This is a genomic window from Glaciecola sp. MF2-115 (assembly GCF_047250385.1).
Lineage (GTDB): Bacteria > Pseudomonadota > Gammaproteobacteria > Enterobacterales > Alteromonadaceae > Glaciecola.
The window spans coordinates 57,672-173,014 of record NZ_JBLBVM010000056.1 but is presented as its reverse complement, the minus strand read 5'-3'; the positions used below and the strand labels follow the sequence as shown (position 1 = coordinate 173,014).

Genomic DNA, 115,343 nt, shown 5'->3' with positions numbered 1-115,343 from the left:
GTATGGCTTACGAATTGATGCAACTAGATATAGATATCAGCTATGCGCCGGTACTTGATCTCAATGGTATTAGTGAGGTGATTGGTAGCAGAGCGTTTTCGTCTGATGTAGATGAGGTAATTACTTTAAGTACGAAGTACATAGAAGGTATGCATCAGGCTGGTATGAAGAGCACGGGTAAACACTTTCCGGGTCACGGTTCGGTATGCGAAGATAGCCACATAGCTATGCCCGTTGATAGTCGTAGTTTCGAACAAATTCAAACCAAAGACATGCGCGTTTTTGCTGAGTTAATCAAGGCTAAAAAAGTAGACGCGATTATGCCTGCACACGTTATTTACTCTGACGTTGATGATAAACCAGCGGGATTTTCAGAAGTATGGCTAAAGCAGATCTTACGTAAACAACTTGGTTTCGAAGGCGTGATCTTCTCTGATGATCTGACAATGCAAGCTGCCAGCATTGCAGGTAGCGTGACGGAACGAGCGGAGATAGCGATAGAAGCCGGATGCGATATGGTTTTGGTGTGCAATGCTCCCACCGAAGCAGAGAAAGTATTAGATGGTCTCAGCCAAACAAAGGTTTACAGTCAACTTTGGCATAGTTTGTTGCTTCAAGACAAGACGAAGTTAACCTTGGACCAACCTAAAATGAAATTGAAGTATTCAGAGAGTACAAAAATCATTCATAAGGCAAATGAACTGTTTTCATAGTGGTAGTGATTAAAGAAAATCCCAGCCAATACAAGGTGAGGTAATTCTTGAAGGACATAAGAGGTAGCTCAAAAACCACCTCAAAAACTACCTTAAACCTCGATGTCCGGAATATTGGAATTGTAGTTAAGCGCTCTAGCTGCGACGAAAAAGTAATCCGAAAGCCTGTTTAAGTATTGAATGCAAATCTCAGGGACATTTTGTTGCTTTGAAACGCTAACAAGACTGCGTTCTGCTCTTCGTGCAACCGTTCTACAAATATGTGCTTGTGCTGCAAGCTGACCGCCACCCGGCAGGATAAACTTTGTTTGAGCAGGTAAATTTTGCTGTAAATTGTCTATAGCCTCTTCAATTATCGTAGTTGCGCTCGCGTCAATTTGTGGCTTATCAGATATGGCAAAACCAATACTGAAGAGAGTTTTTTGAATTTCGTACATAAATGAAGCGCTAAGAGCATCACTATTATTGTGGCCTGAATCAACCAATAGCGCATTGAGCATTCCAACGTGGCTATTAAGTTCATCAATCGTGCCATAGCATTCAAGTATCGCATCGTCTTTGCTTAAACGCAGAACTTCTGATGTGTAAACTTGCGTTGTGCCTTTGTCTCCGGTTTTAGTATATATCTTCATTTTCAACTTCTTCTAGCTTTTCGTATCGTTGTAACCTGATCACAAGACCCATTTTAGGATGGTCAAAGTAGTGGATTTGCTTACTCACAATACGTCTACGTTGTTTAAAGGGGTATTGTTCAATTTCAGCTTCGCCAAAACTATTCACTTGAATTTCATGAAATTGAAATTCTGATTCAATATGTAAATAGGGGACTCGATTGATATAATTTAAGAAGACTTTCACTCTACCATCTAATTCCCATACATCATCAATAGAGCTTGTTTCAGTAGACTCAGTTTGTTGTTTAGCCGCTTGTTTATCCCAATTTACCGGATTTGCTTCGTCAAGTTGCTGTTTGAGTTCTGCAAAAAACGTTTCTGAATTTTGATCGATGATATTATTCATCTCAGGATCATATTTTTCTTTCAAGACCTCATATGACACTACTTCAGGTTTAGGTAACTTTAACTTTTCGCCAGCGTAAACGCGGTAGTATGAGGCATTCTCCTCCCCAAAAACTACTTGTTGACGCCAAGCGATATGGCTAAGCGGGCTTATATCCCGTTGGGCAAAAAGTTTTTTAGCGAAATCTATTAGTGCTAATTGATCGTCAGCTAACAAATGTGAATTGTTTGACTGACTTAGTGTAGGTCTTCCCAAATAAACGGGGGTTTTGTCTGATTTTTCATATGTAATGACGTTCTTAGCCAATGCTTGTTTTTTTGAGCTGCAGTTGTTTGGATCGAACATGATTGCAAAACGTTCTTCAGGTGTTAAAACATCATCAATTGGCGGGTATGTATTTATGCCCTCGGAGTTTTCAGTTTCCATGGCATCTGAAGTTAAAGAGTCTGAAGCAAACGAATTTTGTTGTTCGCTCTCTGCAACAAATGCCTCTGGCGCAGCGATAGGATTATTCTCAGGAGTGAATGACTCAGAAGTATATAAATTGGCGTCTAAAGAGCATTCAAATAGCGTGTTCTGAATATAAACTAGAGAGTTCAAACCTTGGAACAAACTTAAACTAATTAGGTCTTTCGCATTTTCTGAAGATGCAGTGAAAGCAGCAGACTTAAAGTCTTCCTCAAGTCGAGTATTAGATGTGTTGCGCTTAAATGCGATTACCTCTACATCAAACCACCAGTCCTCTTCATCTTGAGCAATACTCTGCATAGGTGCTGTTAGTATACTTACCAGCCCAATAAGTTTAAGTGTTGCCAAAACACGACGCAGCCCGAAGTCGCACAAATTGATGCTTAATATAGTTGTTGAAGCATTAGCTTGCATGGCATTCCTTTAAAAATTTATCGAGTAACTCTCGGACATGATCCAGTTTTTGCTGCGCACTGTCGAGCTTTTTCATGAACCTCAACTTCATTGGACCTTCAAACTTGTACTGGCTCGGGTATTTTTGAATGAGCTGAATCAAAAATCCTGGGTCAATTTTAGTAGTCTGCTCAAATTCAATGAGGCCACCCGTTTGTGTGGTTTCAATTTTTCTGATACCGATTTTTTGAGCACTAAGTTTTAGGCCAGATTGTTTTACTAAATTTTTAGCGCTATCTGGCAGCAGACCAAAGCGGTCAATGAGTTCAATTTGAAATTCATCAATCTCATTCTGATCCTTGCATCCGGCCAATTTCTTATACAAGGAAAGTCGGGCATTAACGTCACCGATGTAATCATCAGGTAAGAGGGCGGGTATACGAAGGTCAACCTCAGTTTGCGCGGCAAGAACGTCATCTAAGGAAGGTTCCTTGCCTTCTTTCAGCGCTTGAACTGCTTGTTCAAGCATTTCCATGTAAAGGCTAAAGCCAATGGTATTGATTTGTCCTGATTGATCGTCGCCAAGTAATTCGCCTGCACCACGTATTTCTAGATCGTGAGTTGCTAGTGCAAAACCCGCTCCTAAGTCTTCGAGCGAAGCAATCGCATCCAAACGTTTAGCCGCATCTTTAGTCATGCGTTTTGGATGCGGCGTAAGCAAATATGCATATGCTTGGTGATGAGAACGACCAACTCGGCCTCTAAGTTGATGCAGTTGAGCTAAGCCTAAATGATCGGCTCTATCCATGATAATTGTGTTTGCAGTTGGCACGTCTATACCGGTCTCGACAATGGTTGTACAAACAAGAACATTGTATCTTTGGTGGTAGAAGTCGTTCATGACGTTTTCAAGTTCACGCTCACGCATTTGACCGTGACCGATGGCAACTCTTGCTTCAGGTATAATTTCTTCTATTTCCAGTGCTGTTTTTTCAATCGTTTTCACTTCGTTATGAAGGAAGTAAACTTGTCCACCACGCAATATTTCACGCATGATAGCTTCTCGAATAATGTCGTTTTGACGCACCTGTACAAATGTCTTTATTGCTAATCGTTTAGCTGGAGGTGTCGCGATGATTGATAAATCACGCATGCCACTTAATGCCATATTCAAGGTTCGAGGAATAGGGGTGGCAGTGAGTGTTAAAATATCAACGTCTGCGCGAAGGGCTTTAAACTTCTCTTTTTGACGCACGCCGAATCGATGTTCTTCGTCAATTACGACTAAGCCGAGATCTTTAAACTTAACGTCATCTTGCAGTAATTTGTGTGTACCAATCACGATATCGGCTTGCCCATTCGCCAAATCATTAATCACCGCTTTTTGCTCTTTCGTGCTACCAAAGCGAGATATGACTTCAATCTTAAATGGCCACTGAGCAAATCGGTCCTTAAAATTTTCATAATGTTGCTGTGCTAGCAGGGTTGTTGGCACAAGTACCGCAACTTGCTTTCCGCTCGAAGCGGCAATATAGGCAGCCCGCATTGCTACCTCAGTTTTACCAAAACCAACGTCACCACATACGAGTCTATCCATTGCATTTGGACTTCCCATATCTTGTAGTACTGCATTGATAGCAGATTTTTGATCAATGGTTTCTTCAAATGGAAAACTGTCTTCAAATGTTTGGTAGTCTTGCCAGTCGATGGGGTATGCGTAACCAGGTTTTGCTGCGCGTTTTGCGTATACATCTAAGAGCTGGGCCGCGACATCCCTGACTTTCTCTGCGGCTTTACGTTTCGCTTTACTCCACGTGTCGTTACCGAGATTATGTAATGGCGCATGGTCAGGATCGCCACCACTATAGCGGCTAATTAGATGTAAACTCGAAACTGGGACATATAATTTAGCGTTCTTCGCGTAAGCAATAGACAAATACTCCGTGGCGACACCGCCCGCATCTAATGTTTGTAATCCTAAGAAACGACCAACTCCGTGGTCGATATGCACCACAGGTTGACCTTCAGTGAGTTCAGCTAAATTTCTAACAATCGCACTTTCGTCGGTTGCCTTTCGCTTATCTTTTAACTTTCGCTTACTAACTTTGTGGCCAAGTAATTGTGTTTCCGTAATGAATAAAAATGGCTTAGCTTTGTCGCTAAACTCAAAGCTGTTTTCAACCATTCCGACACAAATAAACACATGATGTTTTGTTTCGTTAAGAGCGTCTTCAAACGTGGGACTATTGGTCGGAAATATTTGTGCCTTGTGCAAAACGTCCATGAGGTTCTCTTTGCGCCCTTGAGACTCGGCACAAAAAATGACCTTCTTTGCTGATTTTTTCGCTTTTTTAACGGCATCCTGAATTGCCTGATAAGGATTCTTCGCAGTTAAATCAATACCAATTCCCTCAATGGGACGACAGGAAAAGTTGTGTTTCCCCGCTTTATTGGGCAATGAAGTATCAACCAGTTGTGCACTTGGCCATTGTTTTAAGCGAGTTAATAATTCATTGGTGTCTAAATACAAGTCAATAGGAGATAGCAAGGGTCTAGCTAAGTTATAACGATATTGCTCATAGCGTTGCAATAAGTCTTTGTTAAACTGCTCTGAGCCTTTATTCAAGTCGCCGTAGTACAGCATCAAGGCATCGTCATTGAGATAATCGAATAAGGTAGATGTATTTTCAAAAAACAAAGGTAAATAGTACTCAATACCGCTTGGCATTGTGCCTTTGCTTACCTGATAGAAAATAGACTCCTTATCTGCAGTATTACTCCTTTCAAACTTTTCGAGATAGTTTTCCCTGAATCTTGTGATTGCGTCTTTATCGGTAGGGAATTCTCTCGCTGGAAGCAAACGAATCTCTTTAGTTTCATCTAAACCTCTCTGTGACTCTGGATCGAAATATCTTATGGTATCAATTTCATCGTCAAACAAGTCGATACGGAAAGGCTGATCACTACCCATAGGAAATAAATCAATAATACTTCCTCGAACGGAGAATTCACTGTGGGTCATCACTTGACTCACGTGCAAGTAACCCGACTTCTCAAGCTTTCTTTTAAATTCGTCAGTATTTAATGTTTCACCAACTTTTAAATACATCAGATGTTGACCAACATAATCAACCGGAGCCAATCGTTGTAAAAGCGTATTGATTGGAACAATAAATATACCCGGTTGCTTCTTGCTGAGCAGGTAAAGTGTTTCTAAACGCTGTGAAACGATGTCTTGATGCGGTGAGAACCCATCGTAGGGTAATGTTTCCCAATCTGGGAAAAGTTGTACGTGAACTTCTTGCTTGCGCAAAAAGAAAGCGAGTTCTTTCTCTAGTTTTATGGCACTAGGACTGTCTTCAATCAGAACGAGCAAAGGGCCGTTGTGTTGCTTTGCTGCGTTTGCGATGCTGAGAGCTTGGCTAGCCCCCTTTAATTCACCCCAATGAATATGATCAATGATATTTGAATTATTCAGCGATTTTGCCTTGGGTAAAGGCACAGAAAATAGATTCGACATGCGGCTAGATTGTTTCTCTATGGTTAATTAACGGCTTTTGCGTAATTGGCTGGTTTGTAAATGCAGACTGGCACGAACAAGCAATTCTTGGTCTTGGTCTCGTATGTGCGTGTAAACGTAACTTACCTGATAAAGATCATCGATAACTTCAAGCTCAATGGCTTCTGCCAAACAATAAATTGCAGCGGCTTCCTGCTCTAAGAATATCTTAACTTCAGCAACTGCACCGACTTCAACAGGCTTTGAATGGCTTACTACAATTCCACCGCCGCCAAACTTAAGCGCTTCTGCACGTTTTTCTTCCTCATCCTCTTTAATGAGTATATAAGACATCATCAAATCAATTTTACGCGCTTGCAGTTGCAGGTAGTTCACGAGCTCTTCTAGTTTTTCGCCCATTGAACGCAAGGGTTTTAGCGCCTGTGATTCTATTTCGGACAACTCTGATGCAATTCGAAAGGCATAAGGCATATCACGTTCAAATTCATCCATTGTTTGCAATGCGAGTTTGCTATCGACAATACTAATATTAACCTTGGTCGGGTGCTTGATTAAAAAGAATGACTCAAACTGCTGTTTTTTTTCTTCTAATGAGTTCAAATGCAATGTCCTATGCAATATGCGTAATCGTGACGCTTTATTCAGGCGCGTTAAATCTTTTTGTATAAGTTGTTACTATCGCCCAGTGTTTGTTTATAATACCGACTTTATTTATGTTTTTTGGTTTTTTTCTTTTGCAAAAACTAATGCTTGTGTTTATTCGAACCCAGCTAACTGTTTTGCAGACAATATTTAGAGGCCTAATCTACCAAAAAATGACTTAGGTTTCACGCTGGTTTAAGATACTAAGTCGATTTTACGATTCTTTATCGATAAATATCGATGTAGCAACTCAGTAAAAGCGAGCACCCATTTATAGCACCTAACATAAGAGCCCTTTAATAAGCAGATGTCTTTCTCATTATTTCCGACTTTACCCATTTCTGCGTTCATAGGAATGCGATATTCGAAAACCTCGAATAAACGTAGTTTTGTGTCTTTTATTAATCTCTTTTCTGTTGTTGGAATCGCCTTAGGAATTGCATCGCTTATCACCGTATTGTCAGTTATGAACGGTTTGGAAGGGCAGTTAAAACAGAAAATACTGGGCATTCTTCCGCACATTGTTGTAGATAATCGTGGTCCTATCTTGTTACCTGAGACATTGCAAAGCGAAGTTATAGCAAGGACCGATTTTGTTGAACAAGAAGTTATTGTTCAATCCAGCAAATTAATTAAAGGGTTATTTTTACAAGGTGTAGACACGAGTATTGAAAAGCAGCATTCAATTATCGCTGAGAATGTTATTGCAGGTAATTGGGGGGCGATGCAGGCAGGTAGTTTTAATGTGTTAATCAGTCAATCACTTGCTAATCAATTAAGAGTTTCTATTGGGCAAAGGTTGCGAGTAATTAGTCCTTCGGCGAGCACATATACGCCATTGGGACGCATGCCAAGTCAAAGGTTAGTAACGGTTGCAGGCATTTTTCAGCTAGATTCTGAAGCTGATGACAAGGTCATGTTGATGAATATTAACGATGTTGCCAAGCTTTCACGTAAACGAGATTTATCGTTTGTCGGTACGCGATTATATTTAAGAGATGCATTTCAGTATCAGGCTGTAATTGAAGAACTCGATGGACAAGGTTATTCCTATACAACCTGGCGCGAAAGGCAAGGCCCTTTGTTTGATGCGGTAAGCATGGAGAAGAACATGATGTCCTTGATGCTCTTTTTAATCATTGCTGTGGCCGCATTCAATATTGTTTCGGCCTTGGTCATGGTAGTAACGGAAAAAACCAGTGATATTGCAATATTACAAACTCAAGGTTTGGTGCCAAGTGACGTCATGCTGATATTTATTTTAAATGGTATCTTTAACGGCATAAAAGGTGTGATATCGGGAGTCATTTTGGGTTTGCTCTTTGTTTATTTTTTAAATGATCTTTTAGCATTAATGGGCTCGGGTTTAGCTTTTGGCCCCAATGGTGCGGGATTACCGATTGATACAAAGTTATCTGAAGTTATTGTAATTTCGATTGGCTCTCTAGGCTTGTGCATTTTAGCGACGCTCTACCCAGCGTACAAAGCTTCGTCGATTGAACCTGCAAATAGCTTACAAACTCAATAAACGTTATAATCAGTTTGAACATATTATGGCTGAGTTGTAATTTGCATGGATGAATGTTTCTAAGGATAAATGTTTCTAAGGACGAGGGCTTCCAAGGACGAGGGCTTCCAAGGACGAGTATTGAGCATCTTTTTATTTGATGCCAAACCTAAGCAAACTATTTTTTAAATGTTGTGTGAAGTTTCAAAGCTAATACACAACATAAACGCAATTTAAATACATTACGAAAGAGAACCTACATTTTGAGTAAAAACTATATCAGCTCACAATCATTACTAGAAGATAGTTTTCGCCTAGCTTCTAAAGTGTTCAACGACGGCTTTCGCCCAGACTTCATTATCGGCATTTGGCGAGGAGGAGCACCCATTGGGATCGCGGTACAGGAGTTTTTTGAATACAAAAATACGCCTACTGACCATATTGCGGTAAGAACGTCTTCTTATTACGGCATCAATCAGCAGTCTAAAGAAATTAAAGTACACGGTTTGCATTACCTGATAGAGAATGCCAATGCAGGAGACAACCTCTTAATTGTCGATGATGTATTTGACTCTGGACGTAGCGTTGAGGCATTAATTAAACAAATCGAAGTTTTGATGCGTTTAAACACCCCTAAAGACATTAGAATTGCGACTCCTTGGTATAAACCTCAAAACAATAAAACCAAGATAATACCTGACTACTTCGTAAATGAGAGTGATGAATGGTTGGTATTCCCTCATGAACTTGCCGGTTTAACAAAGGAAGAGATCATCGAAGGTAAAACAGAACTATCTAATATACTAGATGTTATTTTCGACTAAAATTAGTTTAACTCAGATCTCGGAAACTAGCCGCTATCAGAGCAGTTAGCTAGGTATATTACCTTAAAAAACGTTTACAAAGGCATTGGTAAATTAAAACCAATGCCTTTTTTTATGGAATTTGTACCAAGATGTTGAGCTTTACTTTCCGTCAATGTAAAACTTGTCGTTGAATGTATAAACCCAACGAGGTTTGTGGACGACAAGGGAAGTCATTGTGAAGCCATTGAAAAACGCTTCTGAGAATATCAATAAAGGTATCAATATTACGTAATTATTAAAAATAGAGTCCCAAGTTAAGGATGAATCGGCGTAAAAATAGCCTGCCATAGCGAAAATTTTCAATGCAATGCTTAGTGCACCAGGAAAAAAGGCACAAACAAACAGGTAGATAAAAAGGTTTTTAGGGAGTTTGTGAAACGTCAGACTGAAAATTGCGTAGGTGAGCGAAATGGGGAGTAATACGCCTAATAACCAGTTGATGCCAAGCATAGAAAAAGGTTCGTAGCCCACTACAGTAATGCCAAGCAGAGCGATAGTCGCAGATATCATAGCCCACCGAAACCCCAGAATCAGCGCCAATGAGGTCAACCATAAAAAGTGAACTTGTAATTCGTCGACAATACCAACTCTAAAAATCCAAAGTATAAAGACAGCAGCGCTTGCTCCAAAAAAACGATGTTGGAAAGCACTGTCATCGAACAGTTGTGTGAAGTCTGTGTTTTTATAGATAATCGAAAGTCCGATTAAACTTACAATGGCAGCTAATATTTGTAGTACAGTCATATCTACTCTAAAAATTACCTTAATAGGGACGTTTGGGGGAGGCTTTCATTTGCCATCGATACAATCATTCAGGTCGAAAAGTTTATTTTTCGACCTTTCTTGCTAATGTTCGGGAAATTATTAGCTAATACCTTTATTATACGTGTCTTAGTTCGATATTCACAAGGCTAGCATTAGTCTTTATGCATAAAAGCTAGTAACAACAGAATGATGATTGTTACGGTATTAATAAGCTGAAGGATTTACGTGTTTAAACATCAATTCCCGTTTTTTGCCAATAAGCCAGAGCAGGTGTATCTAGATAGTGCTGCAACGACACAAAAACACGAGTCTGTAATTGCTGCCGTAAATAACTATCATTCATTCAGTAATGCCACTGTTCACCGAAGTGCTTATGCTATAGCTAACGAAGCAACTCAACTCTATGAAGAAGCGCGAACCTCCGTTGCAGCACTTATAGCTTGCAACAATAGTTCACAGATAATATTGAATAGCGGTGCAACTGAGAGTATCAACACTATCGCCGCTGGTTTGCATCGAGACATGCTTCAGGGGGAGAAAATCCTAATCCTAGCAAGTGAGCATCATGCGAATATTTTACCTTGGCAGCAGCTATCTAAACGTTTGGGTATGAGTATCGACATTGTTCATTTGTCAAAAGATGGACAATTTCAGCAAAGTGAATATGAGGCGTTTAAAAGACAGTTGAATGAGAGCGTTGCCATTGTCGCTATGGCTCATGTGTCAAACGCGTTGGGAAACATTTATCCAGTTCAAAGCATTTGTTACTTAGCGAAACAAGTTAAGGCCATTTCTGTTATTGATGGCACTCAGGCCATTGCGCACTTGCCAGTAAATATAGAAGAACTTGCTTGTGATTTTTATGTGTTTAGTGCTCATAAAATGTATGGTCCCACGGGAGTGGGTGTCCTGTTCGGAAGAATGGAGTTGCTTGAAAATTTAACACCTCTAAAGCTCGGAGGTGAAATGATTAGGCATGTGTCATTCACTGATGCTCAATATCAAGCACCGCCATTAAAATTCGAAGGGGGAACGCCCAATATCTCAGGGGTCATTGGCTTAGGTGCTGCGGCGAAATTTCTTTCAGCCAACTTGAGAGAGATTCAAAACCATGAAAAGAGGCTTTATGAAACTCTGACAAGCGGTTTACTCCAAATAAAGGACCTGAACTTATTGGGTAATCTAAATCCGTCAGGAAAAACCGACGTATGCAGTGAGTCAATTGGTTTACACTCTTTTGTACTTAAGAATCATAATTTGCATGATTTAGCTCAATTGATCTATCAACAGAATATTGCTGTGAGGGTAGGTCATCACTGTGCAATGCCTCTGATGCAATGTTTAAAGGTAGCGGGTACGATGCGCGTTTCGATTGCTTGCTATACCACTGAAGCAGATATTCAAACCTTTTTAGATTGCTTAGTAAACGCAATTCAGCAACTTAAAACCGGCGATGATATAAAGCTTCAAAAAATAGGCTCTGCAAGAAAGCTTGGAAAGCAACTAGACGAAGATACTAAAGAAACAGCTAATTTACCTATTGCCGCGAAAATTCGTGACGCAAAAGGATGGGATAATCAATATCGTCAACTAATGCTAGCAAGTAAGCACTTGAAAATATTACCCGTTGAACTTCGTATTGATGAAAATGCAGTGTTCGGTTGTGAATCAGAGTTATGGATTACATGGTGCGATGAGCGCCTGTGCGCATACACTCAGAGTAAAGTTGTTCGAGGCATTCTTGCATTGTTACTGGAAAAAGTAGACGACCTGCAAAACGGGTCAAAGCAAGCGAGTACGTTTGACTATTTTGGATATTTGACAGAGCTAAACCTAAGCCAGTTTTTCAGTGTGGGCCGAAAGGATGGTATTCAAAATGCGATTGCGGCGATAAAGAATAAGCTAGTCTAAGCGCTTTAACAACAGCCTCTAGTCATTTGATAGAGCGTCGTGTAAGCGCGTTTTTGCCTCAATCCATTGACTCATATACTTTGTGCTACTCATAGTATGATGTTGCATTACTTGGCCTAAGAAGTGACGTTGTCGATGTTGTGATAAGTTGCTAAGAATGTCATCGAGCCTCGTCATTAATTGCTGAGACTGATTTTCAAAATTAAATACAGAGGAAAATAGTAGATCGCTTTTTTTGCTAGCTTTGGACCATGCTTCGGAATCCGCATAAAGCGCTATTGAGGATTCTATAAATGCATCATGAGATTGATTTAAATCACAGATTGCGCCAGGCCAATGTTCCTTATCGAGATAGTCAGGAAGAAGCCCTTCAGAACCAATACTTGTAGTCACGGAAGGTGTTCGACACTGCATGGCATCAACGAGCTTTCCTTTAATACCTGCACCAAAATTGAGTGGTGCTAGCAACACTCGTGCACTTCCAATAACCTCCATCGCATCTTTTGCAAATCCATGCACTAAAAAACCTTCTTTTTTATTCTCCAGTTGTTTTGCTTTTGGCGTTAAATATGAACCATAAATATGACAGCGGGCTTTTGGAAAAGCTTTGTGAATGGCTGGCCAGATATGTTGTTTGAGAGTGAGCACCGCATCCCAATTTGGAGCATGTCTAAAGCTACCTATGCTAACGAAGTCAGTGCGTTCATCAAAGCTCTTTGCCGAGTTCTTTACCGAGTCCTTTGACGTCATGTTAGGTAGTAAAAACGGACAGTGATGTATTATAGATGCTGGAATGGTGAATACGCTAGAAAGTAGATCACATTCATAGTTAGACAGCAAAATGCTGAGGTCACAGCGCATGATAGATGCTAACTCTCGTTTACATAAATCGCTGTACATGAAAGCTTCAGCATTGGTCTTATGGCTAAGTGTTTTTTTATCACTTAGGTTTGTTTTAGCATGTTTATATGCTTGATGTCGTGCATTTCGCAGAAAGTGAAGATCTTCGCAATCAAGGACCTTCATAGATTGCGGTGCTGCAGCGCTAACTCTCCACCCAAACTGTTCTTCACTAATGAAACGATCAAACACAGTAATGCTTGGCTTCAAATCACTTACAAATGCATCAAAACTACTGTCGTTTAAAACTATTTCTTTTTCGTTCACACCAATTGATTTCAACGAAGCAGAGTGGTCTGATTTATCAGCAGCACAGGCAAATGTGACGTTGTAGCCTCTATCTAAAAACAATCGAATGTAACTTAGTATATTTTGCCCTGCGGCAGTTGAGTTTGGTTCTGGCCAAACTAAGCCAACAAATAAAACCCGTTTGTTAGGCTGTTCTGACACAATTTCGTCCACCTTTTTTCGCTTTGTAAAGTGCAGTATCAGCTCTTTTAAGTGCCGCTTTGAAATCTTTACTGCCTTCCATGCTTTCTGCAATCCCGAAACTGCAGGTGACCCTGACGATATCCTTTTTATCAGGTTTCTGACGACGATGTTTGGCTTCGACTGCAGACTTTTTGGCTCTATGATGTGTGCGTATTGCCATTGGGTAAGATTCGATTGCAACGCGTAAATCTTCGATTGTTTCACGAATATCATCCATCGATCTTCCGTCAAAGACCAATGTGAACTCTTCACCGCCATACCTAAATGCTTTAGCTCGGTTACCTGTTCGCGCTATTTTACTGGCAACGAGTTTGATGACGTCGTCGCCCGACTCATGGCCATACTTATCATTAAACTTTTTGAAGAAATCGATATCTATCATAACTACGGCAAATTTAGGTCCAAGTTCTTCAGCATATTGAACCATAGAACGACGCCCAGGTATTCCGGTTAATTCATCATTAAAAGCCATTTTACGGCTACTAATGATGGCAGAACATAAACAAATCGTGCTAGCTAAAGTAGCAAACAGGATCATTGTTTGCGACGACATGTGAGCTATAGTAAATGAAGCAATAATAGCGATAGCCATTAGATAGATATTGTGAGCGTTTCTGAGGATCATAAACAGGAGAATGACACCGCTAATGCAAATCAGTATAGATTGTAAAGGGCTCAGCCAAAAATCATTGAAAGGCGACACCATTGCAATTGCGCTGAAGAACTCTTTAGATAAAATGATAGTCGGGGCTTCCATTTTAGCAATTACATAGCTAAAGAAAATCCAAGATATCAAACTTCCAAGCAAATAAATTAAACTCTTCAGTACCTTGTGTGCAGGTATTTTTACAAGCCCGAAAACGGGAAGAAGAATGATAAACGAACTTAACAAATGCTTGGTTTCAGCGAAGATTTTTAATTCTTCGTTAGCTAAAGTCAAATTCGGAAAAATATAAAAATGGGCACTTGTAATGAGCGCAATGATGCTTGCAACATACATTGTTAATGCCTGCCGCATAGCAAGGTTCAGAATAATAATAAAAATAAGACTGATTGTTACATAAGGTACGAATTCAATAATTGGCGCAGAGATAAATGTTAATGTTTTGTCATATGTATAAAACATCAAAATAACGGAAAATATTGCGACTAATATGAGGGGGCGGGCCGATTTTATTCCAGACATAACTCTTCTTAATTATCCGTGGACTATATAGTTAGAAAAATATACTGCTGCCTTTTGATAGTGTTTGGTCAGACATATGTGTACTGACTAAAAACGCAGCACTATTGTCGTAGTGCATTTTTGAGCAACTTAGAATAACGACGATTGCCTCATATCATTATTAAATTCAGCAGTTTAGTTACAGCTTATAGTTTCGCACCAATAATGTAACGACAAAAGTATAAAAGAAACACCTTAGTAGTAAACTATATACCTTGTTAGTCGATAAACTTGTATTGATGCGTTTTAAATAATGTTCGAAGAGTCACTAATTGTAATTAAAGCTTCAATAATATTTGATACTTTGTACATACTGAGTAAGTAATCGACGGTTTTCTGGTAAATATGAGCGATTTTCTTGAAGTCAGCCAATGAATAGTGTAGAAAAAGTATCAAAGGATTTAATTGGCGTATTCTTCAAACACTTTTACATTAGTGTTTAATGGTAAAGTCTCAGGTGATTGAGTGATTCAGAAATTCAATCGATACTGGAATGAAAGTAACAAAAGGAAATAGGCAATTATGAACGCTATTGATTATGCAAAAAAGGTGTCTGAGTTATTTGCTGTTCCAGAAACGGCAGCCAGAGTGAAAAGCCTAATTGATGACGAAAAATCAGACGCGAATAGCATTGGAAATGTTGTTATGTCTGATCCCGGACTTGCCGCGCATATTCTTAAAGTTGCCAACAGTGCTATCTATCGCTTTCCTCGTAAAATAGATAAAGTTCAACGCGCTATTCAAGTAATTGGTACTTCTGCAGTTTATGATTATGCACTTGTCTTTGGTGTTTCAAATGCGTTTAGTAGTGAACAGCGGCAATTTGTCGACTTAGATAAGTTTTGGGAGCAAAGTGTTTGTTGTGCCATTTTAGCCAAACATTTTGGCGAACTAAAAGGGATTAAAGACGCTGACAGACTTTTTATCAGCGGCTTATTGCATAACATTGGTGAACTGGTTGTTCTAAAAGTAAGCCCAAATAGAGCAAAGGATTGTGCACGCTTTGATACAAAAATCATGCCTAAAGAAAGTCAGCATGAATCATTAGGCTTTACATATGCTGAAATTTCCGCAGCCTTAAGTCAGCAGTGGTTGTTGCCAGATTCGATTGTATCCACATTGGCAATGCAGCATCATGACGATAGCGCTGCTGAAACTATTGATGTGCAAATAATGCAATTGGCGTATCAGCTTTCCATCATTAATACTTATTCACAGCATTATCAGTTAGAAAGTCACTTGCCTGCATTCTTATACGAATCACTCGGGTTAGACGACGAAGATATTGATGAAGCAATAGATAGCGCAAACTATCAAGTTGAGCAGATTATACACTTATTTAACCCTGACGTTTTTCAGGTAGCATAAAAACACCAGGGTTTAAATTTTTTACGACGGTATTAATCAAAAATAGCCACTGTTTGTCTACTAATGGCAATGAGCTCACCATCTTTATCCCAAATATTCGCTTCAGTATGAGCGTAACCATCTGCAGCTTGCCTTGTATGTGCTTGGTAGGCAAGCCAGTCATCACCAGAAATAGGGCGGTGAGGATGAATAAACTCAATATTCCAACTGACTGAACTTGCCGGAGCAGGCCATTTGAGCATTTGCAATATCGTTCCTGGAAAAGCATCAATAATGCAAATAAGATGAGCATCAGAAAATGTTTTTGGGGCTTTGGAGAATCTTGTCCAGCCATGGTAATGCGAGGTTTTTTTCCCCATAAACGGAATACTGCCCTCTACGAGAGCGAGATCGAGGTGTTTTAAAAATTTTGGCGTCACTTTCGGAATGGGAGGAATAAAATTGGCCTTTTTGGGCGCTGCCATATTGTGCTTGTCATCATTTGGTACACTGACTTTCGATTGACGACTATTGCCAAAGCAAATTTGTGCCATCACACAGGTTTTGTGATTCTGAATAGCTCTGGCTAGTATTTGAGATACATTTTTCCCTTCACGTAAAATTTCAATTGAAATAGTGAAGGGAAGTTCAGTCATCAATGGGCCAATAAAGTTTGTTGAGTTTGAGCGCATCACTCTATCATCGTCAACGTAAGCCTTTGCCGCTGCATACAATAAACCTGCAGACAAACCACCATACACAGTGCGTCCTTGCGCCCAACTTACAGGGATAACAAACTCTCTATTTGGGTGAGATTTCTGTTCTTTGGCAAGTGCCAATAGTTCATCGATGTGCATAATGTGGCCTATTAAAAATTTCTAACTGGTCGGATTAGTCTATTTTGTATTGAAGCATTCTGACTTGCAAGTAACTTCACCCTACTTATGCTTATATTCACAAATAATTAACATTAAGTGGCAATCATAACAAAGGTGATCCACTATGGTGATTCGAAACTATTCTAGGAGTGACTGTGGCGGATTCAATGCAAATACCCGATGTAGCAGAACAGGCGGAAATAAATAAACCAACAAGGGCATATCGCAATTATGTGCTTTTTATTCTAACCCTAGTTTATGCTTTCAATTTTATTGATCGTCAAATTATTGGAATTTTATCTCCGTTCATAAAAGCGGACCTTGGTTTGGACGATGCTCAACTCGGGCTTCTGAAAGGATTTGCATTTGCCTTACTGTATACAGTGGTGGGAATACCTATTGCATGGTTAGCAGACCGCTACAACCGAGTTAACATCATTGCGGTTTCTTTGACATTGTGGAGTGGATTTACAGCGCTATCCGGTCTTGCCGCTAATTTCTGGCAACTCGCTTTACTGCGCGTAGGTGTTGGAATAGGTGAAGCGGGAGGAAGCCCTCCTAGTCATTCCATATTGTCTGATTTATTTGATACAACAGAACGCGCTAAAGCATTAGCCGTATATTCTTTAGGTATTCCATTTGGCATCATGGCTGCTTATTTTGCTGCAGCATTCTTTTTGGATGGAGGTTCAGCAGATTGGCGTATTGTAATGATAAGCGTAGGTGTTCCTGGAGTTGCATTAGCCGTATTAATGAAGTTAACCATAAAGGAACCCACTAGAGCTGCGGTTGTAAACGGACCTAAGCAGATGCCATTTTTAATATCGGTCAAGCGTTTGTTAAAGATCCCAACGTGGTGGGGGATGTGCTTAGGTATTTCTTTCGGTTCATTTGGTAACTATGCCATTTCTACTTGGATTATCGATTTCTATGTGAGGATCCACCCTGATCTAGCCATACAGAAACTACTCATTGTTTTTGGTATTGTGAATGGAACTGCATACGCCTTAGGTGTCTGGTTAGGTGGCGTTATTGCAGATAAGTGGGGGAAAAAATCAAGACGTGCATACGCCTTACTGCCCACAATAGCGATGATTATTGGCGTACCTTGTTTCTTCTTCTCTTTGCATGTAGGGAATGTTTGGTTGTCTATTGGTTTAATGACGATCATGCTTTTTGGCAGCGGTATGTATCTAGGGCCATGCTTTGCGATAGCGCAAACATTGGCACCTGTAAATGCAAGAGCCATGTCGACGGCGCTCTTCTTTTTTGTATTAAATATTATTGCACTTGGCGGCGGACCAACAATTGTAGGTATCGTAAGTCAATCATTAGCTGTATCGATGGGGGAAGGTGAAGCATTAAGAATGTCATTAAGTTGGTTGTTGCTGCCATACTTATTAGCAATAGCCACTTTTTATTGGTCTTCTACAAAAATCGAACATGATTGGGGGGAAGCTGAAAGAATGCAGGCATTAGATTAGGTCTACTGTTAAAATAGAGGGAGTGTTAACTAGGGCAACATAAAACAATGAACGATAAAAATAGCGGGAACGATGGAAAAGAATTAATCGTGCACTTTGCCCATGCAAATGGATTTCCAGCGCAAAGTTATGCGAAGTTATTTTCTCAGCTTAGCAGTAATATCGAGCTCATAGCGCTTGATAAGTTTGCCCATAGTTCGGAGTTCCCGCTAAATAATAATTGGGAAAATCAAGCCGATGAGCTTATTCATTTTGTTGAGAAGGAACAAAGTTCAATAGGTGGTAATTTACCCATTGTTTTAGTAGGTCACTCCTTTGGGGCGGTGGTTTCTTATCTCGCCTGTTGTAAAAAGCCATCTTTATTTAGTGGTCTGATATTGCTTGATCCACCTTTGCTTACTGGCTTAGCTAGCTGGGTGTTTAGGTTTGCTAAAAAAGGGAAGCTGATTGACAAGCTCACGCCAGCGGGTAAGACGAAAATTAGAAACACGAAATGGCATCATAAGACTGATTTAATTCAGTATTTTAAGGCAAGGGCCTTATTTAAGAATATGGATATTGATTGCATTTCTGATTATGTCTCAGCGGTAATGCATGAGTATCAAGGGCAACGACAGCTAAACTTTGATGTAGAAGTAGAGGCAAACATATTTAGAACTATTCCCGTCAATTTGCACAAGCAATATGGCAAATTACAAGCTCCTTGCTACTTGTTAACCGGCAAGAACACCGATGTGTGTCGCCCAAAACAAATTAAACATTTTCTGAAAGGAAACCCAACGATCACACATCAATCGCTTGATTTTGGGGGCCACATGTTTCCACTAGAAAAACCAATAGAACTTGCAGCGCAACTCAATGACATTATTTCTGCATTTACTACTACTCGTCCAAATAAAAGTAATATAGTTTAAAGGCTTCAAAAATTGGTAAGCATAAAAAAGGGGCCAAAGCCCCTTTATGAAGACAAAATCATAGTAATTTTATTTGAGTTTTTCTAACTCTAACTTCGTCACTAGAACAACCCCGTTTTCAGACACTCGGAAGCCTCTAGCTCGATCGTTTTCATGATCATGACCAATAACCGTGTTCGGCGGTATTTGACAACCTCGATCGATAATTGCTTTTTTGATTTTTGAACCGGCACCAATAGTGACTTCCGGCAAAATGACAGTTTGTTCAACCAAACTGCCAGAGTTAACCCTGACATTTGAGAAACATATGCTTTCTGTGAGCGTTGCTCCTGAAATAATACATCCACCAGAAACCACAGAGTTTAGAGCGTCTCCACGATTCTCACTATTTTCCATAACGAACTTTGCTGGAGGAAGTTGTTCCTGATAAGTCCAAATAGGCCATTCTTTATCATAAATGTTCAATGCAGGTACTGGGGCAACCAATTCCATATTGGCTTCCCAGTATGAATCGAGCGTACCCACATCGCGCCAATAAGTGTCATTCTTGCTGCTTTTTGAAAATTCGAATGCATAAACTTCATGGTTGTCTATGATTGCTGGAATGATGTCTTTCCCGAAATCTCTTTCTGAGCCTGTTGTTTGTGAGTCTTGTTCTAATACTTCGAACAAAAAGTCAGTATCGAATACGTAATTCCCCATAGAAGCGAGGCACATGCCCGGTGAGCCTGGCAGTGGCGTCGGCTCTGACGGTTTTTCATTAAAGTCGACTATCTTGCCGGTTTCATCAACCGAAATTACTCCAAAAGCATTTCTAGCTTGTTCAATAGGAACAGCTATCGTGCTTACCGTCATTTTAGCGCCAGACTCAACATGTTGAGCAATGATGTGTCCATAATCTTGGCGATAAATATGGTCACCGGAGAGCACCATGACGTACTTTGGCAATTCGTTTCGAATAATGTCTATGTTTTGATATACCGCATCTGCGGTACCTTGGTACCACTCTTCAGAAAAACGTTGAGATGCGGGTAAGATTTCTACAGATTCGCCGAGTTCTTTTTTGAAATGTCCCCAACCTCTGACTAAATGTCGGATGAGTGAATGTGACTTGTATTGTGTTAACACGCCAATACTTCTAATTCCAGAATTGACACAGTTAGAAAGAGGGAAGTCGATTATTCGAAATTTACCGCCAAAATAAAGCGCTGGCTTAGCTCGCCAGTTTGTTAATTCGTGTAATCTTGAACCTCTGCCACCGGCCAATACAAGTGCGTAGGTGTCTTTGGTAAGATTACTAATATAACGTACGTTTCGATGTGTTTTTGACATTAAGGCATTCCTTTACAAAAAATTCAGCAGCAGAAACTTTTTTACTTCGAAAATTTAGAATGACGCAAGTAAAAAAGACACACTACAAAGAATATACTCTTTTTTCGGTTTTTGTATAGAAAACATGGCTATTTACTGCTCAGGAAGTGCTTTTACCTGCTCTTTTAGTAATGCTTTGTCGTTTTTTTCGAGACATTGGTGCCACAAACTAAAGAATTCTCTTGTGATTGCTTGTTGAATTTTCAAGTTTTGTTCAACCGGGCAAAATAGGTCAACGGTAATGCACACTTTTGCATACTGATTTGTGTGTACTTGGAAATGCGGCTCTATGCTAATAAAGTCGAGGTCCATTCTTTTTTCTATCACATTTTTATAACGCTCTGCGACGTCAGCGAAATCTGCACAATATTCGTTTGCTCTTTGCTCCAACTTTTCGATAATTGGATTAAGGTCTATCAAAGGTTCACAGGTTATAGTGAACTGATTCATACTGTATCTTCGCAGGAAGTTAAGGTTTTTAACCGTTTTAAGTAGAAGCTGATTATTGGGAATGAATAGGTGTTTACCTGTATAGCTATTTGAATGCAGGTCTACCTCGAGTAAGGTCACTTTTGTCCAATCGGCTACGATAACCTCACCAACACCATCTTGTACTTGTATCCAGTCACCAATGCGAAATGGACGGGCACTGAGGTAATAAATATAACCGATAAAGCACTGAATAAACTCTTTCGTCGCAAAAACGATTGCAAACATAAACGCAGCAATAGAAAGTGCAAATTGCTGAATTTCGCTAGACCAGAGCGCTAAGATTAGAAAAACTAAACTGATGTTTAGTGAATTATTTAAGGTGTTAACTTGTGAACGATAGTTTTTATTTAGCTTCTTTCCTCTATCCACAAGTACGCGTTTTAAAATCGACTTTACTACGGCAACCAAGATAATAAGACAGACAGAAATGACCGACTTTTGTAGGTTTGTATTTTCGAGGTAGACAAGATATGGGTCTACTAGCATGGATGTGTGTTACCTTTTCCGAAGGGAGAATTTTATGGCGCTAGGGTAACAGATTGATAAACCAAAGGCTAAAGACCAAACGAAAATCTAAACAAATTATTAAATTGAATTTAGATGAAACTAATCTCTGATATATTGCGTAAGTATACCCTATGAATAAAGGAAGTGTGTGAAAGATATCAGTGTAAAGTGGCGTATCGTATTGTCATTAATTTTGACAAAGTTAACCGATATTTTATTGTCCGCAAAAACAACTCTACCAACACTGTTGAATGCAGTGGGGGCTCCATCATGGATGCTCGGCTTGCTAGTGCCTTTGCGCGAGTCGGGTTCTTTACTGCCTCAAGCACTGATGGGAGCGTGGTTAAAAAACAAATCTGACCGACAGAAACCTTGGCTGTTCAGTATGGTGTTGCAATCTTTGTTTATCGCAATGATGTTCCTACTGCCATTGCTTCTTTTTCCTTACATGTGGAATATCGAAAGTGCAAGCTACGCTACGATCAGCGGCTTCATAATACTAGCGTCTTTATCAGGATTAAGTCTTTCAAGGGCGATGACCTCTTTAACGATGAAAGACATTCAAGGTGAGCATTTACGTAAAGGGATGCGTGGCAATGTCGTCGGTATTGCTTCTACTGCCGCCGGGGTCTTATCTTTGGTTTTTGCTACTTTTAGCTTCTTTTCGAGCACAATGAATGAGCAAATTTTACTTGTTATCGCGGGGGTTTGTTTGTTTGCGATGTGTCTCAGTATCCTGATATTAAAGAATATTGAAACGAAGGTAGACGCTGATAATGACAGCGATGAAAATACAACATCAATCAAAGATAAAGTAAGATCTTACATTGAGACATTCTCAGGGGATTTAGCTTATTTCATTTTGGTAAGATCCTGTTTTGTGCATACCGCCCTTATCGCACCTTTTTTTATTGTTTGGTCTTTAAATGCCTATCCGCAAAATACTCTAGTAAGCTTATCTAGTTTTATTATTGCTCAAGGCTCTGCAACCATTGTGTCGTCGTATATTTGGGGTAAGTTATCTGATTACGATGCGAGATTAACGATGCAACTTGGCGCTCTAATTGTATTCGTCATCTGTGTACTACTCTTAATCGTCATTCATTTTGGTTTCGCGCAATCACTCCCGCCAATCAGTTTTATTCTTTGTTACTTTGTCTTGAGTGTGGGGCACGAGGGTGCGCGTTCAGGAAGGAAAGTCTATGCCTTAGACATTAAGGATGGTGCGCAGAGAACAGATTTTATTGGTAAAGCCAATACCTCAATTGGCATTGTGATTTTACTGCTAGGTGTATTTTATTCGGCGATTACTTTTGCTGGAAACTTTGTTTTATTTTCATTGATGGCTGTGGGCTTAGCATTTGGGCTGATTATAAGTTTCAAGATGAAAAAGGAGAAATAATAGGCAGGGCTTGTGTAGACTAAAAAGAACGCTGAAGATCACTTTTCAGCGTTCGTACTCTTATCTAAGAAGTAGCAACACCAACTTTTGAAGCATTGTCTCTCTTGAGTTTAAGTGAAATATTTTTACCTACTTCAATTAACTTGTGAAGATCTATGCCAGTATCAATACCCATATTGTGAAGCATGTAGACCACATCCTCAGATGATACGTTCCCAGAAGCACCCTTAGCATATGGACAGCCCCCTAAACCTGCGACTGAACTGTCAACGATCCTAATACCAAGTTGAATAGCGGTTAGGATATTAGCTAAGGCTTGACCATAAGTATCATGAAAATGTACGGCCAACTGCTGCTTTGGAATATGTTCAAGGCAAGCCTCAATTAACGCTTTTGTTTTCAGTGGTGTGCCGACGCCGATGGTATCGCCGAGCGAAATTTCATAGCACCCCATATCTAATAAAGCTTTACTGACATTAACCACATCAGCCACTTTGATATCACCTTCGTAAGGGCAACCCAGTACACATGACACATAGCCTCGAACGGGGATATTCATTTGCTGAGCTTTTTCTACCAATGGTCTGAAGCGCTCTAGGCTTTCTTCAATGCTGCAATTGATATTCTTTTGCGAAAAACTTTCAGAAGCCGCGCCAAAAACAGCGACTTCCTCAGTGTTCACTTCCATCGCAAGATCAAAGCCCTTCATATTCGGTGTTAGAGCACTATAACGGATACCAGGCTTACGCTCGATCTTTCGCATAACTTCATCGGAAGAAGCCATTTGCGGTACCCACTTTGGGGATACAAAACTGCCCGCTTCAATGCGTTTTAGTCCGACCGTTGAAAGTGCATTAACTAGATCAATCTTATCTTGTGCACTTAAGCTACTGGCTTCGTTTTGCAAACCATCACGAGGGCCAACTTCAACAATTTCAACGGTTTTTGGAAGTAAATCAAACATCGATATCACCTTGTTTTAATGTATTTATGATGCTTTACTCTGATTCGTCTGCAGTAATATCAATTAATGCAACACCACCACTGACTAAATCACCGGTACTGAAGTAACATTCTGCCACAATACCGTCGTAGGGAGCTTTAATGCTGTGCTCCATTTTCATCGCTTCAACAATAATAAGTTGCTGGCCTTTTTTCACTTTTTCACCAGCTTTAACTAGCAGAGCTACGACCGTACCATTCATAGGTGCGGTTACAGAGTTAGCATGGTCGTCTTCACCAGTCTCACCTAAGTCGGGCTGCACTACTTCCGCACACAATATACCTTGCGGTGTGAACAAGCTGATGTGATTTGAATTAAGCATTATAGGGTAGCGAGCTTTTATGCCATCGATTGTGCAAGTGAGTATGTCATCTGCTAACGTGCCTGAAGCTAAATATTCGCGCTCATCAATACTAATCATCCAACTTCTATCAGCATTGATAGTAGTAAAAGCAGTATAGTTTTTGTCGTTAACGGTTAGTTCAAGCGCACTTTTGTGGCTTAAATTACTGCGATAGCTGTCGTGTTTTTGCCAAGGTGACGTTTGTAAAACACCTTCTGAATCAGCGCTGATGCTGTTGTGTTCCAATAAAAGTTGTCCTAGCAACAATGCTGGCAGGTATTTATCTACCTCAACACTAGTCTGAGTGCTTATACTGTCATTGTGGCGTTCAATAAAGTCAGTTGTTAACTTCGCTTCTTTGAAGGGTGTTGAACCCGCTATTCTGCGCAAATAATCAATATTTGTGGTTACGCCACCAATAGCGTATTCGCCTAAACATGTCTCTAGACGAGACAAAGCTTTTTCTCGGTCCTCATCCCAAACTATGAGCTTGGCAATCATCGGATCGTAATAGATAGAGACTTCGTCGCCTTGTAAAACACCTGTGTCGACGCGCACATTGCTATTGGTTTTTGGTGTTTTTAATAAGTGCAATGTACCTGTTGATGGCAAGAAGTCATTATTTGGATCTTCTGCATAAACTCTTGCTTCAAATGAATGCCCGTGTATTTTTAAGTCAGATTGCTTTTTCGGTAGAAGCTCGTTGTTGGCTACTCTAATTTGCCATTCAACTAGATCTTCACCTGTAATCATCTCAGTTACAGGGTGCTCAACTTGTAGCCTCGTGTTCATTTCCATGAAATAGAAGCTTCCGTCAGTATCAAGCAGGAATTCAACCGTTCCAGCACCTGAGTAATTGATGGCGAAGGCTGCTTTTAACGCGGCTTCACCCATCTTAGCTCGTAACTCTTCTGACATATTTGGAGCCGGGGCTTCTTCGATGACTTTTTGATGGCGGCGTTGAATAGAACAGTCACGTTCGAATAGGTACACGCCATTTTTATGGTTGTCACAGAAAACTTGAATTTCAACGTGGCGTGGCTCAGTTAAATATTTTTCAACGAGCATTTTGTCATCACTAAAACTCGACATTGCTTCACGTTTTGCGGCTGCCAATGCGTCGTCGAACTCGGCTTCAGACCAAACTTGACGCATCCCTTTACCGCCGCCACCTGCAGTTGCTTTCAGCAGAACAGGGTAACCCATTTCGTTTGCGCTTCGTTTTATAATAGCAGGATCTTGATCATCACCGTGATAACCAGGTACAAGTGGTACGCCGGCTTCTTCCATAATTTGCTTAGCGGCAGATTTTGAGCCCATTGCTTCGATAGCTTCTATCGTTGGGCCAATAAATATAATACCTTCTTGAGCACAATCTTTAGCGAACTGAGCATTCTCAGATAGGAACCCATAACCAGGATGGATGGCATCAACATTGAGCGCTTTTGCTTGCTGAAGAATATAAGTGCCACGTAAATAGCTGTCTTTTGACGGGGCAGGGCCTATACAGATAGCTTCATCAGCGTGCTTTACATGTAAAGCGTTTGCATCCACATCCGAATAAACAGCAACGGTTGTGATACCCATCGCTTTTGCTGTTTTAATTACGCGGCAGGCGATCTCACCTCGGTTAGCAATTAGTATTTTCTTAATCATGCTTTTTTCCAATTTGGAGAGCGCTTCTCTAAAAACGCAGTTAAACCTTCCTGTCCTTCGTCTGAGACGCGAACACTAGCAATCAAATCACTGGTTAAATCGATTAACTGGTCATCAATCGCTGAGTAACTAATGTTATTTATGAGTTGTTTAGCTATTGAAATTGAACCCGGACCATTTTTCAGAAGTGGAGTAACAACACTTTGCACGCTTGCATCAAGCTCTTCTTCGCTGACAACTTCACTTAGTAATCCAATTCTTCTAGCTCTGCGTGAAGACAAAACCTCTGCAGTCATAAAGTAGCGTTTTGCCATTCTTGGTCCAATAGCTTCAATCACATATGGACTAATTGTTGCTGGAACCAAACCAAGCTTCACTTCACTTAAACAAAACTTACTCAACTTACTACCAATAGCAATATCACAACATGCGACTAAGCCAACGCCACCACCGTACACAGCGCCCTGAACACGAGCAATGGTTGGTTTGTTTAGATTGTAAAGCGAACTAAAAAGACGTGCTAAATTACCAGCATCTTGCTTATTCTCCTCATAGGAATAGCTGGCCATTTTCTTCATCCAGTTAAGATCAGCACCGGCGCAGAATGATTTACCCGTCGCTGCAAGTATCATCACTCTCACATCATTATTATTATGAATAGACTCGAAAGCATTGATCAGCTCGGCGATGACGACATCGTCAAAGGCATTATGAATATGCGGGCGATTAAGAGTAACGGTAGCAACACCGCGCTCATCAATGTCCATCGTAATTGCTTGTTGTTCTGTCATTTTTTTCTCCATCTGTAAGCTAAAAGCAATCTAATGACTGCTTTAGGCTGGCTTACATTCTGAATACACCAAATTTTGTTTCTTCGATTTCTTTGTTCATCGAAGCTGAAATTGCTAAGCCCAATACACGTCGTGTATCGGCAGGGTCAATAACACCGTCATCCCATAAGCGTGCCGATGCGAAGTAGGGGTGACCTTGTTTTTCGTAAGTCTCAATTACAGGCTTTTTAACAGCTTGCTCTTGTTCCGCCGTCCAATCTTCCCCAGCTCTTGTTGCTTGATCTTTTTTAACTTGTGCTAGCACGCCAGCAGCTTGCTCGCCGCCCATCACTGAAATGCGCGCGTTCGGCCACATAAATAAGAATCTTGGATCGTAAGCACGACCACACATCCCGTAATTTCCAGCGCCAAAACTACCGCCAATTAAGACTGTAAATTTAGGCACTTTTGCACACGCAACGGCGGTTACCATTTTGGCACCATGTTTAGCAATACCACCTGATTCATATTGCTTACCAACCATGAAACCAGTGATGTTTTGTAGGAAAACGAGTGGGATCTTACGTTGTGAACACAATTCAATGAAATGCGCACCTTTCTGGGCTGATTCTGAAAATAAGATGCCATTGTTTGCGACGATACCAACGTTATAGCCTTCAATGCGAGCGAAGCCACAAATAAGTGTTGTACCGTACAATGCTTTGAATTCGTGGAATTCAGAACCATCGACCACACGTGCGATCACTTCTCTCACGTCATAGGTCTTTTTGGTATCTTTAGGGATCACGCCATATATTTCTCGAGTATCGTACAATGGTGGCACGGACGCTTTCTTATCAGCGACAATTGGGCGGTTGCGATTTAAGCGTGCGACGGCATCTCGTGCTATTTGTAGAGCATGATGATCATTGTTTGCTAAGTGATCTACTACACCTGATGTTCTGCAGTGTACGTCCCCGCCACCTAGTTCTTCCGCTGAAACTACTTCACCCGTAGCCGCTTGCACTAGTGGAGGCCCACCTAAGAATATTGTTCCTTGTTCACGCACGATAATTGACTCATCGGCCATTGCAGGCACATAAGCACCGCCTGCTGTACATGAGCCCATGACTACCGCTATTTGAGGAATATTTTGCGCAGATAAATTCGCTTGGTTAAAGAAAATGCGACCAAAATGCTCTCTATCTGGAAATACATCTTCTTGTCTTGGTAAATTGGCACCACCAGAATCTACCAAATAGATGCAAGGTAGATTATTCTGTTCAGCGATAGTTTGTGCTCGTAAATGTTTTTTAACAGTTAGAGGGTAGTACGTACCACCTTTCACCGTTGCATCGTTTGCAACGATAATACATTCAACACCCGATACTCTACCAATACCTGCAATAACGCCAGCGCAAGGCACATAGTCGTCATAAACTTCCCAAGCGGCAAGTTGAGATATTTCTAAGAACGCACTATTTTTGTCAATTAATGCGTTAATACGTTCTCGCGGAAGTAGCTTACCTCTGTCGGTATGACGCTTACAGGCTTTTTCACCACCGCCTTGAGACAATTGACTGACTAAACGATTTAAGTCATCTACTTGCGCCTGCATGTGGGCGACATTCTCAGAGAACTCTTGGCTATTAACATTTATTTTTGAAGTAATCTTGGGCACTTATGCACCTCGTTTAATGGCTTTTTGAATACAAAATCGGTTTTATTTGGTTCTAATCTCGCAATGGCAATATCCGTGATGTCGCCTAAGTATAGACAACATCAATAACGACGACATTACCATTGCGCTAGTTTGCTTTAAAGCGACTCTTTGAACAGCTCACGACCAATTAGCATGCGACGTATTTCGCTGGTTCCTGCGCCAATCTCATAAAGCTTGGCGTCACGCAAGAGTCTGCCTGCAGAGTATTCATTGATATAACCGTTTCCACCTAACAATTGAATGGCATCTAATGCCATCTTAGTTGCTAATTCTGCGCTATACAAAATCGCACCAGCAGCATCCTTACGGGTTGTTTCTCCTCGGTCACATGAACGAGCAACTGCGTAGACATAAGCTCGTGCGGCATTCATTTGGGTGTACATATCAGCCACTTTACCTTGGACCAATTGGAATTCGCCAATGGATTGACCAAATTGCTTACGATCATGAATATAAGGAACGACTAGGTCCATGCATGCTTGCATGATCCCTAATGGGCCGCCTGATAAAACTAAACGTTCATAATCAAGTCCACTCATAAGTACTTTAACGCCACCGCCAAGTTCACCGACAATGTTCTCTGCGGGTACTTCACAATCTTGAAATACAAGTTCACAGGTATTTGATGAACGCATGCCCAATTTATCGAGTTTTTGTGCTTGTGTGAAACCAGGGAAATCTTTTTCAACGATAAATGCGGTAATACCGCGAGCACCAGCACTGGTGTCGGTTTTAGCGTAAATAATAAAGACGTGAGCATCAGGACCATTAGTAATCCACATCTTGTTACCATTGAGTACGTATTTATCGCCGACTTTATCAGCTTTTAATTTCATACTAACAACATCCGAGCCTGCATTAGGCTCGCTCATTGCTAAGGCTCCAATGTGCTCACCAGAAACTAGTTTAGGTAAGTATTTTTCTTTTTGAGCTTGCGTACCATTTTTTGCTAATTGGTTTACACATAGGTTTGAATGAGCTCCGTAGCTCAATCCAATGCCTGCAGAAGCTCTTGAAATTTCTTCCATAGCGACAGTGTGCGCAAGGTAGCCCATGTCTGAACCGCCGAACTCTTCACTTACAGTCACACCTAGCAGGCCCATATCGCCAAATTTTGTCCAGAGCTGATTAGGAAACATATTGTCTTCATCGGCTTTCTCAGCAAGAGGTGCTATTTCAGTTTGAGCGAAGTTGTATACGTGATCTCGAAGCATATCAATGTCTTCACCAAGACCGAAATTTAATGTTGGGTAGGGCGCATTCATAGGTTGTTACCTCTTTGCAATTCAGTTAATTCATCTTTACAACGTGCTTCCACGTCGTCCAGTTCATTCATCAGCATTTTTATGTCGTTTAATTGTTGATTCAGCACAGCTCTTTTTTGTTCTGTTAATGCCAACATTGTTTCTAGCTGCACTGCACTGTTAAGGTTGGTATCATACAAATCGAAAAGCGTTTTTATTTCTGCTAGTGAGAAGCCTAGTCGCTTACCACGAAGAATCAATTTTAGTCTGACTTTATCTTTCAAATGGTATATTCGACTCTGACCTTGACGCTCGGGCACTAAAAGTCCTTGTTCTTCGTAGAAACGAATAGAACGTGCAGTAATATCAAACAACTTTGACAATTCGCCAATTGAATATTGCTGTTGTTGAGACATGTCGATACCTTTTTTTCTTCTTAACCTTTACGTTAACGTAAAGCTGGGTTAACGTAAAGGTAAAGCAAAGTTAAGTTCAGATCAACAAAATTCAATCGAAACAACGCTTACTACTAAAGTAGGCTGTTAATTGGCCTAAGGTCATTTATAGTCTAGTAGTGGGTTATTTTATTAACAACAGGACAAATGTATGAGTGATTCAATTGTAATAGTGGCAGCAAAACGAACACCAATGGGTGGCTTTATGGGAGCTTTGTCGGCAGTTTCGTCAACAGAGTTGGGAGCAACTGCAATACAAGCTGCAATTGAAGGTATTGATTCTTCTGTCATTGATGAAGTGATAATGGGCTGCGTATTACCAGCGGGTCTAGGCCAAGCGCCAGCGCGTCAAGCAACTTTGGGCGCGGGTTTACCATTGGCCGCAGGTGCTACAACAATCAATAAGGTCTGTGGTTCAGGAATGAAAGCTATTATGCTTGCACATGACCTAATTAGTGCTGGAAGTGCAGAAGTCATCGTGGCTGGCGGCATGGAAAGCATGAGTAATGCACCGTACATCTTACCAAAAGCGAGAGCTGGTTATCGTATGGGACATGGTCAAGTAATGGATCATATGATGTTGGACGGCCTAGAAAACGCCTATGATGGCAAAGCAATGGGATGTTTTGCGCAGGATACAGCCGATTTAGAAGGCATAACAAGAGAGCAAATGGATGAGTTTGCGCTCAGTTCACTTTCAAAAGCAAGCCAAGCAATTGCCGACGGCGCATTTGTTGACGAGATTGCACCAGTCACGGTTTCCAGTCGCAGAGGCGATGTGATCGTTGACACAGATGAAGGCCCGGGCAATGCTAGACCCGAAAAGATTCCTGCTTTGCGCCCCGCGTTTAAAAAAGACGGCACAGTCACTGCAGCTAACTCAAGCTCTATTTCTGATGGTGCTGCAGCCCTAGTTGTCATGACAGCATCTAAAGCAGCGGCTCTAGGACTCACACCGCTAGCAAAAATTGTTGCTCATGCAACTAATGCTATTAAGCCTGAAGACTTTACCGTTGCACCAGTAGGAGCCGTTGAGAAAGTATTTTCAAAAGCAGGTTGGACTAAGGATGACGTTGACTTGTTTGAAATTAATGAAGCGTTTGCCATGGTCACGATGTTAGGTGTGAGTAAATTAGGCTTAGATCCAAGTAAAGTAAATATCAAAGGTGGCGCTTGCGCATTAGGACATCCAATTGGTGCCTCAGGTGCGCGAATCGTTGTTTCATTACTTCATGCCCTTAATCAAAAAGGCTTGAAAAAAGGTGTTGCCGCGTTGTGTATCGGTGGTGGAGAAGCGACCGCACTAGCAGTAGAAATGCTTTAAGCTTAAGCAGAAAGGCCTGATGTCGGCAACATACCAACGTCAGGCCTCGATTCCATCCTGAGCAAGATGTCCAAGATTAAATTGTCTAAGTTATTAAACTTACGTCATCGTGTATATTTTATCTAAGCAAGGGGTGATACTTCCACTTACCACCAGATAATTTTATTACACATTTCAGGTATTCTTTCTCGGAGCGCCAGTTAGTTTTATTCATCTTTACAGATACGCCTTGAAATAGTTCTTTGTTAGCAACTATTTTCGCATTTTTTTCAAAATCTACTTTTGCCTGACTTAATTCTTGTTCTGTTATTTCCAACCAATCGAGCAGATGTTTTTCAGATTCTATTAGGGCTTCAATTTTACTCACACTATTGTTAAGAGCGCTCGGTACGTTTTTAGATTTCATATCGCGCAGTTTTACTGTGTGATCAAAGCTGTTTTCGCGTAATTGTTTTAAGTAAACCAACAATGAATCATATCGTGTATTCAATTGGTTAAAGGCGTCACTAAAATCGATATTCAAGGCGCTCCCCGAAACTGCTCCCACTGTACCAGCGCTTATTGTCGAACCGCACTGAATTGAACTGGCAAACAAACTTCCCATCGGCTTGTCTGGTTCACCTATTGTTACTTTGCCTTTACAATTAACGCGTGAATAAGCCAGCTGTTTTCGAACATTCAGGTTTTTGCCAGCTTTTATATCAAGACCTTGACCATGTTGAACGAAGACTGATCCTTTAGCTGTTAACTTACAATCTTCTTCATTCATCTTACCCATTGCGCCTTCAGTGATAATAATATCACCGTCTGCTTGTATATTTGCTGATTCGACAAAACCGTTAATTGTGACGTCACCCGTAGCAATTACGTGCATACTCTCAGTGACATCACCGTTTACGATAACAGCACCATCGTAATTAATATTACCTGTACCCACGTTGACGCCCTTCGTTTGGAAAGTGTCATTAACTGTCATGATGTTTTTAGCGAATTTTGGCTGACCAGTCACGTCAGCGATAATGACGTTTTCATCTTCTGGACTAATTGATGTGTTCGCACCTAGTTTGATAGGAAGCCAATTGCCTTCTTTTGATTTGATTGGTTTACCTGATACAGTAAATCCAGTTCTTCCTTTGCTCGGTGGAACTCTTCTTGCAACGGCTATGTTTGCTTTCACGCATAAAATATCACCTAAATTACGCATATCGACTTTGTTATTGCCAGCTTCCTGAGGCTGTAAAATGCGCTCGAGGGCATTTGGAAAAATCGCTTTTATGTATGAAGGTTTACCATCTCTGGGAGGCAAACCTTTCGCAACAGTATCTGTGAATTCAAATCCACTGCCAACTTGAGATGCCTGAAAAAGGAGGCTTTCTACTCTTTTCTTACTAATACCGCGGCGAACACCATTTTCATGAAGCATTGCAATCACTTCTTCATAAGGTGGGATTGAACCATAGCAAGGTGATTCAACTACTAATTCAGCCTTCATTTCTTCATCTTTCAGATTGACCGTAAATTTAGCGTCCCTGACTTCGCCAACAACTTGTGTTTGTTCTTCAATACTATTTGCTTTTTTTGCGCCGTTGCTTCGTTCACATAGTGCTGAGATGCCATTTTCTAGAATGAAGACATCACGATATTCAGATGATTCAATGAAGGTTTTAAGCTCATTGGGCTGCAGAACGTCATCAATCAAAAGTGGATCGACTGTCGCAGTCAACTCTCTAGCGGATATGTCTAAGTTTAGCGTTACACCTTTCATATTGCGTATTTACACACCTTTTTACATTGTAATCATGTTTGCAGAGCTTAATGCTATGTTTTAACAGTAAACTTCACCTTTTACAATTCCTCTATATATCGAGTTATTGTCGTCAATAGTTTTAGTTTCTTTGCATCGTCGGCATATTTTTCTGCCAGCTCTGCTATTTCTAATTGGCATTCAGAAATAGAAAGACAGGTTTCTTTATTGTCGGTGGTAAACCTAGTTTTTCGATGTAACTGCCATTTATCCAGTTCTGATTGATCCAAAGTATTGGGATAATTCCTAGCTCTGTATCTCATTAATTGCTGTGCATATTCCGGGCTAGGGGCTCTATCCTGCCAAACTGAAAGTTGCTCTGGTTCGGCCTCTTTTATCTCTGCCATCCACTTTTTATCGGCTGAAGATGCGAATCCACGAGTGTAAAGTGAAGCATCTATGTCTAGCTCTTTATTGGGTCTTTGTTCGTCGTCGAAAATGTCAAATAACTTAGAATGAATGCTTGGAATACTTTTAATATAGTCTAGGTTTTTCAAACACGCTTCTCTGTCAATATTCAATCTTGCTGCATGTTCTGGTGTGAGTGTTTTTGCCGGCGCAACGAAAGGTGCTTTATTGATATGTACAAGTTTAATACCTGGTTTATTTGTTCCTTCAGGTAAGTCATCTTGCTTCGTATATAAGATCTCTTTGAGTTCGTTTGAGCTCATAGTTGCCAAAAGTGAAAGGTCGCTTGCTAAATCAAGACAAATAATGGCGTTTTTGTTACTTGGATGCATTGCCATAGGCAGGAACCAACTGCAGCACCCATGTGATGCTGACAACATTCCGCTGACATGTAGGAATGGTTTATGGTTCGCTATGTCAATATTTTGCATGACCGTATTTTTATTTCGTAAGGAGAAGTAAAAGTCGAATAACTTGCCTTGCTTCTGCTTAATGAGTTGGGCAAGAGCGATAGTTGCTTTTACATCAGAAACAGCGTCATGCGCCGATTCATGCGCAATGCCGTTTGCCGCAGTTAATTCCTCTAGTTTAAATGATGGGGAGCCATTTTCTTTTAAAGGCCAGTTAATGCCATCTGGTCTCAATGCATAACAAGCTCTCACCAAGTCTATGATGTCCCATCGACTATTCCCATTTTTCCATTCTCGCTCGTAGGGGTCATAAAAATTTCGATATCTTAGGAATCGTGTCACTTCATCATCAAATCTAATACTGTTATAACCAACAACACAGGTATCGGATTTTTCCATGACATTCGCTATTTTCCTTGCAAATTCTGCTTCAATATATCCATCTCTCAAACTTTGTTGAGGTGTAATGCCTGTCACAACGCACGCGATGGGGTTAGGCACATAATCATTAGGAATTTGACAAAAGTAGCTAATCGGATTCTCTATAATATTCAAATCCAAATCTGTGCGTATCGCTGCAAATTGACAGGGAAAGTCGTGTTTAGGGTCTACTCCCCAAGTTTCGTAATCGTGCCATAATAATGTAGGGCCTGAATAGGCTACTGATTCATCTCGACTGTTTTTTAAATTTGACATATCAACTAATATATCTTTAAAGCTGTCTTTGACTGAAGATGAGGACATTTTTTTTAATATTATCTTTTTATAATTCTAATTTGTTCCTACTTTATCATGACTTCGTCAACAATTGACCTGACCTAAAATATATTTTAAAAAGCATTGTTAGAATACTTGAGCTTAGTATTTGAATTTGTATCAGTTTGTTCACGAAATGTAGTTTAGACGTACTCTTATCGTTTAACGCTTTGAGTTGAAATTTTATACACGTTTAGAGTGACTTAGCGAACAGTGAAAGCCTAAGTTGTTGTATTTTATGGGTTTTTGGTTTTTTGTTTTAATGTCATTGTTTTTACTAAATATTACAAGCTATTACCATTTGTTTATTTTTAATACTATTTTTGTATAAGACTGGCGCAATCATTTTGATGATATCAATTAAGCGCTAGCTAAAATCTACCTTTCGTATTTTCAAATATTTTTTCGAGTCAAGGTTTCGTTTTTATAGTTAGTTTCGTTATATGAACTATTGAACTTTTACAGCTATTATTCAAAGGTCATTTTTAATTAGGAAGCCGTTATGCGCGAAGAAATAAAAATGGAGTCAGACCCTTACTTTCATAACACCAATAGTGGACTGTCACACTTAAGTGAAGAACTAGATACCAGCATTGTTCCATTCTTTTCAGTTAGAAAACTGCGTCTTATTTACAATGAATTACATTGGAGCAGAGATTTTGAATATCATACATTTGACGCCTTTGAGCACCAAGTAATGTCCTCAGCGACGCCTCAGTTAGAGTTGAATAAGTGGCAAGCAATATCATCTAGACGATAATTGTTTAGCTACAATTTGAAGCTCTATTCAAAAGATACTAACAATTAAATTGAGTAAAAAGCGTTAAGGGCATTCGTTCTTGACGCTTTTCTTTTATGGACAAATCGTTCGTCAATGCTTAAGGTTGCTCTTTATTTGCATGGAGCTAATCAATGAAACACTTTCCAAAATTACTCTCTACTATCGCGCTTAGCCTTGCTATGGGCTTTACATCCGCGGCCAGCATGGCTAATCATCATAAGGATGTTGAACATCAAAAAGAGATGCAAAAGCAAAAAGAGATGCAAAAGCAAAAAGTATCTATCGCTATTCATGGCGGTGCAGGAACGATAAGTAAGGCAAATCTTAGCAGTGAACAAGAAGCCGAATTTCGCAAAACGCTGAAAGAAGCACTTATGATTGGACATGCATCATTACTAGCGAATGAAGATGGCGCGTTGGCCGTCATAAAAACGGTTCAACACTTAGAGAATTCGCCACTTTTCAATGCTGGTGTTGGTGCCGTTTATACTTATGATGAGACTCATGAATTAGATGCTTCAATTATGCATGGTAAAGACAAGAACGCAGGGGCTGTTGCGGGTGTGAAAACCATAAAAAGCCCAATTGCTGCTGCTAATCTTGTGATGAACGAGTCGGTTCATGTGATGTTGAGTGGCGAGGGCGCTGAATCTTTTGCATTTAAACATGGCTTAGAAAAGGTAAGTAATAAAAGTTTTGATACGCCACATCGATTGGAAGCATTGAAGAAAGCTAAGCTAGCAATTCAAGAGGACGAACAGGCCTTTTATCAACACCCTGAGCATGCTGATTATAAATTTGGCACCGTGGGTGCTGTAGTGCTCGATGCAAAAGGGAACCTAGTAGCTGGAACCTCGACTGGGGGAATGACGGCCAAGCGCTATGGTCGCGTTGGTGATTCCCCAATCATCGGCGCTGGTACTTTTGCAGATAATGAAAGTTGTGCTGTTTCTGGAACCGGTCACGGAGAGTATTTTATTCGCTTCAACGTAGCCTCCGATATCTGCGCTCGAATGAAATACCAAAATATTAGTTTAGAGCAAGCTGCGAATGATGTTGTAAATAAAGTATTGAAAGGTGCCGGTGGTACTGGCGGTATTATTGCAGTCGACAAAGATGGAAATATTAGCATGCCATTTAACACAGAAGGAATGTACCGAGGTAGCGTCGATACTGAAGGCAATATTTATATTGGGATCTACGGAGACGAATAGCCAAAAAGCACCGCTTCTGTTAATCTTAATGCACATGGACAAGCTATTTCACATGCTTGTCCGCTTCATCTTCAAATAAAAATGAACTCAAATAGATACTAGCCGTAAATATCCCATGCAATTCAAATTAAACAATGCGCTTGAAAAGTGCTTAATCAAAGATCGTTTTCCACTAAGAAGGCAATATCAAAAGTTAGAGAAGCTCCCAGACAATGACGAGAAAATTTTAGCCTTTGAACGGTTTTTAAATAAAGTTGATGAGTCTCAACGAGCACGTAAAGGGCGTGAAGATGCTATTCCAAAAATCGAATACCCAGATTTACCTGTTTCTGACAAACGTGAAGATATTAAAGAGGCGATTGCGGCCCATCAAGTAGTCATCATTGCGGGTGAAACTGGCTCAGGTAAAACAACGCAGATCCCTAAAATGTGTTTAGAATTAGGCCGGGGAATTGATGGTTTTATAGGACATACACAACCTAGGCGACTCGCGGCTAGAAGTGTCGCCAACCGTATCGCTGAGGAATTACACTCGGAGTTAGGAAAAGAGGTTGGTTTTAAAGTTCGCTTTAGTGACAATGTGGGTGAAAACAGTCATATAAAATTGATGACAGATGGTATTTTGCTGGCTGAAATTCAGCAGGATAAATATTTAAATCAGTACGATACGATTATTATTGATGAAGCACATGAACGAAGCCTAAATATTGATTTTTTGTTAGGTTACTTCAAACAACTACTGCCTAAGCGCAAAGATTTAAAACTCATCATTACATCGGCAACTATCGATCCAGAGCGTTTCTCCAAACATTTTTTCGACGCACCGATAATTCAAGTGAGTGGACGCACATATCCGGTAGAAATTCGTTATAAAGAACCGGGCGGGGAATTTGCTGACGCCGAAAATAATAGCCTCAAAAACACAGGCAAAAACAACGAGCAAGACGAGCAGGATCAAACTACCGCAATATGTGAAGCGGTGGACGAACTATTTCGCGAAAAACCCGGGGATATATTAATTTTCTTAAGTGGCGAGCGGGATATACGTGATACGCAAGATGCTTTATCTAAACGTCAGTATCGCAATACAGAAATTGTTCCACTATACGCTAGGCTTTCGGCTGCTGAACAGAATCGTATATTTCAATCACACGGGGGCAGACGGATTGTACTAGCTACCAACGTCGCCGAAACTTCTCTAACCGTGCCGGGCATCAAGTATGTCATCGATCCTGGCTTAGCACGCATGTCACGATACAGCCATAAGAGTAAAGTACAACGGCTACCAATTGAAGCAATATCACAAGCATCCGCAAACCAGCGTGCAGGTAGGTGTGGTAGGGTATCTGACGGTATTTGTATTAGACTTTATTCTGAGCAAGATTTCTTATCACGGCCAGAATTCACCGATCCAGAAATAATAAGAACACATTTATCCAGCGTCATTTTACAAATGCTAGCGTTGGGCTTAGGTGAAGTGAGTCAATTCCCATTTATTCAGCCTCCAGATAACAAAAACATCAATGATGGTATGAAGTTACTCGAAGAACTTCAAGCTATACAACGAAAGCAACACCGATATGTATTGACACAATTGGGCCGCAAAATAGCACGACTGCCAGTTGATCCGCGTTATGCAAAAATGGTTGTAGAGGCCGGTGAAAGAGATTGTGCGAAAGAAGTCATGATTATCACGGCAGGGCTCAGTATTCAGGACCCTAGAGAACGACCTCAAGATAAAAAACAAGCGGCAGATGAAAAACACAGTGAATTTGCTGATGCCGACTCAGACTTTATTTCATTACTAAACCTGTGGAAAGCGTTCAGCGAAAACCAAAAGGCATTGTCCAATAGCCAGTTAAGGAAATGGTGTAAGCAGTATTTTGTGCATTACATGAGAATGCGTGAGTGGCAAGACATTGTTAGCCAAATGAAAAAGTCATTAGTTGAAATTGGATATCGACTCAATAGCACTGAGCCAAGTTATGAGGCTATCCACACAGCGATCGCTACGGGCTTGCTTTCCCAAGTTGGATTTAAAGATAAGAACAGGGAATACCTAGGCTCGCGCAACACGCGGTTTATGATTTTCCCTGGCTCAGGCTTAAGCAAATCAAATCCTAAGTGGATTGTCTCAGCGGAATTGGTTGAAACATCGAAATTGTTTGCTCGAAATGTCGCTAGAATAGACCCTGTTTGGCTTGAATCAATTAGTCAGCACTTGGTTAACAAAACATACTCAGAACCGCACTGGAGCAAGAAAAAAGGCGCAGTACAAGCCTACGTTAATATAAATTTGTTTGGCTTGCCTATTGTTGCTAAGCGTTTAGTTAACTACTCTCAGATTGATCCGATTGTGTCTCGTGAAATCTTCATTCGAGAGGCTTTGGTTGCAGGGCAAACGTCAATGAATTACGCTTTTTTAAGGAAGAATCAAGCCCTAATTGAAGAAGTAGAAACCCTAGAGCAAAAGTCTCGTAGACGTGATTTACTTATTGATGAAGATGACTTGTGTGACTTCTACCAACAAAAACTACCCGCTGAGATATGTAATGAAGTCCAGTTTAAAAAATGGTGGAAGATAAACAGCAACAAAACACCTGACTTACTTGATTTCTCTATTCAAGAACTTCTAAAGAAAGATGCTTCATCCATCAGTAAAACTGATTTTCCTGATGAATGGAAACAAGGTAATTTAAGGTTGCAGCTAACATACGTTTTTGAGCCTAAAGCCAACAACGATGGTGTGAACATCCACATCCCACTACCAATCTTAAATCAATTAGAAAATGTAGGTTTTGATTGGTTAGTTCCTGGGTTTCAACATGAGTTGGTCGTTGCATTAATAAAATCGTTACCTAAAAAGTTGCGCAGAAATTTTGTTCCAGCTCCTGACTTTGCTACTGCATGCTTATCTGAAATTCAAGCAAAAGATAAGCAAGGACTTCCACAAAGTTTACGTTTCGCCTTAGCGAGGAAATTACACCGAATGACGGGTGTGCCAATAAGCGAAGAGGACTTTTTGGATGCCGAGTTGCCGAACCATCTTCAATTTAATTTCGTTGTGGTAGACAACGAAGGTCATACTCTCAATATTGGGAAAAACCTTGCCGATTTACAAGGAAAGCTCAAAGGAAAAGTGAAGGAGACGCTTGAATCTGTGGCGACGCCAGAACTTGAGCGTCAGAACTTAGAATCATGGGACTTTGAAAGTTTGCCAAGTGCATTTGAGCAAAAACATGCTGGTTTTAAGATTAAGGCATATCCAGCCTTGGTGAAAAAATCAAACAAAGTAGACATCGTATTATTTGATAATCAACAAGAAGCGGATAAAGCTCATCGTTTGGGTGTATATCAACTAATTAAAAACACGGTGCCATCGCCTTTAAAGTTCTTACAACAAAAGCTTCCTAACAAGGCAAAACTAAGCCTGTACTTCAACCCATTCGGACAAATTAATATTTTAATTGATGACATCATTATGGCGTCCATCGACCAGTTAGTGCGAGAATTTGAGCAGAAAAAGCAAGCACAGATACGAGACAAAGATGACTTCACTCTAGCCTGCGATCTGGTGCGAGAGAATATTAATGATCTGGCTTTACAGATAGCGAACAAAATAGAAGTAGGATTAACGACGGCTCATAACATTCAAAAACAGTGTAAAGGGAATATCCCTCTGAATATGCTGAATAACCTAGGTTCGATAAAAAGTCAGCTCAATTTACTTGTATACAAGGGCTTTGTCTTTGATTTTGGTTATAAAAGATTGGACGACTGGAATCGCTACGTTGCTGCTCTTAATCAACGACTAGATAAATTGAAAGTGGACACTAACCGAGACAGACTCAATCAATTGGATGTTGATAAAGCGCTTGCTAAGTATGAAGAGACTAAAACAAAGCTGTTAAAGAGTGGGGGAGATTTAAGCCAACTTGATGAAGTAAAATGGATGATTGAAGAGTTCAAAGTCTCGCTATTTGCACAACAACTTGGTACTAATATTCCAATATCCTTAAAACGCATTAGTAACCGTTTGAGCGAATTTTAGCGATTTTGTTGACTTATCAACCTCAGCACAATATAAATGTAGGTAAGTTGCTAAAACAATAATGTCTGGAGTTTAAAATGTTAGCCTACGACGATAAGCGCAATTTCTACAGAATGATGGTCAATTCACCTTGTGAACTCTCACTATTAGATGATCCTGCACAGCGAACCATTCCAGCCATTTGCAAAGATATTAGTGCGACCGGAATGTCACTAGAAATAGAACAGCCAGCCATGGAAATTGGTACCTTATTAGATGTGTCCATTGAATCTAATAGCGATCAAATACCGTCTCTAAGTGCCAAAGCGAAAGTATTAAGATGCACTGCCGAAACCGAAAATAGCTGTTTACTTGGTGTAGAAATTAGTGAAATGAAATAAGAAGTGACATTCACTTCTTATTTTTAAATCATTCCAGCATATGCATTTCATGTCCCCATAATTGTGGGAAGTGCTTGATGCTTCTAAACTTTACAGACTAATCCTTTCAGATAGTACCCTTCAGGAAAATTCCCACTAACAGGATGATCTTCACTTTGAGCTAATCTCTGCACAAAGTAGACATCACGCTGAGCATCCAAAGCGGCGTCTGCGACTATCTTTTGAAATAGGTCTTGTGGCATCAGACCTGAACAGCTAAACGTTAACAGGGTGCCATTTGGGTTTAGTAGAGATAATGCCAAACGATTAATGTCTTTATAGCCGCGAGAAGCTTTATTTAAATTATGCTTGCTGTCTACAAATTTTGGCGGGTCAAGGACGATCACATCAAAGCTTGTGCCTGCCTCTTTATATTCTCTAAGTAGCTCAAACACGTCGCGCTTCAAATGACTAACTTTGCTTTCATCTAAACCATTGATGGCAACATTTTTAGCACTCAGATCCAATGCTGATTGCGACGCATCAACGTTGATTATTTCGCTCGCGCCTGCAGCCAAAGCATATAAACCGAAGGTACCTGTAAAACTAAAGCAGTTTAGAACGCTTTTCCCAGCGCAATAAGAAGCCGCTATTCGTCTGTTTTCGCGTTGGTCTAAATAGAAGCCAGTTTTGTGACCATTGATTAAATCAACGCAAATCTTTACACCATTCTCTTCAATTACTACCGTGTCGGGGAGTTCACCATGAAGCGTTTGGACGAGCGGTGTCAGACCTTCTTTTTTGCGAACATCAACATCGCTGCGCTCATGGATAATGGCATCTGGAAATAATTGTAAAATAGCCCATTGAATTTTGCTTCGATGCTTCTCAGCGCCAGCACTTAATAACTGAACAACAAACACATTAACGTAAACATCAATAGTGATACCCGGCAAACCATCGGCTTCAGCGGCAATCAGTCTGAATGCATTGGTCTTATGTTTACTGAGTATTTCTTGTTTTCGCGCCAAGGCATTTTCAAGTTTGCGTTTAAAGAACACATTATCGATCACTTCAGCTTTGGTAAACGACCATACACGCGCTCGAATTTGTGATTCAGGAGAAAATGCAGCTTTAGCCAACCATGTACCATCGTTTGCAAGTACATCGACTGTATCGCCGGATTTCATTCTACCTTCTGTTCTTTCTATCGCGCCTTCAAATATCCAAGGGTGGCGACGAAGCATAGATTTTTCACGTTCTAACTTTAGTATGATGGCAGGCATTAGATTGTTTTCTCATATTCGTGGTCGGTTGCTAGATCCGATGATGATGCCGCTTCTCGCGCTAAATCATCAACTTCTTCATTTTCTGCTTGTCCTGAATGGGCCTTTACCCAATGCCAGTTCACTTTGTGTTTATTCACGGCTTCATCCAATTGCTGCCACAAATCTGCATTTTTTACTGGTTTTCTATCAGATGTACGCCAGCCGTTTTTCTTCCAATTATGGATCCACTGATTGATACCGTTCTTCACATATTGACTATCGGTGTACAGGTCAATCTCGCAAGTTTCTTTTAAACTATTAAAAGCAGCAATCGGGGCTAGTAACTCCATTCTATTGTTTGTGGTCAAAGCATAGCCTTTGGAGAGTCTTTTTTTATGTCCCTTAAAAATCAATAAGGCACCGTATCCGCCGGGTCCGGGATTGCCCAAACAGGATCCATCGGTGTAAATGGTGAGTTTTTTCATATTTATGGTGAATTCTGATTGTCTGCTGTAAGTGCTGCGAAGTATACTAGCCAGTATGATAATTAAAAGAAGTTTTGTATGCGCCAAATAGTATTAGACACAGAAACCACAGGTATTAACCCAAAAGAAGGGCACAGGATCATCGAGATTGGTTGTGTTGAAATGGTTAATCGCAAACTAACGGGCAATACTTATCACGTATATATCAACCCTCATCGTGAAATTGAAGAAGAAGCTATCGCGGTGCATGGCATTACCAATGAATTTTTGAAGGATAAACCTGCTTTCAAACAAATTGCAGAAGAGTTTATCGAATTTATTAGAGGTGCTGAATTAGTCATTCACAACGCGCCATTTGATATTGGCTTTATGGATCATGAGTTTTCACTGAATAATAGTTCGATTCAGAACACCAGTGAAATTTGTACGGTGCTAGATACTTTGGCGCTAGCTAGAGAAATGCGTCCAGGGCAAAAAAACAATTTGGATGCACTTTGTCGGGTTTATGGTGTAGATAATACCCATCGAACTTATCATGGAGCATTGCTCGATTCCGAAATTCTCGCGGAAGTCTACTTATGGATGACAGGTGGGCAAACTGCCATGAGTTGGGCTCATGAATCTGAAGGCTCAGATCCTAAAAATAAAAATGCACCAAGAGCAGTTAATATTGAAGGATCCTTAAAGGTTGTTAGGGCCTCTGCCGATGAACTAGATAATCATGAGGCATACTTAGATAAAATTGAAAAAAAATCTCCAGAAGTGGTTTGGCGTAGCTAAGCCAAACAATACAAATATTTTGCATAATTTCCACGCAGTCTCAATGGTCGCGTGGCTAGCCTTATTCGCCTCCCAAAGCTACGCTCAAGACGATACAATTGCTGAGCGCGATCTCTTGATGCAAACCCCTGAACAAGTTAAAGAAAAGAAGAAAAGGACCAATCCACCAATTGTGGAGCTAGGAACCGAGTTTCAAAACGGTATACTTTTTCTAAACAATCGCTTCAGAGTAGATAACGATGTTGATGAAGTCACTATGGTGTTCTTCAGAGAAGAAGGTTCAGCCCCAATAGTGCTTGTGCGGCCCGACGGTTCCAAGTTATTCATCGAAAGTGATGACACTGATCCTAATGTTCGTTGGTATGAAACACAAACATATGACATGATCTCAATAAAAAAACCTATGCCTGGACCGTGGCAAGCCGTTGGTGACATCCTAGAAGGCAGCAAGGTGATGGTCATCGCCGATATTATTCTTGAGGCTGAGCCCATTCCAAGTAATATCTATTCAGGCGAAATAATCAAGCAAACAGCAATTTTGAAGAACGATGGTAAACAAGTCGATTTCTCACCATTCAGAGACGTCGTCAGTTTAAGTATTGATTTTGTTAGCAGCAATAATCCCAATTATGAGAATTTCGGATTAGGTTCTAGAACGATTGCTAAATTTAAGGATAATGGTCAAGGCCTTGATGAGGTTGCGGGTGATGGCGTGTTTACTGGGCAATTTAATTTAAGTATACCTAGCGGTGAATGGCGCCCAACATTTAGTATTCGAACGCCGATGTACAACCGAGAGCAAATTAATGAAACGGTTTTATTGCATCCGAACCCAATCATAATTGATGTAAAAATAGATGAAACAAACGAAGCCGAGCATATTATTACCGTAGACACAGATGCTCAGCACATTAAGCTTGATTCATTATTGCTTGATGGCAAAGTGAAACATCCAAATGGTCAAATGGACAATGTCACCTTAACCGAAACATCTGACGCTTTAAAAATAATAAAAATTAAGAATGATAGTTTTGGCATATACCGTATCAAATTAACTGCATTTGCTACTACTGTTGATGGTAGAGAGGTGATTATCGATGTGCCTGAACGAACCTTTGTCACAATTCCTCCACCTGAGCCTGAGCCAGAACCGATCGCCGAAACAACCTCAATTACAGAGCAAGCGCCGTTAGTTATCTCCGCGCCGAAAGACACTTGGACAACCTTGGATACGATTAATACCATCATTGCTATTAACTTATTTATTTTCGTATTTGGCGGCTTGGGTATTTATCTAGTTTTGAATAAGCGTAAATATCCGAATGATCATGTTATGTTGCGCTGCAAGCAGTCGTGTTTGGCTCTATTGGATAAGCTTAAAAATATGAAAAAGAAGAAGGCAGATCCTGGAGACGAAGATAATTCGTAAAAATAGTAAACAAGATAGTTATTTTTTGCCTGTTTTTTCAGCAAGCAAACAATGTTTTTAAAAAAGCGGTTGACTAGGCACAAATGAAACCGTATTATCTGCGCCGCAATGTAGGGACGGGCTAGAGACCGAATCCGTAACTCATTGATTTAGCTTGTTAAAGCGGAGTGGTAGTTCAGTTGGTTAGAATACCGGCCTGTCACGCCGGGGGTCGCGGGTTCGAGTCCCGTCCACTCCGCCAACAACAAGTTTTATGACGCTATATGCGGAGTGGTAGTTCAGTTGGTTAGAATACCGGCCTGTCACGCCGGGGGTCGCGGGTTCGAGTCCCGTCCACTCCGCCATTCGTCATAAAATACGCTAAATGCATACCACTGCGGAGTGGTAGTTCAGTTGGTTAGAATACCGGCCTGTCACGCCGGGGGTCGCGGGTTCGAGTCCCGTCCACTCCGCCATTTATGTCTATTCAAGACGTAAATCAAACAATATCAAAAAAGCCTCAGCTAAACTTGTAGCCATGCTAGAAGCATGTAAACTACTTGCATATTTTCATAATCCAATTTTAATTGATGCCTACACCTCTATTTAAATGCCAAAATATCTGTAAGCAATATTCAGATGCTAGCAATACGCTGCAAATTCTTAATAATGTAAATTTATCGATTGTTGCGGGTGAGAAAGTCGCAATCCTAGGAGCTTCCGGCTCAGGTAAAAGCACACTTCTTCATATATTGGGTACTTTAGACCGCCCAGATTCTGGTGATGTTTTTTACAAAGATGAAAGTTTATTCACAAGATCTAAAAAACAGCAGGCTAAGTTCCGTAATTCTGAGCTAGGCTTTGTTTATCAGTTCCATCACTTACTGCCTGAGTTTAGTGCTGCTGAAAACGTGGCTATGCCTCTTTTTATAAAAGGAGATAATCGTAAAGGGGCTTTAGAGAAGGCTGGTAAGTTATTAGCTCGCGTTGGATTGCAAGATAGAGAGCATCATCGACCTCATCAACTCTCAGGCGGTGAAAGACAACGTGTAGCAATTGCTCGAGCGCTTATTAATCAACCGGCAATGATTTTTGCAGATGAGCCGACTGGTAACCTCGATGATAAAAATACAGAGTCAATTTACGATTTAATCAGTGATATTAATGATGAGTTTAAAACCTCATTCTTATTAGTGACACATGATGTACAACTTGCCAAAAAAATGGACAGGATAGTATATCTTGAAAATGGTCATTTACGTGAGTTGGAGAAAGACTAGTATGCGTTTCTCCTTAGCTTGGACATTTGCTAATAAATTTAGGCAAAGTAAACAGCAAAGTGGCTTCATATCATTTGTGTCTGCATCATCTACCGCTGGTATTGGTTTAGGGTGCTTTGTGCTGATACTACTGCTCTCGGTAATGAACGGTTTTGAAAAAGAGCTTCGGAATACGCTTTTATCCTACATTCCTCACGCTGAATTTATCGCCGCTAACCCTGAAGGGATATACTTAGATAAACAGATCAAAACTCAGGCAGAGGCCGACCCTAGGGTGTTGAGTTTAGTTTCTTACACCAAGGCCTCAGGCTTGTTACAAAATGGCACTAAAATGAAGTCTGTTGAAATTCAAGGTGTTGATAGTGACTATTTGCAACATAAACCTTCGCTAACAGTCCCGCCAACAGCGTTTGAGAATGATGAGAACGGTGTTTATTTAGGTGCCGGGGTTATTAAAAAGTTAGAGATTTCAATTGGCGATAAAGTCCAACTGTTACTTCCATCTGCAACTCAAGATCTATCATTTGCCGCACCAAAAGTTATATGGCTCACAGTCTTGGGAGAGATCTCTTTAGGCGGGGAAGCAGACGATTTTGTTGGCATTATGAATAAGCAAACACTTTCGCTTGCTTTAGGTGTGACATATGGTGCAACACACGTTGAATTCCAACTAGCGGATCCCTTCATGGGGCGTCAAATTGTTAGAGAATACGGTATGGCATTCAACCAGTCGGTCTACATGTCAGATTGGACATTAACTAACGGCCATTTATATCAAGACATTCAATTAGTCAGAACTGTGGTCTACATCACTTTAACTTTAGTGATTTGTGTTGCTAGTTTTAATATTGTTTCATCTTTAGTGATGTCGGTAAAAGAAAAAACCAGTGAAATAGCCATGTTAAAAACAATGGGGGCACAAGACGGTTTTATTCGAAGCATTTTTGTTATTAAAGGTTTAATTAATGGTATTTATGGTGCTAGCTTGGGAACACTACTCGGTGTTTTAGCATCAATTTACTTGAATCAAATAACGGGATTTATCGAAGCTGTGTTTGGATTTCAAGTATTAGCTGATGGTATCTACTTTATTAATTACTTACCTGCAGAACTACAAGTGATTGATGTGGTCGCTACGTTTTTAGTTGCTGTGGTTTTGTGTGTCATTGCCACGCTTTATCCCGCATCAAAGGCCGCTAACATTCATCCCGCAAGCGCATTGCAATAAAAAAGGCCTTCATATGAAGGCCTTCGTTTAATCCAAATTAAAACGCTTACTCGATAACACTCTTTTTATTAGCCAGCGTTCTATCATGATAAATCTCTTCATCCAATTCGCCCTCGGTTTTCGCAACGATGGTAGCAATTGTGCTATCTCCCGTAACGTTAACTACCGTGCGTGTCATATCAAGTAATCTATCTATACCAATGATAAGCGCAATTCCTTCAACAGGGAGGTTCACTTGTTGCAATACTAGGGCAAGCAATATCAAGCCAACGCCAGGAACACCTGCCGCACCGATAGAGGCGAGGGTGGCTGTTAACACGACCATTAGCAAATCAATCGTTGAAAGGTCAACGTTGTAAGCCTGAGCGATGAATACCGTCGCTATACCTTGCATAATGGCTGTACCATCCATATTGATGGTAGCGCCAAGTGGCAAGGTGAATGATGAGACAGAGCGACTAACACCAAGCTTTTGTCTCGCTGTTGCTATCGTCAATGGAAGCGTTGCACTGCTGCTTGCAGAGCTGAATGCAAACATGGCGACTTCTTTCATTTTTGACAATAAGATAAGAGGGTTTAATCCAGTGATTATTTTCAATAACAACGGATAAACAATCACGGCATGCAATATGAGGACGAACAACACATTTACAAAATAATTGATAATGGCAAAGATAGCACTAGAGTCGACTTCAGCTGCAAGCTTGGCTAGTAAACAAAATACACCGTATGGTGCAAAGTTCATAACGATAGTCACTATTTTCATAATGACTTCGTTAACGTCGTTAAAGAAACTAGTCAAACGTTTACCTGCTTCACCTGCATGAGTCATAGATATGCCAAACAGGATTGCAAATACAATGATTGGGATCATTTGGCCTTCCGCCATGGCACTAATCGGGTTACTTGGCACCATATCGATGATCACTTGCACAAAGCCAGGTGATTCTTTTGGAACAAATTCTGCGGTTGAAGGCGGTGGCGTGAAGCCAACACCTGGTTTGAACAATAATGCCGAAGCCATGGCAAAAGTGACGGCGACAAATGTCGTTAACATATAAAGAGCGATGGACTTACCACCCAATCTACCCAACTTAGAAGGGTCACTTAAACTACTTGTTCCACACACTAAAGATACGAATACCAAAGGCACTACGAGCATTTTTAATGCGTTAACAAAAATCTTACCTCCTGCGTGAAATATACCTTCTACGAAAAATCCATACGTAGAAAACGTCATTGAGAATATATTGAAATCAAGATCTCCTATAAGATAGTTACCAACTTGCAGGAGAACACCAATCACGATTCCGGCGATCATGCCGATAAAGATCTTGGTGGTTAAACTTAGTTTTGTTTCGTCTTTGGACATGTATAGACCTTTTTTATTTTCGTTATATGTCTGTATACCCAAAGACTACCAATTCTTGAGTCAAAGCTAAACATATTTTGTTTTGGTGACCTGTTAATTGGCTAATTTACTAGCGAAGAACTCAGTAGGGTATTTAAATGAAGGCGTTAATAAAATTTCTAGCAGTGTGCACGACCTCGATTATGCTTTTTGCATGTGGCGGCGGTGATTCTCTTACCAGAGATGGCAGCGGTACTGGAGGCGGTACAACACCAGATCCAGATCCAGTTGTTACGTATTCAGTTGCAGTGAGCATTGCAGATGCACAAGGCAATGCTGTAAATGAAGTCAGCGAGGGTAATCCTTTAGTTATTACTACAACAGTGACGGCTACAAACGGTGGAGCCGTTAATGACGTATTAGTTACTTTTAGTTTGTCAACAGACACCTTGGCCTCATTTGATAACGATACAGGTACTGCCTTAACGGATGCAAACGGCGTGGCGGTTATCGGTTTAGTTGTTGGTGAATCGCGTGGTGATGGCGTTGTAAGCGCAACCATTGACGCAGGTGCTTCTGGTACAGTTGGCTTTAGTTCAGCTGGTACGCAACAGACACAAGTGGTTCCCGCTTCGCTTGAACTATTTGCTAGTCAAATTCAAATGGTGTCAAGCGGTGAAGAAAAAGTTGAGTTGATTGCAGTTGTAAAAAACGAGCAAAACGTATTATTAGAGGGTGTAGCAGTTTCATTTTCAGCAGACAACGGAGCCTCAATTGAAAATGTAGTCGGTATCTCAAGAGCTGACGGAAAGGCAACTGCAACATTAACAACAGAAAACAATAAAATTAATAGAGAGATAAACGTTACCGCTAGTACGTCTACCTTATCTGATTCATTGGTAGTGGAAGTTGTTGGCACTAGGGTTGATGTTAATGGTGCAAATTCAGTCATTATTAATGATACAGCGACTATTACTATTAACTTATTTGATTCATTCAGTCAGGGAATATCTGGTCAAGAACTTACGTTAACAACAACGATTGGTGAACTAGACAAGCAGACTGTAACTACTGGTCCGAATGGGCAAGCAACCGTTGTGTTTGAGGCATCAAGCGCAGGCGAGGGGCTCATAACAGCCACCGTTGCTGATCCAAATGGTTCTTTCAAAGAGACCAGTGGAACGCACGAGGTTGTGGTACAACAAGATGATTTTACTTTCTCGTCTTTACCTGACGAAGAAATACCATTGGGAGACAATCAAGATATATCAGTCCGATGGTTCAAAAACAATGCAGCGAATGTCGGCGCGAATATTACTTTGACGACTTCTCGCGGGACAATAGCAGTGCCAACTGTTGCAACAGATGCGAATGGTATTGCTACGTTTAGTATCAGCTCAGATTTTGCCGGCCCAGCATCAATATCAGCTATCAGTACTGAAGCAGATGCTGATGGAAATAGAGTGTCAGCACGAGCTAATATTGAATTTATTGCAGAAGTTGTTGAGAGTGTATTTGTTGACGCTACCCCTGACCTTATTGGCCCTGATGGACAAACAAGCACAATCAGTGCAGTTGTTCGAGACCCAAGTGGAAACTTAGTTAAAGGTAAAGTTGTTGACTTTACTTTGATAGATTCGAGTGGCGGTAGCATCTTTCCAAATAGCGCAGAGACTGGCAGTAACGGTGTTGCAACGACAGTTTATACCTCAAATGCAGTCAGTCCTGAAAATGGTGTAATTGTGGAAGCAACTGCTGATTCGGTTACCGGAAGTGTTGAACTAACTGTCGGTGATAGGGCGTTTGATATATCTATTGGTACTGGTAATGAAGTTATCTCACAAGATGGCACCACATATATCAAAGAATTTGCCGTTTTCGTTAGCGACTCTGTTGGTCGTCCAGTTGAAAATGCTTCCCTAACAGCATCTGCAACACCTGTTAAATTTGTGGATGACGGCCGCTACTTCAAAGGCTTATGGTCTTGGAATGATATTTTGGAAGTATGGCAAGTTAATTACTCGGTGCCGGAAGGTTGTTTAAATGAAGACCTTAATAACAACGGTCGCCTTGATGCTGGCGAAGACACGAATGGAGACGATGAGTTAACGCCAGGTATTGTAGGGACAATTAGCTTTAAGGGTGGTGTTGCACAGACTGATGCTTCTGGTCAAGTAACATTAGAGCTGCGTTATCCAAAGCAGTTTGCCGTGTGGACCGGTGTTGAGGTTACAGTATTTGGTCAAAGCTCAGGTAGTGAGGCTAGAGATAGCCAAACATTAACCTTACCGATTGCTAGCACAGACGTGAACAGAGAAGACAGTATGCCGCCAGCAAACCCATTTGGTAGCTCGACGACTTGTTCAAACGCAAACTAAGTCAGACTGAATTAAAAAACCCCGCCTAGTGAGCGGGGTTTTTTGTGTTTAAAATCTTGGAACACTGTCGATATCAAAACCATTCATCATTCTAATTACGGTATTAGACAGCTTTTGTGACAATCGTTAAGATTGGAAAGGATAAACACTCCCAAGCCCCAAAATTTGCGTCAATTCATCAAGCGCGGTGCGCGATTCAATCAACAGTTGTGGATCAACAAGATCATCAACCAGCAACTCATCCCGATAATGTTTATTTACCCACGCACACAAGGTTTCGTAAGTCTTATCATTAATAAAAGTGTTGGGGTTAACTTTCGATTTTTCTAACTCAGTCATTGCCACACGAAGTCTCAAACAAGCTGGCCCACCGCCATTTTGCATGCTTTGTTTCACATCAAAGAAGTGAACTTCTTTAATTGGCGTGTCTTGTGTAATCAGCTTGGCCAAATAAGTGGATACTGCCTCATTATTCTCACACTCTTTGGGGGCGATTATCGCCATGTTTCCGTTTGGAAGGCGAATTACTTGAGTATTGAATAAGTAAGTTTTTACAGCGTCAGATACAGAAACTTCATTATCTGGCACTTCAATAAAGTGGAAATCGTCGGAACCAAATTTATCCAGAATCTCCGCTTTCATTTTTGCTGTATCTAAAAAGGCATGTTGATGATAAAACAAGACGTTTTGATTACCTACCGCAATAACATCGTTATGAAACACACCCGCATCAATAACGTCAGGGTTTTGTTGAGCAAAAACAACATTTCGTTCGTTTAAACCATGCAAGCGCGTGACTGCCTCACATGCTTCAAATGTATGTCTTGCCGGATACTTTTTCGGTGCTGGTTTTGAATCATCAAATGCATAACGGCCGAACACAAATAATTCGACCCCTTCGCCACCATATTCTTGACAGAAGCGAGTGTGATTCGCTGCGCCTTCGTCACCAAAATGTTCGTTGTCAGGAAGGTGCTGATGATGTGCGAAATGGTTAGGATCAGCAAACGTTGCTTTTAATATATTACCAGTGACTTGGGGCTCAAGCGAACGGTGGTATTTGTTGGTCAAATTTGCAGGCGTGAAATGAATTTTACCGTCTGCAGTATCGCCACTTGGTGATACCGTTGCAGCATTTGCGGTCCACATACTTGAGGCGGAACAGCAGGCTAAGAAGATATGTGGAGCTTGCTTATAGGCTTGCTGCATAACATGTGCATCTGATCCGCTAAAACCTAGTCTGCGTAGAGCATATATATCTGGACGCTCTTGCGGTGCGAGTACACCTTGAGTCATCCCCATATCTGCCAATGCTTTCATTTTTTGAAGACCTTGAAGCGCAGCTTGCTTTGGATTGCTTACTGCATTGGCATTACTCTTTGAAGCAACATTGCCGAACGATAATCCCGCATAGTTGTGTGTTGGGCCGACGAGGCCGTCAAAATTAGCTTCAAACTGCTTCATTTATGCATCTCCAATGGTTGCCTAATTCAACAAAGCACACTGTTATTAGCGACTCTGTATAAATAAAGGATAGTGTTAGTTGAACGATTTGCAGGCGAATTATACGCATTTTATTTCGCATGCCAAATTTTTAATATGAAAAAGTCATAAAAAACAATGGGTTTAGTTATTTTTAAAATATAAGTATGTGGAACAACTTGTTTTCTATTCACTTTGTAGATATATGTAAAAAAGGGAAATTAATAACAATGTTAATCGCGCTTCGCGCTTTTTATAATTAAATCACTGTATTTCATAAGGTTCTTTCCATAAATGGGTAAATCACTGGTAATAGTAGAGTCACCGGCCAAAGCGAAAACAATTAATAAATATCTAGGTAAAGATTTTATTGTTAAATCGAGCGTTGGGCACGTGCGCGATCTTCCAACCAAAGCGTTAGGCAAAGTTTCGCCTAAAAAACCTGCGAAAGAATTAAATACCTGGACTGAGAAAAAGAAAGCAGCATATTTAAAAGATTTCGAATACCAAAAGCTAGTCGATCGAATGGGTGTTGATCCCAAACAGGATTGGATGGCTCACTATCAAATTTTGCAAGGCAAGGAAAAAGTTGTCGCAGAATTAAAGAAACTCGCAAAAGATGCTGACACTATCTATCTCGCAACCGATTTGGATAGAGAAGGAGAAGCGATTGCGTGGCACTTGCAGGAGCTACTGGGTAGTAAAGGAAAGACGTATCAACGAGTTGTTTTTAATGAGATAACTAAGAATGCAATTCAAGAAGCGTTTTCTCATCCTGGTGAAGTCAATATTAATCGCGTTAACGCCCAGCAAGCACGTCGCTTTCTCGATCGCGTAGTGGGCTTTATGGTTTCACCGTTGTTGTGGAAGAAAGTAGCTCGAGGCCTATCAGCCGGACGTGTGCAATCAGTTGCAGTGAGATTAGTAGTTGAGCGTGAACGTGAAATAAAGGCCTTTGTGCCTGAAGAATTCTGGGACATCCATGCAGATCTAAGCACGCAAGCAAAAGATACCTTGAAGATGTTAGTTGCTAAATACAAAGGTGGCGCGTTCAAACCAGTCAACAAAGAACAAGCCGATGTTGCGGTGAATGCGCTTAAGTCTGCTGAATACACGGTTACCAGCAGAGAATCAAAGCCGACTCAAAGTCGTCCATCAGCGCCATTTATCACTTCAACGTTGCAGCAAGCGGCTAGTACTCGCTTGGGTTATGGCGTGAAAAAGACAATGACGATGGCACAGCGTTTGTATGAGGCTGGCCATATTACTTACATGAGAACTGACTCAACAAACTTAAGTCAAGATGCCATTGAAGGCTGTCGAACTTACATTCAAAAGAACTTCGGGGATCAGTATTTACCCAACAGCCCATTAGTATATGGAAGCAAGGATGGCGCTCAAGAGGCGCATGAGGCTATCAGACCATCGAACGTTGCTATAAAGGCAGATTCACTCAAGGAAATGGAAAGAGACGCTCAGCGTCTTTATGAGCTCATTTGGAGACAATTCGTTGCTTGCCAAATGACCCCGGCAAAATATGACGCGACAACTATCCGTGTTGAAGCAAATGCATATGAGCTAACAGCGAAAGGTCGCGTCTTGTTATTTGATGGTTGGACAGCAGTACAACCGCAGATTAAACGCAAGGGAGATAATGAGTTATTGTTACCAAATGTGAAGCAGGGTGACAAACTCAACTTAAATGAACTTGATCCGAAACAACACTTTACTAAACCGATTGCTCGTTTTAATGAAGCATCCTTAGTTAAAGAGCTTGAAAAACGCGGAATTGGTCGCCCATCTACTTACGCGAGTATTATTTCTACTATTCAAGATCGCGGTTATGTGAAATTAGACAGCAAGCGTTTTTATGCTGAAAAGATGGGTGAAATAGTCAACGATAGATTAGTTGAAAACTTTTCTGATTTAATTAGCTTCGATTTCACCGCTAAAATGGAACAGCGATTAGATGATATTGCTCATGGTGAAACCAAGTGGAAAAGCGTACTAGATAATTTTTATGCTGAATTTTCAGAGCAATTAGAAAAAGCTGAAAAGCCTGTTGAAGATGGCGGAATGAAGCTGAATGAAGCGGTTGCTGTTGATATCGAGTGCAGTAAATGTTCACGGGAAATGAATATTAGGACTGCAAGTACAGGTGTTTTCTTAGGTTGCTCTGGCTATAATTTACCACCTAAAGAAAAGTGCACAAACACAATGAACTTAACGCCTGGTGATGAGGTTGTTAAGGTTGAAGATGAAGAAGAATTAGAAACTGAAGTATTGCGTGCCAAGCGTCGCTGCGATAAATGTGGCACTGCAATGGATAGTTATTTAGTTGATGAAAATCGTAAACTTCACGTTTGCGGCAATGCACCAAGTTGTGACGGTGTTTTTGTAGAGCAAGGTACGTTTAAAATCAAAGGCTATGATGGTCCTATTATTGAATGTGATAAATGCAAAAGTAATATGGAGCTCAAAAACGGCCGATTTGGGAAATACTTTGGTTGTACTAACGAAGAATGTAAAAATACACGTAAATTATTACGAAGTGGCGAAGCTGCGCCGCCAAAAGAAGATCCTGTATTCTTACCAGAATTAGAGTGTGAAAAGTCAGACGCGCATTTCGTATTGAGGGATGGGGCTGCGGGCATATTTTTAGCCGCTCATACTTTTCCAAAATCAAGGGAAACAAGAGCCCCATTGGTTGAGGAACTTGCTCGGTTCAGAGATCGTATATCACCAAAATTCTATTATTTGGCGGATGCTCCAAAAGCTGATCCAGATAAGAACCCAACTATTGTTCGATTTAGCCGTAAAACAAAGCAACAGTATGTGATGTCTGAAGATAAAAAGGGCAAAGCTACTGGATGGTCAGCTTGGTATGAAAACGGTAAGTGGGTTGTTGATGATAAACGCAAGAAAGCAAAGAAATAGAGAAATATAATGGCATTATCACTACAAGAACAGTTGCTGAAAGCCGGCTTGGCCGACAAGAAAAAAGCGAAAAAGATAAAGCAGGAAAAGCATAAGCAGGTAAAGGCAAAACAACGTAGTAATTTGCAAGTTGAAAATGAAGCCAAGAATGCCGCAGATGCTGCTCTAGCAGCTAAACAAGAAAAAGACAGACAAATTAACGAAAAGCAGCGCAAAGAGCGACTTCGAAAGGAAATAATTGCTCAAGTAGCTAATCTAATTAACGTAAATGCTCAAGCCCGTCGAAAGGGCAATCTTGTTCTTAACTTTACGGACAAAAACTTAGTTAAACGAATGTATGTCGATCAAAATACGCATAAATTAGTGACTCAAGGCCGCTTATCTATTGTTAGTTGTGTCGCTGATGTTTATGAACTTGTTCCTACACCCGTCGCCGACAAAATAAAAGAACGCGTGCCAGAGTCAGTTATTTATCAAGCGACTGAATTGCAGGAAGACAAAGAAAGCAATGACGACAACGATTGGTATGCTGATTACGACATCCCTGATGACTTAGTTTGGTAGGGCTCCGCCTTACCTCCTTCATCGTTACTGCCTTCCGTCCTCGTCGTTACCGCTTTCTGTCCTCGTCATTACCATCACCCCTCGGCGTTACTGCGAAGGCAGTAATCTCATGCCATTGATAAATAATGCCAAACTACTGATATTACTATGCGCGCATATTAACAACATATATTTTGGGGTGATGGCACTTTAAGTCATTGTTTTATTAGGATAAATGTAGAATGCCTGAGTGCGATTACGATGCATGCTATCTAACAACACAAAAAAACCGTAGGAATAACCATCAAACTTAAGTTAAGCTATTGAAATTAAATAACTATGAAGAGTTTATCGCGTGACAATACTTGTTAGTTACAATGAAGTCTGCAAAATAAGCTGTTAGCAGCCTAAGGAGTCACATGCTAGTTTCGCATATAAATGCAATTGAAGAAGTTCTCATAGCGCAAAGCAAGACAGCACAAAATGCAGGTCACCCAAATTTAAGAGGTGGCCCTCGTGAATGGTTTATACGTGACTTTTTAGAAGGACATTTACCTTCTACTTTAGAAATTGGTCAAGGTGAAATAATCGATGCCAATTCAATGCCAAACCCTCCTCGCGGTAGTTATAGACCACAGGCTGATGTGGTTATTTATAGAAGGGATATGCCCAAAATATCATATTCAACAACAGACTCTGCCTATTTAGTCGAAGGGGCAATGGCTACCATTGAAAGTAAATCAGTATTAACCCAAGAAGAACTAAATAATACTTGTAGGGCAACTAACATACATAAGTCCCTATCTAGACAAGCATTCTCTGGTATGTCGGTAGGAGCACCTCCCAAAGAAGTCATTTCCTATTTGGTTGCTTATGCTGGTCCAGCGAATATGAGTACAATTAGTGGTTGGTTAGTAAGTTACGTACAACAACAAAATATATCTCCAGATAAGCTTGTTGATATGATAGTTGTATTAGGTAAAGGTGTTCTTTGGCGTTTAAAAGCATTTCCTGAGTTAAATATAGGTAGTGCTACGCAGAATAATAACTGGGCATTTGTAGAGCAAAAAGATAAAAATTTGTTTACTCTATTCACCCATATGCTTACATGGGCTGCTACAACATCTACACCACCAAATACAATAGCATATGCCGCAAGTGTTCAATATCAAAATGTTCAGGTAGTTTAGGCTGCTAACAAGGCATTCAAGTCGGATTCGTAACAGTTGGCTCGGTTCCGCTTCGCTTCACATTTTAGCCAACAATTACTCACCGCTTAATGCGGCGTTATACCTATTTTAAAGTTGAGAGGACATATTGGACGTTGACTCAGTAAAAAAGCATCTACAAGAGTTTTTTATACAAAGCCCTTTGGTACTCATTGGCTCGGGGTTATCCTTGGGTGAAGGAATATCAGGAATGTGGCATCTTGCTCAGCATCTGAAAGAGGAAATCCCAAAGCTTGTTGAAGGGGAGCTGTTAGAAGAATGGAAGCAAGTAGAAGAACTAATTGATCAAGATGTAGGTTTTGAAGATGCTATGGCATCTTTAAAACAAGGAAGTGAATTGGTTCCCTTCATCGTTTCTGAAACTACCAAACTTATAGGTAAAGATGAAAAATCAATAATCGAAGATGTTGTTCTGCAAGAAAAGCAATTGTCATTTTCTCTTTTGTTAGATCAATTATTACATAATCAAATTGAACTAATCATCGTTACGCCCAATTATGATCGCTTAATAGAGCTAGCCTGTGAGTCAGTTAACCTGGACATAATCACTGGATTCAATGGTTGTTACTGTGGAATACATAATCCTGAAGGTGAAAAGGATAAAATTTCAGTCATCGAAAGGAAAAGAAATTTAAGAGGTAGTTCTGAAGTCAGGGTTTCGGTAAAGAAACATGCCAAAATATTTAAACCTCATGGAAGCCTAGATTGGTATGAAGTCAATGGCAGCATTATACGGTCATCTTACGAAATCAATGCTCGAAGATTAATTATTACTCCTGGAACAAGTAAGTTTAGAGAGGGATACCAACACCCTTTTGACTATCACCGGGAATTATCAAATAGGCATATTCAAGAAGCCAAATCGATATTGATTATTGGATACGGGTTTAATGATGAACAACTTGAGGTTCATTTGTTAAATAAGCTTCGCGAAGGTGTTCCTGCTTTAGTTATTACCAAGGTATTAACAGCAAATGCTATTAGAATTTGCGGCAGTCTAAATAACGTCACTTTGGTTTCTGTTGGTGGAAATGATAATGAGACCAAAGTTAGAATTGATGGAGTTGAAACTCTGCACAATGAAAATTGGTGGTCACTTAAAGAATTTATAAATGGAGTTTTAAAATGACAACGCAAGATTATGTCGTATCAACAACAAAGGAATGTTACATAGGAAGGGTGGCCAGTGTCGATACAAATCGTGCTCTTATATTAGCTGAGTCTCCGGAAGTTATTCAAAGGCTTACCGTATCAGATCTAGTTGCTATCCAAGGCGCTACACCGCAAGAATTTTTGATTGGTATTATTGAGAAAGTGAAGCGCAGTGTCGGTAATCCAATATTAATAGATCCAGAGATTGAAGATAGTGAAGAGGAAGATTTTGATGCTGTTGTTGATCATGACGTTGTTCAAGTTGCGCTGATCGGTACTTACTGGGAGGTTCTAGGAGATAGGCGTCAAATATTCAAGCGCGGGGCAAAGTACTTCCCAAGAGTAGATAAACAGGTTTATTTAATAAAAGAAGAAAGTCTTGAAAGCTTGATGTCAGTTGTTGCTAGTGACACTCCAGAGGACATTCAATTAGTACTTGGAACTTACGGGAACACTCAATCTAAAGCTGTTGCAAATGGCGACAAGCTTTTTCAACGGCACGCTGCTCTTCTTGGTAGTACGGGTTCAGGGAAAAGCTGGACGGTAGCATCTCTGCTAGAGCAAGCAGCAAAATTAGAGCATACAAATATTGTTCTTTTTGATCTTCATGGTGAATATAAAACTCTAACTGGAGAAGGTGTTGAAGATGGAAAAGAGCCAATTGCAGAATATTACAAAATAGCTGGGCCTGCTGACATAGAAAATAAAATTTCTAGCTCTGTATTTGTTCCACACTGGTTGCTTAACAAAGATGAAATGTTGGCTTTGCTTTTAGACCGCTCTGATAATAACGCGCCTAATCAGTCATCTCGATTTACTCACCATGTTAGAGAGTTGAAGCAACAATACTTAGTTGATAATGATCTTAAAGAACTTGCTAATGGGTTAACGATTGATTCACCTATTCCATATCCAATTCGCGATCTTTTAGATCGACTTTCTGCCGATGATAATGGCATGAAATTAGGCGCAAATGGAAAGACAGAGGTGAAGGGTGATTGGAACGGTAAGTTAACAAGATTTATAGGTCGTTTAGAGACTAAAATAGAGGATAAGAGAAATTCGTTTTTGTTTGAATCTCCTGAGGGAGCAAATGAGTACGAATGGTTAGCTACTTATGCTAACCAATTTATGGAAACAAAAACGGACTCACTTGGCATAAAGGTTATAGACTTCTCAGAAGTGCCTTCTGACATATTACCAATAGTAATCGGCGTATTGACTAGGTTTTTGTATAACGTACAATTTTGGCGAGCAGAAGAAGACCGAACTCCTATCACCTTTGTGTGCGATGAAGCACATATATATTTACCAACAAAAGATGTTAGCGATGGTGACTCAAAGATCGCTTTAGATACTTTTGAAAAAGTAGCTAAAGAAGGCAGAAAGTATGGTGTGTCGCTATTTGTTGTTAGTCAACGACCTTCAGATGTTAGTCGAACTATTTTGAGCCAATGTAACAACCTTATAGCATTGAGGTTAAGTAACCCACAAGATCAGCAGGTCGTCCACAAAATGATGCCTGATTCATTAAGTTCTCTTACATCTGTCTTACCTATATTAGATACTGGCGAGGCTGTTGTGCTAGGAGATGCGGTATTGTTGCCATCACGTATAAAGTTGAATAAGCCAAATTTAGAGCCCGCTAGTGCAACTAAAGACTTTTGGTGTGACTGGTCGAGCAAGGAATCTAAAAGTGACTCTATTGTTTTTGCAGTTGAATCATTACGCCGGCAATCGAGGCTACGATAGGTATAACAAGCGCATGTTGTTGGACTGGTTTTCCGCTGCGCTCCAAACCAGCCGCAAATGCGGGCATTACATGCCACAGGGAATTTAAATGGAAGTTGAAATTTGGTACTTATTAATTGGGATTGCTTTATTAATAAATATTGCAGTTTCGATATTCTTAATTCGTAGAGATGACTTGGAAGGCTTTCAAAAAAGTGCACAAATTCTAATTGTCTGGTTAATTCCCATTTTTGCGGGTCTTGGTGTGTGGATGTTAAGACGTAGTCAAGATGCTCCAACTAAAGCCCATAAAAATTTCGGTGGCGGTGCACGTGACAGTATTGATACAGGTGCTGCTGGGGGCAGTGATTAGTGGCATATGCCAAATGTAGATTTGATCACTGTCAGTTGTTAGTCGTCTATTTGTCATTACCGACAGCGCATCCGTGGTATATAGTAGATTAAAATTTAACGAGGAAAGGCGAAAATTGTGAAATCACTAAGACTGAAAAAATGCTGGTCTCAAGAAGAGTTGGCTCAACTCAGCGATTTGAATGTGCGGACAATTCAAAGAGTAGAAAAAGGACAAAGTGTAGGAACTGAAACTCTAAAGGCTTTAGCAGCGGTTTTTGAAATTTCAACAGATGAACTTGTAAGGGTTATAGAATCTGAAAAACACACGCTTTTAAAAGAGGAAGAGCATACAAGCGAAACTCAGTCTCAGCAAAATAAAGCGATAGAGAAAATTAAATCTATAAAGTACTTGTACGCACTCTCTGCACTTCTAATTGCGGTCTTTGTCTTTTTAATGCTTCCCAACTACAACGAGGGAGAAAACTTAGGTTCTTTAATTGTTGTATTCTTGTCTTTTTGTATGATTATTGCTGGTTATGCCTTTATTGTATTTCAACCATTTGGTGAAGAATGGGAAAAAGAAAAAGTATCCCAAATTTTAGAGCGGCAGAACGAGAAAAGTAACTCTGGCTCCGAGCACTGAATCAGCAAATGGCATATAACAAAGCGCTTAAATCATTACCTGCGGCCACTGGGACAAAAACACAGTGCTTACGCCGTATATTAGAAACGCATTTTTTTCGTTAGCTCAACGTTATGTAACTAGGAGAGTACTAAGATGGAATTAAGGTTTGTTTCAGAAAAAACTATAAATGGATTGAGTACCAGAACTGACAATGCAACTGAAATGGATCCGAACAAAGGCAAGATAGGTGCTTTATGGCAAACTTTTGATGAATCTGTTCCTGTAGATTATAAAAATGGCGAACGAGTATATGGTGTATATTCAGACTATGAATCAGATCATACTGGGCAGTTTAATGTACTTGCAGGTTTTGACGGTACGAATTTTCCATCAAACATAAGCCTAGAAAAGTTAACGATTCCTAGAGCAAAATATCTTGTATTTACGCATAAAGGCGAGATGCCTCAAATAGCCATAGATGCTTGGACAGAAGTTTGGAATTACTTTTCTAGCGGCAAAGAAGAATATGAAAGGCTCTATACAACAGACTTTGAGTATTACCCAAATGGAAATCAAATTGAAGTTCACATAGCGGTGAAGTAGTTACATCGCAAGCAAATCAACAGGGCTAAAACAGCCGGCGGTTCGCTCCGTTCCATATTAGTCCACTATTTATCGCCCACTATTAGAGGCTCACTGATTATGTACGATAGTGCTAGAGGAAGATTAATAGTAGTTCATGATGGTCTGGAAGAGGAAATCATTAGTCTTTTACAAAATTATTCTAAATCTATTTGCTGATGCAGTGCGGTTGGTTGAAGGTTCTTGCCTTCGCAAGAATGACGATGAGGGTGGTTGGAGGTTATTGCCTTCGCAAGAATAACGAGTGGTTGGGGATTTGGGCATAAAAAAAGCAGAATCAAAAGATTCTGCTTTTTTGCATCTTACTTTTTAGCTTTACTCTACCGAAGAAGGTTTCTTCATAGGTGAGCTAGCTTGTGACTTTGAGTTAGCTACTGCTGCCGATTTACCGGCGAACTCATAGCTACCACGTGCTTCATCACTAATTGCAGTAACAACTTCAGTTTCGGTAGGCATTTCTACTTTTGCTGGTGTTGTCATAGGGTGAGAAACTGGCTTCATTGCAACCTTGACGTAAGGCGTAAACTTTTTAGCTTCAACGGCCTCTGCAGGCGCAGCTACAGGAGTCGCTTTAGAGTCGGCAGTCTTCGCTTGCGCTTCAACCTCAACTTCTTTCGTCGTTGTTGTCTCTTCAACAGCTTCTGTAGTTTTCTTTGCCTTAGCTTTGGCTCTTGGCTTTGGCTTAGCAGCAGCTTTCTTAGTGGTAACAGCTTCTTCAGAAGCAGCCGTTTCCTCATTAGTAACAGTTTCGTCACTAGCAGCGGCATCCAATTTAATTTCTTTTTGAACAGGCTCAACTTTTGATGCTTCAGGTTCTGCAGGGGAGCTTGTTACTTCTGTTGCTTCCGCCGTTGACGCTACATTTTTCGATTCAGGTTCATCAAACTGTAATTCATCTTGACCAGAATTAACCGCATCAGCAGAGTCATTTGCAGTTTGCTCATCCTTATCTTTTTTGCGACGTTGACCTGCAGCTCTAACATGTCTAGGTGAACGGCGACCTCTACCTCGAGGAGCGTCGTTTTCGCCTTTTGATGCGTTGCTTTCATTAGTTTCATTGGTTGAAACAAGATCTGCAGATACTTCATCAACAGCTTTTTCAGCAATTGCTTTCTCTTCAACAGGCTGAGATTTAACATCACGAACGGGGCTTGATTCAGCTTGATTACCCGGTGCTGGCTCTGGTGAGTCGTCATTTACACGTACGCTTCGTTTGTTATCTCTGCGCTTTCTGCGTTCAGCTGGCGCTCTTTTCTTCGCAGCTGGCTTCGGCGTTGAACTTTCTTCTACCGCTTCAACCTTGTCATCTTGTAACTCAGGCGAGGTCTTGCGCGAAGCATTTCTCTGCTGATCACTACGATCATTCGTGTTACGGCGCTTGCGGCTATTAGGACGTTCCCCTTGAGCCTTATCCTGACGCTGTGAATTATCTGCAGATTTATCTGTACGATTACTGTCTTGACGATTACCGCGCGGGTTATTTCTGCGTTTGTTTTGATTTCTGTTACGATTGTTATTACGACGCTGAACAGGCTTCTCAGGCTCTTTTACTTCTTCTTCAAACAGAGATTTCATCCATGCTACTGCTTTAGCAATAATAGACGGAGTCGTTTTTTCAGCTTTTTCAGCTGCAGCAGGAGCAGGGCTTGGAGCCGCTTGTGCTGGAGCTGACATACCAGAAAGTGCAGGTTCTTCTTTCTTCACAACTTTAGGTGCAGTTGTATCCGCCCTTGTTTGTGGCACTTCAGCTAGTTCGATGTTGTAGCTAATATCATCAATTTTATCATCTGGACGACGACGAACTATTTCGTAATGCGGCGTTTCGAAGTTTGGATTTGGAATAATCAGCAATTCAACACTGTGACGCTTTTCAACGCTTCTTAAAGCGCGACGCTTCTCATTTAGAAGGTACGTAGCAACATTGATAGGTAATTGAGCTTCAATTTGACCTGTGTTGTCTTTGATACTCTCTTCTTCAATTATACGCAGTACTGAAAGCGCTAAAGACTCTGTTCCACGAACTGTTCCGTGACCACTACAACGAGGGCAAACATGATAAGCAGACTCACCAAGAGAAGGGCGTAAACGCTGACGAGACATCTCAAGCAAACCAAAGCGTGAAATTCTGCCAAGTTGAATGCGTGCTCTGTCTGGTTTAACAGCATCCTTCATTCTATTCTCAACTTCACGTTGATGTTTTACTGGCGTCATATCGATGAAATCGATGACAACTAAGCCACCCAGATCGCGTAGGCGCAATTGTCTGGCAATTTCATCCGCAGCTTCTAAGTTAGTGTTGAATGCAGTTTCTTCAATATCACCGCCTTTTGTCGCTCTAGCTGAGTTGATATCGATAGAAGTTAATGCTTCTGTCGGGTCGATTACGATAGAGCCGCCAGAAGGTAATCGAACTTCGCGTTGGAAGGCTGATTCAATTTGGCTTTCAATTTGGTAGTGACTAAACAATGGCACGTCAGCTTGATACAGCTTCACGCGATTAACGAAATCAGGACGAACTAGCTCAATGTGTGCTAGTGCTTTTTCGTAAATAGATTGCTTATCAATTAATATTTCGCCGATATCTCTACGCAAATAGTCACGTATAGCTCGTACGATAACGTTACTTTCTTGATGGATTAGGAAAGGAGCAGGCTTTGACTCTGACGCTTTCAGTATATTAGACCAGTGGTTTACTAGTACACCTAAATCCCACTGTAGCTCTTCGTAGGATTTACCTACACCCGCTGTACGTACAATCAGACCCATACCGTCAGGTAGTTCTAATTTGCCTAAAGACTGTTTGAGATCTGTTCTTTCATCGCCTTCAATTCTGCGTGAAATACCGCCAGCACGAGGATTGTTTGGCATTAATACTAAATAGCTACCAGCAAGTGATATAAAAGTAGTTAATGCTGCGCCTTTTTGGCCGCGTTCTTCTTTATCAACTTGAACAATAACTTGTGTGCCTTCTCTAACAACATCTTTGATATTAGGACGACCTTCAAGCTTATAACCAGGGGGAAAGTAAGTTTTTGCAATTTCTTTGAGGGGAAGGAAACCGTGGCGATCTGCGCCATAGTCAACAAAAGCAGCTTCTAAACTTGGCTCAACTCTCGTAATTGTACCTTTGTAGATGTTAGCTTTCTTTTGTTCGTGTCCAGGGCTTTCAATATCTAAATCGTAGAGTTTCTGCCCGTCTACTAGGGCTACACGCAACTCTTCAGATTGAGTTGCATTGATTAACATTCTTTTCATTGTATCTAGCTCAGTTTAGGTATAAGCCTGTGAGATACAGTTTTGAATTAACTGTGTTACTGAGCCTCGCGGCTGAGATAAATTGTCCTTGATGCCATATTGGAAATTACAAGTGCTTGTTTATATTCGTTTTTATAAACCGCCACCGTACAAAAAAATCCAACAACCCTTTATGTTTGGGTGTCCTTCTACAATCTTTTGAACTAATGAGATTATCTCACTAGCGTTAATTCAAATCTGTTCAACAGTCTAATATTGCCTGTTTAATTTTAACCTTGTTGCATTTGTTTTTGAATGCAGTGCATGTCTATCTCAGCACTCGTTATCAAGGCGCACATTCATTTTTACTTTTAATTGAATGTTGGTAATTGGTGTCGTATCGCCTGCGGATACTCACTTTGGTATGCTAGGCTGATTTGTTAGCTTCTCTATTTTGTAACCGGTCATTGACCGCTTGTTTTGTTAGTAATAGATGAATACTTTCGCACCGGCGCGCATTATTGCTCATATTCCGCAGATAAACAAGTAGCAAGGCGGTAAAAGAGTGCTTAAATAAACCAGAAAAACAGTGATTTGCAGGCGTATTCAATCTAAAGGTGGGATATAATGTTCGAATGAATGAAGAATATAATAATGTACAAACCGTTGAGATAGACGAAGACAATCAATTTCAACGTATAGATAACTTCCTTACCAGTAAACTTAAGGGCGTTCCGAAAAGTATGATTTATCGGATCGTGCGTAAAGGTGAGGTGAGGGTGAATAAAAAGCGAATTAAGCCTGAATACAAGCTTGCTATAGGAGATGTTGTCCGCATTCCTCCGGTGCGAACGGCGGTAAAAGAACAAAACAACGTCAACCTTAATCGTGTTTCAACTTTAGAAAGTCATATCATTTTCGAAGATGACCGCATTATTGTGTTTAACAAACCCACTGGGCTCGCTGTGCACGGCGGTAGTGGGCTTAATTTTGGTGTCATTGAAGGATTAAGGGCATTACGACCTCAACATCAATTTCTGGAATTGGTGCATCGCTTGGACCGAGATACATCGGGTTGCTTGTTGATTGCTAAAAAAAGATCAGCCTTGAGAGACTTGCACGAACAGCTTCGCAGCAAACAGGTTGATAAGCGTTATCATGCTTTAGTTGCAGGTGAGTGGCCTTCAGATTGTTTTAAAGTGACGGCGCCATTGCGTAAGAACGTACTAAAAAGTGGTGAACGACTAGTGTCGGTATCAGACGATGGCAAGCCATCAGAAACACGTTATCGAGTATTAACCAAGTTTTCACGTTCCACACTTGTCGAGGCAAGCCCGATAACAGGTCGTACACATCAAATCCGAGTGCATTGTTTACATGCAGGGCATCCTATAGCGATGGACAGTAAGTATGGTGATGATGAATTTGATGCACACCTTAAAAAGTTAAAGTTTAATCGTCTGTTTTTACACGCGAAGACTCTTTCATTTAATCACCCAGTAACAAAGGAAAGGGTGAAATTTGAAGCCGACTATGATGAGGCATTAACAAAATTGATTGAGAAGCAAAATCATGAAATTTGAGTACATCATTTTTGATTGGGACGGCACGGTGATGGACTCAGCAGCCAAGATTGTTTCCTGCATGCAAAAAGCAGCACAGCTTTCAGAGATTGCGATACCGAGTCAGTCCCAAGTCGAGCATATTATTGGAATTAGTTTGCATCCGGCTATTAAACAGCTTTTTAAGGTTAATGACACAAAAGCTGACGAAATAGTGACTCACTATAAGAGCGTGTTTATGGCGTCAGACCAAACACCTTGTCCATTGTTTGCAAACGCTGCGCAGACACTATCTCATCTCAAACAAAATGCGAGATTAGCGGTAGCAACCGGAAAGGCGAGGCGAGGCTTAGAGAGAGCTTGGGAAAAAACCAATACCAAACATTTTTTTGAATTGTCTCGCTGTGCGGATGAAGCTGAATCTAAGCCGAGTTCAGATATGCTAATTCAAATACTTAACGAGTGGCAAATAGAACCCGAACAAGCGCTTATGGTTGGTGATACAGTTTATGATATGCAAATGGCTGAGAATATTGGAATGCCACGTGTAGCAGTTTCATACGGCGTTCATAGTAAAGAAAACTTACTAGCACACAAACCTCTAAGCATTATCGATTCGTTTGATATGATGAAATCTTTTGTATAAGAAGACTGATTGCTTAATGCACACCAAAGTTTGAACTTACTTGATGTAGTCAACGAGTCAACGAGTCGACGAGTTAATATTTCAATTATCGAACGCTTAAGCGTCAATTCAATAGAATATTGTAGCCAGTTTTAATTAACATTTTATTCAAAGCGATTATTGGAAGTCCTATTAAGGTATTCGGGTCGCTTGATTCAACCTTTTCAAATAAGGTAATACCCAAACCTTCTACTTTAAAACTGCCTGCACAATCGAGTGGTTTCTCAATATCAATGTAGTTATTAATTTCTGAACTGCTTAACACCCTAAAACTGACATCAACATATTCAGAAATAACTTGAGCTTCATTTTGTGGCGAAAGACAACACAGACCCGTTACAAAGCGAACTGACTTCCCTGAGCACTTCAACAGTTGAGCTCTAGCATTCGCAATCGTATGGGGCTTGCTTAGTACTTCAATATCTCGTAAATCAGAGTCGCTCGTTTCTTCCTTTATATAAGCAACTTGGTCAGAGCCGACAACAATCGCAGTTGGGTACTGACTTTGGATCTTTTGAGCTTTTTCTAAGCTAAGCCGCTCAACAAGTTGTGCTGGGGTTTCACCAACTTGCCTGGTTTCGTCGATATCAGGACTAATAGCATCAAAGCTTACTCCTAGTTTTTTGAGTTGTTCCTGTCGATATGGAGAGGAAGATGCTAATATCAAGTAATGAGATTTCGTGCGCATTTTTCAGCTAAGCCTAAATATTTCATACGGATAGAGCTATTCTAACTATATTTACACACATCCGTCTAAAATCTTTGACTCACAGCATGTAAACCATTAGAATGCGCGCGCTATGGATAAAGTGAAACTACCCCGACTAATAGATCCACTGAAAAGTGCGATGAAACGTTCAACTTATGTTGGCGTTTATCCTACCTCTTTAATGGAGCGATTTGTTGGGTCAGTTATTTCTTGTGACGACACTGTTTCCGTGGATGTTGAGTTTTTAAAAGACGCGCAGAGTCTTACTTATTTCCAAGGAACAGCAAAAACACAGGTAAAATTACTTTGCCAGAGATGTAACCATGAATTTTCTCACTCAATTAACGTTGAGTATTGTTTTAGTCCTGTGCAGGGCACTGAAGCAGAGGAAGAGTTACCAGAAACTTTTGAACCGGTAGAGGTCAATGACCACGGAGAAGTCGATTTTCTTCAGTTAATAGAAGACGAGTTGATTTTGTCACTACCTATTGTTGCACTTCATGCAGAAGAAAATTGCAGCGTAGGGCCTGATGATATGACATTCGGAATAATCGAACCGGAACAAGAGCGTAAAAACCCATTTGCGGTTTTAAAAGAGCTTAAGCGAGACTAGGAGTAAAACCTATGGCTGTACAGAAAAGTAAGAAGGCTCGTGCAAAACGTGGCACGCGTCGTTCGCACGATGCATTAACAGGCGCAACTTTATCAGTTGATCAAACGTCTGGTGAAACTCACCTTCGTCACCATGTGACGGCGGACGGTTTCTACAAAGGCAAGAAAGTTATTGCTGATTAATTCGGCTATATAAATTGTCTAACGTAAAAATTGCATTAGATATCATGGGGGGCGATCACGGCCCCCATGTTCTTTTGTCTGCTGCTGAAAAATCCCTTCAAATATATCCCAAACTACATCTAACGATTTGTGGTCATCCAAGCGAATATCTAGATTTCAAGTCAAGCCTTGATGCTAAAACATTTGCTCGCGTAGATTTTGTCGAATGTGATGAAGTCGTCACGATGAGTGACAAACCCACTACCGCATTGCGACAAAAGAAACATTCATCCATGCGTCAAGCTATTAATTTAGTGAAGTCGGGTGAGGCACAGGCATGTGTGAGCTCCGGAAATACAGGTGCTTTGATGGCAATGGCCTTTTATGTTCTGAAAACCTTGCCTGGTATTTCTCGCCCAGCATTAATTTCATGGCTTCCCAGAGGGCAAGGCAAGAAAGTATTATTTTTAGATTTAGGCGCATCGGTCAATTGTGACGCCGAAGCCTTATTTCAATATGCCGTTATGGGTTCTGTATTAGCAGAAACATGCTCACACATAAAGGCACCAAAGGTTGCCTTGTTGAATGTGGGTGAAGAGGATATTAAAGGAAATACCCTTGTCAAACACGCTGACCAGTTGCTGCGGGACAGTGATAGTATTAATTACATTGGCTATGTTGAAGGCGATCAAATTTTTTCAGGTGAGGCCGACGTTGTAGTAACAGACGGTTTTACTGGCAATATTGCGCTTAAATCCAGTGAAGGTATTGCAAAGTTAGTTATCAATGAAATCAAGCAAGCCACTACAGAAACACTTTTTGCCCGATTATTGAGCAAATTAGCACTTCCTTTGTTAAAAAAGCTCTATCAACGCATGAACCCCGACCAGTATAACGGCGCCAGTCTGATAGGATTGCGCGGAATAGTCGTTAAGAGTCACGGAAATGCTTCTGCTGATGCTTGTTTTTATGCAATAAAACAAGCCTATGAGGAAGCAGAAAATGCGGTACCAGACAAAATAAAAACAAAAATCGAATCAGTCTTGATGGAGCATTAATAGATGTATTCACGATTTATAGGAACGGGAAGTTATTATCCGACCGATGTGCGTTCAAACGCAGATTTAGAGAAAATGGTCGATACCTCAGATGAGTGGATTACAGATCGTACAGGTATTAGAGAACGCCGTATTATTGGTGAACACGAAACTGCGGCAACAATGGGCGCTGAGGCATCCATCAAAGCATTAGAGGCAGCCGGTATTGAAGCGCGAGATCTTGATATGATCGTATGCGCAACGACGAGTGGTCGTTATTCTTTACCAAGCACTGCGTGCGAAATTCAAAAGATTCTTAATGTTGATAACATTCCAGCTTTTGACGTGGCAGCGGCATGTGCCGGTTACTGTTATGCACTGAGCGTAGCTGATCAATATATTAAAAGTGGTATGGCTAAACGCATTCTGGTAATAGGTACCGATTGCTTAAGTAGACTTATCGACCCAGCAGATCGCTCAATGGTCATTCTATTCGGCGATGCGGCAGGAGCAACGATTATCGAAGCGAGTGAGGAGCCTGGAATACTATCTACTCACATCAATGCTGCTGGTTCATATGGAGATTTATTGCAAGTTGGTAACCCAACGCGTGGCGATGAATTATCTGTGCATGAAAACTGGGGCTCGATGAAGGGCAATGAAGTATTTAAGGTTGCTGTGACTAAACTGAGTCAAATTGTGATCGAAACACTTGAAGCAAATAATTTGCAGAAATCGGATATCGATTGGTTGGTGCCGCATCAGGCCAATTTCCGAATCATTAAAGCTACGGCAAAGAAACTCAATATGTCCTTAGACCAAGTTGTTATGACCCTTGAAAAATACGGTAACACCTCGGCTGCTACAGTACCCACTGCGCTCGACACGGCAATTAGAGATGGTCGTATTCAACGCGGCCAACACATATTATTGGAAGCTTTTGGTGGTGGATTCGCTTGGGCTTCGGCGCTTGTAAAGTACTAAAAAACGATTTAACGCTAAGTGCACATTATGTCGAGTGTACTTATTTAAAAATTAAAACATGTAGGAAAACAAATGAGTAAAATAGCATGCGTATTCCCTGGTCAGGGTTCACAAAGCGTTGGAATGCTAAAAGATTTGGCAGAACAGTATTCTGTAGTAACAGATACTTTTGTTGAAGCATCGGATGCCCTTGGCTATGATCTTTGGAAGCTCGTTCAAGAAGACGACGGGACACAACTTAACCAAACTCATATTACCCAACCCGCTTTACTGACTGCGAGTGTCGCAGCATGGAAAGTATTGAAGTCTGAAAAAGACATCGAGCCAGCATTTTTAGCTGGACATAGTCTTGGCGAATACTCAGCTTTAACCTGCGCTGGTGTCTTTTCATTAGCTGACGCAGTTAAAGTTGTGCGAGCGCGTGGCGAATTTATGCAACAAGCAGTGCCAGCTGGAACAGGTGCGATGTATGCAATAATTGGCTTGGACGACGCTCGAATTATCGAAATCTGTCAACAAGTATCGCAAGAGCTAGGTCAAGTTGTAGCCGCGGTGAATTTTAACTCTCCCGGGCAAGTTGTCATAGCTGGGCAAACCGAAGCAACCGATAAAGCTGGTGCACTCTGTAAAGAAGCTGGTGCAAAAAGAGCGCTGCCTTTAGCTGTAAGTGTGCCTTCTCATTGTGCATTAATGAAACCAGCTGCAGAAAAGCTAGGTGAGCTTTTTGAAAACGTGACATTCAGCAAACCGTCGATTAGCGTTGTGAACAATGTAGACGTGAATGTTGAGCATAGCGCTGAAAGCATAAAAGACGCGCTATTACGCCAATTATACCTGCCAGTACGTTGGACTGAGTCTGTATTATTTTTAAGTGATCAAGGCGTAACAGACATCATTGAAGTAGGGCCTGGTAAAGTACTATCGGGTTTAAATAAAAGAATAAACAAGAGCTTGGTGCTATCGTCTTTTAGTCAACCAAGTGACTTATAATTTATCTGTTGGAAGGAAAGATATGTCAAGTTTGAATGGAAAAGTAGCTTTAGTTACCGGCGCAAGCCGAGGTATTGGTAAAGCGATTGCCGAAAAACTAGTTTCAATGGGAGCGACGGTCGTTGGAACAGCCACAAGCGAAAACGGTGCTAATGCAATATCTGAATACCTAGCTGAAAACGGTAGCGGAAAAGTGTTAAATGTGACTGATGATGCGTCAATGACTGAACTATTGTCACAAATTAATGAACAATATGGCGCCATCGACATCTTAGTTAACAATGCGGGTATTACTAGAGACAACTTGTTAATGCGTATGAAGGATGACGAGTGGAACGACATCATTCAAACTAATTTAACCTCTGTTTTTAAATTATCAAAAGCTGTATTACGCGGCATGATGAAGAAGAAACATGGTCGAATTGTAAATATCGGTTCAGTAGTCGGTTCATCTGGTAATGCAGGGCAGTCGAATTACTCGGCAGCGAAAGCTGCAGTTATTGGTTTTAGTAAATCAATGGCGAGAGAAATTGCTTCACGTGGTATTACGGTAAACGTTGTATCACCTGGTTTCATTGATACTGATATGACAAAAAGCTTAACGGACGAACAAAAAGAATCAATTTTTAAAGATATTCCAGCAAATCGTTTGGGCTCCCCAAAAGAAATTGCTGCAACTGTTGGTTTTTTGGTCAGTGATGAGGCAGGATACATTACCGGTGAAACGATCCATGTAAATGGTGGCATGTACATGTCATAAGTGCTAATCTATTGTTTTAACTGCAATTGTTAGTATAATAAAAAAAGAAGTTGTTGTTTTAGCAAGCAAACTTGTTGTAAAGTTGTGGTTTGACCACAATGATTATTGCGGGAATGTCTTGCAAGCAGTTAGGTAGGCAAATAAACTACCCCTAGAATTTTTATAAGGTACGTAAAGGAAACCTGAAATTATGAGTAACATCGAAGAACGTGTAAGAAAAATCATTATCGAACAACTTGGCGTAAAAGAAGAAGAAGTAAAATCTGAAGCCTCTTTTGTTGATGATTTAGGTGCAGACTCTTTAGACACAGTTGAGCTAGTAATGGCTTTGGAAGAAGAATTTGATACTGAGATTCCTGATGAAGAAGCAGAGAAGATCACAACAGTTCAATCAGCTATTGATTACATCAACGCTAATAAAGACGCGTAATTGAATCTTTAGAAAAACGGCTCTTTACGGGCCGTTTTTTCATTTCTGAGTTTTACAAAAAAGTATGGAGACTATCATGACTAAACGTCGTGTAGTGGTAACCGGTATTGGGATGCTATCCCCACTTGGTAATGATGTTGATACGACTTGGAGCAACATCCTAGCGGGCAATAGTGGTATTTCCGATATTACTCGATTTGATGCGTCAACGTTTTCAACTCGCTTTGCAGGTGAAGTAAAAGACTTCAATCCTGAAGATTATATTTCTAAAAAAGAAACTAAAAAGATGGATCGCTTTATCCAACTGGGTATAGCTGCAGGCATGCAAGCTCTGCGTGATGCACAGATTGATATCGAGAAAGTCGACCCTGAAAGAATTGGTGTAGCAATTGGCTCTGGTATCGGCGGTTTAGAGCTGATTGAAGAAAACCATAGCAAACTGATTCATAGTGGCCCAAGAAGAGTATCTCCATTCTTTGTTCCATCAACGATTACCAACATGATTTCAGGCTTTATTTCGATTATGGAAGGCTTGAAAGGACCAAATTTAAACATTGTTACTGCATGTACTACCGGTGTTCATAACATCGGCATTGCTGCGCGCACTATTGCTTACGGTGACGCTGACGGTATGTTAGCTGGCGGAGCTGAAGCTGCTATCACGCCGCTTTCAATCGCTGGCTTTGGTGCGGCAAGAGCGCTGTCTTCAAATAACGAAAATCAGCAGCAAGCAAGCCGCCCTTGGGACAAGGACAGAGATGGTTTTGTTATGGGCGAGGGCGCTGGCGTAGTCATGCTTGAAGAGTATGAGCATGCGAAAGCTCGTGGTGCTAAAATTTATGCTGAATTAGTGGGCTTCGGTATGAGTGGTGATGCGTATCACATGACTTCACCTCCTGCTAATGGTGAAGGTGCTGCTTTAGCAATGAAAAATGCACTTAAAGACGCAAGTGTTGAGCCGAAACAAGTCGGTTACATCAATGCACATGGTACATCGACCCCAGCGGGTGACGTAGCCGAAGTGAGTGCAGTAAAGACTATATTTGGTGAAGATGCTTACAACGTAAAAGTGAGCTCAACGAAATCTATGACTGGGCATTTACTGGGCGCCGCGGGTTCAGTTGAAGCCATCTTTACAATTTTGGCATTAAGAGACTCTACTGCACCACCTACTATCAATCTTGATAACCCAGGTGAAGGCTGCGATTTAGACTTTGTGGCCCATAAAGCAGCCAAATTTGATGCAGACTATGCTTTATGTAACTCATTTGGCTTCGGCGGAACGAACGGATCGTTACTGTTCAAGAAGTGGACTTCATAATTAGTCGTTTTTGATAACGAAAAACTAGTTAAGAATGACAACAATTTGTTATGATTGAAAGCCACGTTATCGTGGCTTTTTTTTCGCTATGCTAAAAGGGACAATCTTGATTACTACTTCTAAGTTCATGGTTAGAGCAAGATGAATTTCATACTATCTGAAAGTCCATCATTAAAAAATCGTGCATTGAACTATGGCGATGGTTGTTTTAGTACGATGTTAAGTAATAAGGGTAGTGTAGAGCTGATAGATTGGCACGTAGCCAGGTTAATCAGAGATGCCAAACTATTACATATTCTTAATGAAGATGTGTCGATAAGCCCGCAAGAACTAAAACAAGTCATAACAAACATCGCTTCAGAGGGCTTTGCTAATAAGCTTTGTAATCCGACGACAGAATGGCAAATCATTAAATTACTTATCATAAGAGGCGATAGCGACAGAGGTTATGCACCGAGTTCTAATAGTCTTCCGGTACTCGTTCCATCCATACAGAATTATACAAAGCCACTATCAAGTTCGATAAAGCTTGGTATTGCTGATCTTAAATTAGCCTCGCAACCGATATTGTCGGGTGCTAAACACTTGAACCGTATAGAGCAGGTGATGGCTAAACTAGAATTAAAGAAACATGCAAATGTTGATGACCTAGTGTTAAGCGATGGTAGAGGAATGATAATTGAATTAACATCATCTAATCTTTTCTACCTTGTTGATGGTGTATGGCACACTCCCAGTGTTACGCAGTCGGGAGTCGATGGTGTTGCACGGCAATTTATTGTGGATTATATGCAAAGGAATAATATTGTGTGTGTAGTTTCTGATATGCACTTAAGCGTATTAAAAGATGTTGAAGCGGCGTTTAGTTGTAATGCGGTGACAAAAGTAGTCCCTGTTGAAAGCATCCAAATTAATAAGCAGGTAATTCAGTTGAACACACAAAAGAGTCGCAGTTTTGCTGATAAAATTAATGAAGAAGTAGCATTGAGTTCATCATGAAAAAGATTGCCTTATATATGTTTACATTACTGTTACTCACTGGAGTTTCAGCATTTTTGCTTTATCAGCACATTGATCAGTTTGGGAACGAAAATTCGTTTACTGGTATAGACTCTGAAGTTCTTGTATTGCAATTGAAAAAGGGAGACTCAGCTAACTCACTGCTCAGAAAGTTAGAAGCAAAAGGCGTTTTTTCAGAAGCATTATTAGCGAAACTCTGGATAAAGCTGCATCCTGAATATAATGTTGTAAAAAAGGGATATTATGAATTCCGCACCGGCACTAGCCTAGAAAATATTTTCAGCGATATATCAGCAGGTAAAGTCAGGCAGTTTTCAATTACGCTGATAGAAGGCTTGACTTTAAAACAGTGGTTGAACGCATTAAAAGACAACAGGGCGATTGTTTATGATATAAGCACGACAGACGCACTGTACGAGCAAATAGTTAACACCCCATCAGACACAAATGACGGTACTAATGCATCTTTTTGTAATAACCAATATCGTGCACTAGAAGGTTGCTTGCTGGCGAACACGTATTTCTTTGATTACGAAACTAAGGCTTCGCAGATTATTCAGCGAGCATACAATAGTATGCAGAAAGTTATAAGTGAGGCATGGCAAAACCGATATTTAGACACTGCTTATAAAACACCTTACGAAATGTTAATAATGGCTTCTATTATTGAAAAAGAAACAGCTGTTGAGAGCGAGCGTGGATTGATATCGGGTGTTTTTGATAATAGATTGAAACGCAATATGCGCTTGCAAACAGATCCAACAGTCATCTACGGCATAGGTGAAAGCTTTGATGGCAATTTAACGCGCAAGCACTTGCGTGAAAAAACGGCTTATAATACTTATGTTATTAAGGGTTTGCCCATTACTCCAATCGCAATGGCAGGTCCAGCATCTATAAATGCTGCCGCGCAACCAGAAATGACTGAGGCTGTATATTTTGTTGCACGTGGTGATGGCACTCACCAATTCTCAGAAACGTTGGCTGAACACAATGCTGCCGTTCGCCAATTTCAATTGAAAAAAGGAAAATAATGAACCCATCATTTATTGTTGTCGAGGGTTTAGAGGGAGCTGGAAAGAGCTCTGTGATCGCATTAATCAAAGCTTTCTTAGAAGGTAAAGGCCTCGGTGTTGAGTGTGTGCGTGAGCCTGGTGGTACGCCAATGGCTGAAGCCATCAGAGATTGCGTAAAACAAACATGGGATGAAGAGGTAACTCAAGAAACTGAGTTACTGCTTATGTATGCAGCGCGCAGCCAGTTAGTTAGAAACGTAATTCAACCAGCATTAAAGAGCAATAAATGGGTTATTGGTGATAGACATGATATGTCATCGCTCGCTTATCAAGGCGGCGGAAGAGGGATTGATTTGGAGGTACTGACAACTCTAAGAAAAATGACCTTAGGTAGCTTTGAGCCAGATTTAGTCTTGTATCTTGATGTTGAACCGAGTGAAGGGCTTGCGAGAGCGAGAGGACGCGGCGAACTAGATCGGATTGAACTATCAGGCCTAAACTTCTTCGAGCAAGCGCGTAAAACCTACAAAATGATTGTTGAAGCATCTGATAAAGCAATACAAATTGATTCCATGCAAACGATGGAAGCAGTTCATGCTGATGTCGTTAGTGCATTGGAGTCGTGGTTCAACACTCAGAAATCTTCAAACCCAACTGGCAAAGCCAACAGTGCAGGAAAGACATAATGTATCCATGGTTACAGTCAGCTTTTGAAACACTCTTAAAACGCTATCAGGATGACAAACTGCATCATGGTTTGTTGTTTATGGGACCAGTTGATTTAGGTAAAACCAATCTATGTCAGGAATTAGCAAAAGCTTTATTGTGTAAGACGGTAACTAATAGTCAGATAAAAACGAATGTTGATGCCAGTGTTAATGTTGGCGTTGATGGGAATATAGGCTTGTTTGGTGATGACCATCAGCCCAATGAAATCAGTTATTCTAACAATATAGACTTAAACGCATGTGGCACATGTAAGTCGTGTTTATTAATTGATGCAGGCTCTCATCCTGATTTACACATTATTACAACCGAGAAGTCGCAAATTGGTGTAGATGCTATCAGGCAAGCAATTTCTAAAGTTTCCCAAACGGCGCAATTAAGTGGAAATAAAGTTGTTATCATTCCACAAATCGAATCAATGTCTGAGTCAGCTAGTAACGCACTGTTAAAGACTTTAGAAGAACCTACTTCTAATACTTATTTACTGATGACGACGAATGAATTACAACGTTTACTACCGACTATTCTGAGTCGCTGTGAGAAAATTACGGTGCCAACTCCGACTTACGAACAAAGTTGCCAATGGTTAAGCGCGTTTGACATTCAGCTGCCAACTAAAGAAGCGTTAATCGCTCATGGTTCATCACCAGTAACTTTTAAACGAGAGCTTGAAGATCCAGATAGCCTTGGTTTTGATGATTTCAAGGCAACAAAAGAAGGTATCGTCAATGGCAGTGATAGCGCAAATAGGGCGGCCCAAAAATGGCAGTCCGATGCCACAAAAGTCGCTAAATGGCTGGCTCAACACTGGCTTGAAAAATATAAGAGTACTGAAAGCGAAGTCGCTTACGAAAACTATCAAGCTTGTATCCTTGCAGCAAAGCGCATGCATCATCCTGGCCTGAATAAGTCACTCATTATTGCACCCTTGTTCGCGCAATTAAGAGCCGTTTCCAGTAATCAATTTAGTAGCAAAATATAAAGCTTAGAAACACTGCCTGCTTTAATTGCAGTGAACATTATAAAAATTTGGAGATAATCATTGTTTGTAGATTCACATTGCCATTTAGATAGACTGAAAAAGAACGATAGCGAGCTCGCTAAAACCGTTGCTGCAGCAAGTAAAAGAAAAGTGGAACATATGCTATGTGTTGCCGTCTCGGTGAAAGAGTTTTCTGATATGAAGGCTCGTGTTGCAAAGTTTGATAATGTCTCGATGTCATGTGGTGTGCATCCTCTGCACAATGAGGACGTTTGTTCGTATTCAGAACTACTCGCTCAAGTTCAAGCTGATGATGTGGTCGCCGTAGGAGAAACCGGGCTCGATTATTTTTATAGTGAAGAAACGAAAGACATCCAAAAAGATTCTTTTGTTGATCACATAAAAGCTGCCAATGCGGTGAAGAAACCTTTGATCATTCATACTAGGAATGCTCATAAAGATACCATTAATTTACTAAACGAACATAGAGATCCTTCAACGATTGGTGTTTTACATTGTTTCACCGAGTCACTTGAAATGGCGAAAGAAGCAATTGAGATGGGTTTTTATATTAGTATTTCAGGCATTGTTACTTTTGCCTCCGCGAAAGAGCTGCAAGAGACCGTAAAACAGATTCCTCTTGAGCGATTACTTATTGAAACTGATAGTCCATGGTTGGCGCCAGTACCTCACCGAGGTAAAGAGAATGAGCCAGCAAACGTTGTCGATGTCGCATACTTTATTGCTGAATTACGTGGTATCTCAGTAACAGAATTAGCGGCAGCTACTACTGAAAACTTCTACCGTCTTTTCTCTTTGGTTAAAAAACCAAATGTCTAAGCTTCAAGCACCTGATTGGAAAATCAGGCTTGATAAAAGCCTGAATTCAAATAAAGGTCAATCTCATTCTAAGTTTTACCAAGTAGCTAGTGTCACTGCTGATGGTATGCCGAAAAATAGGACGATGGTGTTCAGAGGCTTCTTAGCAAACTCTGAAAAGTTTGTGTCAGTAACAGATATTAGAAGCGACAAAATTAAAGAGTGGGAAAGCAGTTCATCGCAAAAATTTGAAATATGTTGGTACTTTGTTGAATCAAGGGAGCAATATCGTATTTCTGGTCATGTCCAAATTCTTTCATCAGACAGTGTTATTAGTCATATTGAATCTGCTGACAACAAGCAATCAAAGTCTGAAGCGGCTTCGCTAATAAGAGAGCAATGGAATAAATTATCCAAAGCAGCGAAGGAACAGTTTTATTGCGCAGAGCCTAAAGCGCCTTTTGATGATGAATTAGATATCCAGCCTAGCGAGCTTCAAGACGGCAACTTGGAGAATGTTCATGGTGTATCGAACAATGAAGGAAATGCAACAAATTGTGGTTATACGAACGAGACAAGTAAGGAATCACAAATTAGTAAGACGGAGAATAACAGTAGAGCTGATAAGGCTTTAGATATTAGTGAAAATTTTTGCGTTGTCATATTTATTCCAACTTCCGTTGATTACCTTAATCTGCTTGCTGAACCGCACTATAGAAGTATTTCGAAACAAGAAAACAATTGGTTGGAGAGTAGAGTAAATGCTTAAAGTTTAAAAACACAATTCGTCGGTTTTTTAGTTTCTGTATGATTAGTCTCTTATACGCTTGTACCTGCTAAAACTAGCTATTGCTTTTACTAGCGAATACAAAACCATGTAATTCTAATACTAGCTTATGCTAAAACCAGATAATGCTATAATGCTAGGCCTTTTCTAGTTCATCAGACTGACTCACATTAAATTCCACGCTATCACAAATAAACTCCAACTCAGTGCCGCTAAACATTGCCATTTGCTTTAGCATTCTAATTTGATGCAACGGAAGGACTTCATCACTGTAAATACAGTCACAGGTTTTTGCGAAGAGTAGTCGTTCGATAACATCAAAAGCGCTGAGAGTTTTACTAGGACTAATATTTAAAACTAGCTTATGAGACGCTTTTAGTTTTGTTGATGTAGATACATGAGCAATCCACCTAGTTCTTCTCATAGTAGATGTTTGTAATTGAAATGTTTTAGCGCTAAATGAGGCATGGCTCATTGAACCTTGTTGGACAGAGGTGTGCATATTTGGCTTACCAACGAACAAAGTATTCACTACAGGGTTGATTGTTTTACTGTTAGCTGATTGAATTTGCATTTTAATTTCCTGCTGTCTGTTTATCCACTATGTGTATACATACAGTAGTACTGTATAAATAAACATGCAAGTACTATTTGAACAATTTTTTTATTTTTTGCCTCCTAAGGTAAAGTAAGAACGCCGAGAAGCTTAGATAAATAGCTGGTTCATACCATGCTGACTTCACTAACCAAAGGTAATGCAGGCCGCCAAGTATCACGGCTACATAGCTTAAACTATGTAAAGTAAACCAAGAACTTCCCATTTTTTTCTTGAGTACAGTGATAGATGTTATGGATAAGACAATTAAGATGATTAAATTTAGAAAGCCAACAGTAATATAGGGGCGCTCTATGATCTCGTTTAGAACAAGTTTCATTTCAAACTGCAATTCAAATGCAACGAATACCAAAAAATGAGCGAATGCATAAACAGCAGCATAAAGCCCAAGAGGGCGCCGAAGTGGGATGAGCTGTGCAAATTTAGTTTGCATGGCTAATGGGCTAATAATCAAACTCATCACAAGCAGGTTCAGCGCACCTATGCCTGTGAAGTCCAGAAGGGCTTGTACAGGATCGCCACCTAAGTTATCTGTAATGCCCTGATAGAAAACATAAATCAACCAAGAGCTGGCAATAGCATGAAGTATATACCGGCTACTGTTCATGACTTTATGGGGCAAGCGTATTGGTTTAGACATCGCTAGCATTTAGTAAAATTTTCTCAAATCTAGGCCCTTGTACAATGGAGCGACTTCTTCATATCCATTGAACGGGAGGGTATCAATTCTATTTTGTTCAAATAAACCACCGCTGACGATCCTTCTTTCTCGTGCTTGCGACCACCTAGGGTGATCTACTTTTGGATTCACGTTTGCATAGAAGCCATATTCATCCGCTGCAAGTGTCTGCCAAGTAGTAGGAGGCTGTTTATCAGTTAATACAATTTTTACGATAGATTTAATGCTTTTAAAGCCATACTTCCAAGGAACAACAAGTCTTATTGGGGCGCCATTTTGTGGGGGTAGAGTCTTACCATACATGCCTACACTGAGCATCGTAAGTGGCTGCATTGCCTCATCAAGCCTTAAACCTTCTACATAAGGATAGTCTACACCGCCACCAATAAAGCGACTTGATTGTCCCGGCATCTGCTTTGGGTCGTATAGGGTTTGGAACGACACATATTTTGCTTTGCTAAGTGGCTGCGCTTTTTTAATGATGTTTGCCAACGAGAAACCAATCCAAGGTATTACCATCGACCAAGCTTCAACGCATCTAAGTCGATATATCCTTTCTTCTAAAGAAAACATAGAAAACAAATCTTCGTAAGCTAAGGTTAATGGCTTCTCAACTAGGCCTTCAACTTTGAGCGTCCATGGATTGACTTTAAAGTCTTGTGCTTTTTCAACAGGATCGCCCTTACCGGTACCAAACTCGTAGAAGTTATTGTAGGTCGTCGCTTTCTCCTCAGGGGTGAGGATATCGCTTGTTGCTTTAGCTTTCGTAAAATCAAGAGGTGACGTCACAAATTTGCTTGCTTCATCGCTATTAAACCAATCAAAGGGGCCAGCATTGGCACTTCGGGCTGTCGCAAGAAGCGAGCCAGCTCCTACGTAACCCAATGTCTTTAAAATTGCTCTGCGTTCTTTGTAAACGGATTCATCAGTCACATCGTTTTCGGTTAAGCCATTAGCCTTACGAAAATTAAAAATCATGCTTGCTTCCTTTTAAAGTAGCTTGTTAAAGTACATGACCTTGTATTTATCGTTTCACTTTCATCTATGGCGTTAATGAATCCATGACTGAATTCGATTTTGGTAAGAAAAGGTGATTGTAAAGTCTAGTCGCGTACTCGTCAGTCATTCCAGAAATGTAGTCGGCTAACACTCGATGTTTTTCGTTTTCAGTTTCTGCTTCCATCCAACGTTGTCCAGTATTTGTGGGCAACAACCTCTCTGGTTCAGAACTAAATGCTTCGAACAGAGCCATTACTATCTGTTGACCTTTATACTCTAAAAGTTGGATTTCGGGTTTTCTGATCACATAATTAAACACAAAAGACTTAAATAAACCGAGGGCGATTTGATAGTTTTTAGCGAAACAAGCATTAAAATCGATAATATCGGCTTCAAACATATCTTGTTTTTCTATACTTATTGCTGTGATGAAGCAATTAACCAATGCACCTATCGCATTCTTTCTTTCATAAGGTGCTGCACTGAATAAATTATTAGTTAAATCATCTATTTGAGTGGAAAGCCAGGGTAGGTTTAAAGTTTTGATTGGGCTAACGACTTCTTGCTCAAAAGAGTCACGCGTAACCATAGACATCACAATTGCATCCTCTAAATCGTGAATTGCATAGGCAATATCGTCAGCTAATTCCATGATGGAGCAGTCTATCGATTTAAAAAGTGTTTTCGCGTGTTGTTCTTTTCGTTCTGCGATATTACTAAACAGATTACGGTCACCTTTACTAAGAGGTGAGACGACCCATTCAAATGCATCTTTATCACATAAATACAGACCCTTGGGTGGATGCCATTGTTTTGATTTTACTAAGCGGTGAGAATCAGGCTTTTCTGCTAGCAAGGTCGAATTAGTTAATTCATCGATGTAATTTGGGTATTTAATTAAACCTAATAAAGTGCGGCGCGCTAAATTCATACCATCAACAGGACTATAGGTTTCTAGTTTAGTCAGTATCCGGAAGGTTTGACCATTACCTTCAAAACCGCCGTGTTCATGCATCATATAATGCAAAGCAATTTCACCGCCGTGACCGAAAGGAGGGTGACCAATATCATGGGCTAAGCACAAACTTTCGATAAGATGTTCATCGATGCCCAGTCTAGTCGATAACTCAGGTTGTTTTTGTGCCAACTGCGCCGCGATGCCGGTACCAATTTGTGCGGCTTCTAAAGAATGCGTTAAGCGTGTTCGATAAAAGTCACTGATCCCAATGCCAAGAACCTGAGTTTTCGCCTGTAAACGTCTAAATGCAGCGGAATGCATGATGCGTGCTTTATCGCGCTGATAAGCGTTCCGGTGATCACCATCACGTTTTTCTAAACGAGTAAGTCGTCTGTCTGTCCATTTGTTGCTATGCATAACATTATTCCTAGCCGCGCTGTATTATTAAAATTTTATGAGACTTCGAATTGGCTAAATACTGGCTAATACGTCGTAAAAACTATCAAACATAATTGGTTTTTCAATTATGTCTGTAAACCCAGCATTAAAATAACTCTTTTTGTCTTCTTTTGTCATTTCTGTCACGAGCGCAATTATTGGTATTGTCTTATTTTCGTACCTAATTTTTTCACATACCTGCAGTCCGTCGATGAATGGAAGTTGAAGGTCGAGAATAATCATAGTGATTGATTTTTTCTTGCGATAGAGGGCTAGAGCCTGTTTACCATCAATAGCAAAGTCCAGGATAGCTTTCGTTGGCCGTAACAATTGTTGTATGGTTTTAACGTTATCTTCATTGTCTTCAGCATACAGGATATGTTGGTGCGATAAATCAGGGACGGCATCACTTAGTTGATTTCCCCCTAAATTATTCACGTGTTCTCCAATGACAGGCATTGGTAAAGTTAGGCGAAACTCAGAGCCGATACCTATTTTGCTATTAAGGTCTATATTACCACCCATTAACTCAGCTAATTTGGCGCTGATTGCTAAGCCAAGACCCGCACCACCAAATTGTCGAGTTGTGCTTTCATCAGTTTGTCTGAATGCTTCGAAAATAAGCTTTGTATCTTCGGGAGATATGCCTATTCCCGTATCTTTTACTCTTACTTCAATATTATTTTTGTCCCCCGAAAGACTAACCAGAACTTGTCCGTGCGAAGTGAATTTCACAGCATTAGAAATTAGATTATTGACTATTTGATTAAACCTTATTGGATCACCAAGTCGATTGTTTTTAAATCCATTTGCAATATCAACTATCAGTTCAGTTCCTTTATTCAGCAGAGGGTGGTGTTTCGCGACTGCATTTTCAATCAACTGTGGAATGTCTATGTCAATTTTTTCGATATTCATCTTTTGTGAATCGGCTTTGGACAAATCTAAAACGTCATTAACAGTGCTCAATAACTCATTGGACGATGTATTTGCCATTTGCAGGATAGATTGAATTTCGTCATTGAAGTTAAAACTTTCCAATATTTGCAAAGCTCCCATTATGGAGTTTAATGGTGTTCTTAACTCATGGCTGACATTAGCGATAAAGCGTGCTCTTGCAGCATTAGCATCTTCGACCATCATTTCATGCTTTTGGACTAAACTTGCTTGCTCTAACAATGCTTGTTTGCAAAGCTCTAATTCTGTTACGTCTTGGCATGTACCCATAACTCTAACTATTTTATCCAACTCGTTGCGATAAAAGCGTGCAGTTAACTGTATAAATTTTTGCTTGCCTAAAGAGCTTCTAAATCGAAAGGTTTTATCAATCCACTCGTCATTAGCTGGAAGCCTATTTACAACGTCAAAACTCTTAATGAACTTATCTTGCTGACTTGCTTCAATAAGCTTTAACCAATCTGAGAATTGCAGTACTTGGCCCGATTTAGGTACGTCGAATAAAGCATACATTGCTTCATCCCAATATAATTCATTGCTAACTGTTAAGTATTCCCACGTACCTGCTTTACTAGCGTTGAGAGCCATCTGAATGCGATCTTGTTGATTGGGTTGATGATCATTGGATTTTTGGGGTTCTGAATTACTGCTCAGTTTTTGAAAGAAGCCAATACGAGACAATCCATCATCTGTTTCCACAAATTCGCAGCAATAACGGAAAACATTGGTTTCATTAGCGGTGTTGAAGCTCGGCAGCAAAACATCGATTGGAATACGTTTATTTTCGCTGATATTAATCCGGTTTTTTATAATTTGTTGTGCAGGCTCAGAAAGAGAGGGGATTTCCCATTCCTGACATGGGATGTGTTTAATTGCCTGCAAGTCTAAAAGTGTGACGAGTGAGTCTGACCAAACGCTAGTTTGGTTATGGTAATTGTGTTTGAAACTTCCGGTTTTAGTATATTTTTCTATCAATCGTCTCTGGGCGAGATTAGAGGATAGTGACATTTGAATACAGTTCCATTGTTAGACGTTAATAAACACTTTTAGCTTATGAATCCTACTGTATTTGATTTTGTTATAATTTCACAGTTATTCTGCAAGTTGATCGACACTTACAAAACATTTTTCTTTAAATATCGTTAAGAAATAGTCTACTTCTGGCATTGTGCGTTGATACTCACCAAGCATTTTCTCCAATCTAGTTTTCACATGTGAAAACTCGGCATTTTGAAAGCTGAGCTCATCACAAGCTTTCAGATATGCAGATATAAGATCGGCGGCTTTAACCAATGTTTTGTATTCTTCTTCCACTTCCTTTTGTACCAATAATGGTTTGAAAGTAGCTTGCAACTCCTTGGGTAGGGTTTTTAAACACTCAAGCTCGGCCATCTCCTCAATCTTTTTGAATTCACGTGTTAAATCTGGGTTGTGATATTTTGTGACGTGATTGATATCTTGCAGTTTCGTTTCAGACACTTCATGGTACAAGGCAATTGTCGCGGCTTTTTCAGCATTTAGCTTACCATCGAAGTAGGTGTTTCGAATAACGGCTAACAGGTGTGCGATTACGGCTACTTGATGACTATGCTCCGCAACGTTTTCACTTTTTACAGAGTGCATGAGTGCCCACCGCTTAATAAGCGGCATACGGAGGATCCATGCTAGAAATGCACTATTCATTTATTTTTATTCCTTGCAGCTTTTTTGCCACTGTCATGTTTTTAAATTAGTTCGTTAATAAAGATGTTTATTACAATTAATTGCTTTTACTTGTCGACAAACGCTTTTGTCCTTGGCTACCGACAGTCGCTATTGTTGATAAGCATTAAAAAAGCGTTTCATTTGACTCAAGGCGGGTGTTAACTGCTCTTTGTGAGGCAAGAAGACAAGTCTAAAGTAACAACCATCTTGTAAGTTGAATGCGCTTCCATGTACCAATAGTATTTTTTCTTTGTTAAGCAAATCCAACACCATGTTGACATCACTTGAGATGTTGAATTTTTTGGCGTCAACACTTGCAAAGCAATACATTGCACCCATTGGCTTAACGCAATTAATCCCATCAATTTCATTTAACCCTTCATAGGCTAAATTACGCTGTGAAAGTAAACGTCCTTCACCCCGCACGAGATCATTAATACTTTGATAACCGCCTAATGCAGTTTGAATAGCATGCTGACATGGAACATTGGCACACATGCGCATGGAAGACAGTATTGTTAGGCCATCTATGTAGCTTTTTGCTGATTGCTTATTGCCACTAACTAACATCCAGCCGGCTCTAAATCCTGCGACGCGATAATTCTTACTCAGCCCGCTAAAAGTGACGCAGAATAAATCAGGAGCTAACGACGCAATACAAGTGTGTTTAGCATCGTCGTATAAAATTTTATCGTAGATTTCATCGCTATATATAATCAAGTTATGTTTTCTGGCCAAATCGGCTATCTGATTCAGCAAATCTTCACTGTATACCGCACCAGTTGGATTGTTTGGATTTATGATGACAATCGCTTTAGTGTTTTTGCTTATTTTGGATTCGATGTCTGCAATATCTGGAAACCAATCTGCTTTCTCGTCACAACGATAATGCACTGCGGTGCCTGAGGATAGATTCACGGCTGCTGTCCAAAGTGGGTAGTCAGGGGCAGGGAGTAATACTTCATCTCCACTATTTAGCAATGCTTGCATGGAGAGCATAATCAATTCACTGACGCCATTCCCTAAATAGATATCTTTTACTTGAATATCCTGAATACCCATTTGCTGATAATACTGCATCACCGCAACTCTAGCGCTGTAAATACCCTGAGCATCTGTATAGCCTTGGGCGCTCGGTAACTGGTAAATAACATCTTTCAAAATATCGTCTGGTGCTTCAAAGCCAAATGGGGCCGGATTTCCGATATTGAGCTTTAGAATACGCTCACCAGCTTCTTCCATCTTATTTGCTTGTTCTAATATTGGGCCGCGAATATCGTAGTAGACATTCGCTAACTTATTAGAGCGATTGATTTTTTTCATTAATAACGGTCTTACGGCTGGTGTATATGTATGTACGTTTAGAATAGTACAGCTAGCACCTCGTGTTAAGAGGGGATGACAAATTTTGTCACATTTTTTATCACCCCAAATAGGGACTTTTGTCGTAGTATCAAATGACCTTCGTAAAATTGTCTTTGAATTGGAGAAATATATGCCCGCTCCTTTGATATGGTTAGGTGCAGCCTGTATAGGACTATATGCCTCTAACAGAGCTAATAACGCTTACTTAAAAAGCACTAATACAGTTGCTAAATTACCTGGCGAATCGGCAAGAAAAGTAGTACCTCGAAATGGAGCAATCGTTACCTGTGGCATTTATGGCGTGCTGGATCATACAGGAATTTGGGTTGACGGTAATATTTATGAATTAAGTGGCGCTGGCTTAATACGGACAGTGTCTCCGGAGCGCTTTTTACAAAATAGAAGTGGGGACAATATATACGTGGCATGTGATGAACATTTCAAACCACTTGCGGCTAAAGAGGTTGCACAAAGATGTCAGGAAAATCTGTTTGGTTTGAGGGACTATCACGTACTCAATAATAACTGCCATCAATTTGTCCTAGAGATGTTGACCGGGGAACGCGCTGCTATTACAAGTTTCACAGAATTGAATGAAGCTATTTCTGCGCTTTTTCTAAGTGCAATTCATTGGCATCAAGCGAAAGTCAATTTTCGTTGAGTATTTTTTGAACTAAAAGGCATTCTAGCTTAGTATAAAGTTAAGATATCGACAAACTGATTCAAATCAAGGTTCAATATCCTAATTCAATTATACTCCGCAATGACTTAATTATTACGCTTAATAGGAGATGCTATGTCACAGCAGTTCGAAGAGTCACCAGAAACAGCAATTGAAAATAGCGGTATTGCCCGAGTAATACCTTGTAGAAAATTAGAAGTGTTCGATTCAATAAAATGGCTTGCATTAGCCATTAACGACTATAAACGTGCTCCTGTTATAAGCTTGACCTATGGGCTTATATTTACTCTCATTCCTTGGCTCATTTTTTACTTAATTGATTCAACGGGTTGGTACATGATTATATTCCCAGCCATGGTGTGTTTCATGTTAATTGGTCCATATTTAGCTGCAGGACTTTATGATGTGGCGTGGCAGTTTGAGAAAAAGAATAAGCCATCATTTCGACATTCATTAAAGGCTATGTCCAGAAATGCGGTGAATGAATGGGGTTTTGCGATTCTACTTATGGTACTGATGATATTTTGGTTGCGAATCGCTTCCCTGATTCATGCTTTGTACCCAGCACACGAAGCCTACACATTAAGTAGTTTGGCGCCGTTTTTGTTGGTGGGAACGTTAGTGGGAGTGGGACTTACGGTTTTGGTTTTCTTCATTACAGCATTTACCCAGCCGATATTATTGGAGCGTCGTGTTGACTTGGCTACAGCAGTATTAACGAGTATGAATGCTGTTTGGTTAAACAAGAGAGCGATGTTCTTTTGGGCTTTCGTTATTTGTTTGTCGGTTTTTATCGGCTTTGTAACGTTTTTCTTAGCATTCTTAGTGATAATGCCCATTATTGGCTACGCGAGTTGGCATGGTTACATTGACACCATAGAAGTAAAAAGAGAACGGACCTACGAATAGAGCTTTATGAACAAACTTAATAGGGTCACAGTCTTTAAACTGTGACCTTATTTGAGATCCACATTGTCTGATATGGCTCTAATTTTAAGTTATTAATCGTTGTATCAATCAGACTCTCTTCAATTAAATCAAACCAGTGATTATTTTCTATTAGGTTTATGTCTGATAAAGCAATTTCTTGCTTTGTATCTGTGATATTCGATAAACAAAAAATACTTTGATGCCTATTAATGCTTTGACGCCAATAGCCAAATATATGGGGGCCTAACTGCAAGGTAAACTGTGTTGCATTGGGGTGAAAAGCGGCTTGAGAGCGCCTTATTTTTATCAATTCACTTAAGGCATTCAGTATTTTCGCATGAGAGCTATCAGCGGTACTCAATTCATGAAGAAGGCGTTTATAGTCCCAGCGGTGACGGTTTATACTTCTGTTTTGTCCTGTATGTAATACTTTTTCTTCGTCGTTTGGCGTACCAATTAAGGAGTGAATGTAGATGCCTGGAATGCCTTCTAGGCCAAGCATGATGGTGTGTGCACATAAATATCTTTGAATTTGATATTGATCAGGACCTTTCAAAGTTCCTTTCATTGCGTCAATTAACGCTATATTTATTTCATACGGCTTTTGTTGAGCATTGTCAGCTTGTCGCCACGATATCTTGCCACCAAATTGTTGCATACAATTTGCTAATTCTGTTATTTCAGAATCGTCTAATAATCCCTCAGCTGGACGCAAGCCAATACCATCATGTGAAGCAATGAAGTTGAAATATGTCGTACCGTTTTGTGCTGGAGGCATTCTCATCATCCAAGTTTTTAGGTACTGACAATCACCGCTAACTAATGTGTTGATTAAAAGTGGTGGCAAGGAAAAATTATAAATAGCATGAGCTTCGTTAGCGTTACCAAAGTAGGTCAGGTTCTCTACGTTAGGAATATTTGTTTCTGTGATAATAATAGTGTCGGGCTCAGCATGTTCAATAAGCGTTCTAATGAGTCGAACGACTTCATGGGTTTGGGGCAAATTGATACTCGGGCTGCCTGGTACTTTCCATAAAAACGCAATAGCGTCTAAACGAAAGATTTTCGTTCCCTTGTCCAAATATAAGCGAATAATGTCAATAAAACTCACAAGAACCTTGGGATTCCGGAAGTCAAAATCGACCTGATCATGACTAAAGGTACACCAGACATGCTTAATTCCGTTTGCGGTATCCACTTCTTTTAGTAGGCTGGAGGTTCTTGGTCTTACAACTTTGCTTAAATCATCATCTGGTGATGCAGTGAAGAAGTAATCGTTACCGACGCCATCTTGCTTGCAAAAATTTTCGAACCATTGACTACGGGCAGAACAGTGATTGACGACTAAATCGGTCATTAATCCATATTGCTCAGAAATAGCTTCAATATCGTTCCAATCACCGAGGCTTTGATTCACGACTGAATAGTCGATAATCGAGAATCCATCATCAGAGCTGTATGGGAAGTAGGGTAAAATATGAACATGACTAATGATTGAATGACAATATTCATTTATGAATCGAAGCAAAGTACTTAAAGGCTTCTGGCTGAGACCCAGTTCGACTCCAGCACTGTTTTCGATAATGCTATCACCATAGGTGATCATGATAATATCTGATTCGTCCCAGCGATTCTTGTGTGGCGTGGGGTAATGGCATTCTTCTTCGGAGTTAACACCAATACTTATCTGTAAACGCGTTACAAGCTCATCTAATTCTTGCTCTTTTAAAATGCCATCGTAAATAAAGTCTAAATGATGCTTCACTTTGGCTTTAAATTGAAGAAAATGACTATCCATATTAACGTCCTTTACTAAATTCTTGAAAGTCTTCCTCAACGGCATTTTTAAGGCACTCGAGCACATCTGGCTTAGCGCTAACAACTCGGTTCCAACTGGGTATAAATGGCGTTTCCATTGGGTTTTCCAAGAAGTTTTGACCTGCTTTCATGATGTTATGAGCAAACATTTCAACGGCTTTTTCTTCAGCATGTATATCTAATTTTAAACCGTTCATCACTGCATCGTTGTGGTAAGCCTCAACAAAATCTAAAGCAATTCGAAAGTAAGTCGCTTTGATCGTCCTAAATGTCTCGGTGCTAAATGTTGTCCCTTGCGTGGCTAGTTTTCTGAAGAGCGCTTTAGTGATATCAATGGACATTTTAGATAGACCTTGTTGCTCATTATCAAGCGAAAGGTCTTGATGCTTATGATCGTAAGTTTTAGCAATATCCACCTGGCAAAGTCGGTTGTGGGAATAATTGCGATGCATTTCGGATAAAACACCAATTTCTAAGCCCCAATCACTTGGGATACGAATATCATTGAGCACATCGCGTCTGAAAGAAAACTCGCCGGCTAGCGGGTAACGAAAGCTATCCATGAAGTCTAAATAATCGTTAGCACCTAAGGTTCTTTTAAGCGCTCTGAGAAGAGGTGTGACCAACAACCTAGACACACGCCCGTTAATTTTCCCTTTTGCAACACGGGCGTAAAAACCTTTGCAGAATTCATAGTTGAATTGCGGATTTGCAACTGGATAAATCAACTTAGCCAATAACGAACGTTCATAAGTCAGGATGTCACAATCATGCAGCGCGACACTTTCAACTTTGCCTGAAGCTAAGATATAGCCCATGCAATACCAAACGTTTCGACCCTTACCAAGCTCTTTTGGTGCTAAACCTAATTCCTGCAATTCTTTATCAAGCGCTTTTAATCTAGGGCCATCATTCCATAACACGCGGTGATGCTGAGGCAATGTTGAGAAGAAATCGAGGGCATATTTGTACTCGGATTCGCTCGCTCGATCTAAACCAATCACAATTTCGGATAAGTAAGGCACTTTCTTTATATGCTCTATCGTCGCAGGTAAGGCTTCGCCCTCCAATTCGGAGAAAAGTGATGGCAGTATTAAACCTAAAGGGCGTTTTTTTGAAAACTCACTTAACTCGCTTTCTAAATCTTCGATCGAACGTTCTTCCAAATTGTGTAGCGTAGTTACGATACCATTTTGATAAAAATCAGCCACTTGTGACTCCTTAAGTTATTTAATTTGTTTGTTGCTTGCACTAGAGTCCGTTGTTTCAGGAATAAGTTGATCAAGCACCTCGGCCCAACCTTTTGGTCCAAAAAACTCGCTGGTGTATAGGTCTGTTTCTCTATTCAGTATTGGAGGTTCATGTGTAGGAGACGCAATGCGAACAGCGATGTCTGCTTCTTCCAGCATCGATACATCATTGTTGCCATCACCTAATGCGATACTGCAAATAGGAATATTATTGTGTTGCCGTTGATATTCATTAACAAGCCATGTGAGGGCTTTTCCTTTGCTACAATCACCACACACATGAAGGAAGCGACCGCCGCTAACAGGGCGAGCACCAAAGCCTTGTAGAATTGACGTGAACTTTTTGAGTTCCTCGTCGTTTCCACACCAAAGTAAAGGCTCACCGAATTGTCTTTGAGATGAAAGCGTCGCCTCAGTTTCGGTTAGCCCTGTAAGCTCTATAATCCTTTGCAATGTCATATCGTTGAAAGCTTCGAAAAGTTGTCCAAATTCCGGCTTTAGCTTTTGAACTAATCCTAACCAATGGGCGCGTTTCGGGCTGAATGTTTTGATCCAAAATCCATCCTTCCACACACAGTCTCTTGGCTTAAGGGGGAAAAAGTTATTAGGAATAATTACTGCGGCGCCATTCTCAATTACGAAAGGACCATCTAGTCCTATAAGCTGGCGCAGTTCCAAAACCTCTGCAAAGGTTTTGCTCGTGTTTGGGATAATGGGTATTTCAAGGCTAATCAATCGGTCAAGACAAGCTTTTGCATCTGAATGGCTGTAGTCGAAGTGATCAAGTAAAGTGCCATCGAGATCAGTAAAAATGATGGGCTTTTTATTATTCATTGATTGCTTTGGCATGAAGCGTCCCTTGTACAATATTTCTTTGATTGTCTAAAACGAAAATACAATCTGCTTTTTTATCCATAACAGCCAAGGTGTGTACAGTGAGTCGTTGATAGTACTGTATAAAAGAAAGAACTTGGCCTTCATCCATTATTGCTGCTGAATCACTGTTTTTAGTTCGTAATTTTTGTTCTTGCTGAAAGCGCCATGCGAAAACTGAATCAAAATTTGGAGCCTTAAGAAATATCCAAAAATCCATGAAAGAGTAGAGGGGCATGTATTGAGTTTCTAAAGTGGTATTTACATAGTTACGCCAGTGACTATCTGAGTCGTTAATTTTTTCGAACTCATTGATTGGATGCTCGATTGCCGTTGGTGACTGCGGTGGTGTTCCCCAGCACCAACCTTCCATGATGACAATGTCGACGGGCTCTCTCACAAATAGCCACTTGTCTTTACTCGCTCGATCGTCTATTGATTTATCAAATCTTGGAATATCAATTTCTTTACCTGAAGATAAGTTTAAAAACACTGTTTCCATGAGTTTAGTGTCATGAGTGCCAGGTACTCCTCTTGTCTTTAAGAGTGGGTGTTTAGTGGCGGCAAGTACTTCTCGTTCAGATTTTGTTAGATAAAAATCATCAAGTGAGAGTAAGACGGTTTTCGTTTTGTAGTATTCATTTAGCAAGAAGCACAACAGCGCACTCAAGGTAGATTTACCTGATCCCTGACAACCATTGATGCCGACGAAGTATGTCTTTTTACCAACTGCTTTTGATTCATTGTGGTGCATAAAAATTGATTCAGCGAGTGGCGTGAACCATTCTAGTGCAAGATCAAGATAACTGGCTGGCAAGTCTTCTTGGACAATGTATTGCTGAATTAATTTTTTAAGTTCCTGCATGCTAGCCTTATATCGCTTTGAATTAGGGCGTCTACTGCAACGCTTTTACAAAAGAGTCTAAAGAACGTTTGTTAGATTCACTAACGGTTAAACATCTCGATTATAATAAACTACTCTTGAATACATTCTTTCTATTCAAAGACCGTGCCAAGCATATGTTGGAAGTTAGAGAGCACACTGCGACTTCACGAAGTGTTTGAATATAGTGAGTGTTAAAAGTGAAGGCTTAAAAATGAGGGCTTAAAATGAGGGCTGAAAGTAGGCGCTTAAAATCTGGGCAGAAAGTAACTACATAAACTGAGTCCAGAAAGAAAAGGTAGATAAAGAGGGTACAAAAAGAGAGAGGAATATGAAGGCGCCTAATGACGCCTTACAATACTATTTAGCAGGAAATACTACTTTTTGGTTGCTGTGAATACAGCACGTTTTGGGGCTGGGTAGCCTTCAACTGTTAATATCGGATCATTAGGGTCTAAAAAATCCACTAACGAATGGTTGGTCATCCACTCTGTCGCCCTTTGCTCTTCAATCGAAGTGACACTTTCGTCTACCTTCTTGATATCAACAAAACCGACTCTTGATAACCACTGTGCTAAAGCATCACAACTAGGTAAGAACCACACATTACGCATTTGTGCATAACGTTCATCAGGCATAAGCACGGCTTTGTCATCACCGTCTATCACAATAGTTTCTAGTACCAGTTGGCCGCCAGAATTTAACTGCTGCTTTAATTGATACAAGAATTCGATTGGATCTCGGCGATGATAGAGCACGCCCATTGAAAAGACAGTATCAAATGCATCTAGTTGGGGCATATCTTCGATGCCAATTGGTGCAAAGTGGACTTTATGTTGAGGTAAATATTTTTTAAAAATATGAAACTGATAGAAAAACAATTCAGTAGGATCAATACCTACAACAAGTTTTGCTTCCTCGCCCAACATTCGAAATAAATGATAACCACTCCCGCAACCGACATCTAGCACTCTTCTGTCTTTTAGTGGAGCAATATGGGGAAGTACGCGGTCCCATTTCCAGTCTGAGCGCCACTCTGTATCAATATCTATTCCAAATAAGTGGAAAGGACCCTTACGCCAAGGCATAAATTGTTTTAAAACAGACTGAAGATGAGCGCTTTGTCCATCACTAAATGCCGATTCTTGCTCAAATGCAACGCGTGTTTTAAGGTCAAACTTGACTTGATCAATATCGGGTAGTTGTTGTAGCTGCTTTTGCCATCTCTTGGTATCGGCGTTCTTTGAATTGTTCTCCCAGCTTTCAAGCTGCGGGATGAGCGTATGAATCCAGGCTTCTAATTTCGTGTCAATTAGATCTTGGTATAAAGCCGATTTCCAGTTCATATTAAGCTCCCTTGATCGCAAAGAATGAGACGAAGTTAAATTGTTGATACCAAATACTCACTGCGTCAAAGCCGGTTTTTAATAGGCGTTTTTCGTGCACTGAATATTCATCTAAGATCATGACGTTCTCAAGGGCTGTTCGTTTTTGACTTATTTCTAAATCACTGTATCCATTTTCACGTTTAAAATCATGATGTAAGTCTATTATTGCTGAATCCATACTGGCATGGCCGAGTTTAATTTTCTCTGACAAAATTAACACTCCACCTGGTATAAGTGCTTCATACAATTTTGCCATAAGGGCGTCTCTTAATTTTGGCGTGATAAACTGTAAGGTAAAGTTCATGATGATGACCGATGCACTTTCAATTTCAAGATTGAGTATATCGGCTTCTTGAATTTCAATTGGAGTTGCATAGTTATATGAACTGACATGGCGTTGACAACGTTCAACCATGGCAGAACTATTATCCACACCAATAATTTTTACGTCTAATTGCTGATTATGCTTCGCGACTGACAAACTAACCGCACCCAATGAACACCCCAAATCATAAATGTGACTATTCGAAACTGCGAATTTGGAAGCAAGCCTACCGATACCATCAATTATGTTTGCGTAACCAGGCACTGAGCGTTCAATCATGTCAGGGAAGACATCGACTACTTGTCGATTAAAGCTAAAGTCATCGATATTTTCTTGTGGTTTTTGGTAAATACTATCGGCCGATACGTTCTTTTCGAATTCTGACATTGTTTTTTAAAACTTATATTTAAGGTGAGTGTAATATAGCTATGGGATGTTACGCTTAGCTCTGATAATATAATCTTATAGTCATTGAATAGTATATAAAATTCAGCGTAGCTATAAAATAAAAATTATAAATGATTGGTAGAGAATAACATCATGATGTACAAGTTTTTAGTTGCAGATGATCACCCTTTGTTTCGTGACGCATTGAAGGGTGCATTATCAAGCAGTTTTAAAAAGCTTACGATACTAGAGTCTGACTCTCTTGAAACGACGGTTGCGGTACTTCGAAAGCATCGCAACATATCCGTCGTTATTCTCGATTTAACCATGCCTGGTTGTGATAATTTTTATGGTCTACTTAGAGTCAAGGAGTTATTTCCAGCTGTATCTGTGCTTGTACTATCCGCAAGTGATAGCCCAGAGGTTGTCGCCCAAGTGATGGAGTTTGGTGCAGACGGTTATATACCTAAAACGGCAGCAACGCCGACGGTTAAAAAAGCTCTATTAGCTGTAATGAACGGTAAAAAATGGCTTTCGGATGATTATGCTAAGGCAATTACTGAGGTCGATTCTGAAGCAAAAGATGTTGCGTCAAAGCTACGAGAGTTAACGCCAAAGCAATTTCAGGTTTTAAAGTTGCTGAAAGATGGCTTAATGAATAAGCAAATAGCCGACAAACTGAGCGTGACTGAAGCAACGGTTAAAGCTCATATTGGTGTTATATTTAAAAAGCTAGAAGTTAAAACCAGAACACAGATAGTCTTGGCAGTCGAAAAGTTAAATCTAGATTAAGTCCCAAATAATTTTTTTTGGCTAGGTAAACAATAAAATCCGCAACTTCTCAGGTTTTTCGTCATGCATCAGCTTCGCCTACCACTCGTTGATTTACATCGTCATTTAGATGGCAATATTCCCCCAAAACTTATTTGGCAGTTAGCCATCGAAAACGATATTACCTTGCCCGTCTGCAGCGAATCAGAGTTGGCTGAGTTGGTCTTAATTAAAGATAAAACCAGTGATTTGATGGCATTCATTAACAAGCTAGATTTCGGCGTCTCTGTTTTGGCAAGCCCAGAAACCTGTTACCAAGTTGCATATGAAAATGTGAAAATGGCAAAGCAAGAGGGTTTAGCTTACACCGAGTTACGTTTTTCGCCATATTATATGGCTAGATCCTTTAAGCTCCCTTTAAACGCCGTCGTCGAAGCGGTTGTTGAAGGTGTAAATGCCGGTAATAATGATTTTAAAACTCAGTATCAATTAATTGGTATACTTAGTCGGACCTACGGTGTTGATGCCTGTAAGAAAGAATTAGACGCTATATTGACTCATGCAGATAAGATCATTGGCTTAGATTTAGCTGGGGATGAGTTAAACTTTCCTCCCCATTTGTTTGTTGAGCATTTTAAAAAGGCGAGGGATAGTGGGCTACAAATAACTGTTCATGCTGGAGAAGCCGCAGGCCCGCAAAGTGTTTGGGATGCGATTAATCTCCTCGGTGCAAATCGAATTGGACACGGCGTCGCGGTTTCACAAGATCCGCAGCTCGTGGAATATATGCGTCACAACAACATTGGCATTGAAAGCTGCCTAACATCGAATTATCAAACAGGAACATGGTTGGATACCGCTAATCATCCAATAAAGACTTTTCTTGAAAAGGGTCTATCGGTGAGTTTAAACACTGACGATCCGGGTATTTCTAATATTGACATTCAACATGAATATTACGTTGCCGGAAGTGTTGTTAACTTAACTGAACAAGACTTAGAACAAATTCAAAGAAATGCTTTAAATCAACGGTTCTACAAAGCATAAAAAAGGCCTTCAATTTGAAGGCCTTCTATTCGTATAGCAGTCAGTCAAAATAAATTTAAGACTCTGTCTTTTCTGCCTTTGGCTTAGCTTTCGGTTGAGCTTTAGTTGCTGGCTTAGCTTTCGTCTTACTCGTAGATTCAGCTTTCGCTTTACTCGCAGATTCCGCTTTAGCCTTACTTGTGGGTTCAGCTTTTGCTTTATTCGCGGTTTTGCGTTTTGCGGCAGGCTTTTTAACTTTGCTACTCGTCGACATTAACAGCTCTTGATTATCAAAATCATCGACGTTGATGGTTCTTAGTCGGCCGGCTTCTGCTTCTTTCATTAAGTCAGCTTCTTCACTAGAAATAATGCCTTCTTTGAGTGCTCTTTCGGCTAGTGTATCAAGATTTGTCATAGGTAATTTCTCACCTAATTTCTTGCATATTTTGTCGAACAGAGGTTCACACTTCACAATGTTAAGTAAGGTAAGCTCTAAATCACCCATCAAATTACCTTCTTCTTGCGTGAGATACTGGCCATAGCCAAGTCTGTCACGTGTCGAATTTGGATGTTGTAGGATATGAGCTATTTTATGCTCAATGACATCTGATGGAGCGGTATAGCGCTTGCCGAAAGGAAGAACCAAAGCACGCATGGCAAAGCCTACGACCGGATTTGGGAAGTTTCGTAAGAAATCATCCAAGGCTTCTTCTAGATCAGATAAGCAATCCTGCATTGCCCAATGAACAAAAGGTAAATCGTCGTGGTTTCGACCTTGTTCGTCAAAACGTTTCAATACAGCGGAGCCAAGATATAGATTACTTAATATATCTCCCAAGCGAGCAGATAAGCGTTCTCTTCTCTTAAGAGAGCCCCCAAGTACACCCATAGAGATGTCGGTAAGTAGTGCTAAATTAGCACTGTATCCCTGCATACTTCTGTAGTATTTCGCTGTTTCATCTTTGAATGGAGCTGAACTTAAACGGCCGCCACTTAAGCTGAACCAAATTGAGCGAAATGTATTGCTAATGGCAAAACGAATATGTCCGAATACTGCTTCATCAAATGACTCCAATTGTTCATCTTTGTCTTTCATTTGTGACGCATAAATTTCTTTTAGGACAAATGGGTGACAGCGCATCGCGCCTTGACCAAAAATCATCATATTACGTGTCAGAATGTTCGCACCTTCAACCGTAATTGAAATGGGTACGCCCTGATAAGCTCTTCCTAAATAGTTATTTGGACCTAGGCAAATGCCTTTACCTCCGTGCACGTCCATTGAGTCGTTTACAATCTGGCGCATTCTTTCTGTTAAGTGGTATTTACAGATTGCTGATATAACCGAAGGTTTTTGACCTAAATCAACGCCGGCTGTAGACAAGGAGGTAACTGCATCCATCAAGTAAGCATTACCGCCTATACGGCCTAACATCTCTTCAACGCCTTCCATCTGTCCAATTGGCATGCGGAATTGGCGACGAATACGAGAATACGCACCAGTTGCTAAAGCGAGTGATTTTGCGCCGCCAGCAGCAGATGATGGAAGGGTAATGCAGCGGCCAACTGACAAGCACTCCATTAGCATACGCCACCCTTTACCAGCCATTGCTTCACCACCAATGATGTAGCTTAGAGGGACGAAGATGTCCTTGCCTCGCACTGGACCATTATGGAAGGGCACATTGAGTGGGAAATGACGGCGACCACAATCTAAGCCTTTAGTGTCTCTTGGAATAAGTGCACAAGTGATGCCTAAATCTTCAGTATCACCAAGCAAACCATCAGGATCCTGCAGTTTGAAGGCAAGACCAATGACGGTAGCTACTGGCGCTAGGGTTATATATCGTTTTGAAAATGTTAAGCGCATGCCCAACACTTCTTTACCATCGAATTGTCCTTTACAGACAATGCCGTAATCAGGGATAGCACCAGCATCTGAACCAGCTTCAGGACTCGTTAAAGCAAAACAGGGAATTTCATCACCCACGGCTAAGCGAGGCAGATAATAATCTTGTTGTTCTTTCGTACCATAATGCTGAAGTAACTCGCCTGGGCCTAAAGAATTAGGCACACCAACCGTACTTGATAACACCGCGCTGACGCCGGCTAATTTTTGCAATACTCGAGATTGTGCAAACGCTGAAAAGGCTAAACCACCATATTCTTTCTTGATGATCATGGCGAAAAATTTATTGTCTTTCAGATACTGCCATATTTCATCAGATAAATCGGCATCGACGTGGTTAATTTGCCATTCGTCGACCATGCGACATACAACTTCACAGGGACCATCTAAGAACGCTTGCTCTTCAGCGGTTAGACGAGCTTGTGAGATCGCATGAAATTTCTGCCAGTCAGGTTTACCACTGAAGAGATCACCATCCCACCAAACCGTGCCAGCATCGATTGCTTCTTGTTCAGTCGTGGACATTTCAGGCATAACACTCTTGTAAAATGCGAGTAATCTTTTGCTAATGAAGTCCCTGCGCACAGGGGCGTAAGACAGTGGGATGACAATAATGGCGAATATTATCCAGGCAATAATGCCAAATCCATCCGCTGCGGTGCCAACGACCATCGCTACACTGATTGCGATGAGTGTTGTTTGTGTCGAAGTTTGCTTATAGGCTGTAACACCATAAACAGCTAATACTATTAATAACCACAATAATTCGTTCATGCATGCTCCTTCAGGTCTGACCAGATTGCTAACGTTATTACTTGAATGGCCAAAGATCAAGTGATTTAGCTTAAAAGAGGACGAACATCCTCTAAGAGTTGCTTACGTAGTATATAGTAAAAAGAACTAATTTTTTTGGTAAGATTTTAGACGAATATCACCTTGTTCTTCGTCATCTTTAAATTGTTGAAGGCGCACGAGCACAAAATCGAGGGAGGGAGCAAACCAAGCGAAGGTTTCTCTTTTGCTACTCTCACGATTTACTTTTACTTTTATCGCTTCTAATTTGCCATAAGGTAGATTTAGCATTTCACTTTCAACAACTTCGATATTGTAAGTGCGCTTCTGTCCACGGTAGTTAAGAAACTTATATTCGAACTCTTTTTTGTTTTGGGCTAATTGTCTAGATATATCGATACGAAACAATTGGTTATCAAATTCGCCATTCCAAGGGAGGTTTTCTTTATCGTCGATAATGATGGTATTCGATTTGCTATCAAACTTTGCATTCAATGCTTTGTTTGGACCTGTACCTTTCCGCACAAAATCATATTTGACGGGAGTAATGATGCCATCTTTAAAGGAAAATTCTGATGTTTCATAACGTTTATCTGAAAGAAAGAAACGAGACACTTTCGATTCATATTTAAGTTGATATAAGCCATTGGTTGAAGCACTGAGACTTAGTTTAGCTGTACCTATATCATTATCATGGCGAAATGCTTCATATTTAGCGACAAAAGGTGAGGGCAATTCATTAAGGTCTTTTGCGAAACTATGACTCATGACTAGAGCTAGTCCAATTACACCTATTGCCTTCAAAGTTTTAGTCGCTTGCATATCCACACTCCGGTAATTCCATTTCATCAAAATACGCTTTCATATTCTTTAGCGCGATCCGTTCGTTACATAACCAATTTACTACTATAGGATAAATCTTGTGTTCTTGCACCAACACGCGTGAAGCTAACTCTTCTGCCGTGTCATCTTCAAATACAGGCACCTTAGCTTGCAAAATGACAGGGCCTCCATCCAGTTCTGGTGTAACAAAATGCACTGAAGTGCCATGTTCTTCGTCATTATTGTCAATCGCACGCTTGTGTGTGTGCAAGCCAGGGTACTTCGGCAACAAAGAGGGATGAATGTTCAATAATTTTCCCAAATATTTTTTGACAAAGCCTTCACTCAAAATACGCATGAACCCTGCCAATACCACAACGTCAGGTTCGGCGTGGTCTATCTCCGCGGACAGGGCAGCGTCAAAAGTGTCTCTATCTGCAAATGTTTTATGATCTATACAAGTTGCTTCGATATTCGCGTTAGAGGCTCTTTCGAGGGCATAAGCAGAGGGTACGTTCGTAATAAGCTTTACGACTGTACCTTTAATAGTGTCCTTTGCACACGCATCTATGATGGCTTGGGCATTTGAGCCGCTTCCAGAGGCGAGGATAACGATACGCTTTTTATGAATAGTCATTAGGAATTAATTACAACTTGTTCCTGACCTTCTGGAAGATCTTGAATTTCACCAATGATCCAAGCATTTTCGCCCAAATCGCTGAACGCTTTTGTAATTGTTTCCGCTTGATTGGCTTCGACGGCTAGAATTAAGCCGACACCACAGTTAAAGGTTCTGTACATTTCGTGAGTTGTTACATTCCCTTTTTCTTGCAGAAGAGAAAATATACTTGGCCAATTCCAACTGTTACCATCTACAACTGCCTGCATATCTGCGGGAAGAACTCTCGGGATGTTTTCCCAAAATCCGCCTCCGGTGATGTGGGAAATAGCGTTGACATTATGATTTTCTAGTACGGCCAATACGTTCTTAACGTATATACGCGTCGGCTCGAGTAGGTGGTCACTGATTGTCTTGCCATCTAACGTAGACCCAAGATCTAATTGACTGACTTCAATGATTTTACGAATTAATGAGTACCCATTTGAATGTGGTCCTGAAGATCCTAGTGCAATGAGTTTGTTACCAGGAGCAACTTTAGATCCGTCAATCACGTCTTCAGCTTCAACTACACCAACACAAAAGCCTGCAACATCATAATCTTCGCCATCATACATACCTGGCATTTCTGCTGTTTCACCGCCAATCAGAGCACAACCAGATAACTCACAACCTTTGCCAATGCCGGTTACCACAGTAGCTGCTGTATCGACGTCTAATTTGCCGGTTGCGTAATAATCAAGGAAGAAAAGCGGCTCTGCTCCTTGTACGATGAGGTCATTTACGCACATCGCAACTAAATCGATACCAATACCATCGTGTTTATTTTGGTCCATCGCCAAACGCAGTTTCGTGCCCACACCATCCGTTCCTGAGACAAGTAAAGGCTGCTTGTACTTAGTTGGAATAGAACAAAGCGCACCAAAACCACCTAAACCACCTTTTACTTCTGGACGATGTGTTTTCTTGGAAACAGATTTAATTCGTTCAACTAATTGATTCCCAGCATCAATATCAACACCAGCATCTTTATAACTTAGGGGTTTGCTTTGCTCAGTCACGCGCTTTCCTTTGAAAATTTTGAGGGCAGAATTTTAACAGTTCAATGAACGAAAAGGTATAAAAAAACACTAAGTTTAAATATCAGATGCAAAAATGCCTGAAATATCTGACAATAGGCGCTCTCTGCTATAAGGATTTACTAGTTTTGAAGAATTTGCTTGTTATCATCGTTGTTTTATTTTGCTGTGTATTCAGTCCGCAATCAAAAAGTGGAGCCATTGAACACCTGAATGAAGGTCAAATAATCGTTACCGATCAATCAAACTTCACGCAAAAGCGAGCAGGTAAACGCGCATTTCAACAAGTTGTAGTGAAGCTGAGTGGTGATGAAAGTGTACTCGAGAACCTCCAAGTAAAACGTGCGGCAACTAATTTCGAACAATATTTGGTCGCCAGTACGTTTATTCAAGGAGAAGACAAGCTCATTTATCAGGCAGACTTTAGCGAAGAAAAAATCATTGATTTACTTCGTAGCGAGAATTTAAACATCTGGGGTAAGCGTCGACCGACAGGATTGTTTTGGCTAGCTATCGAAGATGATGTAAGCAAAAAGAAAACACTGGTAACCCAAACTAATAACAGCGAATATTTGGACGTAATCAAACAGGCGTCTTATGATCGCGGCATTGAGTTAGTTATGCCAATTGGTGATCTAACTGATTCAATGAATATTACGCCCTTAGACGTTTGGGGGCTGTATTCATCCTCTATTTTCAATCAATCTAATCGTTATGGAACAAACTATGTTATCGGTGCACGAGTTGGTGTCGTTTTTGATGACTACAGCGCGAGTGAAAAACTAGAGCTGTCCTATTTTATTACCAATGGTCAAACAATTCATACGGACAGAATTGTCGGTACCGATATACGCGAATTAATTGCTTCCTTTGTTAATCAATATGCCAATTATTTAGCAAGCCTCTATTCCGTCGGAAGCAGCCATGATAATGCGATTTACCCAGTAACTTTAAATGTAGCGAATGTAAACACTCTTATAAAATATAGAAAAGTACAAACAATTTTGTCTTCACTTACGGTAACTGACAACGTTGAATTGAGCGCACAATCAAAAGATATAGCGAGTTTTTCTTTAATATCGAATGTCCCACTTAAGCGCCTCAAAACGATATTAAAGCTAGAGCAGAGCTTGCGTGAGCCTGAATATCAGCGTTTAGATACTGAACTTGTTATTGATTATGAGTTTCGGGGCAATTAGGTTTTGCAATTAAGTTTACCAGTATCACTTCCAGATGATGAAACCTTTGATTCCTTCTTGGACGTTGGCAATGAGTTTGCCACGGCCTATTTGCGAGAATTTTGCCACTTAGGCTTAGCCAATAAAAAGCCCTTGTGTTACCTCTTCGGTAGCGTAGGGGAAGGGAAGTCGCATCTATTATTTGCTTGTTGTCACAATGCAAATATAAATAAGCTTCAAACTGTTTACTTGAATATGGTTGAACTCAAAGGCATGCCGCCAGAAGTCTTGGCTTCAATTGCTGATTATGATCTTATTTGTATTGATAACTTGCATGAAATTGCGAGTAACCCAATATGGGAACGAACAATATTTGACCTAATCAATCAAGTGCTGGAACGTCCTCATCAGCCTAAAATTATCATCTCAGCGGCCTCATCACCGCTGGCTGTCGGTTTCCAACTTCCGGATCTTGTGTCTCGTTTAACATGGGGTGCTATATTTCAATTAGCCAATCGGACTGATGAACAGCTGTGCCAAATTATTCAATTTCGCTTGGAGCACAGAGGCTTAGAAGCGAGTGATGAGTGTATTAAATTCCTACTCACTCGAGTAGATAGAGAATTACGAAACTTAATGTCCATCGTGAATGACTTAGATAAGAAATCATTACAAGCAAAGCGCAAGCTTACTATTCCTTTTATTAAGCAGGCGCTGAGCCTTTAAAGCATATTAGTTTGGAAGGCTTGGTCTTCCTTTATGTAAATTAGCTTCATTGTTAAGGTAAATTTGAGATGAAGATAGTTGCTCAAGACGATAGGGTACTTTGATCAAACTTGCCCTATCATTAGCACCTTCAGCACCTTCACGTAAATCAATATTCTCAAACCAACTCACATTTCTACGTAGCAAGATTGGCTCAGGAAGAGCAGCTTGCAGAGTTTCTATATCACCAAGCTCTGGCAGAATATTGCTTACCGTAAATCGTGCTCTTGCTTGAATACTCGGGTCATTGAATCGATCACGTTGCCCCCAAGTTATCAATACTTCGCTATTGTTTTGCGTGTTGTAGATACCAATATCAGCTGATGCGCCAAGGCGGTATTGCATCATAAAGCGTTCGAACAAGGTGGCGAAATCTTCTCGCTCTGTTAGATATGAATAGTAAGAAGCCGCAATATCGGGCACAAAGAATGTTTCAATGTCAGCTGCCACATAGCTCTTTTGCAAATCACTTGCGGTCTCACCTGAAAAACTAACTTTAGCTAAATCCTTCATTTGGTTTGAACTAAGAGGGTATGTGCTATTCAAGATATCAGAGTTTGTTCCGTTATTCCTAAAGTACGTCAATGGGTCGTCAGAGTTAGTTAAGCTTGCCCAAACGTCGTAAGGGAAAAAGTCATTCGCATGGCCAAGCTCGTGATACATGAGCCAAGAAATATCGGCTTCCAAGGCCTCGAATGTGCGTGTATCTCTTGCTGCCGATGAAAAGCTTTGACCTGGCATATACGGTGCATTGTCTTTCACGTAGCGCCAAGCGACTCCAAAATTGAGAACACTTCCAAAATTACTTCTATAGTCAGGCACTTCGTTTAATGTGTCTCGTTCAGTTGGTGTCACCCAAAAGTTGCGGGCATCTAGGTAAATAGCACCTGTTGCCGCCCAGTAAAATGAGGGGCGTACATCATACGAAATCACAACAGCCGTGACTCCGCGCAGAAGCTTTAACATGTCAGGACCTGCAGCTGATTGTTCAAGGTACTGACGAAAACGAACTCCCATCCATTCGTGTGAAACGAGTGTGCGGTCCAAAATATCATCAATACTCGGAGTAGTTGTTTGCTGGCCTACTAGAGGTAAGGTACCAAAGTTACAAGTGCTGCTAAGCGTATTCGTGTATATGCAAGATTCGATTGCATTCTTATATGGGGAGTCACTATTAAACGAGTAAACATCTTCGCTGGTGATGATATTACTATTCGGGAAATAAGCGTCATCTATGATTTGCGCATCATTGATAGTAACGATACTGCGATCTATCGCTTGCTCACCATTTTCAAAAATAACCGACACTTCAAATTGAACCACTTGATCGCTGTTGACGGCTGGAGCGTTAAAGAAAAGTCGGTTCGATTGGCCTTCAAGGTCTAAAACAGCGGGCCCTGCAATTTGCTTCCATTCTATCGTTGAATTATTAATGTCATTAGTAAATGAGTCTACGCGCAAAGATACTTTTCCTCGTTCAGTCACTGTATGGTCAAGCCTGACGTTTGCAACAGGGGAAGAGCTTTCTTGAACAGTGAAATCATGGGAAATTTGTTGTGTGCCAGAACTCGTCTCGACGGTAGCTTGAAGTGTATAACTACCAGCCTCTAAAGTGTCAAAACCAATGGTTTGAGAATTGTTTGCCAAGATAGTGAGTGCAGGGCCATTGATTTGCTGCCAACGAACTGATCTTATTTGGGCGTTATCGTTTGCTGTGAGCGCAAAACCAAAAGAACCATTGCTCACAATTTCAGTGTCGCCATACAAGTTAATATTGCCAAAAGTAGCAATTGGATTGATAGGGCCGACACTCTCCGTTGTCGTAGGCGGCGGCAATTGGTCACGGCCAGTTGCTTGTCCATCGTCAGATGACCCTCCACAGCCAGCAAGTGAAAAGCATGCGATAAATACGGCGGCTATACTAGATGCCTGTTTATTCATTACTATTTTTCTGTTCATGATGCTTACCCTCATACAAATTTTTTTCTGCTTCCATTACAGTCTTTAACTTAGGTAGTCCAGTCCCTAACTCTTGACCGCGCAGACGAGCAAAACCGCTACAGCCAACAAACATGGCTATTGCGAGCACTAGTTCTATAGTGGCATATAACATTTGGCTAGGCTCAGCATATAAGACCGTAATACTGTGTAAAAAGTACAGTAGCACGATAAAACTAGCCCAAGCGTGTGTGTAAGGTTTTCCTTGCAGTATGCCTGGGAGTGGCAATAACAGAGGAACAATAAAAAGAAGCAACTTAAAAACGATCGAATAATCTGCTGTGATTGGTAATAAGAAATACCAAATCAACATCCAGACAATCAATGTTATGTGGGAAAACAACGCTAAGTATCTCAGCTTTTTGACTCGACCAGACATCGGCGCGCTTGTATTCAATTCGGGCATATTAATTTCCAAGGTTTGGCGTTGCTTGCGTTAACTGTTTTGCAATTTTAGCTAGGCGTTTCCCTTGCGCTATTGCAATTTCTTGTTCTTCTTTACTTAACTTCGTTTTATCTGTTAATGCTATTGCGCTTGCACCGTATGGCGTTCCGCCGCTTGTCGTTTTGTGCACCGCCGCAATTGAGTATGGCACTCCAACTAAGAGCATTCCATGATGAATTAAAGGCATCATCATGCTAATCAATGTTGTTTCTTGACCACCGTGTAAGCTTGAGCTTGACGTAAAAACACATGCAGGTTTGTCGATTAAACTACCTTTCAGCCATAAGCTTGAACTCGAATCGAGAAAATGTTTCATTGCACCAGCCATGTTGCCAAAGTGTGTCGGGCTGCCGAGTGCTAGACCATCACATTTAGCGAGTTCATCTAAGGTAATGTAGGGCGCACCAGAACTTGGAACAGGCGCCACAGATTCAAATATATGAGTACTCACATCAGGCACGGTTCTCAAAAGGGCCTCTGCACCTTCAGACTCGATTCCTTTAACAATAGATTCTGCAATTTGTTTCGTTAGCCCATGTTTACTGTAATACAGGACTAATATTTGGCAGGTTTGCATCTTCAATAATTCTCTCTGTTTTTGAATTTATAGTCCAAGCAAACTTTTGAAGTTTTCTAGTGGTCTACCGATGGCTGCTTTTGTTCCGTCGCTTAAAATAGGACGTTCTAATAACTTAGGGTATTTAACGATAGCTTCAATGATTTGACTGTTGCTTGAATCTTTACTGAGTCCTGCTTGTGCAAATTCAGCTTCTTTCGTTCGCACCATCTCAATCGCATTCTCTAAACCCAAGGCATTTACCAAAGAAGAAACTTCAGATTTTGTTAGGGGAACTTTTAAATACTCTTTGATGTCTATGTCGACATTATTTTCGTTTAGGAACGCCAATCCTTGTCTGCTCTTTGAGCATCTTGGGTTATGATAATAAACTTTTTTAGCCATAATTATTGTCTCTATTTGATTATGTTTATCTGATACCATTTATTTTAAAAATGTTAACATCAGATTGACCACTGTAGTAGCAAAACGATCACGGAGTAGTGAGTGAAAAAAATAGTATTATATCTAGTTGTTAGTATTAGCGCCTTAACTCTTGGTATTAGCTATCAGTTACACAATAGATACGACTTTTCCACACTCGATGGTTCAACTCATCAGTTTAAAGAATTAGAAGGTAAATGGGTTGTCATTAATTATTTCGCAGAATGGTGTGCCCCATGCTTGCGTGAAATTCCCGAGTTAAACGAGTTTAAAACCTTCAGTGACAAAGCTCAAACAGCTGTTTTATTCGGCGTTAGTTACGATGCATTGCAAGATCATGAATTATCTTTACTCGCCGAAAAATACAATATCAACTTCCCATTAATCAACCATGTTGAAACAGCATTGCCTTTCGAGACGCCAAAATATCTGCCGGCTACTTATTTAATTCGTCCAGATGGCACACTTGCTGGTCAACTTTTGGGTGAACAAAGCATGAAAAGTTTAAACGAAGCGGTCGGAAACAAATAAAGTGCTAGAACGATTTTTTAAATCAAAGTCGTTCTAGGGTTGCCATTTCATTTCTAAACTGTTCAATTCTCGCCTTGATCCTCTGTTTCTCTAAATAGTCTAAACCTGTCTCATTGTAGGCAAATTGTAATTCATCAATCGCTTTAGGGTAGGCAAGCAGCAATCCATATCGTTCTGCACTTGCTTTATACATTTGCCTTTTTTGTCCCGTTGCCGTGTAAGCTTCTACTAGCAGTGAATAGGACAAAAGATGTTCCGGATCGACTAATAAAACGTCTCGCAATATTTGAATAGCTTCAGGGTATTGCTGCGCTTTGATCATTGCGTTCGCTAAGTTCAATGCAAGTACTTTGTTCTTGGGCTTGAAGCGCCATAATGGTGTGAGTAACTCTATTGCCGCCTTTGGATTTTGTTGGGCAATCAACACATCAGTCATAGCGTCGAGGTAGAATAGGTTTTCCGGGTCATCGCGTAATAGGTCAGAGAGGATTTGAGACGCTGAAGCGTATTGTTCACTTGAGAAATAAGATAAGGCCAAGCCATACAATGCAGCTTCTTTAAAAACATACTTCTTCTCTTGAACCTGATAACCAAAGTAATTGATATTTCGCAGTGGATTGCCTTCATGTCTTGCAATGATTCTCGATTTTACCAAATGGAAATTTAGACTAGCAGGGACTGTTCTAACACCGTAAGTTGATGCTCTTGCTCGAGTCTCAGAAATTCTGTTTTCAGGAATAGGGTGAGTGCGCAAGAACTCAAGTTGGTTGCTCTGTCCTCTCGCTTGTTGAGCTAATTTGGAAAAGAACGCGGGTGCGCCTGCTGGGTCAAAACCTGCTCGTGCTAGCATCGCAATGCCAATGTTGTCAGCTTCTTGCTCCATATTTCTTGTGTAGTTAATGCGGCTTTGTGCTGAGCCTGCATTACTCGCACTGATGGTAGCGATTCCCGCTTCTGGATCTGCCATTGCCAGTAAGATGCCACCAATTAGAGTTGCGATTTGCAATGGGGCGCTTCTTTTTTGAGCTTGACTTGCACGTGCAAGATGACGTTGAGTAACGTGAGCAACTTCATGTGCAAACACTGACGCGAGTTCACTCTCAGAGTCTGCTTGAGTAATTAAGCCTGAATGAATACCAACATGGCCGCCAAAAAATGCGAAGGCATTTATCGAAGAGTTGTTGATCATGAAAAATGAAAATGGAAACTTAGCGTTATCCGCTTGAATCACTAGTTTATTGCCAAGATCCTGAATGTATTCATTGATAACAGGATCATGAATGATGGGTGCTTGACCTCTAAGTTGGCGCATGATTGCTTTACCAACAACAAGCTCTTTATCTATCGTGAGTGTATCTGACGCAACAACGCCAATTTCGGGTAACTGATTCTTGTTGCTATCAATAGATTGAGTATTGCCTATAATGGGTAAAAGAAAGCAAGTGAAGGCAATAAATACTTTCTTGGTTAAATTCATACTCATGTGTCGTTTTAATTGTCCTTAACTTCGCTGATATAGCGTGGCTTTTTGTCTAATTTTGTTTCTAAGATAATTCCTAGACCGATTTTTTAATGCGGATTCACAATGTATACGATACATAGACCTATATAGCACAAGATAGTTTCACATTGACTGGTTTTAAATACAAACTAGGTTTACCATAATTGCATTCGAGCAACAAATCAAAATAAGGATAAATACCGAGTATGTTTGGCGTTTTTGATCGTTGGTACAAGCGCAAGTTCTCAGACCCTAATGCAATGATGTTATTGATGTTAATTATCGTCAGTACAGTCATCTTGTTAATATGGGGTGGTATCTTAATGCCGGTAATCGTTGCGGCTGTCATTGCCTATTTATTGGACTGGCCCGTCACTCATTTACACAAACGAGGTTTAAACAGAACATTAGCGACATCTATAACCTTGGTCATTTTTATTCTGGTTAGTATTTCCTTGCTAGTCGGGCTCGTTCCAATTATTAGCAAACAAAGTGTTAATTTGGTTCAAGAGCTACCGCTTATCTGGGACTCTGCTCAAAAGTGGCTTGCCAGTCTGCCAACTAAATACCCAGATGTCATTGAAGTTGATTATATTAAAAACACAATGGCCAGTATGAACCAGAAGTTGGTAGGTATTGGTCAACAAGTGATTAGTTTATCAGTTAGTTCGCTCTTCAACGTTGCTGCATTACTAATTTATATGATTTTAGTACCTTTGATGGTGTTCTTCATGCTGAAAGACAAGCAATTATTCATAGAAGGCATTTCTAGGATCTTACCCAATGAACGCAGATTAATTACCCAAGTTGGCGAAGAGATGAACCAGCAAATCGCAAACTACATACGTGGGAAGGTGGTTGAGATCTTAATTGTAGGGGGCGTAACTTCTGCTGCATTTACTTTTATGGACTTACGTTACTCTTTACTTCTTGGTGTCTTGGTCGGTTTTTCAGTACTCATACCATACATAGGCGCTGCTGTTGTTACGATTCCCGTTGCTATAGTTGCTTTATTTCAGTTTGGTGTGACGCCGGAGTTTTGGTATCTGATGCTGGTATATGCAATCATTCAGGCCTTGGACGGTAATTTAATTGTGCCTGTGTTATTTTCTGAAGCGGTAAGCCTGCACCCATTGTATATCATCATCGCAGTGCTAGTATTTGGTGGCATGTGGGGTTTTTGGGGCGTGTTTTTTGCTATTCCACTTGCCACCTTAGTGAAAGCCGTTATAAAAGCTTGGTCAACTCCAATTATAAACGAAGCTGAGATAACAGAAGTGATGGAGTAAGAAGCGCTTGAGTAAGAACAGCAGAGTAAGAATCTCTTGAGTAAGAAGGCTAGTATAAAAAAGCGTTTGAATATAAGAGAGTTTAAGTTAAAGAAATGCTGCAGCTAGAAGACGGTCGATTCAGAACGACCGTCTCTTAGTGCACTAAACTATTTTAGTAAATCGAGTACAACTTGATGATGTTCTTTCGTTTTGAACTTATTGAGCACCTCAGTGATCACACCACTTTCATCTATCAAGAAGCTAAGCCTATGAATACCGTCATATTCTTTCCCCATAAACTTTTTTAAGCCCCATACACCAAATGCGTCGGCTACCGCATGATCCTCATCACTCAGCAGGGTGAAGTTCAATGATTCTTTTTCGATAAATTTTGGTAAACGCTTTACTGCATCGGGACTTATGCCAAGCACTACAACGTTGTGCTTGTCTAATTCGTTTTTAATATCTCGTAAGCCCTGAGCTTGAATAGTACAACCTGGAGTCATTGCTTTTGGGTAAAAATAAACCAATACTTTTTTACCAGCAAAGTCACTGAGCGATACTGCTTCGTCGTCTTGGTTTTGTAAGGTAAATTGAGGTGCTTTATCACCAGCTTTCAATGTGTTCATTTTCTTCCTTAATTTCATTGTGCGTAACTTTGCCTGAGAGGCCTAGATTACACATAAGAGTTTTAATTTCATCGTCGAAAATAGCCAAATCTAATTTTTTGGTTGCACTGAGAACCATTTTACATTTGATGCTTTCAACGCCATTTACTTTATCGGTGTACATACGTTGTCTAAATGCGCTGACTGATACTTTTCGTTGTGCCAGAAAGCCAGTTACTTGTCTTATAATGCCTTTTGCATCTTGACCTGAAAACTCTAAATTGATGAGTTGTTCAAGGTTTTGCTTAGCATGACCACTGGTACGCTTTATCATTGATAAAAGACCATGCTCCATACACAGAGTAGATAATTGAAGTTCTAACTTAGTGATGCCAGATTGTGTTCCTTCGACAATCATCGAAAGTGAGAAGTCTGTGCCGTATATCGCGTGACGACTATCAAGAATGTTGCAACATTTATCGTGCACACATGCACTAATTTCACTTAATATCCCTAATTTATCAGGACCCAAAATATTCACGATAATCTGTTGATTCATACTCGTTTTTCATCCAAAAATAAGAAATCGAATATTAGCACAAGAAAAAATCCAGTAACATTGTTGCTTAAAATATGTTCTGACATAAAGTATTCAAAAAAAATATGCCGCCAAAGGTGTTATAAGCTTGTGTTTATTGCCTTTGAACACTAACATGTCGGGCAGATTTATAGGGGGAATAATGTTTAAAGGAAGTTATGTTGCTTTAGTAACACCGATGCTAGCAGACGGCACCGTTGACGTTACGAGTTTAAAAAGGTTGGTCGAGTTTCATATCAACAATGGTACCCACGGCATTGTTGCTGTCGGTACAACAGGCGAGTCAGCAACCTTACCATTCCAAGAACATATCGACGTTGTAAAATTGATTGTTAAGTTGGTTGATAAAAAAGTGCCAGTGATTGCTGGTAGCGGTGCAAACTCAACCTCAGAAGCTATCTTTCTTAGTGAGCAGATGGCTGGTCTTGGCGTAGATGGTTACCTTAGCGTTGTTCCTTATTATAACAAGCCACAACAAGCTGGGATGGTTGCTCATTTTAACGCGATTGCAGACGCGACAGATATTCCTCTAATATTATATAATGTTCCTGGTCGCACGGTCGCAGACATGATGCCAGAAACGGTAGCAGAACTCTCAAAGCATAAAAATATCGTTGGTATCAAAGATGCCACTGGTGATCTTCTGAGATTAGAAGAAACAAAAGACTTGGTTTCCGACGACTTCCTTTTCTTTAGTGGCGACGACGAAACAGGTTGCAACTTTATGTGTCGAGGCGGCGATGGCATAATTTCAGTTACAGCTAACGTGACACCGAAAATTATGAGCGACATGTGTGAGGCTGCATTGCGAGGCGATGTTGAGGCTTCACAGCAAATTAACAAACAAGTAATCGAATTGCATAGGGCTCTTTTTATCGAGCCAAATCCAGTGATGCCGAAGTGGGCATTATACAAAATGGGTATTATCGAAAACGCTTTTTTACGACTTCCTATGGTTTTACCTGAACTAAGTAGCAAAAAAGCAATCGAAGAAACTCTTAGTGCGTTGAATTTAATTTAGTTAGGTTTTTAATGAAATATAAAGTAGTAGGTTTAAGTCTGGTTGCATTTGCTATAGCAGGTTGTGCAGGAAAGGAGGAACGTGAAGTTGCTTCAGGAAGTTTTAAGTACTTGGAATCATCACAACATAAAACAATGGATGTTCCTGAAGATTTAGATACTCCAAATTATTCTCAAAGGTACTTGCTGCCAGAAGTTGGCGAATCTGCTCCTAAAGATCTAAAAGGCAAAAAATTAAAAGTAGTTGCTCCTTCATTAATACTACCACTTGTTAATGGATCTCATGTCGAAGAAGGGTCTGAAGACGCAAAAGTCCTCTTTGACCAAATTAATGACAACGAAGCGCTTCAAAAAACCGTGTGGGATACAGTCTTAACTTATCTTGATAAAAATAACATTGGCGTTGAAGAATTCGATAAAGAAAACAACGTATTGATTACTGATTGGGTTACGGATTTACGCGAAGTAGAATCTAGTTGGTACGATTTTACTGACAGCTATGAAGCGGTTATGAAGAAATTTAAGTTCACCATGGCCCTAGCGCCGCACGGTAGAACAGCTTCGCTGAAAAACGAACTTATCGATATCAAGGATGACAACGGCACATTAAACATGAGTCAGATTGATTTAATTAGCAAACGTACTGAAGAAGCAACATTTTTGAATAGTATTATTGCTGAATACGACTTTGGTATCCGTTTAGCCAACACACAGCGCATTGCGAAAATTCGTCAAGGTTTTAATACAGAAATGGGCTTTGATTCTGATGGTAATTCAGCGTTTATGGTGGATGCTATCTATGAAAATACGTGGCCGCGGTTATTGCTAGTTTTGCGCAAGATGGGCTTTGATGTTAAGGATCTTGACCAATCTACTGGTTTGCTTTTTGTTCAATATAACGGCGCCGAAAGTTCATGGTGGTCAGGTTTGTTTGGTTCGGCAGATGAACTAGATATTGAAAAGGATGAGTACCGACTTAAATTAGAAGGGCTTGGTGAGAAAACGTCCGTTACCTTTATGGACAATGAAAGCAACCCTTTCAATGCGAAACAGGTAACAAAAATATTTGCTCCATTTAAAGATTATATGGGCAACGAAGATTTGGATATTTAGGTTTAGGAACTCTTTCCATGCAAAAACGTGATGAATTATATCGTGGTAAAGCGAAAACAGTCTTTCTAACGGATGAAGCTGACAAATTGGTGTTACTTTTTAGAAACGACACCTCAGCTTTCGACGGAGAAAAAATAGAACAACTGGAGCGTAAAGGTGAAGTAAACAACAAGTTTAACCACTATATTATGCAGAAGTTAGAAGCCGCTGGCATAAAA

Annotated in this window: 101 protein-coding genes and 3 tRNA genes (2 of these 104 cut by a window edge); 56 read left to right on the top strand and 48 right to left on the bottom strand. The window is 40.4% G+C overall.

The window, feature by feature from the left end; translation table 11 throughout:
* On the top strand, positions 1–713 hold the 3' portion of the coding sequence (nagZ, locus tag ACKLNX_RS16005) for a beta-N-acetylhexosaminidase (RefSeq protein ID WP_412973067.1). The gene continues 310 nt to the left of window position 1, outside the view; only the last 713 of its 1,023 coding nucleotides appear in the window; its start codon lies beyond the left edge, outside the window; it ends in the stop codon at positions 711–713.
* A gap of 92 nt (positions 714–805) precedes the next feature.
* On the opposite strand, the gene ACKLNX_RS16000 is transcribed toward nagZ, so the two are convergent.
* From ACKLNX_RS16000 to ACKLNX_RS15985, 4 genes are read right to left on the bottom strand one after another with little or no spacing between them, the layout of a single operon-like run.
* Positions 806–1,345, bottom strand: a complete 540-nt coding sequence (locus ACKLNX_RS16000) for a cob(I)yrinic acid a,c-diamide adenosyltransferase (protein WP_412973066.1) — start codon at positions 1,343–1,345, stop codon at positions 806–808.
* A complete protein-coding gene (locus tag ACKLNX_RS15995; RefSeq protein ID WP_412973065.1) occupies positions 1,329–2,615 on the bottom strand; it encodes a CsiV family protein in 1,287 nt (428 codons plus the stop codon). The genes ACKLNX_RS16000 and ACKLNX_RS15995 overlap by 17 nt, the downstream gene beginning before the upstream one ends.
* Positions 2,605–6,114 (bottom strand): transcription-repair coupling factor, encoded by a 3,510-nt coding sequence (gene mfd, locus ACKLNX_RS15990; protein ID WP_412973064.1) that lies wholly within the window; start codon positions 6,112–6,114, stop codon positions 2,605–2,607. The genes ACKLNX_RS15995 and mfd overlap by 11 nt, the downstream gene beginning before the upstream one ends.
* 27 nt (positions 6,115–6,141) lie before the next feature.
* Entirely contained in the window at positions 6,142–6,714 is a 573-nt protein-coding gene (locus tag ACKLNX_RS15985; protein WP_412973063.1) for a PilZ domain-containing protein, read from the bottom strand.
* Between the two features lie 349 nt (positions 6,715–7,063).
* Here ACKLNX_RS15985 and ACKLNX_RS15980 point away from each other — a divergent pair, with 349 nt between their 5' ends.
* Positions 7,064–8,284 (top strand): lipoprotein-releasing ABC transporter permease subunit, encoded by a 1,221-nt coding sequence (locus ACKLNX_RS15980; RefSeq protein ID WP_412973062.1) that lies wholly within the window; start codon positions 7,064–7,066, stop codon positions 8,282–8,284.
* A gap of 242 nt (positions 8,285–8,526) precedes the next feature.
* Positions 8,527–9,087, top strand: a complete 561-nt coding sequence (locus tag ACKLNX_RS15975; protein WP_411693720.1) for a phosphoribosyltransferase — start codon at positions 8,527–8,529, stop codon at positions 9,085–9,087.
* 141 nt (positions 9,088–9,228) lie between these two features.
* On the opposite strand, the gene ACKLNX_RS15970 is transcribed toward ACKLNX_RS15975, so the two are convergent.
* Positions 9,229–9,873, bottom strand: coding sequence for an energy-coupling factor ABC transporter permease (locus ACKLNX_RS15970; RefSeq protein ID WP_412973061.1), 645 nt, complete (start codon positions 9,871–9,873; stop codon positions 9,229–9,231).
* A gap of 246 nt (positions 9,874–10,119) precedes the next feature.
* On the opposite strand from ACKLNX_RS15970, the gene ACKLNX_RS15965 reads away from it, so the two are divergent.
* Entirely contained in the window at positions 10,120–11,805 is a 1,686-nt protein-coding gene (locus ACKLNX_RS15965) for an aminotransferase class V-fold PLP-dependent enzyme (protein ID WP_412973060.1), read from the top strand.
* An 18-nt stretch (positions 11,806–11,823) separates the two neighbouring features.
* On the opposite strand, the gene ACKLNX_RS15960 is transcribed toward ACKLNX_RS15965, so the two are convergent.
* Entirely contained in the window at positions 11,824–13,155 is a 1,332-nt protein-coding gene (locus ACKLNX_RS15960; RefSeq protein WP_412973059.1) for a glycosyltransferase, read from the bottom strand.
* Positions 13,139–14,383, bottom strand: coding sequence for a GGDEF domain-containing protein (locus tag ACKLNX_RS15955; RefSeq protein WP_412973058.1), 1,245 nt, complete (start codon positions 14,381–14,383; stop codon positions 13,139–13,141). Before ACKLNX_RS15955 ends, ACKLNX_RS15960 begins: the two co-directional genes overlap by 17 nt.
* A 561-nt stretch (positions 14,384–14,944) precedes the next feature.
* On the opposite strand from ACKLNX_RS15955, the gene ACKLNX_RS15950 reads away from it, so the two are divergent.
* On the top strand, positions 14,945–15,790 hold the full coding sequence (locus ACKLNX_RS15950) for an HDOD domain-containing protein (RefSeq protein ID WP_412973057.1): 846 nt from the start codon (positions 14,945–14,947) through the stop codon (positions 15,788–15,790).
* Positions 15,791–15,822: 32 nt separating this feature from the next.
* Here ACKLNX_RS15950 and ACKLNX_RS15945 read toward each other — a convergent pair whose 3' ends face one another.
* Positions 15,823–16,626 (bottom strand): acyl-CoA thioesterase, encoded by an 804-nt coding sequence (locus ACKLNX_RS15945; protein WP_412973056.1) that lies wholly within the window; start codon positions 16,624–16,626, stop codon positions 15,823–15,825.
* A 188-nt stretch (positions 16,627–16,814) separates the two neighbouring features.
* On the opposite strand from ACKLNX_RS15945, the gene ACKLNX_RS15940 reads away from it, so the two are divergent.
* Together ACKLNX_RS15940 and ACKLNX_RS15935 are read left to right on the top strand one after the other, a co-directional pair.
* Positions 16,815–18,131: a spinster family MFS transporter gene (locus ACKLNX_RS15940; protein ID WP_412973348.1), complete on the top strand. Its 1,317-nt coding sequence runs from the start codon at positions 16,815–16,817 to the stop codon at positions 18,129–18,131.
* Between the two features lie 47 nt (positions 18,132–18,178).
* Positions 18,179–19,045: an alpha/beta fold hydrolase gene (locus ACKLNX_RS15935; protein ID WP_412973055.1), complete on the top strand. Its 867-nt coding sequence runs from the start codon at positions 18,179–18,181 to the stop codon at positions 19,043–19,045.
* A 69-nt stretch (positions 19,046–19,114) separates the two neighbouring features.
* Here the strand turns inward: ACKLNX_RS15935 and glgC are convergent, their stop codons facing one another.
* On the bottom strand, positions 19,115–20,377 hold the full coding sequence (gene glgC, locus ACKLNX_RS15930; protein WP_411693728.1) for a glucose-1-phosphate adenylyltransferase: 1,263 nt from the start codon (positions 20,375–20,377) through the stop codon (positions 19,115–19,117).
* Positions 20,378–20,509: 132 nt separating this feature from the next.
* Positions 20,510–21,394 carry a mechanosensitive ion channel family protein gene (locus ACKLNX_RS15925; RefSeq protein ID WP_412973054.1) on the bottom strand — a complete coding sequence of 295 codons (885 nt, stop codon included), beginning with the start codon at positions 21,392–21,394 and terminating at the stop codon, positions 20,510–20,512.
* Positions 21,395–21,563: 169 nt separating this feature from the next.
* Between ACKLNX_RS15925 and ACKLNX_RS15920 the strand changes: the two genes are divergently transcribed.
* Positions 21,564–22,817 carry an MFS transporter permease gene (locus ACKLNX_RS15920; RefSeq protein WP_412973053.1) on the top strand — a complete coding sequence of 418 codons (1,254 nt, stop codon included), beginning with the start codon at positions 21,564–21,566 and terminating at the stop codon, positions 22,815–22,817.
* 64 nt (positions 22,818–22,881) lie between these two features.
* Here ACKLNX_RS15920 and ACKLNX_RS15915 read toward each other — a convergent pair whose 3' ends face one another.
* The 6 genes from ACKLNX_RS15915 to ACKLNX_RS15890 all read right to left on the bottom strand — a co-directional run bounded on the left by ACKLNX_RS15915 (position 22,882) and on the right by ACKLNX_RS15890 (position 29,972).
* Positions 22,882–23,781 carry a hydroxymethylglutaryl-CoA lyase gene (locus tag ACKLNX_RS15915; protein WP_412973052.1) on the bottom strand — a complete coding sequence of 300 codons (900 nt, stop codon included), beginning with the start codon at positions 23,779–23,781 and terminating at the stop codon, positions 22,882–22,884.
* A 34-nt stretch (positions 23,782–23,815) separates the two neighbouring features.
* A complete protein-coding gene (locus ACKLNX_RS15910) occupies positions 23,816–25,819 on the bottom strand; it encodes an acetyl/propionyl/methylcrotonyl-CoA carboxylase subunit alpha (RefSeq protein ID WP_412973051.1) in 2,004 nt (667 codons plus the stop codon).
* Positions 25,816–26,610, bottom strand: coding sequence for an enoyl-CoA hydratase/isomerase family protein (locus tag ACKLNX_RS15905; RefSeq protein WP_412973050.1), 795 nt, complete (start codon positions 26,608–26,610; stop codon positions 25,816–25,818). Before ACKLNX_RS15905 ends, ACKLNX_RS15910 begins: the two co-directional genes overlap by 4 nt.
* Before the next feature lie 52 nt (positions 26,611–26,662).
* Positions 26,663–28,270, bottom strand: a complete 1,608-nt coding sequence (locus ACKLNX_RS15900; protein WP_412973049.1) for a carboxyl transferase domain-containing protein — start codon at positions 28,268–28,270, stop codon at positions 26,663–26,665.
* A 137-nt stretch (positions 28,271–28,407) separates the two neighbouring features.
* Positions 28,408–29,577 (bottom strand): isovaleryl-CoA dehydrogenase, encoded by a 1,170-nt coding sequence (locus tag ACKLNX_RS15895; RefSeq protein ID WP_412973048.1) that lies wholly within the window; start codon positions 29,575–29,577, stop codon positions 28,408–28,410.
* A complete protein-coding gene (locus tag ACKLNX_RS15890; RefSeq protein WP_411693736.1) occupies positions 29,574–29,972 on the bottom strand; it encodes a MerR family transcriptional regulator in 399 nt (132 codons plus the stop codon). The genes ACKLNX_RS15895 and ACKLNX_RS15890 overlap by 4 nt, the downstream gene beginning before the upstream one ends.
* Positions 29,973–30,162: 190 nt before the next feature.
* On the opposite strand from ACKLNX_RS15890, the gene ACKLNX_RS15885 reads away from it, so the two are divergent.
* Complete coding sequence (locus ACKLNX_RS15885; protein WP_411693737.1) at positions 30,163–31,335, top strand: thiolase family protein; 1,173 nt, start codon at positions 30,163–30,165, stop codon at positions 31,333–31,335.
* Between the two features lie 118 nt (positions 31,336–31,453).
* On the opposite strand, the gene ACKLNX_RS15880 is transcribed toward ACKLNX_RS15885, so the two are convergent.
* Both ACKLNX_RS15880 and sbcB read right to left on the bottom strand, forming a co-directional pair.
* Complete coding sequence (locus ACKLNX_RS15880) at positions 31,454–33,100, bottom strand: DUF342 domain-containing protein (protein WP_412973047.1); 1,647 nt, start codon at positions 33,098–33,100, stop codon at positions 31,454–31,456.
* Between the two features lie 80 nt (positions 33,101–33,180).
* Positions 33,181–34,653, bottom strand: a complete 1,473-nt coding sequence (gene sbcB / locus ACKLNX_RS15875; RefSeq protein WP_412973046.1) for an exodeoxyribonuclease I — start codon at positions 34,651–34,653, stop codon at positions 33,181–33,183.
* A gap of 562 nt (positions 34,654–35,215) precedes the next feature.
* Here sbcB and ACKLNX_RS15870 point away from each other — a divergent pair.
* The 4 genes from ACKLNX_RS15870 (at position 35,216) to ACKLNX_RS15855 (ending at position 41,139) form a co-directional block, all read left to right on the top strand.
* The gene (locus tag ACKLNX_RS15870; RefSeq protein ID WP_412973045.1) at positions 35,216–35,473 is read left to right on the top strand and encodes a hypothetical protein; all 258 of its coding nucleotides are present in this window, start codon (positions 35,216–35,218) and stop codon (positions 35,471–35,473) included.
* 263 nt (positions 35,474–35,736) lie between these two features.
* Positions 35,737–36,708: an isoaspartyl peptidase/L-asparaginase family protein gene (locus ACKLNX_RS15865; protein WP_412973347.1), complete on the top strand. Its 972-nt coding sequence runs from the start codon at positions 35,737–35,739 to the stop codon at positions 36,706–36,708.
* Positions 36,709–36,823: 115 nt separating this feature from the next.
* On the top strand, positions 36,824–40,759 hold the full coding sequence (hrpA, locus tag ACKLNX_RS15860; protein ID WP_412973044.1) for an ATP-dependent RNA helicase HrpA: 3,936 nt from the start codon (positions 36,824–36,826) through the stop codon (positions 40,757–40,759).
* A gap of 77 nt (positions 40,760–40,836) precedes the next feature.
* Positions 40,837–41,139: a PilZ domain-containing protein gene (locus tag ACKLNX_RS15855; protein WP_411693742.1), complete on the top strand. Its 303-nt coding sequence runs from the start codon at positions 40,837–40,839 to the stop codon at positions 41,137–41,139.
* An 83-nt stretch (positions 41,140–41,222) separates the two neighbouring features.
* On the opposite strand, the gene ACKLNX_RS15850 is transcribed toward ACKLNX_RS15855, so the two are convergent.
* Positions 41,223–42,404, bottom strand: a complete 1,182-nt coding sequence (locus ACKLNX_RS15850) for a class I SAM-dependent rRNA methyltransferase (protein ID WP_412973043.1) — start codon at positions 42,402–42,404, stop codon at positions 41,223–41,225.
* On the bottom strand, positions 42,404–42,871 hold the full coding sequence (gene rnhA, locus ACKLNX_RS15845) for a ribonuclease HI (protein WP_412973042.1): 468 nt from the start codon (positions 42,869–42,871) through the stop codon (positions 42,404–42,406). The genes ACKLNX_RS15850 and rnhA overlap by 1 nt, the downstream gene beginning before the upstream one ends.
* Before the next feature lie 78 nt (positions 42,872–42,949).
* On the opposite strand from rnhA, the gene dnaQ reads away from it, so the two are divergent.
* The 7 genes from dnaQ to ACKLNX_RS15810 all read left to right on the top strand — a co-directional run bounded on the left by dnaQ (position 42,950) and on the right by ACKLNX_RS15810 (position 47,567).
* Complete coding sequence (gene dnaQ / locus ACKLNX_RS15840) at positions 42,950–43,651, top strand: DNA polymerase III subunit epsilon (protein WP_412973041.1); 702 nt, start codon at positions 42,950–42,952, stop codon at positions 43,649–43,651.
* Complete coding sequence (locus tag ACKLNX_RS15835) at positions 43,614–45,080, top strand: TIGR03503 family protein (RefSeq protein WP_412973040.1); 1,467 nt, start codon at positions 43,614–43,616, stop codon at positions 45,078–45,080. Before dnaQ ends, ACKLNX_RS15835 begins: the two co-directional genes overlap by 38 nt.
* A 164-nt stretch (positions 45,081–45,244) precedes the next feature.
* Positions 45,245–45,321, top strand: a tRNA-Asp gene (locus ACKLNX_RS15830).
* Positions 45,322–45,347: 26 nt separating this feature from the next.
* A tRNA-Asp gene (locus tag ACKLNX_RS15825) sits at positions 45,348–45,424 on the top strand.
* A 34-nt stretch (positions 45,425–45,458) separates the two neighbouring features.
* Positions 45,459–45,535: transfer RNA gene (locus ACKLNX_RS15820), tRNA-Asp, on the top strand.
* 114 nt (positions 45,536–45,649) lie between these two features.
* Positions 45,650–46,339 carry a lipoprotein-releasing ABC transporter ATP-binding protein LolD gene (lolD, locus tag ACKLNX_RS15815; protein ID WP_412973039.1) on the top strand — a complete coding sequence of 230 codons (690 nt, stop codon included), beginning with the start codon at positions 45,650–45,652 and terminating at the stop codon, positions 46,337–46,339.
* Between the two features lies 1 nt (position 46,340).
* A complete protein-coding gene (locus ACKLNX_RS15810) occupies positions 46,341–47,567 on the top strand; it encodes an FtsX-like permease family protein (protein ID WP_412973346.1) in 1,227 nt (408 codons plus the stop codon).
* Positions 47,568–47,613: 46 nt separating this feature from the next.
* On the opposite strand, the gene ACKLNX_RS15805 is transcribed toward ACKLNX_RS15810, so the two are convergent.
* A complete protein-coding gene (locus ACKLNX_RS15805) occupies positions 47,614–48,939 on the bottom strand; it encodes a dicarboxylate/amino acid:cation symporter (protein ID WP_412973038.1) in 1,326 nt (441 codons plus the stop codon).
* A gap of 137 nt (positions 48,940–49,076) precedes the next feature.
* Here ACKLNX_RS15805 and ACKLNX_RS15800 point away from each other — a divergent pair, with 137 nt between their 5' ends.
* Positions 49,077–51,296 (top strand): Ig-like domain-containing protein, encoded by a 2,220-nt coding sequence (locus ACKLNX_RS15800; RefSeq protein WP_412973037.1) that lies wholly within the window; start codon positions 49,077–49,079, stop codon positions 51,294–51,296.
* 126 nt (positions 51,297–51,422) lie between these two features.
* On the opposite strand, the gene astB is transcribed toward ACKLNX_RS15800, so the two are convergent.
* The gene (astB, locus tag ACKLNX_RS15795) at positions 51,423–52,760 is read right to left on the bottom strand and encodes an N-succinylarginine dihydrolase (RefSeq protein WP_412973036.1); all 1,338 of its coding nucleotides are present in this window, start codon (positions 52,758–52,760) and stop codon (positions 51,423–51,425) included.
* Positions 52,761–53,072: 312 nt separating this feature from the next.
* Between astB and topA the strand changes: the two genes are divergently transcribed.
* The 8 genes from topA (at position 53,073) to ACKLNX_RS15755 (ending at position 61,952) form a co-directional block, all read left to right on the top strand.
* Positions 53,073–55,715, top strand: coding sequence for a type I DNA topoisomerase (gene topA / locus ACKLNX_RS15790; protein WP_412973035.1), 2,643 nt, complete (start codon positions 53,073–53,075; stop codon positions 55,713–55,715).
* Between the two features lie 9 nt (positions 55,716–55,724).
* On the top strand, positions 55,725–56,279 hold the full coding sequence (locus tag ACKLNX_RS15785) for a DUF2058 domain-containing protein (RefSeq protein WP_412973034.1): 555 nt from the start codon (positions 55,725–55,727) through the stop codon (positions 56,277–56,279).
* 398 nt (positions 56,280–56,677) lie between these two features.
* Positions 56,678–57,448: a DUF6602 domain-containing protein gene (locus ACKLNX_RS15780; RefSeq protein ID WP_411693753.1), complete on the top strand. Its 771-nt coding sequence runs from the start codon at positions 56,678–56,680 to the stop codon at positions 57,446–57,448.
* Between the two features lie 127 nt (positions 57,449–57,575).
* Positions 57,576–58,616 carry an SIR2 family protein gene (locus ACKLNX_RS15775; RefSeq protein ID WP_412973033.1) on the top strand — a complete coding sequence of 347 codons (1,041 nt, stop codon included), beginning with the start codon at positions 57,576–57,578 and terminating at the stop codon, positions 58,614–58,616.
* Positions 58,613–60,391, top strand: a complete 1,779-nt coding sequence (locus tag ACKLNX_RS15770; protein WP_412973032.1) for an ATP-binding protein — start codon at positions 58,613–58,615, stop codon at positions 60,389–60,391. Before ACKLNX_RS15775 ends, ACKLNX_RS15770 begins: the two co-directional genes overlap by 4 nt.
* An 88-nt stretch (positions 60,392–60,479) precedes the next feature.
* Positions 60,480–60,743 carry a hypothetical protein gene (locus ACKLNX_RS15765; RefSeq protein WP_412973031.1) on the top strand — a complete coding sequence of 88 codons (264 nt, stop codon included), beginning with the start codon at positions 60,480–60,482 and terminating at the stop codon, positions 60,741–60,743.
* Between the two features lie 117 nt (positions 60,744–60,860).
* Positions 60,861–61,367 (top strand): helix-turn-helix domain-containing protein, encoded by a 507-nt coding sequence (locus ACKLNX_RS15760; protein WP_411693757.1) that lies wholly within the window; start codon positions 60,861–60,863, stop codon positions 61,365–61,367.
* Between the two features lie 135 nt (positions 61,368–61,502).
* Positions 61,503–61,952, top strand: coding sequence for a GyrI-like domain-containing protein (locus tag ACKLNX_RS15755; RefSeq protein WP_411693758.1), 450 nt, complete (start codon positions 61,503–61,505; stop codon positions 61,950–61,952).
* 354 nt (positions 61,953–62,306) lie between these two features.
* Here the strand turns inward: ACKLNX_RS15755 and rne are convergent, their stop codons facing one another.
* A complete protein-coding gene (rne, locus tag ACKLNX_RS15750; RefSeq protein ID WP_412973345.1) occupies positions 62,307–65,237 on the bottom strand; it encodes a ribonuclease E in 2,931 nt (976 codons plus the stop codon).
* A gap of 623 nt (positions 65,238–65,860) precedes the next feature.
* Between rne and rluC the strand changes: the two genes are divergently transcribed.
* Both rluC and ACKLNX_RS15740 read left to right on the top strand, forming a co-directional pair.
* Positions 65,861–66,808 (top strand): 23S rRNA pseudouridine(955/2504/2580) synthase RluC, encoded by a 948-nt coding sequence (gene rluC / locus ACKLNX_RS15745; protein WP_411693759.1) that lies wholly within the window; start codon positions 65,861–65,863, stop codon positions 66,806–66,808.
* Positions 66,798–67,433 (top strand): HAD-IA family hydrolase, encoded by a 636-nt coding sequence (locus tag ACKLNX_RS15740; protein WP_412973030.1) that lies wholly within the window; start codon positions 66,798–66,800, stop codon positions 67,431–67,433. Before rluC ends, ACKLNX_RS15740 begins: the two co-directional genes overlap by 11 nt.
* A 103-nt stretch (positions 67,434–67,536) precedes the next feature.
* Here ACKLNX_RS15740 and ACKLNX_RS15735 read toward each other — a convergent pair whose 3' ends face one another.
* A complete protein-coding gene (locus ACKLNX_RS15735; RefSeq protein ID WP_412973029.1) occupies positions 67,537–68,160 on the bottom strand; it encodes a Maf family protein in 624 nt (207 codons plus the stop codon).
* A 112-nt stretch (positions 68,161–68,272) separates the two neighbouring features.
* Here ACKLNX_RS15735 and yceD point away from each other — a divergent pair, with 112 nt between their 5' ends.
* From yceD to ACKLNX_RS15665, 14 genes are all read left to right on the top strand, one after another.
* On the top strand, positions 68,273–68,794 hold the full coding sequence (gene yceD / locus ACKLNX_RS15730; protein ID WP_411693762.1) for a 23S rRNA accumulation protein YceD: 522 nt from the start codon (positions 68,273–68,275) through the stop codon (positions 68,792–68,794).
* Between the two features lie 11 nt (positions 68,795–68,805).
* A complete protein-coding gene (gene rpmF / locus ACKLNX_RS15725; protein ID WP_195732563.1) occupies positions 68,806–68,976 on the top strand; it encodes a 50S ribosomal protein L32 in 171 nt (56 codons plus the stop codon).
* Positions 68,977–68,990: 14 nt separating this feature from the next.
* Positions 68,991–70,013, top strand: coding sequence for a phosphate acyltransferase PlsX (gene plsX, locus ACKLNX_RS15720; RefSeq protein ID WP_411693763.1), 1,023 nt, complete (start codon positions 68,991–68,993; stop codon positions 70,011–70,013).
* A 3-nt stretch (positions 70,014–70,016) separates the two neighbouring features.
* Positions 70,017–70,976, top strand: a complete 960-nt coding sequence (locus tag ACKLNX_RS15715) for a beta-ketoacyl-ACP synthase III (protein WP_411693764.1) — start codon at positions 70,017–70,019, stop codon at positions 70,974–70,976.
* A gap of 72 nt (positions 70,977–71,048) precedes the next feature.
* Positions 71,049–71,966 carry an ACP S-malonyltransferase gene (gene fabD / locus ACKLNX_RS15710; protein ID WP_412973028.1) on the top strand — a complete coding sequence of 306 codons (918 nt, stop codon included), beginning with the start codon at positions 71,049–71,051 and terminating at the stop codon, positions 71,964–71,966.
* A 22-nt stretch (positions 71,967–71,988) separates the two neighbouring features.
* Positions 71,989–72,726, top strand: a complete 738-nt coding sequence (fabG, locus tag ACKLNX_RS15705; RefSeq protein ID WP_412973027.1) for a 3-oxoacyl-ACP reductase FabG — start codon at positions 71,989–71,991, stop codon at positions 72,724–72,726.
* A 190-nt stretch (positions 72,727–72,916) separates the two neighbouring features.
* The gene (gene acpP / locus ACKLNX_RS15700; RefSeq protein ID WP_014108719.1) at positions 72,917–73,156 is read left to right on the top strand and encodes an acyl carrier protein; all 240 of its coding nucleotides are present in this window, start codon (positions 72,917–72,919) and stop codon (positions 73,154–73,156) included.
* A gap of 76 nt (positions 73,157–73,232) precedes the next feature.
* Positions 73,233–74,477, top strand: coding sequence for a beta-ketoacyl-ACP synthase II (fabF, locus tag ACKLNX_RS15695; protein WP_412973026.1), 1,245 nt, complete (start codon positions 73,233–73,235; stop codon positions 74,475–74,477).
* A 141-nt stretch (positions 74,478–74,618) separates the two neighbouring features.
* The gene (gene pabC, locus ACKLNX_RS15690) at positions 74,619–75,476 is read left to right on the top strand and encodes an aminodeoxychorismate lyase (protein WP_411693768.1); all 858 of its coding nucleotides are present in this window, start codon (positions 74,619–74,621) and stop codon (positions 75,474–75,476) included.
* Between the two features lie 17 nt (positions 75,477–75,493).
* The gene (mltG, locus tag ACKLNX_RS15685) at positions 75,494–76,531 is read left to right on the top strand and encodes an endolytic transglycosylase MltG (protein ID WP_411693769.1); all 1,038 of its coding nucleotides are present in this window, start codon (positions 75,494–75,496) and stop codon (positions 76,529–76,531) included.
* A complete protein-coding gene (gene tmk / locus ACKLNX_RS15680; protein WP_412973025.1) occupies positions 76,531–77,199 on the top strand; it encodes a dTMP kinase in 669 nt (222 codons plus the stop codon). The genes mltG and tmk overlap by 1 nt, the downstream gene beginning before the upstream one ends.
* On the top strand, positions 77,199–78,221 hold the full coding sequence (locus ACKLNX_RS15675) for an AAA family ATPase (protein WP_411693771.1): 1,023 nt from the start codon (positions 77,199–77,201) through the stop codon (positions 78,219–78,221). Before tmk ends, ACKLNX_RS15675 begins: the two co-directional genes overlap by 1 nt.
* Positions 78,222–78,281: 60 nt before the next feature.
* A complete protein-coding gene (locus ACKLNX_RS15670; protein WP_411693772.1) occupies positions 78,282–79,061 on the top strand; it encodes a TatD family hydrolase in 780 nt (259 codons plus the stop codon).
* Complete coding sequence (locus tag ACKLNX_RS15665) at positions 79,054–79,809, top strand: pyridoxamine 5'-phosphate oxidase family protein (RefSeq protein ID WP_411693773.1); 756 nt, start codon at positions 79,054–79,056, stop codon at positions 79,807–79,809. The genes ACKLNX_RS15670 and ACKLNX_RS15665 overlap by 8 nt, the downstream gene beginning before the upstream one ends.
* 154 nt (positions 79,810–79,963) lie before the next feature.
* Here ACKLNX_RS15665 and ACKLNX_RS15660 read toward each other — a convergent pair whose 3' ends face one another.
* The 7 genes from ACKLNX_RS15660 to ACKLNX_RS15630 all read right to left on the bottom strand — a co-directional run bounded on the left by ACKLNX_RS15660 (position 79,964) and on the right by ACKLNX_RS15630 (position 87,501).
* The gene (locus ACKLNX_RS15660; protein ID WP_411693774.1) at positions 79,964–80,401 is read right to left on the bottom strand and encodes a hypothetical protein; all 438 of its coding nucleotides are present in this window, start codon (positions 80,399–80,401) and stop codon (positions 79,964–79,966) included.
* 73 nt (positions 80,402–80,474) lie between these two features.
* Positions 80,475–81,083 carry a sulfite oxidase heme-binding subunit YedZ gene (locus tag ACKLNX_RS15655; RefSeq protein WP_411693775.1) on the bottom strand — a complete coding sequence of 203 codons (609 nt, stop codon included), beginning with the start codon at positions 81,081–81,083 and terminating at the stop codon, positions 80,475–80,477.
* 9 nt (positions 81,084–81,092) lie between these two features.
* On the bottom strand, positions 81,093–82,100 hold the full coding sequence (msrP, locus tag ACKLNX_RS15650) for a protein-methionine-sulfoxide reductase catalytic subunit MsrP (protein ID WP_412973024.1): 1,008 nt from the start codon (positions 82,098–82,100) through the stop codon (positions 81,093–81,095).
* Between the two features lie 64 nt (positions 82,101–82,164).
* Positions 82,165–83,496, bottom strand: coding sequence for an anti-phage deoxyguanosine triphosphatase (locus tag ACKLNX_RS15645; RefSeq protein ID WP_412973023.1), 1,332 nt, complete (start codon positions 83,494–83,496; stop codon positions 82,165–82,167).
* 54 nt (positions 83,497–83,550) lie between these two features.
* A complete protein-coding gene (locus ACKLNX_RS15640) occupies positions 83,551–85,482 on the bottom strand; it encodes an ATP-binding protein (protein WP_412973022.1) in 1,932 nt (643 codons plus the stop codon).
* Between the two features lie 84 nt (positions 85,483–85,566).
* The gene (yfbR, locus tag ACKLNX_RS15635; protein WP_411693779.1) at positions 85,567–86,157 is read right to left on the bottom strand and encodes a 5'-deoxynucleotidase; all 591 of its coding nucleotides are present in this window, start codon (positions 86,155–86,157) and stop codon (positions 85,567–85,569) included.
* A gap of 129 nt (positions 86,158–86,286) precedes the next feature.
* Entirely contained in the window at positions 86,287–87,501 is a 1,215-nt protein-coding gene (locus tag ACKLNX_RS15630) for a pyridoxal phosphate-dependent aminotransferase (RefSeq protein WP_411693780.1), read from the bottom strand.
* Positions 87,502–87,673: 172 nt separating this feature from the next.
* Between ACKLNX_RS15630 and ACKLNX_RS15625 the strand changes: the two genes are divergently transcribed.
* Positions 87,674–88,204, top strand: a complete 531-nt coding sequence (locus ACKLNX_RS15625; protein ID WP_411693781.1) for a lecithin retinol acyltransferase family protein — start codon at positions 87,674–87,676, stop codon at positions 88,202–88,204.
* A 135-nt stretch (positions 88,205–88,339) separates the two neighbouring features.
* Complete coding sequence (locus tag ACKLNX_RS15620) at positions 88,340–89,134, top strand: DUF2189 domain-containing protein (protein ID WP_412973021.1); 795 nt, start codon at positions 88,340–88,342, stop codon at positions 89,132–89,134.
* A 34-nt stretch (positions 89,135–89,168) separates the two neighbouring features.
* Here ACKLNX_RS15620 and ACKLNX_RS15615 read toward each other — a convergent pair whose 3' ends face one another.
* The 6 genes from ACKLNX_RS15615 to cmoA form a co-directional block, all read right to left on the bottom strand.
* Positions 89,169–90,953: a sugar phosphorylase gene (locus ACKLNX_RS15615; RefSeq protein WP_412973020.1), complete on the bottom strand. Its 1,785-nt coding sequence runs from the start codon at positions 90,951–90,953 to the stop codon at positions 89,169–89,171.
* A 1-nt stretch (position 90,954) separates the two neighbouring features.
* Complete coding sequence (locus ACKLNX_RS15610) at positions 90,955–92,184, bottom strand: glycosyl transferase (protein WP_411693784.1); 1,230 nt, start codon at positions 92,182–92,184, stop codon at positions 90,955–90,957.
* A gap of 15 nt (positions 92,185–92,199) precedes the next feature.
* Positions 92,200–93,072: an HAD-IIB family hydrolase gene (locus tag ACKLNX_RS15605; protein ID WP_412973019.1), complete on the bottom strand. Its 873-nt coding sequence runs from the start codon at positions 93,070–93,072 to the stop codon at positions 92,200–92,202.
* Positions 93,050–93,961 carry a hypothetical protein gene (locus ACKLNX_RS15600; protein ID WP_412973018.1) on the bottom strand — a complete coding sequence of 304 codons (912 nt, stop codon included), beginning with the start codon at positions 93,959–93,961 and terminating at the stop codon, positions 93,050–93,052. The genes ACKLNX_RS15605 and ACKLNX_RS15600 overlap by 23 nt, the downstream gene beginning before the upstream one ends.
* Before the next feature lie 395 nt (positions 93,962–94,356).
* Complete coding sequence (gene cmoB / locus ACKLNX_RS15595) at positions 94,357–95,325, bottom strand: tRNA 5-methoxyuridine(34)/uridine 5-oxyacetic acid(34) synthase CmoB (protein WP_412973017.1); 969 nt, start codon at positions 95,323–95,325, stop codon at positions 94,357–94,359.
* Between the two features lies 1 nt (position 95,326).
* A complete protein-coding gene (gene cmoA, locus ACKLNX_RS15590; RefSeq protein ID WP_411693790.1) occupies positions 95,327–96,079 on the bottom strand; it encodes a carboxy-S-adenosyl-L-methionine synthase CmoA in 753 nt (250 codons plus the stop codon).
* A gap of 156 nt (positions 96,080–96,235) precedes the next feature.
* Here cmoA and ACKLNX_RS15585 point away from each other — a divergent pair, with 156 nt between their 5' ends.
* The gene (locus ACKLNX_RS15585) at positions 96,236–96,871 is read left to right on the top strand and encodes a response regulator transcription factor (protein WP_412973344.1); all 636 of its coding nucleotides are present in this window, start codon (positions 96,236–96,238) and stop codon (positions 96,869–96,871) included.
* Between the two features lie 63 nt (positions 96,872–96,934).
* Positions 96,935–97,897, top strand: coding sequence for an adenosine deaminase (gene add / locus ACKLNX_RS15580; protein WP_412973016.1), 963 nt, complete (start codon positions 96,935–96,937; stop codon positions 97,895–97,897).
* Between the two features lie 55 nt (positions 97,898–97,952).
* Here the strand turns inward: add and fadE are convergent, their stop codons facing one another.
* From fadE to purM, 4 genes are all read right to left on the bottom strand, one after another.
* Positions 97,953–100,559: an acyl-CoA dehydrogenase FadE gene (gene fadE, locus ACKLNX_RS15575; RefSeq protein ID WP_412973015.1), complete on the bottom strand. Its 2,607-nt coding sequence runs from the start codon at positions 100,557–100,559 to the stop codon at positions 97,953–97,955.
* A gap of 126 nt (positions 100,560–100,685) precedes the next feature.
* A complete protein-coding gene (locus tag ACKLNX_RS15570; protein ID WP_412973014.1) occupies positions 100,686–101,399 on the bottom strand; it encodes a DUF3108 domain-containing protein in 714 nt (237 codons plus the stop codon).
* The gene (gene purN, locus ACKLNX_RS15565; protein WP_412973013.1) at positions 101,386–102,036 is read right to left on the bottom strand and encodes a phosphoribosylglycinamide formyltransferase; all 651 of its coding nucleotides are present in this window, start codon (positions 102,034–102,036) and stop codon (positions 101,386–101,388) included. Before purN ends, ACKLNX_RS15570 begins: the two co-directional genes overlap by 14 nt.
* A complete protein-coding gene (gene purM, locus ACKLNX_RS15560) occupies positions 102,036–103,079 on the bottom strand; it encodes a phosphoribosylformylglycinamidine cyclo-ligase (protein ID WP_412973012.1) in 1,044 nt (347 codons plus the stop codon). Before purM ends, purN begins: the two co-directional genes overlap by 1 nt.
* A 146-nt stretch (positions 103,080–103,225) precedes the next feature.
* On the opposite strand from purM, the gene ACKLNX_RS15555 reads away from it, so the two are divergent.
* Together ACKLNX_RS15555 and hda are read left to right on the top strand one after the other, a co-directional pair.
* Complete coding sequence (locus ACKLNX_RS15555; protein WP_412973011.1) at positions 103,226–104,296, top strand: DUF2066 domain-containing protein; 1,071 nt, start codon at positions 103,226–103,228, stop codon at positions 104,294–104,296.
* 3 nt (positions 104,297–104,299) lie between these two features.
* Entirely contained in the window at positions 104,300–105,001 is a 702-nt protein-coding gene (gene hda, locus ACKLNX_RS15550) for a DnaA regulatory inactivator Hda (protein ID WP_412973010.1), read from the top strand.
* A 6-nt stretch (positions 105,002–105,007) separates the two neighbouring features.
* Here the strand turns inward: hda and ACKLNX_RS15545 are convergent, their stop codons facing one another.
* Genes ACKLNX_RS15545 through arsC form a run of 4 tightly spaced genes read right to left on the bottom strand, consistent with a single transcriptional unit; the run spans position 105,008 to position 108,444 of the window.
* The gene (locus ACKLNX_RS15545) at positions 105,008–106,999 is read right to left on the bottom strand and encodes a hypothetical protein (protein ID WP_412973009.1); all 1,992 of its coding nucleotides are present in this window, start codon (positions 106,997–106,999) and stop codon (positions 105,008–105,010) included.
* Positions 106,974–107,444: a DUF2069 domain-containing protein gene (locus tag ACKLNX_RS15540; protein ID WP_411693799.1), complete on the bottom strand. Its 471-nt coding sequence runs from the start codon at positions 107,442–107,444 to the stop codon at positions 106,974–106,976. The genes ACKLNX_RS15545 and ACKLNX_RS15540 overlap by 26 nt, the downstream gene beginning before the upstream one ends.
* Before the next feature lies 1 nt (position 107,445).
* Entirely contained in the window at positions 107,446–108,060 is a 615-nt protein-coding gene (wrbA, locus tag ACKLNX_RS15535) for an NAD(P)H:quinone oxidoreductase (RefSeq protein WP_411693903.1), read from the bottom strand.
* Positions 108,061–108,087: 27 nt separating this feature from the next.
* Positions 108,088–108,444, bottom strand: a complete 357-nt coding sequence (gene arsC / locus ACKLNX_RS15530; RefSeq protein WP_411693800.1) for an arsenate reductase (glutaredoxin) — start codon at positions 108,442–108,444, stop codon at positions 108,088–108,090.
* 102 nt (positions 108,445–108,546) lie between these two features.
* On the opposite strand from arsC, the gene ACKLNX_RS15525 reads away from it, so the two are divergent.
* A complete protein-coding gene (locus ACKLNX_RS15525; protein ID WP_411693801.1) occupies positions 108,547–109,014 on the top strand; it encodes a TlpA family protein disulfide reductase in 468 nt (155 codons plus the stop codon).
* Between the two features lie 22 nt (positions 109,015–109,036).
* Here ACKLNX_RS15525 and ACKLNX_RS15520 read toward each other — a convergent pair whose 3' ends face one another.
* Positions 109,037–110,497, bottom strand: a complete 1,461-nt coding sequence (locus ACKLNX_RS15520) for a M48 family metalloprotease (RefSeq protein ID WP_411693802.1) — start codon at positions 110,495–110,497, stop codon at positions 109,037–109,039.
* A 224-nt stretch (positions 110,498–110,721) separates the two neighbouring features.
* Here ACKLNX_RS15520 and ACKLNX_RS15515 point away from each other — a divergent pair, with 224 nt between their 5' ends.
* On the top strand, positions 110,722–111,804 hold the full coding sequence (locus ACKLNX_RS15515) for an AI-2E family transporter (protein WP_411693803.1): 1,083 nt from the start codon (positions 110,722–110,724) through the stop codon (positions 111,802–111,804).
* A gap of 149 nt (positions 111,805–111,953) precedes the next feature.
* On the opposite strand, the gene bcp is transcribed toward ACKLNX_RS15515, so the two are convergent.
* Both bcp and ACKLNX_RS15505 read right to left on the bottom strand, forming a co-directional pair.
* A complete protein-coding gene (bcp, locus tag ACKLNX_RS15510) occupies positions 111,954–112,415 on the bottom strand; it encodes a thioredoxin-dependent thiol peroxidase (protein WP_411693804.1) in 462 nt (153 codons plus the stop codon).
* Positions 112,393–112,953 carry a glycine cleavage system protein R gene (locus ACKLNX_RS15505; protein WP_411693805.1) on the bottom strand — a complete coding sequence of 187 codons (561 nt, stop codon included), beginning with the start codon at positions 112,951–112,953 and terminating at the stop codon, positions 112,393–112,395. The genes bcp and ACKLNX_RS15505 overlap by 23 nt, the downstream gene beginning before the upstream one ends.
* 181 nt (positions 112,954–113,134) lie before the next feature.
* Between ACKLNX_RS15505 and dapA the strand changes: the two genes are divergently transcribed.
* The 3 genes in view from dapA to purC are tightly spaced (at most 17 nt apart) and all read left to right on the top strand, a layout consistent with a single transcriptional unit that may run on beyond the window.
* Positions 113,135–114,013, top strand: coding sequence for a 4-hydroxy-tetrahydrodipicolinate synthase (gene dapA / locus ACKLNX_RS15500; RefSeq protein ID WP_411693806.1), 879 nt, complete (start codon positions 113,135–113,137; stop codon positions 114,011–114,013).
* 11 nt (positions 114,014–114,024) lie between these two features.
* Complete coding sequence (gene bamC / locus ACKLNX_RS15495) at positions 114,025–115,125, top strand: outer membrane protein assembly factor BamC (protein ID WP_411693807.1); 1,101 nt, start codon at positions 114,025–114,027, stop codon at positions 115,123–115,125.
* A 17-nt stretch (positions 115,126–115,142) separates the two neighbouring features.
* Positions 115,143–115,343: the 5' end (the start) of a phosphoribosylaminoimidazolesuccinocarboxamide synthase gene (gene purC, locus ACKLNX_RS15490; RefSeq protein ID WP_412973008.1), read on the top strand. The gene runs 510 nt beyond the window's last position; only the first 201 of its 711 coding nucleotides appear in the window; the start codon lies at positions 115,143–115,145; the stop codon falls past the right edge of the window.

Coding starts and splice junctions, on each gene's coding strand:
- ACKLNX_RS15630 (WP_411693780.1), bottom strand. CDS start 87,501: ATGAAAAAAATCAATCGCTCTAATAAGTTAGCGAATGTCTACTACGAT.
- ACKLNX_RS15995 (WP_412973065.1), bottom strand. CDS start 2,615: ATGCAAGCTAATGCTTCAACAACTATATTAAGCATCAATTTGTGCGAC.
- ACKLNX_RS15545 (WP_412973009.1), bottom strand. CDS start 106,999: ATGAACAGAAAAATAGTAATGAATAAACAGGCATCTAGTATAGCCGCC.
- purN (WP_412973013.1), bottom strand. CDS start 102,036: ATGACTATTCATAAAAAGCGTATCGTTATCCTCGCCTCTGGAAGCGGC.
- wrbA (WP_411693903.1), bottom strand. CDS start 108,060: ATGCAAACCTGCCAAATATTAGTCCTGTATTACAGTAAACATGGGCTA.
- rnhA (WP_412973042.1), bottom strand. CDS start 42,871: ATGAAAAAACTCACCATTTACACCGATGGATCCTGTTTGGGCAATCCC.
- cmoB (WP_412973017.1), bottom strand. CDS start 95,325: ATGAACTGGAAATCGGCTTTATACCAAGATCTAATTGACACGAAATTA.
- dapA (WP_411693806.1), top strand. CDS start 113,135: ATGTTTAAAGGAAGTTATGTTGCTTTAGTAACACCGATGCTAGCAGAC.
- ACKLNX_RS15755 (WP_411693758.1), top strand. CDS start 61,503: ATGGAATTAAGGTTTGTTTCAGAAAAAACTATAAATGGATTGAGTACC.
- ACKLNX_RS15970 (WP_412973061.1), bottom strand. CDS start 9,873: ATGACTGTACTACAAATATTAGCTGCCATTGTAAGTTTAATCGGACTT.
- ACKLNX_RS15640 (WP_412973022.1), bottom strand. CDS start 85,482: ATGTCACTATCCTCTAATCTCGCCCAGAGACGATTGATAGAAAAATAT.
- tmk (WP_412973025.1), top strand. CDS start 76,531: ATGAACCCATCATTTATTGTTGTCGAGGGTTTAGAGGGAGCTGGAAAG.
- rne (WP_412973345.1), bottom strand. CDS start 65,237: ATGTTAATCAATGCAACTCAATCTGAAGAGTTGCGTGTAGCCCTAGTA.
- ACKLNX_RS15570 (WP_412973014.1), bottom strand. CDS start 101,399: ATGCAAGCGACTAAAACTTTGAAGGCAATAGGTGTAATTGGACTAGCT.
- ACKLNX_RS15890 (WP_411693736.1), bottom strand. CDS start 29,972: ATGTCTCAACAACAGCAATATTCAATTGGCGAATTGTCAAAGTTGTTT.
- ACKLNX_RS15625 (WP_411693781.1), top strand. CDS start 87,674: ATGCCCGCTCCTTTGATATGGTTAGGTGCAGCCTGTATAGGACTATAT.
- ACKLNX_RS15950 (WP_412973057.1), top strand. CDS start 14,945: ATGAACGCTATTGATTATGCAAAAAAGGTGTCTGAGTTATTTGCTGTT.
- bcp (WP_411693804.1), bottom strand. CDS start 112,415: ATGAACACATTGAAAGCTGGTGATAAAGCACCTCAATTTACCTTACAA.
- ACKLNX_RS15925 (WP_412973054.1), bottom strand. CDS start 21,394: ATGCTAGTAGACCCATATCTTGTCTACCTCGAAAATACAAACCTACAA.
- arsC (WP_411693800.1), bottom strand. CDS start 108,444: ATGGCTAAAAAAGTTTATTATCATAACCCAAGATGCTCAAAGAGCAGA.
- dnaQ (WP_412973041.1), top strand. CDS start 42,950: ATGCGCCAAATAGTATTAGACACAGAAACCACAGGTATTAACCCAAAA.
- ACKLNX_RS15770 (WP_412973032.1), top strand. CDS start 58,613: ATGACAACGCAAGATTATGTCGTATCAACAACAAAGGAATGTTACATA.
- ACKLNX_RS15955 (WP_412973058.1), bottom strand. CDS start 14,383: ATGTCTGGAATAAAATCGGCCCGCCCCCTCATATTAGTCGCAATATTT.
- ACKLNX_RS16000 (WP_412973066.1), bottom strand. CDS start 1,345: ATGAAGATATATACTAAAACCGGAGACAAAGGCACAACGCAAGTTTAC.
- ACKLNX_RS15870 (WP_412973045.1), top strand. CDS start 35,216: ATGCGCGAAGAAATAAAAATGGAGTCAGACCCTTACTTTCATAACACC.
- ACKLNX_RS15645 (WP_412973023.1), bottom strand. CDS start 83,496: ATGCATAGCAACAAATGGACAGACAGACGACTTACTCGTTTAGAAAAA.
- astB (WP_412973036.1), bottom strand. CDS start 52,760: ATGAAGCAGTTTGAAGCTAATTTTGACGGCCTCGTCGGCCCAACACAC.
- fabF (WP_412973026.1), top strand. CDS start 73,233: ATGACTAAACGTCGTGTAGTGGTAACCGGTATTGGGATGCTATCCCCA.
- ACKLNX_RS15540 (WP_411693799.1), bottom strand. CDS start 107,444: ATGCCCGAATTGAATACAAGCGCGCCGATGTCTGGTCGAGTCAAAAAG.
- ACKLNX_RS15865 (WP_412973347.1), top strand. CDS start 35,737: ATGCAAAAGCAAAAAGAGATGCAAAAGCAAAAAGTATCTATCGCTATT.
- ACKLNX_RS15665 (WP_411693773.1), top strand. CDS start 79,054: ATGTCTAAGCTTCAAGCACCTGATTGGAAAATCAGGCTTGATAAAAGC.
- ACKLNX_RS15715 (WP_411693764.1), top strand. CDS start 70,017: ATGTATTCACGATTTATAGGAACGGGAAGTTATTATCCGACCGATGTG.
- msrP (WP_412973024.1), bottom strand. CDS start 82,100: ATGATTTTTAATTTTCGTAAGGCTAATGGCTTAACCGAAAACGATGTG.
- ACKLNX_RS15935 (WP_412973055.1), top strand. CDS start 18,179: ATGAACGATAAAAATAGCGGGAACGATGGAAAAGAATTAATCGTGCAC.
- ACKLNX_RS15940 (WP_412973348.1), top strand. CDS start 16,815: ATGCAAATACCCGATGTAGCAGAACAGGCGGAAATAAATAAACCAACA.
- sbcB (WP_412973046.1), bottom strand. CDS start 34,653: ATGTCAAATTTAAAAAACAGTCGAGATGAATCAGTAGCCTATTCAGGC.
- ACKLNX_RS15785 (WP_412973034.1), top strand. CDS start 55,725: ATGGCATTATCACTACAAGAACAGTTGCTGAAAGCCGGCTTGGCCGAC.
- fabD (WP_412973028.1), top strand. CDS start 71,049: ATGAGTAAAATAGCATGCGTATTCCCTGGTCAGGGTTCACAAAGCGTT.
- ACKLNX_RS15675 (WP_411693771.1), top strand. CDS start 77,199: ATGTATCCATGGTTACAGTCAGCTTTTGAAACACTCTTAAAACGCTAT.
- ACKLNX_RS15735 (WP_412973029.1), bottom strand. CDS start 68,160: ATGCGCACGAAATCTCATTACTTGATATTAGCATCTTCCTCTCCATAT.
- ACKLNX_RS15780 (WP_411693753.1), top strand. CDS start 56,678: ATGCTAGTTTCGCATATAAATGCAATTGAAGAAGTTCTCATAGCGCAA.
- ACKLNX_RS15505 (WP_411693805.1), bottom strand. CDS start 112,953: ATGAATCAACAGATTATCGTGAATATTTTGGGTCCTGATAAATTAGGG.
- add (WP_412973016.1), top strand. CDS start 96,935: ATGCATCAGCTTCGCCTACCACTCGTTGATTTACATCGTCATTTAGAT.
- hrpA (WP_412973044.1), top strand. CDS start 36,824: ATGCAATTCAAATTAAACAATGCGCTTGAAAAGTGCTTAATCAAAGAT.
- ACKLNX_RS15605 (WP_412973019.1), bottom strand. CDS start 93,072: ATGCCAAAGCAATCAATGAATAATAAAAAGCCCATCATTTTTACTGAT.
- mfd (WP_412973064.1), bottom strand. CDS start 6,114: ATGTCGAATCTATTTTCTGTGCCTTTACCCAAGGCAAAATCGCTGAAT.
- ACKLNX_RS15805 (WP_412973038.1), bottom strand. CDS start 48,939: ATGTCCAAAGACGAAACAAAACTAAGTTTAACCACCAAGATCTTTATC.
- rluC (WP_411693759.1), top strand. CDS start 65,861: ATGAATGAAGAATATAATAATGTACAAACCGTTGAGATAGACGAAGAC.
- ACKLNX_RS15915 (WP_412973052.1), bottom strand. CDS start 23,781: ATGTTTGATTTACTTCCAAAAACCGTTGAAATTGTTGAAGTTGGCCCT.
- ACKLNX_RS15850 (WP_412973043.1), bottom strand. CDS start 42,404: ATGCCTGCCATCATACTAAAGTTAGAACGTGAAAAATCTATGCTTCGT.
- fabG (WP_412973027.1), top strand. CDS start 71,989: ATGTCAAGTTTGAATGGAAAAGTAGCTTTAGTTACCGGCGCAAGCCGA.
- cmoA (WP_411693790.1), bottom strand. CDS start 96,079: ATGTCAGAATTCGAAAAGAACGTATCGGCCGATAGTATTTACCAAAAA.
- ACKLNX_RS15800 (WP_412973037.1), top strand. CDS start 49,077: ATGAAGGCGTTAATAAAATTTCTAGCAGTGTGCACGACCTCGATTATG.
- yceD (WP_411693762.1), top strand. CDS start 68,273: ATGGATAAAGTGAAACTACCCCGACTAATAGATCCACTGAAAAGTGCG.
- acpP (WP_014108719.1), top strand. CDS start 72,917: ATGAGTAACATCGAAGAACGTGTAAGAAAAATCATTATCGAACAACTT.
- ACKLNX_RS15905 (WP_412973050.1), bottom strand. CDS start 26,610: ATGACAGAACAACAAGCAATTACGATGGACATTGATGAGCGCGGTGTT.
- ACKLNX_RS15615 (WP_412973020.1), bottom strand. CDS start 90,953: ATGGATAGTCATTTTCTTCAATTTAAAGCCAAAGTGAAGCATCATTTA.
- pabC (WP_411693768.1), top strand. CDS start 74,619: ATGAATTTCATACTATCTGAAAGTCCATCATTAAAAAATCGTGCATTG.
- ACKLNX_RS15880 (WP_412973047.1), bottom strand. CDS start 33,100: ATGAAAGGTGTAACGCTAAACTTAGACATATCCGCTAGAGAGTTGACT.
- ACKLNX_RS15855 (WP_411693742.1), top strand. CDS start 40,837: ATGTTAGCCTACGACGATAAGCGCAATTTCTACAGAATGATGGTCAAT.
- ACKLNX_RS15765 (WP_412973031.1), top strand. CDS start 60,480: ATGGAAGTTGAAATTTGGTACTTATTAATTGGGATTGCTTTATTAATA.
- ACKLNX_RS15945 (WP_412973056.1), bottom strand. CDS start 16,626: ATGCACATCGATGAACTATTGGCACTTGCCAAAGAACAGAAATCTCAC.
- ACKLNX_RS15515 (WP_411693803.1), top strand. CDS start 110,722: ATGTTTGGCGTTTTTGATCGTTGGTACAAGCGCAAGTTCTCAGACCCT.
- ACKLNX_RS15740 (WP_412973030.1), top strand. CDS start 66,798: ATGAAATTTGAGTACATCATTTTTGATTGGGACGGCACGGTGATGGAC.
- ACKLNX_RS15810 (WP_412973346.1), top strand. CDS start 46,341: ATGCGTTTCTCCTTAGCTTGGACATTTGCTAATAAATTTAGGCAAAGT.
- ACKLNX_RS15620 (WP_412973021.1), top strand. CDS start 88,340: ATGTCACAGCAGTTCGAAGAGTCACCAGAAACAGCAATTGAAAATAGC.
- yfbR (WP_411693779.1), bottom strand. CDS start 86,157: ATGAATAGTGCATTTCTAGCATGGATCCTCCGTATGCCGCTTATTAAG.
- ACKLNX_RS15885 (WP_411693737.1), top strand. CDS start 30,163: ATGAGTGATTCAATTGTAATAGTGGCAGCAAAACGAACACCAATGGGT.
- ACKLNX_RS15600 (WP_412973018.1), bottom strand. CDS start 93,961: ATGCAGGAACTTAAAAAATTAATTCAGCAATACATTGTCCAAGAAGAC.
- fadE (WP_412973015.1), bottom strand. CDS start 100,559: ATGAACGAATTATTGTGGTTATTAATAGTATTAGCTGTTTATGGTGTT.
- topA (WP_412973035.1), top strand. CDS start 53,073: ATGGGTAAATCACTGGTAATAGTAGAGTCACCGGCCAAAGCGAAAACA.
- ACKLNX_RS15910 (WP_412973051.1), bottom strand. CDS start 25,819: ATGATTAAGAAAATACTAATTGCTAACCGAGGTGAGATCGCCTGCCGC.
- glgC (WP_411693728.1), bottom strand. CDS start 20,377: ATGTCAAAAACACATCGAAACGTACGTTATATTAGTAATCTTACCAAA.
- ACKLNX_RS15980 (WP_412973062.1), top strand. CDS start 7,064: ATGTCTTTCTCATTATTTCCGACTTTACCCATTTCTGCGTTCATAGGA.
- ACKLNX_RS15520 (WP_411693802.1), bottom strand. CDS start 110,497: ATGAGTATGAATTTAACCAAGAAAGTATTTATTGCCTTCACTTGCTTT.
- bamC (WP_411693807.1), top strand. CDS start 114,025: ATGAAATATAAAGTAGTAGGTTTAAGTCTGGTTGCATTTGCTATAGCA.
- ACKLNX_RS15655 (WP_411693775.1), bottom strand. CDS start 81,083: ATGTCTAAACCAATACGCTTGCCCCATAAAGTCATGAACAGTAGCCGG.
- ACKLNX_RS15895 (WP_412973048.1), bottom strand. CDS start 29,577: ATGAATGCGCCCTACCCAACATTAAATTTCGGTCTTGGTGAAGACATT.
- lolD (WP_412973039.1), top strand. CDS start 45,650: ATGCCTACACCTCTATTTAAATGCCAAAATATCTGTAAGCAATATTCA.
- rpmF (WP_195732563.1), top strand. CDS start 68,806: ATGGCTGTACAGAAAAGTAAGAAGGCTCGTGCAAAACGTGGCACGCGT.
- ACKLNX_RS15660 (WP_411693774.1), bottom strand. CDS start 80,401: ATGCAAATTCAATCAGCTAACAGTAAAACAATCAACCCTGTAGTGAAT.
- ACKLNX_RS15585 (WP_412973344.1), top strand. CDS start 96,236: ATGTACAAGTTTTTAGTTGCAGATGATCACCCTTTGTTTCGTGACGCA.
- mltG (WP_411693769.1), top strand. CDS start 75,494: ATGTTTACATTACTGTTACTCACTGGAGTTTCAGCATTTTTGCTTTAT.